The sequence below is a fragment of the Pseudomonadota bacterium genome (assembly GCA_036141575.1).
Classification (GTDB): Bacteria; Pseudomonadota; Alphaproteobacteria; order UBA2136; family JAPKEQ01; genus JAPKEQ01.
This window is the reverse complement of sequence record JAYZXF010000011.1, coordinates 173,015-275,984: the sequence shown is the minus strand read 5'-3', so window position 1 is coordinate 275,984 and position 102,970 is coordinate 173,015. Positions and strand designations below refer to the sequence as shown.

The following is a 102,970-nucleotide window of genomic DNA, read 5'->3' as shown; positions in this document are numbered from 1 at the left end:
ATGCGAATTTTGCACCATTTATTCCTCACACATTGACGTACTACATGTAGATTTTCATTGTACGCAAAAAACTACATATTGCCCATGAAAAAGAGCACCAGTTTTTGATTTTTTTTGCTAAAAAGTCAGGCAGTTCAAGGACAAGAACTACTTCAGTATGCAGTCTGCAAACTGCTCAGCACCATCCCTCTGCGCAAAAGCCTTGGCAGCCTTTTCTAAACGGCCTCGCTCACTAGAATCTTCAAGCAAGTTTTGAATGGTATTTTGTAAAAGCTCAGAACCTTCCAACTCTGCCTGCCTGAACAAAAGCCCTGCTCCCGCATCACGCACAACCTCACCATTGGCTACTTGGTGACCATCTGCCATTTCATGCGGAATATAAATTGCAGCGCGCCCAGCAAGAGACACCTCAAGAAGCGTGCTTGTGCCCGGCCTCGCCACAACCACATGAGCCTGAGAAATTTTCTCTTTCATGTTATCAAAGAAAGGCACCACCTCCGCAGAAACACCCGCCTGCTCATACGCCTTTACAACATCACTCACATCTTCAGGGCGAGCCTGATGAGAAATACGTATCTTACCGCGTAAATTTTCAGAAAGACCTGCCAAAGCCTCAGGCACAGCTACACTTAAAAAATGCGCGCCCAAACTTCCACCAGTCACAAGCATACTGAGCGATTTATCATCACGCTCCACATCACCATCAAAATAAGAAACCACATCTTTACGAAGCGGGCTTCCCGTCATCATAGTTTTACCCTTTGCTTTTGGAAGGTACCTCTCAGTACGCTCAAAAGAAATACAAACCACATCAACAAAACGGCTCAATAGCTTTGTTGCCATACCCGGCACAACATTCTGCTCATGCACAGCTGTTCGCCTAAACATCAACTTACCTGCAAGCACTGGAGCAACTGAGGCATACCCCCCTGTTCCACACACAGCAACTGGACGAACTTTCAAAATTAAAAATACAGATTTTATAACTGCAAGGCTCAAAGCAGCAAGAGCCTTCAACTTACCAAGCTTACCCTTACCATTCCAAGGAAGCGCTTTTACAATGCGAACAGAAAATCCCTCTTCAGTAATTTTCTCGGAGAACTTCTCACCACCAAGAACAAAGAGAGACTCAACACCACGCTCTCTTAAAACCTGAGCTGTTGCTAGTGCTGGAAAAATATGACCACCAGACGCCCCAACAGCAAAGATAACTGTTTTGCTCATTTAACGACGCCTCCCCCGTACCTTCATACTCTCTTTTTTAGTAATTGAAAGAACCGTCCCCACAAGAATCGCAAGCGCCAGTGTAGATGTTCCTCCATAACTCATAAACGGCAATGTCATACCCGTTGTTGGAAGGATGTGCAGAACAACACCTACATTCACCATCACCTGAAAAGCAAACAAACCAAGAAGGCTCAAACCAACCACACGTTCAAGGTCATCTGTTTTCGCAGCTACACGCGATGCAGCCCGCAACACAAAGTAACCAAAAGAAAGAAGAATAACAGTACAAAACACCAGCCCTAGCTCTTCCGCAAGCACCGTAAAAATAAAGTCGGTATGTGCATCTGGAACCGTATCCTTCACAACGCCTTCACCAATACCCTTCCCCCAAAGACCACCAGAAAGCAGCGCCTCCTCAGCTTTAGAGATCTGATACACATCACCAGATTCAGGGAAAAGAAACGTGTCAATACGGGTTTTAACATGGGACAATGTAAAGTACGCAAAACCACAAAGCGGCGGCAACAAACCTGCCACCAAAAACATGACACGATACGGAAGCCCTGAGAAATACAGCACCAATACCCATGACATAGCAACCACCAACGTCATACCAAAATCAGGCTGCAAAAATAGAAAAACAGAATGAAGCGCAAGCATCGCACCTGTTACGCAACACCCCACAACAAACGCTCTTCTTTGCTTAAAACTTGAAAGAATCATAGCAGCAACAACAGGAAAAGAGACCTTTAAGAACTCTGAAGGCTGAACAGTAAAGCCTACAACCTCAATCCAACGGCTCGCCCCTTTTACATCCTTACCAATTAACAGAACCAGCAACAAACCAACCATAGCACCAAGATAAGTGAGTACAGCAACTTTCTGCACATTACGGAAAGAAAAGAGAGACAGGCCAAGCGCTGTTACAAGACCACCAAACAGGAAGATTGCATGCTTTTTTGTAAAGTAAAACGGGCCCACGCCGTACGTATCCGCGACTGCAGGGGATGCAATTGAACTAGCAAGCATACCCACAGCAAGCCACAACAGAAAGACCCCCAACAATGCCTTATCAATACTCTTCCACCAAATAAGAAGTGGATTACGTTTACGGGCGAGTGAGAATCCTCTGTTCACGTTTTATTCCTTATCGAAGCTTCAGTGTTGCCAGACCAATCACCGCAAAGAGCAATGAAATAATCCAAAAACGCACAACAATTGTTGTTTCAGGCCAGCCAAGCTGTTCAAAATGGTGGTGAATTGGCGCACGCTTAAACACGCGTTTACCACGAAGCTTAAATGATCCCACCTGAATCATCACAGAAAGCGCCTCAATAACAAACAGGCCCGCAATAAAGGCAAATGTAATTTCATGCTTCACAGCAACAGCAATAAAACCAAGCATTCCGCCAATCACAAGGGAACCTGTATCCCCCATAAAGATACGCGCTGGCGGTGCGTTAAACCAAAGGAATCCAAGAATAGAACCAATGAGAGCCGCACAAACAACCGTCAGCTCACCCGCTCCTGCAACGTAAGGAATATGTAGATATTCAGTAAAATCAACACGACCAACTGCGTAAGCAATAAAGGCCAATGACGCTGCTGCAAATACAGCCGGAATACTCACAAGACCATCAAGACCATCCGTTAAGTTAACCGCATTCGCACAACCAATCATCACAAGCGAACCAAACAACATGTAGCCAATCAGGCCAAGATCAATTGAAAACTCTTTAAAGAATGGGAAGTACAGAGTTGTGACATCCGCATTACCTGAAACTTTTGCCCACACAAACAAAACCGTACAGCAAACAACAAACTGAATAGCAAGACGCACCTTACCCGGCACACCTTTTTTCCAAAGCCCTGTCATACCACAGTAATCATCCAGAAAACCAACAAGACCAAATGCCACAATCACAGCACTCACCAGCCACACAAGCGGCTGCGTTAAATCTGCCCAAAGCATCACATTTGCAAGAAGACCAATAATAATCATAAGACCACCCATTGTTGGCGTTCCTTGCTTTGCTTGCACACTTGCCTCAGGGTGATCGTCACGCACAGTCTTTTTAGACTGCTGAAGTCCCTTAAACTTACGAATCAAGCCTGGCCCAATAATCATCACCACAAAAAAGGCCATAAAGAGTGCCGCACCTGAGCGCACAGAAATATATTTAAGAACGTTCAGTACAGTAAACTGTTCGTAAAGAGGGTAAATAAAGTTATACAGCATGTTTTTCTTCTGTTTTATTTTGGATGGCAGCCTTTAGATTCTTCACAACATGCGTTGTATAAGTAATCACTTTCGAGCCCTTAATAACAATGATATCTCCATCATGCAAGTGCGAAGAAATTTCACCGTATGGCAAATCATCTGCCTGATCAAAGAAACCCTTTTGCACCTTCGCATCTAGCACATCATGCAAAACTTTAGCATCCTCACCAACCACATAAGCACCATCAAACTGGTTCACCGTTTCAGCAAGAGATTTATGCAATTCTTCACTCATATCCCCAAGCTCACCCATCTGACCAATAATGGCATAACATTTCCCCGCTGAATTCTTCATAGAAAGCGCGCGTTCAAGTGCAGCCTTCATAGACATAGGGTTAGCGTTATAACTATCATCAATAACAGTGACACCTTCCACCATTTCAATATTGCCGCGCCCTTCAACTGGTGCGTAATTTTCAAGCGTTGCAAGCGCCTTCTCCATTGGAGCTTCCAGATACTTTGTGCAAAGAAGTGTTAAAAGCGCATTGGTCAAAAAGGCCGGGGCGACATCCTGCACAGACAATGTAAACAGTTCGTTCATGACACTGACCGCAAGCGTATAACCGTTTCCACCTTTCTTAATAGACATCACTGATGCATCTGCATTTGCATCTTCCTTAGAAGACACAAGCAAGACTTTCACACCTTCTGGCACATAAGCTTTATAAGCTTCATAGCACTCAGATGTTGTAATGAGTACTCCACCCTGCTCAAGTCCGCGCAGAATTGAAAACTTCTCAACAGCAATATCCTCAACCGACTCAAACGCACCAATATGCGCAGGCGCTACAGCTGTAATAATGGCGACATGAGGCTTAACAAGCTCTGCAAGAGGTACAATCTCACCTGGATGGTTCATACCAATTTCAAATACACCAAAACGCTGCCCTTTAGGAATATTAGAAAGCGTTAAAGGCACACCGATATGGTTATTAAAACTTTTAATAGAAGCATACGCCCCTAAAGATTTAGAGAGCATATCTTTACAAGTTGTTTTGCCTACACTTCCAGTAATAGCAACACGCTGCAAGTATGCCCAATCACGACGGGCATCTGCAAGATCATTCAAAGCTTTTTCAGTTGAATCCACCACAAGAATTTGCGGGTCACCTTCATCTTCTTTTCGTTCAGAGATAGCGAAAGACGCACCACTATCTAGTGCATCCTCAATATAATCGTGGCCATCCTTCTCACGCTTAAGTGCAAGGTAAATATCACCATCTTCAAGGGTACGACTATCGATAGAAATACGACCCAGGTTTGCATCCTTGCCAACCGCATCAAACCCAAGGGCACGCTTAAGCTCTCTCAAAGTCCACATTATACTGCCCCTCCTAAAATGTTTGCACAAATTTCAATATCATTCATAGGCAGAACCTGATCACCAACAATCTGGCCAGTTTCATGTCCTTTACCTGCCACCAACACAATATCTCCAGCAGAGGCATTTTCAATAGCTATACAAATTGCTTTTTCACGGTCACCAATATTTTGCGCTTCAACATGATGTTTATGCACTTCAGATCGAATAAACTCAGGATCCTCATGGCGCGGATTATCATCTGTAATATAGGTCACATCAGCATATTTTTTCGCAGCAAGCGCCATGCCTTTTCGCTTAGATGTATCACGGTTACCGCCACATCCAAACACAACTGAGAGCTGACCTTTTACATGCGGCCTTAAAGCTTGAAGTGCTTTTTCTAAAGCATCCGTACTATGCGCATAATCTACAACAACTGTTGGCGCATTTTCAGCCGTAGCAGAAATCACTTGCATACGCCCCGGTACGGCCTGAATACTTGGAAGCATTTTAATAAGCTCCCTTATATCACCACCAAGTGAAATAATAATACCGAGTGCAGCCGCAATATTTTCAGCCTGGAAAGAACCAATAAGCGGAAGCTCTACTTCCTCCTGCACGTCATCATATTTAATCAACACAACCTGCCCCGCCTCAGTAAGAGACGTTTGCCTTACAACAAGCTCTGCCGAGTCTGGACCATATGTTAAAACTTTTCTGCCACCAGCTTTAAGACCTGCAAGAAGCGGTAAAACTTCCGGCTTATTCACTGGAAGAACAGCCACCCCATCTTCCGTCAGCATTTCCATAAACAGGCGAAACTTCTCAACAGCGTAACGCTCCATGTCTCCATGAAAATCTAAATGTTCTGGCGTCAAGTTTGTAAAGGCGGCTGCCTTAAACTGAACACCAGAAAGCCTTCTGAGTGCAAGCGCATGAGAGGATGCTTCCATACACACACTTGAAACATTCTCATCTTTCAAATCAGAAAGAATTTTCATCAACTGGTTTGGCATCGGGCTTGTGTAACCTGTTTCCACACCCTTTTCACCATCAACAAAAAGACCCATCGTGCCAAGGCACGCATTCTTCTCAGAGAGCACAGACATCATTTGCATTACAAACCAAGACACAGATGTTTTACCGTTTGTACCTGTCACAGCTGTAAGCTCTTCAATACGATTCGGGTATTTTTTAGCATAGAATTTCGCCATCAACTCAAGCGGAAATGGATCCTGCATATCACCCACGCCATCCACATTTGTAATGGCAAGGCCTGCGCCTTTTGCTTTTGCATCAGAGACAAACTTTTCAGCATCGCCACCAATACCTTTATCAAACACAAAAAGATCGCCAGATTTCACCTGACGAGAATCACTTACAACATCTTTAAAAGCAAGCGACGTACCGTTATAGTCCGGCAACAGCTCCTTTAGCTCGACCTGCATATTCATTCTTTCCACTTCTATCTAAAAGGTGCCACTCTTCCTGCACCGTTGGGCGCATTCCTAAAATTGGAACACTTCCTTTTACAAATTCAGCAAAAGCAGGCGCAGCAATACGCCCTCCTCCACCAATTTTCTGGCTTTCATCCACCATAATAAGCACGATAAGCTCTGGATTTTCAATAGGAATCGCACCTATATATGAAGAAACACGATGATCTTCATTATATCCACCAGCAACACTGGCTTCCGCAGTCCCTGTTTTACCACCGACATTAAAGCCACCAACCTTAGAAAGTCTTGCTGTACCCGTTACAGTGACTTCATGCAAAAGCTCACGCATTTTCTTGATTGTAGCATCAGAAACCACCTGATAAACAAGCTCATCTTCCGGCGCATCCATGTAAAACTTAGGCTGCCTTACTTCACCATCTGTCACCATAGCTGAAAAACCTGCAAGAAGCTGCAATGGGGCAATGGCAATACCATGACCAAAACTCATTGTCATTTTATGGATACGGCCCCACTTACGATTTGGATAAAGCGGTGACGCTGACATACCAAAACCATAGTCAACAGGCCCAAGGAAAGACATCCTGCCATAAAAATCTTTAAGCTGATCAACTTCAATCATATCACTAATACGAGACGCACCAATGTTTGATGAGAACTTTAAAACCTCGCCCGGCGTCATAATTTTTTCTTTAGCGTGAGAGTCTTTAATTGTGAAGCGAGAGATTTTGATTGGCTTACGTGCATCAATTTCTGTCTCATCATCAATCAAACCCAACTCATAAGCTTGCGCAAGTGTGAACACTTTAAACGTAGAACCCATCTCATATACACCCTGCGCAAAACGGTTTCTCAAAACATCTTCACTCGCATCACCAAGCGCATTCGGATCATAATCAGGCATGCTCACAGCTGCCAAAACCTCACGCGTCTTTGCATTTAGAGCAACGCCCCACACTGCAAAAGTCCCTTCTTGCTCCATAACTTTTGCAAGCGAAGAGTGCAAACGTTCCTGCAAACGAGAGTCAATTGTCAGAGTTAAATCTTCACCACCAGACAGACGTTTATTTTGGTAGTACTCCAAACCAAATGCACCTTGACCAGCATTATTCACACCACCAACCATGTGAGCATATAGGTTTTCATGTGGGTAAAAGCGCACTTTTTCCTTTTTAAAGCCAAGCCCCGGAATACCAAGACGGTAAACAGCCTTAACCTCCACTGGTGTCAGCTTGCGCTTCAGCCACACAAAGCGACGCTTTGGCGTTTTAATTCGTGCCTCAAGCTTTTCCCACTTCAAATCAGGAAAGAGTGTTTTCAAAGAAGCAATGGCTTCATCATGATCTAGCATCATTTTAGGGTCAGCATAAAGAGAATGAACATCTAAAGTCAGCGCAAGTTCAATTCCATTACGATCATAAATCGTACCACGCTCAACAAATGTATTTTGCGCGAAGTTACTTGGTGCCTTAGGCTCACGTGCACTATCTAAACCAAGCTCCAAAACTTTATAAGAAAGACCAACAAAACATAGAACAATAACGGCTTTAAAAACGAAAAACCTCACCTGAAAATCGGTGAGCTTATTCTTGTTTTTTGTGCGACGCCTTGCCATAGATTAGAAACGCTCGCCTCCATCAAAAGAGATACGTTTCACCTGATCCATATCCATTGGCACCATACCAATTTGACGTGCAACAGCTTCCAGACGTTCAGGACGAGAAACGTGGTAGTACTCTGCTTTTAGCACACGAAGTTCATCTTTAAGGGCACGCTCACTTGCAAGCAAACGCTCACGCTTATCTTTCATCACTTGCACATCAGTTTTAATATGCACCATGGCGATAAATGATAGACCAGTGAAGAGGACGATACATACATCCATCAACTTAATATTCATGCAACCCTTTCCAAAACACGCATTTGCGCACTTCTTGCCCTACGGTTATTTTTAACTTCTTCTTCTGAGACTTTGACGCTTTTGCGTGTTGGCAAAACAAAAACCTTATCCAGCAAAGAGGCTGCCGCCTCTGGCCAAACTTCAGACACCTGAGCAGGTTTTGTTTTAAAACGGTGCATAAACTGTTTCACAATACGATCTTCCAGAGAGTGAAACGTTACGATAATAAGCTTTCCATCTTCGCTTAGGCTATGCATAGCCTTTTCCAGCAAGACTTCCAGATCTTCTAATTCTTGATTTACAAACAGGCGCAATGCCATAAATGTGCGCATAGCAGGATGCTTAGATTTTTTACCCTTCGGGCGACCAACAGCAGACTCAATAACCTTTACAAGCTCTGTTGTTGTTTCAATACGAGATTCACTGCGCGCCCTTACAATGGCTTTCGCAATACGGCGAGACAAACGCTCTTCCCCGTACATGTAAATAATATTTGCGAGACGCTCCTCTTCAAAGTCAGCAACCACATCTGCAGCACTTAAACCATCAGCAGACATGCGCATATCCAAAGGCCCATCTTTCATGAAAGAAAAACCACGTTCAGCTTGATCAATTTGAAATGAAGAAATGCCAAGGTCCGCTACAATCACATCTGCAACCTCACCTGCAAGCGCATCATCCAACTCTCTAAAACTACCGTGATGAATACGGAACTTATCACCATACTCAGATACAAATTCCTTTGAACGTTCAATAGCTGAAGGGTCTTTATCAATCGCCACAACCGAAGCACCACGATCCAAAAAGACTTTCGTATAACCGCCACCACCAAAAGTGCAGTCCACAACACGTTTCCCTGAAAGCTCTCCAGCTGAATTCAACACATCAGTGAGCATTACAGGATCATGCATTAAATCGCCCACCCTTCTGATAGAGTCTCTAGATCATCATCATAATGCTCTTCGTCAGCAGTCTGACACTGTTCGTATAGCTCAGGATTCCAAAGCGTGAAGTACTCACCCTGACCTGCGAATAGAAGCTTATCCTCAACCTTAGCCACTTCCAGAAGATCAGAAGGAAGAATCATACGACCATCACCATCTAAAGTAATGTTTTTAGATGCAGCAAGAATTGTACGGCTCAAACGTTGGCGCTCTTTAGACATTGGAGGAAGACTGTTAATGCGTTTAGCAAATGCGAGAAAATCATCATACCCCCACACAAACAGGAAGCCCTCTTTGCGAGACGGAAAAATCACAACAGACTGGCGAGACTGCGCCATCATTTCGGCACGGAAAGGAGCAGGTACACTTACCCGCCCTTTCTTATCAATGTTATTGACGTATGTAGACAGAAATACCGTCACGTCTCTCCATGCCTCTCTTTTTTGCATCAAGCCCTATAAAAAATGGGCTTTTCTCTCTCGCATCCCTCACATTTGGTTCGCTCATGGTGATATTTGGGACACAATGGAATCTTATGGGATAATATGGGATAACGCAACACCAATTTGCACTTTTCTTAATATTTCTGCCGTGTCCGCCTGTGGATAACTTTGTGAATAACTGCTCAAAACCCACGAAAATCATCAAAAATCCCAGAGAATCCCATGGCACAAATTCGCTTAATCATCCGTGAAAATATTTTATAACTGAGAAGCGAAGGCGCCATGTACCAAGACGTACATAAGTCAAGCATCGGAAGACATAAAATATTTGCAGCAATGAGTAAGTAGAATTTTCTTGAGTTTTTATCAGAGTCATATACTGTCGCCCATGCCTGCCCAGGATGTTGCGACCTTAATTTTAAGAGCGAGGAAAGTCCGGGCACCGCAGAGCAGTGTGATGGATAACGTCCATCCGGTGAGAGCCGAGGGAAAGTGCAACAGAGAACAGACCGCCTTTTTAAGGTAAGGGTGAAACGGTGCGGTAAGAGCGCACCACTGGACTGGCGACAGGACAGGTATGGTAAACCCCACACGGTGCAAGCGTAAATAGGTCCCTATATACAAGTGGCTCGCTTGAAGGGACGGGTAACGTGCTATACTTTATTTGTAAAAATAGAGACAGACGAATAACATCCCTAGACAAAACCCGGCTTATCGGGCAGGCAATTTTAAAATATGAAATACATTCAAAAATTCTTTAGCATCTTTAAAGCAAAACTCAAGCAAGCGCACAGCCTGCTGCCGAAGAACAAGGTCTTGCGCATTTTTATTTATGTGATCGCCATCATATTCGTACTCGCTTTCAGCCTTTACCTATGGGCCTTTATGCTCACCAGTGCACTTGCTGTTAGCATTTGGGGATTCTTTGCTGCCATCATTACACCTATCATCACATGGCTCCTTGGCATTATGAGCGCACTGGGTATCACCAGCCTCATTACAGCTATTTATGGATTTTTTGCTGGAATTGTTATTTTCATTATTAATCTTTTTACAGCCATGCTTGCATGGCTTGGGAGCACATACCTTGGTGCCTTTTTCCTACAGATTCACGGATGGATCATGCCCCTTATTTCTAAAGTCATGCCATTTGTATCAGCTGGAAAATTTTCAAGAAAAGCGATGAAATTTATTAAGCGCGCTCACAAAACTGAGTAATTAGCCCCAGCGCAACTTTGCTGCTTTAAGGATATGAGCATCCTCGCCCACATAGCCAAACGCACGCAGGCTTTCAGGATTTGTTACATCTAAAGACTCAGGTTTATTTAAAACCAAATCCCGAGAGGCTAAGCGCCCCCAATCAAAACCACGCCCCGGATCATCTTTACGGTTCGGCGCAATATCACTATGTGCAAGTACAACATCCGTAGAGAGCGCATAACGCTCCCTCAAGTCTTTAAGGAGCCATTCAAGCGTCTCATATTGGCATTCATGGAATTTTTGATGAGGCAGAACAGACACCTCAATACCGATTGAATTTTTATTCAAGCTGACATCATCTCGCCACGCGCTCACACCTGCATGCCACGCCACTTGGGTCTCCGCCACCATTTGAATAAGCTGGCCTTGCTGATCAATATAGTAATGGCAACTCACCTTCGCCTGAGGGCATGAGAGGCGCTCAAGCGCCTCTTTATCACTTTCCATCCATGTCCCGTGTACAACAATGTACTTTATATCCTCTGTGCGAGGCTCGTGATTTGGAGATGGATAAAAAAGCTTATTCATAACTATAACCTATACACAGAAATAATTAAGGTTTAGCAGGTTTATCTTTTTGAAAAGCGTGTAGTAGTCCATCTACTTGAGCTTGAAAAAAGTAAAGCTGCTAATTGCTTAATTATTTCTGAGGCTCAACCATTGTTTCAGGACGCACAACATTGTCAAATGTCACCTCATCCACAAGCCCCATAGAGATTGCAGATTCTTTCAGAGTCGTGTTCTCAGCATGGGCCTTTTTCGCAACCTTGGCTGCGTTATCGTAACCAATCACAGGGTTCAGTGCTGTTACAAGCATGAGAGAGTTTGTCAGGTTATGGTCAATCTTCTCACGGTTTGGCTGAATACCAACCACACAGTTATCTGCAAAACTCACCATTGCATCACTCAGGATATCAACTGACTCAAGGAAGTTATGAATCATCACAGGCTTAAATGCATTTAGCTCAAAATGACCATTAGACCCTGCAACGGTAACTGCTACATGGTTCCCCATAACTTGAGCACATACCATTGTAAGAGCTTCAGACTGCGTTGGGTTTACCTTACCTGGCATAATTGAACTGCCCGGCTCGTTTGATGGAAGATTCAATTCACCAATACCGCAACGAGGGCCAGATGCAAGCAGACGAATGTCGTTCGCAACTTTCATGCATGACGTTGCAATCGTGTTTAGAACACCACTTCCGTTTACAATTGCATCATGCGTTGCAATCGCTTCAAACTTATTCATCGCCACAGTAAAATCATGCCCTGTTAGGCGAGACACTTCTTTCACCACACGCGCATCAAACTCTGGGTGCGTATTAATACCTGTCCCTACAGCTGTACCACCAACCGCAAGCTCCTTAAGCTCTGGGAGAATTGCTTCCACACGCTCAATGCCTTTTGTTAGCTGCGCTGCATAACCACTGAACTCTTGGCCAAGCGTCAAAGGTGTTGCATCTTGCAGGTGCGTACGACCAATTTTAATAATGTGGCGGAATGACTCAGACTTTTCATGCAGAGCCGTTTGTAGCTTTTTAAGGGCTGGAAGAAGCTTCTCCTCTACCGCAAGCACTGCACTAATATGCATTGCAGTTGGGAATGTATCGTTTGTTGATTGGCCCATATTCACATGATCATTCGGGTGAATTGGGTCTTTAGAACCGATCACACCTTCTTCGTTTTCAATTGCGCGGTTTGCAATCACTTCGTTGACGTTCATGTTTGTTTGCGTACCTGAACCTGTCTGCCAAACAGCAAGAGGAAACTGGTCATTAAACTTACCCTCAACAACCTCAGTCGCCGCACGACAGATCGCATCCGCCTTTTCACGCTCCAACTTACCAAGGTCAGCATTGACTGTAGCACATGCTTTTTTAAGGTATGCGTAAGCACGTACAAAATCCGGTGTAAATTTCTGCGTACCAATTTTAAAGTTATGCAATGAACGCTGGGTTTGAGCACCCCAATACGCCTCAGAAGGAACTTCTACTGTTCCCATTGTATCTTGTTCAGATCTAAACTGCTGGTTCTTATCGCTCATTACATGTACCGTTTTGTTGTTTTCTTTAAACTTGAAACACCATCATAAACCCAAACAAAAAGGCTGTCACTCATTGTAACAGCCTTTTCGCATTCATTTACAAGAGATACTTAACAACCCAGTTGCCTTGCAATCACAATCCTCTGCACTTCTGAGCTCCCCTCACCAATCTGAAGAATACGCTGGTCACGCCAAAAACGCTCAACGTCATACTCTTGCATAAGACCGTAACCACCATGCACCTGAATCGCCCAGTCCGTTACGCGGCCAGCCACTTCAGTACAGTAAAGCTTAGCAATAGAAGCCTCTTTCGTGAATGGTACACCAGCATCTTTCATGCGCGCCGCTTGATACAAGTAACTTCTTGCCACATCAATTTCCATCGCCATATCAGCAAGTTTGAAAGAAATACCTTGGAACTTAGAAATTGGCTTACCAAACTGCTTACGCTCTTTTGAGTACTCAACAGCTCTTTCAAATGCACCCTGCGCTGCGCCAAGACCCATGGCTGCAATACCAAGGCGACCAGCATCTAGAGCTGTCAGCATTTGAGAGCTCCCTTTACCAATTTCACCTACAATTGCATCGTCTTTTACACGCACATTATCCAGATAAACTTCAGCTGTATCAGAAGCACGCCACATGAGTTTACCATGCATCGTTTTCACACTCAGACCTTCAGTCTCTTTATCAATCAAGAAACACGTAAGCTCTGGCTTGCCGTCTTTTTCACCTGTTTTAGCTTGCACAGTCAAACCACCCGCAAGTGGGTTACTTACGTTTGTAATGAAGATTTTAGACCCATTAATGACCCACTCATCGCCATCTTTCTTAGCTGTGGTTTGCGTACCGCGGCTATCACTTCCCGCATTCGGCTCAGTAAGGCCAAAGCCCCAAAGCATTTCACCTGTACACATTTTAGGAAGATATTTTTGCTTCTGCGCGTCAGTACCAAAATTAAGAATAGGACCCACACCAATCGAGTTGTGCGCTGTAACTGTTGCTGCATGAGAACCATCAACACGAGACAGTTCCTCCATTGCAATCACGTAAGAAAGCATGTCCATGCCCTGACCGCCATACTCTGCTGGTACATACATGCCAAACAAGCCCATTTCACCCATTTTCTGCGTAATCTCAACTGAGAATTCCTCTTTTGCATCCAGCTCCATTGCATGCGGCGCAATTTCATCTTCTGCAAATTTACGGATCGCATCTCTTAGAATGATATGGTCTTCTGATAGTCCAAAGTTCATGCTCTCTCTTCCTATTTTATTGTGTTATTTAAGGGCTTCTTTCTTTAAGAAATTGCCACTTTAAGTTTTTGAGGCTTCGCCTCTTTTTTATCTTCTTTCGCCCCTTTAAAAGCCTTCATATCTCTTTCCAGCTTTTTCAGTGCACGCTCAACGTTACGCTCTTTAACAGGACCGTACCCTTTAATCATTTCAGGGAACTTAAGTAGATCAATCGCTACATCGTAATTTTCAGGCTTCAAGTTTGTCATCACCTCTTCACACACATCAAAGTATGTATGAATCAGCTTACGCTCTGTTTTACGCTCTAAACTATACCCAAAGATATCCCAAACGGTGCCCCTCAGGCCTTTTAGCCTTGTAAGCACCTTAAAGGCTGTAAACACCCAAGGGCCAAACTTATATTTCTTCGGTTCACCCGTTACTTTATCTTTGCGCGCGAAGAGCGGTGGAGACAGGTGGAATTTCATCTTACGCCAATCAGAGAACTCGGCTTTCAAACTTTCTAAAAACTCACCATTAGTGTAAAGGCGTGCCACTTCATATTCGTCCTTATAAGCCATAAGCTTATAGGCACTTTGAGCAGCTGCTTTTGTGAGCACTTCTTGATCATTAAATCCTTGAGACTCAATCTCACGTACATTCTCAACAAGAGACTTATACACATTTGCGTAGGCATCATTCTGGTAAGCGATTAGATCTTCTGCACGACGCGCAATCAGCGCATCCAAGCTTTCATCTAGCTTAGGCTTTTCTGATACCACAAGCTTGAGCACTTTTTCACGATCATGCGCCATCAAACGCCCCCAGTTAAGTGCGGCTAGGTTTGCCTTCACGGCAACGCCATTCAACTCAATTGCTTTCTGAATGGATTCAAACGTCAGTGGCACCCACCCTTGTTGCAGAGCATAGCCAAGCATGAACATATTTGTTGCAATTGCATCACCCATAAGCTTAGTCGCAATACGTGTTGCATCAACCACGCTTAAGCTATCCTTCTCAAAAGCATACTTCACAGCATGTAGCGTTTCTTGCTCATGGAAGCTCACTGTCGTATCCATCACAAAGCCTGCATGCGGCACAAGAGCAGTGTTCAACACACCTTTTGTACGTTCACTATCGTAAAGCTTCATCACATTTGGCGCTGCAGAAACCACAAGATCACAACCGAGCAGCAAGTCTGCTTCCGCTTCATCAATACGTACCGTATCAATCTCTTCTGGTGTTTTGGCAATTTTCAGGTGAGAGGTTACAGCACCATTTTTCTGGGCAAGACCCGTCTGATCCAGAGCAGTCGCACCTTTCCCCTCAATATGCGCCGCCATAGACATAATCGCACCAATGGTCACAACACCTGTCCCACCAATACCGGTAATAATTGTGCTATGCGCACCGTCAAACTTCGGCATCTTTGGTGCAGGTAAGTCGGCAAACATATGGCCTGAATCAGCACCTGCTTTAGATTTCTTAATACGCGCGCCGTCAACAGTTACAAAACTCGGGCAGAAGCCTTTCACACAGCTAAAGTCTTTATTACAACTGGATTGGTTAATTTGACGTTTGCGTCCGTAATCTGTTTCTTTAGGCTCCACAGCTACACAGTTAGACTTAGCTGAACAATCACCACAACCTTCACATACACGATCATTAATAAATACACGTGTATCAGGATCAGGAAATTCACCTTTCTTACGGCGACGACGCTTTTCAGCAGCACAAGTTTGGTCATAAATCGCAACCGTTGTTCCCGCCACTTCACGCAGGTCACACTGCACAGCCTCAAAGTGGTCTCTATGCTCAAATACCGTTCCCGCAGGGAACAGAGATTTTTTATAATCTGACGGCTCTTCACTCACGACAACAACCTTAGCCACATTCTCTGCAGCAACTTGGCGAGCAATCATATCGACTGTAAGTGAACCTTCAACAGGCTGACCACCCGTCATGGCAACAGCATCATTGTAAAGAATCTTATAGGTGATATTCACCCCAGCCGCCACAGCTGCACGAATGGCAAGAAGGCCTGAATGCTCGTATGTACCATCACCAAGGTTAGAGAAAATGTGGTTCTCATCTGTAAATGGCGCTTCACCAAGCCAAGTGACACCTTCACCACCCATTTGAGTAAAGCTCTTAGTTTCTCTATCCATCCATAGCACCATAAAGTGACAACCAATCCCTGCGACGGCACGGCTCCCTTCTGGCACCTTTGTTGATGTATTATGCGGGCAACCTGCACAGTAGTATGGCAAACGCGCAATTTTCGCACTGTATGTTTCATACTGTTTACGCTTAGCCTCAAGGTAACGTAGACGCTCTTTAATAGGTTTTTCACTCTTTACTTCAGGAATATGCTCAGCAATCACGCGCTCAATCTGCACAGGAGAAAGTTCTCCATGAGACTGAAGCTGCTCTTTACCTTCAGCAGTATATTTACCTGTGACTTTGCAAGTCATACCTGCATCAAACAGAATTTCCTTAAGCTGACGCTCAAGCAGAGAGCGCTTCTCTTCAACCACAAGGATTTCATCAAGACCTTTAGCAAACTCTTGAATGCTTGTTTCTTCAAGTGGAGATACAAGCCCCACTTTATGAAGGCGAATCCCAAGCTTATTACAAGCCTTTTCATCTAAACCTAGTGAGCGCAATGCATGAAGGGTATCTTGGTAAGATTTACCCGTTGTTAAGATACCAAATTTATCTTTTTTACCTTGATAAACCGTCTGGTCAAATCCATTTACACGGGCAAAAGCCTTCACAGCCTTTAACTTTTCGTATAGACGACCTTCTTGCTTTAAACGATCATCGCCTAAACGTGCATGTAAGTTTTCAGCAGGTTTAAAATCTGGCATTTCAACTTTAAAGCGGTCAGGGCGAATATCTACTGTCGCACTACTCTCTACAATTTCAGTCACACATTTAAAACCAACCCATGCACCACTAAAACGGCTCATCGCAATGGCTTTCACACCCCAGTCTAAGTATTCCTGAATACTTGCAGGGTGAAGCACTGGAATATGTGCCGCTTCCATGCTTTGCTCACTCTGGTGACCAAGTGTAGAAGATACACACCCATGGTCATCGCCCATAAGGGCAATTACACCACCTTGCGGGTCAGTCCCAGCAGCATTGGCGTGACGGAACACATCCATAGAACGGTCCACACCAGGACCTTTACCGTACCAAATACCAAACACGCCATCGTACTTATTTTTACCTTGGAATTTTGTTTGCTGAGACCCCCAAACAGCTGTTGCACCAAGATCTTCATTAATACCCGGCGTAAATGTAATATGGTGTTCTTTAAGATGCTTATTTGCTTGCCAAAGCTGTTGGTCATAGCGCGCAAGCGGGCTACCACGGTAACCAGAAATAAAACCCGCAGTATTGCGGCCTTCAGCTTTATCCCATTTACGAATTTCAAGAGGGAGACGTACAAGAGCTTGGGTACCTGTAATAAACACCTGACCGTCTTCTTGTACATATTTATCGTCAAGTGTTACATCGCTTTTCAGAGCGGTTTTTACCATACCCTATTCACCTTGGCTTTTATTTAATTAGTGGTAGGCGAAGAGGGACTTGAACCCCCGACCAAAGCATTATGAGTGCTCTGCTCTAACCAACTGAGCTATTCGCCCACTGGCTGAATTTATATCACCTCTAAACGCCCCATACAAGGTGAATTTAAGGGCTCAACTGCCAGTTAATTGGGGTTTTTCCAATAGATTCAAGGTACGCATTGGTTTTAGAAAAGTGCTTACACCCAAAGAAGCCATGCCTTGCTGAAAATGGAGACGGGTGCGGAGACTGAAGAATCAAATGCTTTGAAGCATCAATGATAGCGCCTTTCTTCTGTGCATAAGCACCCCATAAAATAAAGACAAGCCCCTCTCTTTTTTCAGATAGCTCCTGAATAATATCATCGGTAAATTCTTCCCATCCACGCTTCTGATGGCTTGCAGGTTTTGACTTTTCAACTGTAAGAACACTATTAAGAAGGAGCACTCCTTGATCTGCCCATTCCTCTAAGCAGCCATGCTCAGGCGCCTGAAACCCTACATCATCAGACAGCTCTTTATACATATTTTTAAGTGATGGCGGCGGCTTAATACCTTTTTGCACAGAAAAGCTTAAGCCGTGCGCCTGCCCTTCTCCGTGGTACGGGTCCTGCCCTAAAATCACAACCTTCACATCATCAAACTTTGTGGTATTGAGCGCATGAAACCAAAGAGAAGACGGTGGAAAAACTTGCGCCTTTTTCACCTCTTCAGATAAAAATGCACGTAAGCCTTGCATACGCTCACTTTGAAGCGACTGAGCAAGGTGTGATTTCCAACATTCTGGAAGCTTTACATGGTCAAGTGTCGAATTCTGTGTCATGGCCGCAGTATAGCGCAGAGATATAGAATAGAAAAGCAGAAGCTAACCTCTTGCAAAGAGACGCTTTTAGGTGTAATCTCGCCGTTCGTTTTATAGATAGAAGAAGGAGAAACGACACGTGGATCGTTTAGCAATAACAAACCATGGTTACGATAAGCTTATGGAAGAACTAGACAACCTGATCAAGGTTGAGCGTCCAGCTATCACAAAAGCCATTGAAGAAGCACGTGAACACGGTGACCTTTCTGAGAATGCTGAATACCAATACGCAAAAGAGAAGCAAGGCTTTATTGAAGGCCGTATTGCAGAGCTTCAAGATAAAACAGCTCGTGCTGAAGTAATTGACCCTACAAAACTTTCAGGGGAACGCGCAGTATTTGGCGCAACAGTTAAACTTATCAATGATGATACTGAAGAAGAAGTAACCTATACACTTGTTGGCCAAGATGAAGCCAACATTGATAAAGGCCTTATTTCAACAAGTTCACCTGTTGGCCGCGCCATGATCGGTAAAGAAGAAGGTGACGAAGTGGTCGTGAAAACGCCAAACGGTACACATACATACGAAGTTATTGAAGTCATGTTTGTGCCAATCAAAGATTAGTTCATTAGAATCAAAAAAGCGCCCATTGGGCGCTTTTTTATCGAATCCACACATTCTTTTCGGGGTCATAAATCTTAGATGAACCACCACGTAACGGGCGAGACATTTCAAGGGCAACTGGACCATGCGGGATGTCTTCTGCATCACGCACAGGCTCCTCACCGCTTTCGTTTAGGCTAGAAGACACAAGCCCTTTAGACCAAGCACGTAAATACTCTTTCATATAAATAGGTTCAGGCATACGTACTGCGATGGTATCTCTATTCCCTGTAATCAAATCAGGAAGCTCTGGCTTCGCAGGGAGAATCAAAGTATATGCACCTGGCCAGTACTTTTTAATCGCTTCACGGTGCGCCGCATTAAAACGGCTGCGATCTACAAATCGATCAAGCTGCTTCATACTACCAACAAGGATAATGACCCCCTTATCAACAGGGCGATTTTTAATTGCCATAAGCTTTCTAAGAGCAGCCTCATTAAATGGGTCACAACAATATCCATACACACCTTCTGCAGGCGCAACAACTACCTCACCCTTTCTCAGCTCTTGAACCCAAAAAGAAAGGCGGTCTTGACGCCAGAAACTACCGTTTCCCTCTAAAGAAGGCCTGAAGAATTTCAGCACACTCTGTTTCCATGAGCCCGCCATAGACAACAGGTTTATGATGACAGGTTTTATGGTCGTAAATACGCGCGCCATTTTGTACGCCTCCACTTTTTACATCAAAAGCTCCAAAACGAAGCTCCGCTATTCTTGCATGAGAGATGGCTTGCGCACACATTGCACAAGGCTCAAGTGTAACCGCCATCATCAACCCATCAAGCCTTGCTGATTTTAATGCCTGAGAGGCATGTCTCAGGGCCACAATTTCAGCATGTGCCGTTGGGTCATTGGAATCTATAACAAAATTACGACCTTCGCCAATAATTTCACCATCTTTAGAATAAATCACTGCGCCAACAGGTACTTCTGCAGAAGCAGATGCTTCACGCGCAAGCTCTAATGCGCGCTGCATCATATCTTCATGCACAACCGCACCCTTTACGTGCCACAGGCACTGCAGGCTTAGAAAAGAAATACATTTCTTCTTTTAGGTATGCAGGCTTTTTCACATTGGGTGCCATTAAGATATGGCCATCAAATGGCGCAATAACAGGTGCCCCATCTCCTTTAGCAAGCAGCTGGCCTTTTTTCATAGATGCGAAGTTTTTGAAAATTTCAATCTGTTCATAACTACCATCCGGGAAGAAGCAGCTTTCCGTTACATCATAAACCATCAAATCTTCTGATAAAGATGGCTTATAAACATCTTCAACAAGCCCATAAGACTGAGACAAACTTAAGAAACATTTAGCCGCACATTCAAACGCCTCTAATGCCTCGTGCTGACCACATTCAATCATGTACATATCACCTGCACCATCACCATAAAGCTGGGTTAAAAATTGGCTTTCTACTGCACAGGCCATGCCTTCGAGATAGTGTTGTATTGGCAAAGCAGAAACATTCTCAAGCGGCAATTTCTCATTCGCAATAATCATTGCAGGTGCATCCTGAGACGTCGTATGGAAATCAACACCCGTATCAAACTCTCTCCAGATAGGGCAAAGCTCCTGGGCGCGCTGAAACTCAAGCTCAGTATATTTACCATTATCAGGGTCAAATCCTTTAGGAACTCGATTCATATTGGCATCTAAAAATCGATACTTAAATTCAGCAGGGTCATTTTCTGGCTGCCAGTACTTTTCAGCCGCTTCTACATTATTCAAAGAAAAAATAATACGCCCCTTAAAAGGAGTACCGAGTTCTTGCAGCTTTTGAAACGCCCAAAGAGATGCTAAACCACATGGTTCATTACCGTGGGTATGAATTGTCACACCAAAAGTCAGGCCGCTATTTCCAGAATCAAAACAGTAAACGCCTTGCACACCATTATAAGACTGGCCCTTCAACCAGTCGAAAGTTGCTTTTAAATCACTTTTAGTTGGCGCAAAATTCACGTAAAAACCCCCAAAACCTTTTGCTTCTAGCCTTTTAATGTCAGACTTTCCTGAGACCATGTCAACCTTTGTATGCGACATTTTTTGCAAACAAACCAAAAAAGTGTAGGTAAACCCATGAATTCTAAACCAGTTATTGGCATCCCTCTTGATTTTGAGAAGAGCGGAAGTTTTTCTTCACGCCCTCACTACGCGTTAAGGACTCATTATTTTGATGCCATTAAAACATGGGGAGCTATCCCTCTTGGTCTTCCTTTAGACCTAGACAGTATTGAAGACCACCTTGCGATATGTGATGGATTTTTTCTTCCTGGAGGCACATACAAGTTTTCTGATGATTGGTACATGGATAAACCCCAAACAGAATCTAAACTTGCCCCAAACCCTCGCCGAGAGTATGACAAAACACTCACCAAAGAGCTTCATGAACGCAAAATCCCAACGCTGGGTATTTGTGCGGGCATGCAAGTTATGGCAGGCGTTTTAGGTGGAAAGTTCTATCGCGACGTGGCTAAAGAACTGCCAACAAACTTTGACCACCTCAATGCCAAGCCTGCTGAGGAAGTGGCACATAACATTGAAATTCTTGCAGACAATATGCTCTCCAATCTTATTCATGCCAATGAAATAAGTGTAAATACCGCCCATAGAGAAGCCCTTGTCGATTGCCCTTCTGGCGCCGAGCTTTGTGCCATTGCACCGGATGGTGTTATTGAAGCCATTGCATGGAAAGATCACCCTTTTGGTCTAGGTGTTCAATGGCATCCAGAGTTCTTTTTAGAGAATGAAAAGAACCCGCACATGCAAATTTTTAAAGCCTTCATTAAGGCTGTAGAGGAACATAAGCATGCTTAAAGTAACAGCTGGAGAATATAAAGGGAGACAGCTTGAAACAGCAGATGACCTTTCGGTGCGCCCAACTAAAAACCGTACACGTATGGCAATGCTCAATAGTGTAGAAAGCCGCTTACACTGGCAAAACATGAAAGTGGCAGATCTCTGCTGCGGCAGCGGGGCGCTTGGTATTGAAGCTCTTTCACGTGGTGCAGACCATTGCATGTTTGTAGACATCAATACCAAATACACACTAACGAATCTAAAGAATTTAAATGCTGAAAACAGCAGTTATACTATTCAACAACAAGATGCGGCCACATACAGCTCAGGCCCGTTTGATGTGGTTTTTGCTGACCCGCCATACGGAGAAAACTTGCTTGAAAAAATTTTAGAAAACCATAAATATCTTGGTGAAAAAGGCACCTTGTGGGCCCTTGAAGAAGCAAGTTCTCACAACCTAAACGTGCCAGAAGGATTCACCCTTCACAAATACAAAACTTTTGGTAAAAGTGCATTCTGGCTTTTAGAACAACAATAGGAAAGTACAGGGCTTATTTGGGGTAAGTTTGGGACTTAACCTTTAAAAAGACGCTCAACAAAACCTTCAAGCCATTCATGCGTACCTGGTAAATGGTCGCGAGCTTGTTTTAACATCGTTTCCCATTCTACAGCCTGCGCAGTTAACCAACGCCCTGATAGAATATCCTCTTTATACCAACGCTCAACAGAAGCTTCAATCGCTTCTGGGTGGAACTGTACACCATAAACATGATCCGCATATTTAGCAGCTTGCTCTGTATATTTTGAGCCACCCATCAAATGAAGAGCACCTTCTGGTCTTGTATAAACATCTTCATGCCAAAGCGCGACGTGCTTGCCGCAAAGCTCATCACCAAATACTTCATCATGGTGGTTCATTTTAAGCTCAGCAAAACCAGCAGAAGGATGCGATTGGCCACGTGTTACAACACCACCATGCACATGTGAAAGCATTTGTGCACCCAAGCAAATTCCAAATGTTGGCATACCTTGATCAATAGAGCGCTTAACCCACTCTGCTTCATTTTTCAGCCAGAGAATATTTTCAATATCACGAATAGAACAGGCACCACCCATAATGATCTGACCGTCATAGTGAGATGGAATTTCTGGAAGCGCATCACCGCCGCGCGTATGCACAACTGTCACGTCAAAACCGAGACGTGGCAGTAGCGTTTCAAAAATTGCGAGCCTTGGTACATCGCCATGGCAAAATACCAATATGTTTTTTCGTTTCATATAAACTTATATCCTTTAGAAGATGGAAAAGGATTCTACACAACTGACAGACTTTGCCAAGAGGAGAAATTTTAATAACCGCGTCTGCCGAATAATTTCTCAATATCTTTAAGTTGTAACTTAATGGATGTTGGCCTGCCATGGTTACATTGAGCGCTCCCTGGCGTATTTTCCATATCACGGAGTAATTGATTCATTTCGATATGAGAAAGTTTGCGTCCAGCACGGATACTCCCATGACATGCCATTGTAGAAAGAAGGTGTTCAAGATCTTCTTGAAGAACTGTTGTAGATTTCAGCTCTCGCACATCTTCAACCAAATTTTCAATCAAGTCTTTGACATTTACGCTGCCCAGCACTGCTGGTGTTGCACGTACAGAAACAGCATTCACACCAAAAGCCTCAACCTCAAGCCCAAGTTTAGCCAGTGCCTCTTCATGCTTCAGCAGAGCTTCTACATCCGCTTCACTTAGAGTCACGATATCAGGAACAAGCAAAGCCTGACGCTCCACACCCTGTTCTGCCATCTGAGTTTTAAATTTTTCATACACAAGGCGCTCATGAGCTGCATGCTGATCCACCACAACGAGCCCGTCATCAGCCTGCGCCACAATGTATGTTTTATGAACCTGTGCCACAGCTGCCCCAAGAGGAAAACTTTGGTAATCTTCCGTACTTTCCTGCTGAATATTTTCAGAGACCATCATTTGTGGCGTCGCATTCAAATCATGAATAAATGCAGACTGGCGCACAGGCGCTGACGTATGAACACGTGGTACATAAGGCACTGCTACTGGTGCTCCACCTTGCGGACGCAGCGCAGCAGGGTAATCAGAAACAGGTTGATGTGCAGGCATAGCGTTTTGGAACTTTGCAAGGGCCTCTTCAGCAGGTGTTGTACTCACCGTTGTTGTATGTGGTGCAAGCGCTCTGCGAATTGCAGTATGAACAAAACCATAAACAGAACTACTGTTGGAAAAACGAACCTCTGCCTTTGTTGGGTGTACGTTCACATCCAACTCCCCAGTAGGCACTTCTACAAATAGCAACGCCAAAGGGTGACGACCATGGTGCAGCATATCGTGATAAGCGCCTTTTAAGGCACCAACAAGCACACGGTCACTCACAGGGCGACCATTAATAAACAGGAATTGTTTACGGTTATTCCCAATATGATAAGTTGGCAAAGACACAAACCCTTTAATGCTCATGCCATCACGTTCAAAATCTACAGGCACTGTATTTTCAGAAAATTCTCGGCCAAGGAAGCCTGCCACCCGCGGCAGCATATCTTCAAGCAATGCGCCTTGTGCTTGATTGAGACGAAACGTTTCACGGCCATCTTGCAAGAAAACAAACTCGATACCTGGATGCGCAAGTGCAAGCTTGGTTACCGTCTCTTTCACAAGTTCTTTTTCAGTACGTGCTGTTTTAAGAAACTTTTTACGAGCCGGCGTATTAAAGAAGAGATTTTCAACCAGTACTGTTGTGCCCTGCTCTCTTGCTGAGGGTTCAATTTCACCAATGCCACCCCCATGACATACAACTTGCCACGCACTATCTTCATCTGGTGTGCGCGATGTAATGGTGAGTTTAGAAACCGAACCAATTGAAGGAAGAGCTTCTCCACGAAAACCAAGCGTATGAATATTAAACAGATCATCTGTGCTAGAAATTTTAGAAGTTGCATGACGGTGCAACGCAAGGGTGAGGTCTTCTTTTTCAATCCCTTTACCGTTGTCACTAATTTCAATACGTTTTGTACCGTCTTCTTCTACAGAAACTTGAATCCAGCTTGCGCCTGCATCCACAGCATTTTCAACAAGCTCTTTAACAACAGCTGCAGGGCGTTCAACCACCTCACCGGCCGCAATCCGGTTAGCGAGATCATCTGGTAAAATATGAATTTGTGACATGAGTGCCATACTATATGAGCATGCTTAAAGCGCAAGAAAATTTGTTAGTCTGGCCGAACATCTACAGAAATAGTACCCGTATAAACGCCAGGCAAAGCGGCCCCAATATACGACCTTAATATACTGGTTCTAATATCATTGGTATCCCCACCAATACTACATGTTTCATCTTCTGCCGGGTGTTCACCAACATCAAAAAACTTATTGAGATAATTTTGATCCGCACGAAGATTTTGCCATGTGGTGTTTACAGTTCCCCTAAACTCCACATCTACCTGAAGCTCGTTTCCGGCTCCGTCATCCACTGCAAAACGCTGAGTATTTGCAGTGAGAACAGTACTGCCGCCTGAATTTCTTGCACGCGCACGACCATCACCATCTGCTTGCGTATAGATACAGACACTTTGAATATCAATTTCGTCTCCAGCAAAATCATCCGTCCCAAAGTCAACATCTGCAAGACCCGTGGCCCGCGCACATTTATTCGTTGCAGGGTTGGCGCATTGCGCATAGGCAAAATTTCCACTCAAAAGCAGAACCATTACTCCTATACATAAGAATATAAACTTCACGAAATTCTATCTCGTTTTTATTAGAGATACAGTTTATCACCAACTGAAAAATTGAATAAGAACTAATTTAAAGACTCATTGAAAGATCAGTCAGGGCTCATCTGCATTTCAATAAAACCAGTGTAAACACCAGGGATAGCTGCGCCAATCCATGCCCGATTAATGCGAGTACGGAGTGTGTTCGTATCCCCACCTAAGCTGCACGTCTCATCTTCTGTTGGGTGTTCCCCCACATCACGAATTTTATTTTGATAACCAGAACTAGCAACAATATTTCTGAATGTTGTATCAACAGACCCGCTAAACTGTGCCCGTACTTGAATTTCATTTCCAAACCCATCCGTTACCGCAAAGCGGCGCGTATCTGCCGTTAACTGCGTACTGCCACCCGTATTACGAACCCGCGCACGACCATCACCATCAGCCTGAGTATAAACACAAATACTTTCATCATGAATTTCATTACCTGTAAAGTCGTCTACACCAAAATCAACGTCAACAATGCCAGTCACACGGCCACATTTATCAGACAGAGGGTCTGCACATTGCGCGTGCGCATTAGCTCCAAACATAAGAAGCATGAAAAACAATGGAATGATGTAGAGTGTTTTCATGCTTACTTATGGGAACCTATGTTAGTTTAGGACTCTTAAAACGGAAGCCATTTATCAAGAAATCTCTCGCCATACTGAGGTGTCTGGCTTTCATCCACAAGGCCGCTACCAGCATACACAATGCGTGCTTCTGCAACTTTTTCAGAGGCAATCGTGTTATCAGGGTTAATATCATCCTTACGGATCACACCACTGATACGCATTTGCTGTTTTTCATAATTCACCATAATTTCACGCGTACCTTGAATCACAAGGTAACCGTTTGGTAGAACCTGAGTCACCACCGCAGCCACTCGTGCTGTTAACGTATCTTCACGGTCTGTTGTGCCTTCACCATCAAACTGGCGGTTGGCGTTTGTATCAAGTAGTGAGCGAGCCCCTGGCGCAATACCACGGTTTGTCAAAACACCTTCTAGGTTAAGTAGATTGGTAATCCCGCTACTTTTTGCACTCAGACGGTTTGTTGTTGTTGCAGCATCAACCTCTGCCTGTGCATTTTCATTTACAATAACCGTTACAATGTCACCAATTTTACTGGCACGACTATCTTTAAAGAATTTACTGTTATTGGTTTGCCAAAGACTACCCGGTGCACGGCTATCTGGAAGTGGGGCAACACCTGAAGTTTGTACAGGCCTACTGCCCATACTTTCCTTCATACCATCCCCAACTGATGTCATTTCAGGGCGAACAGCAGGAGGTTGACACGCAGAGATCAAAGCTCCGACCATTAAGATATATGCTTTTTTCATGTCAAACTTCCCCTAGTTTACTGTCAATACGCCGCCATCAGTGATGGTTGCCATAATTGTATTATTGCTTGCGCCTGTCACTTTAATAGAATCCCCAACGTAGCCATCTTCAAGTGCTTTCGCACCAAGCTTCAACACCATAGTACCACTTTTAAAGATCACGGTCACCTGATCCCCACGATGCACCTCTGGTGGCATGCGGAGTTGGTTCCCATAGATTGGCACGTTTGGGCGCATTGGGCGCAAAGTTTCCAAACCAACAATTTCTTCAGGGTTTAGAATGACCGTACTTGCAAGGCGGCCTTTTGGCATTGGCTTTGAAGCAATCATATCTTCTGTAATAACAACACCTTTTTGAATTTTTGCGCTCAATACTGGGATATCAAGAATTGGAGAGCTATGTGCCGCTGCACTGCCGAGTAGCAAAGCTGTGATCAGTATTTTTTTCATCTGTCTTCTCCTCTTCTATCTAACTATTATCGAATCTGATTAATCGCGTTTAACATTTCATCAACCGTTGTGATGACACGTGAGTTCAACTCAAATGAACGCTGTGCTGTAATCAGGTTTGTTACTTCTTCAATAGAGTCTACGTTTGACGCTTCCACAAAGAACTGTTCAATCTGGCCTGAACCGTTTTCAGTTGGGTTGGTTGCGTTTGCTACACCAGACGCTTCTGTTTCTTTAAAGAGGTTGTCACCAATGTTACGAAGACCGGCTTCGTTTTGGAACATGGATAGTTGAATTTGGCCAAGCTCAAGAACGTCGTCTCCAACTTGCGCACTCACAATACCAGCACTTGTTACAGTTAGGTTCACAGCATCTTCAGGCACCACAATGCCGGGGTTAAGCTCAAAACCATCAATGTTTACAATTGTACCCGTGTTATCCACTTGGAAAGAACCATCACGTGTATAAGCAGCTGTACCATCCGGCAAAGTAATCTCGAAGAAACCACGTCCAGAGATCGCAAAATCTAGAGAGCTTTCAGTTCTCTGCAGAGGCCCCTGCTCATGGATATCGTATGTTGAACCAATGTTCACACCAAGACCAGTTTGTACACCGGCAGGTGAAATGTTCCCTGCTGCTGACGTTGCAGAACCTGCGACGATTTGATCTTGGTAGATCAGATCTCTAAAGGCTGCACGTTGGCGTTTGAAACCAGTTGTGTTGATGTTGGCAATGTTGTTTGAAAGCACATCAACGTTCATCTGCTGTGCAGACATACCCGTTGCTGCAATTTTCAGTGCGCGCATCATGATTTAGGTTCTCCTTATTTCAAATCTTTTTACGGTAGTCTCGCGAGTTCGCGAACCGTTCTTTGTTCTAGTTCTTCAACACCTTGTACAGTTCTCAGAGCACTTTGGTAGGCACGTGCGAGCTGAGTCATGCGAACAGTCTCTTCTACAGGGCTTACGTTACTGCTCTCTAGGAACCCTTGCAAAACTTGTGCCTCAAGTGAAACAACTGGCTCATCACCATCTTGTGTGATGTACGATCCACCAGCTCTGAGTAGGCGTTGCGGGTTATCAAACTCAAACAAACCAATGTTTGCAATCGGGCCATCATTCCCGGCGATTGTCCCGTCTGCTGTAATTTGAATCACTTCAGTTTCTGCTGGAATGTTAATCGCGCCACCGTTTAAATCAACAAGCGGGTTACCACGATCATCTGTTACGTTTCCTGCACCATCAAGCTGGAAGTGACCATTACGTGTGTACTGCACACGGCCGTTTACAAGAATACCGAAGAAGGTGTTTTCACCTTGAATGGAAAGGTCTAGCGGGTTATCCGTTTTTTCAAACGCACCGTTCATCATATCGTAGCGTGTGCCACGGTTGATGTTAAAAGATCCAACTTCCGTGTTCTTCTTAGTTGCTACAAGTTCACGGAAATCAATATCAAGCCCCTTATGACCAGGCGTCGTGAGGTTTGCAACATTATCTGCTGCAAGCGTCATCTTCTGGCGCTGACCAATCAGGTTTGATGTTAAAATATATACGGGTTTCATTGTCTTACCCTATACTTCCCATTTTCGTTTTTTCCGCATTTTCAGGGAGCTTCCCTGCGTCTGCGTATCTCTTCCCATAAACTTCGTTGCATAAGGCGTGCCAAATTTAAAAACACCCAGAGCAGACCTGTTGCTAAATTGTTCCATCACACGTGGAAGAGTCAGCATGTAAAGTGACTTTTTGTTGCGCCCCCTATATAGAAGGGTCACAATAGAAACAACCAATGCCCAAACAAAACATAAGAAGAAACAAGGGAATCTCATGAAAGACGCACCTGGCATTTTGCAGGATATTCGCACAATTCGCGACATTGAAGCCTCACTAGAAGACGCAGAAGCGTTTATCAGTCGGGTTAAATCCAACAAAGTTCGCCTAACTTTGAACGACGGTGCGATCTCTATCTCTAAGGAAGAGATGGCAAAAATTACAGACCTTGTTGTCACTCTTGAACGCAGCGGAAAAGCCCTTGAGTCTGCTGTAAAATACCTACGTGAACTAATGGCTTACGATGAGATCTCTCAAATGTTCTCTCGTCGCTACATTTTCCATTTACTCGAGAAAGAGCTTTACCGTGCAAACCGCTATGGCACACACTTTAGTGTGATTGCTCTTGAGCTTGAACCACAACTTGACGGTAAGATGACGCACATCCGCCATGAAGACAGCAACCTGATTGTTGGTGAAGCTGCTCGTGTGGTCCGTAAGTTTATCCGTGATAGTGATAGCCCAGGCCGTACAAGTGAGTACACGTTCATGATTCTTCTGCCAGAAACAGATAACGAAGGAGCTTACATCCTTGCTGAACGTATCCGCAAAGCGATTGATAAGTCTTACGATACACAATCTGGCAAACTGAAGATTACTGTGAACGGCGGTATTATCCAAAGTAGCGACCCTGCGGTAAGCGACATGGCTGGCCTGCTCTACGTAACAGACCAAAAGCTTTCTGAGGCGCGTGAAAAGGGCAATGGCTGTGTTGTCAAGTAACGCAGAACTGCTCCTTTTTGAAACTGATGACCATATAGCAAGTGAAGGGGGACACACCCTTCTCACGACTGAGTTTTGGCTATACGGTGAAAACGGTTCAGACGTTCAAAAAATTCTCAAGACTGATGATCCTGAGCTCAGTAAGGTGCCATTCCTTAAAACATTTGCACCCACTGAAAACAGCTCTTCACAGAGCACAGTGACTGTCTGGCTGATTGCTGCTGATGAACTTGATGATGTGACACTCAGCTCTATTGGTCACCAGATGTCGGCCAAGCATGGCCAAACGCTATACCCTGTTCTACTTTCAGACAAACCTGAGACTGTCCAAAAATTTAAATATGCTGGCGGTATTGTAAGTTTCCACCTGAAAGGACAGAGCGCAGATAGCATTCGCAACATCCTTGAGCTTAGCGAAGCCATGGCGCAGCAGCACCATGCTCTTAAAAAGAGTGGTACAGCACAAGCCAGTAACAAACCTTTCCAAATTGATACCCTGTATGACCTGCACCTAGAAGTGAACACTTCTGGCATGATTGAAACAGTACATGGTCGTAAAGCAGATAGCTTTAAAAACAAAGTTGGCCACAACTTCATTTCTTGCATCCCTGAAACGGAGCGCGACAACTGGAAAGAGATTTTCATGTCTGGCGTTCTTCTTCCAGAAAGCAAAACATTTGAAACAGCAGCTCTTAAAACACCCAACCGTATCAGCACGTATGAGCTCCGCCTAACGCCAATTCAAAAGCAAAGTAAGGTGCAAGGCTATTACATCCACGGGATTGATCGCTCTGAAAACGTACGCCTTAAGGACAAAGTTCAAAACCTACGTGATACGGACATGCTAACAGGCCTGCTGAACCGTGGCGCCTTCATGAAAACCCTTGAAGACCGCATGCAGGAAGAAAGCTCTGTGTGCATGGCCCTTCTTAACATTGATTGCTTCCATGTAAGCAATAGCATTCATGGCCCTGAAATGGGTGATATGATTCTTGAAAAGATGGCTGAAGGCCTTGGTATTTTCTGCCGTAAAAAAGATATTGTTGCACGCCTTGGCGGAGACACCTTTGCGATTCTCTTTGATGATAGCACTGAAGAAAGCGCATGGAAGCAAGCGGAAGAGATCCAAGAAGCATTTCTTAACATGACACGCGCATCAGACTGGCCAACAGAACCACTTACACTGTCTATTGGTATTGCGGAAAGCAAATATGCGCGCAACCATGGCGCCCTCTTCCAAAACACAATGCTTGCCCTTAATGAAGCAAAGCATCTTGGTAAAAACCGTATTTGCAGATACCACAACCTCAACCCACACAATGCTATGTTAAAAAAACGTGTGGAAATGGTCTCTGAGCTGACAACGGGCCTGCATAAGGCTGACAAAATCTTTAAACTTTACAAGCAACCAATTGAGCCACTTGGAAGCTCAAGCAAAGGTTACCATGAGATTCTACTCCGTGTTCTTAAAGATGGCACATGGCGCACAGCTGCACACCACATTGATGTAGCAAATGACCACGGCCTGAGTATTGATATTGATCTATGGGTGACTGAAAACGTTGTTAAAGAGCTTCTTAAAGAGCCTGAAACATCTGTCTTTAGCGTAAACCTCTCTCCACGCACTCTTGAAAAGAACGACGCTGTAGAGAGAATTATCGATCTTATTGAAGACGCTGGTGTTGCCCGTCAGCTCTGCATTGAGCTCACTGAAACATGCCCAATCCTCAACTTTGGTACAGTGCGCAACAACCTTCTTAAACTACAAAGCATTGGCGTTAAAATTGCCCTCGATGACTGTGGCGCAGGCCAAGCCTCTCTTCACATGATTCGCGACATGCCGCTAGATATCATTAAGATTGATGGTAAGTTCATTAAAGATCTTCACCGCGGCTCAACAGATGAAATTTTTGTACGTGCGCTACGCGATATTGCCCGTAAAATGGGGCTTACAATTGTCGCGGAAATGGTAGAGCGTGAAGATACGATGCAAAAGCTTCGTACACTCGGCATTGATTATGTACAAGGCTACGCCATAGGCCGTCCGGAACCTATTGGAAGCTAAGCTTCATGGATGCGCTGAAAACATTCTTATCTGAAACCCAAACTGGCCAGCGCCCTGCATTTTCTTCTGTATTGAATGATAAAACATGGCAAGACGCACAAAAGCATGCTGAAAAATTGCAAAGCTTTGAACATGTCCTTTGGATTGGTATGGGTGGCTCCACTCTTGGTGCGCAAGTGCTTACAAAAGTCCTCACACCTCATAATGGCCGCATCATCTATTTAGATAATAGTGACCCCATCACTGTTGAGCACACCCTTAAAACTGTCAATTTAGAGAAAACAGCTCTTGTTTGTGTCAGCAAAAGCGGTAGAACAATTGAAACATTGCTTACAGCAACCCTTATTCTGGAAGCTATGAATGCAAAAAGCATCAGCCCTCATGGTAAGTTTTTTGCCATTACAGAAGAGAAGGATAGCCCCCTTACTACCTTATGCGAAAGCGTGATGGGAGAGCGCATTGCACATGACCCAAATGTCGGTGGCCGTTTTAGTATCTTTAGCATTGTTGGGCTACTTGCACTTGCCATTCAAAATGGTAACGGAGCATCTATTATAGCGTCAGCACAAAATGAACTAGAACGCTTCATCAAAAACCCTGAGGAGCATGCAAGCTATAAAACAGCGAGAGTTCTCCATAACTCAAATCTGACCAACTATATTCTCATGCCTTACGGTGACCGCCTCAAATACATTGGGGATTGGTTTGTACAGCTTTGGGCAGAAAGCCTTGGCAAAGAGTCACAAGGGCTTTGGCCATCTGTAGCGCGCGGTGCCAGCGACCAGCACGCATGCTTACAAATGATGATGGATGGCGTAAATAACAGCTTCATCACAATTATACGAGAAGATAGCCGTAAAAGCGGCACAGCTTTAGAAAAGCCTTGGGCAGACACACTTAAGTCCCCTCTCCTAAAGAACCTTGATATGGGTGATCTGCTTTATTACCAAGCCGAAGGGACATTTGAAGCCCTACAAAATGCTGAACGTAGTGTTCGCATGCTTGAAACATCACCAGAAAAGCTTGGAGGGGCACTCATGAGTTTGATGCTTGAAACAGTTTGCATGAGCACCTTTATGAATATTAATCCATGGGATCAACCTGCCGTAGAACATGCTAAAGTTCGCACATCTCAGTATCTCAAGTAAACTCTTGACTTTACTGTATACACATCTATACTCACTCTAATTCTACTCTCTTTTCCTTTTTGGAGGTTTCAATATGAAACGTATTCTTTTGGCATTGCCTGCCGCACTTGCATTTACACTTCCTCTTCAAGCTCAAGAAAGCACACACGGCATGTTTTCTTGTCAAGATGCTTTCTATCTGATTGATCAGGTTATGCAAGAAAGCCCTGCCCCTACTAAAGCACGCGTTTTGTGTGCACTTGATGAAAATCATACAGCCACAGCAGTTGGAACGCGACAAGATAAACAAACAGAAGATGGCAAAAATTACACGATTGAATTGCACCTTCTGCAATAGAAAACGATAGCAACAAAGCCAGCTTTTAGCTGGCTTTGTTCTTTTTAAGAGAGAAGATGTACGCTACAACTTTCGCAACAGCCTCAAACAGCTCTAGTGGAATGGTCTCACCAATCTCAACATCTGCATGGAGCTGGCGCGCAAGCGGAGGGTCTTCATAAAGAGGGATATCATTTTCTTGCGCAATCTCACGGATACGAAGTGCAATAAGATCTGTACCCTTGGCAACCACACTCGGCGCAGCGTCCACCTCTTCATCGTAAGAAAGAGCCACAGCATAGTGGGTTGGGTTCGTCACTACCACGCTCGCCTTAGGCACGTCTGCCATCATACGTTGGCGGGCACGCTGTTCACGAATCTGACGCTGACGCCCTTTAACATATGGGTCACCATCTTGTTCTTTGAGTTCATCTTTAAGCTCACGACGGCTCATCTTTTGCTCTTCAAGAAATTTCATACGTTGGAACAAGAAATCAATAATGGAGAGGGCAAATGCAATGGCAACAACAGCAGCCATAATACGTAGCAAGATTTCAAGCGTTGTACTCACAGCCGCAAAGGCATTTTTATCATTCAAGAGAAGGATCTCTGGCAGGTACATAAAAATAATCAAGACAGAGATAAAGCCGATCACAAATAGCTTAATCATAGATTTCAAAAGCTCCATAAGCGAACGCGTGCTAAACATACGCTCAAAACCTTTGATAAGAGAAATTTTAGAAAGTTTAGGCACAATTGGTTTATGGCTAAAAATGGGCCCTGTTTGGATCACACCACCAAAGTAAGCAAAGGCCATAAGCACTAAAAAGGTTGGTAAAATTTTAAGAAGCTCGTTCACAAGACCTTGCTCTAAAGCAAAAGCGGCATCTAGTCCCGTGCCTGCACGTTGAGTTCCTGCTTGTGACAAGATAGAGCCTGTAAATTCAAGTAGACCATCCATAGCAAGAGGGAAAGTTAAGAACAGCACAAGAAGCATCGCGAGCATCATCGCGAAGTTATTTACCTCCCTCGACTTTGGAACCTGACCTTCGTCCTTCAACCTTTGCAGTTTTCGGGGCGAGGCCTCCTCGGTCTTGGAGCTCTTATCCTCATCATCAGCCATTTTTCAACCTTAGCACAACTTATCCTGCTCCACCTCTTGAAAAGAGAGTTTTTAACCACCATATCTTAATTATTCACCCATTCGGGAGCATGCGCTTGCGCGCCTCCCGCTCTCGTTTCTTATTCACAGCCTGCCAGTACTTGGCATAGATCTAGGAGATATCTCATGGCTGATACCCCAAACACCCCGACTGTTTCCGTCTCTGGTCGCGTCCGTCGCGCACAAAAGAAGGGCCCTGACGGAGAGTTCAAAGGCTACAAAGGCACCATTGAAGTGGCTTTGTCGCTCAAAGATCTCAACAATATTGAAGGCAAAAAACCTTTCCTGCGCCAGAAAAGCAAAGGAGGCATCTGGCGCAAGTCCAAAGGTGATCTGTTCACGGCCCAGTTCCGCATGCCCAAGGACATGCCGAACCAAGCTCTGCAGGCCCTCAACGAAGGACGCGAAGGCGCCAACGTTGGCCTCGGCTTCACCGGCAACATCCTCACAGAGATTGTCGTGTACTACAGCACAGATAGCGAAGAGTGCTGCATCATCCCATGCGGCCCGATTCCGAAAAAGAAGGAAGCCGCGAACTAAAGCGAAACTTAAGGACACCCTGCAGCAATGCAGGGTGTTCTTTGTTGCATCCTGCTTGACAAGATTTACAGAGAGGCGTCTACTACCCTTACCGAAGCAATACAAGGAATAAAAATATGAAACTCTTTTCTACAGTTCTTATGGGCGCACTTGCTGTATCAACTGCTGCTTTTGCACGCCCAGCTCCAGACTTTACACTCATGGATACAACAGGTAACCCTGTTTCACTGTCTGACTTCTCAGATAAAATTGTTGTTCTTGAATGGACAAACCGCCAGTGCCCATTCGTGCGAAAGTTTTACGATGAAGGTCATATGGTAGACATTAAAAAAGCCATTGCTGGTGATGATCTTGTCTGGCTATCTATTAACTCTAGCGCAGAAGGCAAGCAAGGCCATGTTGATATGGAAGGCGCTCTCAAGCTTTTTGAATCTGACTACAAAGGCTCAACAGCTTACCTACGAGATACTGATGGTAAAGTTGGTAAACTTTACGGCGCACAAACAACACCACATATGTTTGTTGTAAAGTCAGGTGAGATTGTTTACGAAGGCGCGATTGATAGTATCCCTTCATACCGCTCTAGCGATGTTGAAAAAGCTGAAAACTATGTTGCATCTGCTGTGAACGCACTACGCAGCGGAACTGCGATTGCAACAGCAACATCTAAGCCATACGGCTGCAGTGTAAAGTACTAACTTTACCCATGCAAAAAGGTGCCCATAAGGGCACCTTTTTTAATTTCGATTGCTTTTACATACGCGTCCACGACTCAGGCGTGACAAACGCAGTAAAGGCAGCCTCAGCCATGTCATCATGTTGGAAAACAGCGACATAAGACTTGGTCACCTGATAGGGCTGAGGCCCCATAGCAGATTCCAGCACCGCTGCAAAAGCTGCTTCGGCCTTGGCGCCTTTGTGGTCAAATTCAAAACGAACTTTCTTCACAGCTGCACCAACTTTCAGCCAATCTTTTTCCAGGCCGACAAAGTCATCCACATCCACATCTGTATCAATGGAAGATGCCGGTACCATAACGGCGCCTGCACGGTGAGGCACAGCACCTTTGGACGAGGCAACAATTTGCTGAGCAATATCAGGCAGCTCAGAGGACGCGCCGTCAAATTCAGGCATTTCCTGAATGTAGACATTCCAGCCTTCGTCCTTGGTTGCAAGTTTCAGAACCGGATACTCCTGGCCTTCCACGCTCAGAAGTTGGACATTTTCATCGTCCACATCAAATTCAGCACCCTGAAAAGTACCTTCATCCAAGAACATAAAGCTCTTCTGGCCTTGGTTTGCCCATTCTACAGCCAGCTTGAAAACAGCAGCCACACCAGGCATGTCGACTTTGATTTCCGGAAAACCCTTCTCTTCAAAGAAGGCATTGATATCTGCAGCCGCGCCAGCCATGGCCCACAGGTTGTCGCTCAACGCAGACAGATCCATATCACCAAAACGACCAAAGAACCATTCTTGGAACTCATTGGAACAGGTGACATCGCCAGTCAGCTCATTGAATGCAGCGGCAATAACAGCGGGGCAGTAAGCAGTTGATTTCTGGGTCATTAAAGAACTCCAAAGAGGGTTAAGGGAGAGATGTTGCCAAACCACGGCAACTGATTAAAACTTAACACAGATACAAAATTCACCCACCTATACTGTATACATGAAACACATGCAAGCATCTTCATGATTTTTACATAAAAAAAAGGGGCAATACTGCCCCCTTTTAAATGAAGTTAGAAAAACTTACGGACGAAGACGACCGCGCAGGATTTCGTTCACCATTTGTGGGTTTGCTTTACCTTGCGTCTCTTTCATCACCTGACCAACAAACCAGCCAAGTACACGGTCGTTACCGCTTCTAAACTGTTCGCTGTTTTCTGGGTTACCTTCAATTAGTTTATCGACTATCCTTTCAAGAAGGCTTGAATCTGTAATCTGAACAAGACCTTTCTCTTCAACAATTGTCTTCGGTGCTTTACCAGATGACCACATCTCTTCAAAGACTGTTTTGGCAATTTTACCAGAGATTGTTGCATCTTCAATAAGGTCTACAAGCTCACCAAGGTGATCTGGAGAGATTGGGCTATCGCTAATGTCTAGGCCTTCTTTGTTGAGGGCACCAAACAGCTCAACTGTCATCCAGTTTACGCACTTCTTAGCATCACGCGTGCCGGCAACAAGTGTTTCAAAGTAATGTGCACCCGCACGTGAAAGTGTAAGTACAGATGCGTCATAAGCAGAAAGCGTGTATTCCTTAATGAAACGCTCTTTCATTTCATCTGGAAGCTCAGGCATTGTAGATTTAGCCGCCTCAATACGCTCTTCTGTCAACTTAAGTGGCAGAAGGTCTGGGTCTGGGAAGTAACGGTAGTCATGCGCATCTTCTTTAGAACGCATGGCACGTGTTTCGTTCTTGTTCGCATCCCACAGGCGTGTTTGCTGTTCAATTTCACCACCATGCTCAATAATTGCAACTTGACGGTTGGCTTCAAACTCAATGGCACGCATCACGTTACGGATTGAGTTCAAGTTTTTAATTTCACAACGTGTACCAAACTCTTTCTGTCCTTTTAGACGTACAGAAACGTTGGCATCACAACGCATGCTACCCTGCTCCATGTTACCGTCACACACATCAAGGAAACGTACAATCGCACGCATCTTCTTCATGTAAGCACCCGCTTCTTCTGGTGTACGAATATCTGGCTCAGATACGATTTCTACAAGTGGAACACCTGCACGGTTAAGGTCTACGTGAGAATGTTTCTCATCACCAAAATCGTGAACAGACTTACCTGCATCTTCTTCTAGGTGAATACGCGTTACACCGATGTCCTTGCTTGAACCATCATCAAGGTCAATTGTAAGTGTACCGTGCTCTACGATTGGCAGATCAAACTGAGAGATCTGGTAGCCTTTTGGTAGATCAGGGTAAAAGTAGTTCTTACGAGAGAACACACTTGTACGATTAATACGCGCTTTAATACCAAGACCAAGCTTAATCGCTGCATCTACTGCGTCACGGTTAAGAACAGGAAGTACACCTGGCATACCCATATCAATTTCGTTTGCTTGAGCGTTAGGCTCTGCACCAAAATCAGTTGGAGATGCACTGAAAAGCTTTGATTTCACGTTCACTTGAGCGTGGACTTCAAGGCCGATTACCATTTCATAACGGGGATCCATTTATTTACCCTTTTACTTCTGTCTTAATTCTTATTTCACTTCGAGTGGTTTAAAGCCTGTCATGCGCTCATGTGCGAACGCCACTTTGAGAAGATGCTTCTCATCAAAGGCTTTACCAATAAACTGAACACCTACAGGCATACCATCAACCATGCCGCTTGGTACGCTAATACCAGGAAGGCCCGCAAGTGATGTTGCCACTGTAAAGATATCGTTCAGGTACATTTGAATTGGGTCACTCACCTTTTCACCAGTTTTAAAGGCTGGTGTTGGTGCAGTTGGCGTAAGAATTACATCAACTTTATCAAATGCGTTTTTGAAGTCTTGTGCGATCAACGCACGTACTTTTTGTGCTTTCGAGTAATACGCATCGTAGTAACCGCTAGAAAGCGTGTAGTTACCAATCATAATACGACGCTTCACTTCTTCACCAAAGCCAGCTGTACGTGTCTTCGTGTACGTATCAGATAGGTTTTCACCTTCTACACGTTGGCCGTAACGCATACCGTCGTAACGTGCTAGGTTAGAAGCCGCTTCAGCAGGTGCAACAATGTAGTAAGTCGGCACAGCGTATTTTGTGTGAGGCAGGCTGATATCAATAATCTCAGCACCTTCAGCTTTAAAGCGTGCAACAGCGTCTTCTGTCGCTTTCTTCACGCCGTCGTCCATACCGTCTACAAAGTACTCTTTTGGTAGACCAATTTTTAGACCTTTAAGGCTTAGGTTTTCTAAGTTTTCATCAAAAGATTCAATTGGCATATCCGCACTTGTTGTATCTAGTGGATCGTAACCACTCATACCACGGAACATTAGAGCCGTATCTTCAACGCTACGTGCCATTGGACCTGCTTGGTCTAGGCTTGAAGCAAACGCCACGATCCCCCAACGAGAGCAACGCCCGTATGTTGGCTTAAGACCAACAATACCGCTAAATGCTGCAGGCTGACGGATTGAACCACCCGTATCTGTACCCGTTGCACCAAAGCACATGTAATCAGCAACAGCTGCTGCACTACCACCTGATGAACCACCCGGTGTACGTGCTTCGTCCCATGGGTTTTTAACCGTACCAAAAGCAGATGTTTCGTTTGATGAGCCCATCGCAAATTGGTCTAGGTTTGTTTTACCTAACATAACTGTACCTGTGTTCCACAGGTTCTTTGTCACTGTTGATTCGTATGCAGGTGTAAAACCTTTTAGAATGTTTGAACATGCCGTTGTAGGTACGCCAGCTGTACAGAAAAGGTCTTTAATACCGAGAGGAACACCTTCCATAAGGCGGGCGTTACCATCTTTAATACGCTTATCAGAGGCTTCAGCCATCTCAAGCGCTTTTTCATGCGTCACTTCAACGTAAGCGTTAATGTTATCGTTACGCGCATCAATACGCTCAAGCAGAGCTGTTGTCAGCTCTACAGACGAGATTTCTCGGTTTTTGATTTTTTCAGAAGCTTCTTTAAGCCCCAGTTTTACAAGTTCACTCATAATTTAAGTCTCTTTACTTCACAAAATTCTTATTCAACAACACGTGGTACAACGTAGAAGCCCATCTCGCTTGCTGGTGCATTAGAAAGCAATGCTTCACGTGAGTGTTCAATCAATGTCTCGTCGTCACGCTCTGGTGTTACGTCACTTCCGACAGTACTTGTCATCGGCTCTACGCCGTCGGTATTGACTTCCTGCAACTGGGATACAAATTCTAGAATTTTCGTTAGCTCATCAGCAATTTTTTGTTTTTCAGTCTCATCAAAAGACAAACGACTCAACGTCGCAAGTTTATCCACAGTTTTTAGATCAATTGACATGCTTGTCACCTTATATTCATCTCGAGTATTTTTCGTTGCTCTTACATACAAGAACGCAGGCATTATAAACGATGCCGGAAGCGAACTAAATCGATTATTTACACAATTTATATAAAAGCTGGTATTGTCCTACCATGATTGTAAAGACTGCGCAAGAACTCCCAGCAAAAGGCCGCTTAATTGGCCTAGATTTTGGTGCAAAAACAATAGGTATTGCCATTTCAGATGGCACTCGTACCATTGCATCACCAAACAAAACGCTGCAAAGGCAAAAATGGGGCAAGGATAAGGTTCATTTTGAAGCCCTTATCAAAGAGTACAATATTGTTGGCGCAGTAGTGGGCCTGCCTCTCTCTATGGACGGCTCACATAGCCCACAAACAGATGCATGCATCGCCTTTGCCAATATGTTTGCAAGTGAGCTTAAACTCCCAACCCTACTTTGGGATGAGCGCCTGACTACAAAAAGCGCTGAAAGTGCCCTATTTGAACAGCGTACAGGCCGCCAAAAACGCGCCAGTAAAAAAGATGTGAAAGCTCAAGTAGATAGCGTTGCTGCCGCAATGATTCTACAAGGCACCCTCGACCAGCTTTCATTTAAAATGTTTTAAATATCAATTTCTTTCATAAAAACTGTATTCAATCCTTGACATTACATCTCCCTATTCCTATACATAAGTCGATCGTAAAGATCTTTCGTAACGTTCCCTAGCCCCAATTCGGGGCCAACCTTTGGAGGACAGCATGTCCAACGATACTGTGAATAACATCGCCAGCAAAGGCCGTAAATGGCTGGGTCGTGCCAGCCTTGTCTTCGGACTTTTGGCGGTTATCGCCTTTGGCCTTTGGTCAGGCTTTGCCCAACGCGCCTACTTCGGCGTGACAACCTTTGCCAGCGGCGTTCATATTGCCACTGTCACTGACACCGGCAAACTGACCGCCTATGACTTCGTGCCCTGCGTCGAAACGAACAACCACAAATGTTCGCTGACCGACCGCATCATTGGCGAGCGCAAGCTTGTCGAGCAGAAGTCGGTTTCGGTCACCTGGGCTGACGGCAACAATGAAGTGCTGTACAACACGGATTCGGTGCAGTTCTACAAGCCGGACAGCAACACCGTTGAAGGTGATGCAAACGCTCTGCAACGCCAAGGTTCGCGTGGTGAAAACGACAAAGCTGTCGTCATCAAAACTGGCCTGCGCCTGGCTGTTTTCAACCGATTCTTGGAAGGTGGCATCAACAGCAATATCATCCGTCTGCACGAATATATTGCCGACCCCGCAGTCTATGAGGCCTTGGATGATGATCGCAAAGCAAACGTCATCACTGGTGACGTCGGCTACTTCAGCTTCCCCACCCTGGTATGGAATGGCATCGGCATTGGCGTTATCTGCCTGATTCAGCTGATCTGCATGTACGTGCCGTTCGCTCAGTTCGGCCTGCGTCGCAAAGTCAACTGGAGCTGGATGCTGGGTCCTGTCGGCTGGGCCGTATATGGCGTCGGCAAATGGGGCTGGAAAAAATTCGGTTCGGGTAAAGCTTCGGCGACCTAAGACTCAAACGATAAAAGGAAAGACCGCTTTATGCGGTCTTTTCTACGTTTATAGCTTAAAGAAACTTAAGAATGCGTTTTGCGAGTTTGATATCTAACTCTGAAATTTTATGACCTGCATCATGCGTTGTAAGTTTAATGTTTACACGGTTATAAACATTATCCCACTCTGGGTGATGGTTCAGCTTTTCTGCCACAATGGCCACCTGACTCATAAAACCAAAGGCCTCTACAAAATTTTTAAACTTAAAAGCACCATAAAAGGCATCGTCGCGATACTCCCAAACTTCTTGCCCTGAAATAAACTCTTGAACTTGCTCAACTGAAAGAGGTGCTACTTTTGTCATAATTCTTTTATATCCTTGTTTTACGAATAAAAAGTATGGTAGCACAGAAGAGCAAAACCTGTTTCAAAATAAGAAGTAAGTTTGATGGAAAGTGTACTCAGCTGGTTATTATATGGATTTTTAGGCCTTGTGGCTGGTCTCCTTCCTGTTGGACTTATGGCACTCAGAACCGCTCATTTAAAAAGCCCGACAACACTTCCACTCAAACTTATGCCTCAAACACTATTGGATATTGGTGAAAAGAAAAGCGCTTACATTGTTATGGGTGCCCAGCTCTTTTACAGTCTGCTTATTTTTAACTTCCTTCCTGTTCATGCAAGCCATATTGGTTTTGTGCTGGGTTGCCAGATTCAATCTCCAAGACCATTCCAAACACAGCTTAGTCTTATCCCACTCCTTGCTTACATTGTCGGACACAGCACATCAGCGTGGATTCCCCTTCTACTCTTCATAGGTGCCTTCATTTTCAAACCTGTAAGCTTTAAAATTGCTGCGCTTGCCCTTTTTATCTTTGCGCCTATTTGGCTTACCATCACAGTTTCTACCGCAACAGGCTTGATCTCACTGGCAATCGCCCTCATGATGCTGGGCATGCATAAAAACGAACTTATTACAGCTTAATGCAGTTCACAGCCGAACAACGCGCATGCCTCCAGCTATCTCTCAGTGATGGCATTGGTCCTGTGCGCATGAATAAAGGCCTTGAAAAATACCAAACCTATGCAAGCGCCCTGAGTGCAGTCCAAGCTTCAAAACTCAAAACCATTTCTGCCGCAACTGAGCAGACCGTTGAAAAGGTGCTAGAAGACTGTGCAAAGAACAATATTGACCTTCTCTTTATAGATAGCCCTGATTACCCAGCAGCTTTAAAGAATATTCCAGATGCACCACACGTGCTTTACCTTAAAGGGAATATCAACCTTCTCCAGTCTGAGTGTATCAGCATTGTTGGTACAAGAAACGCATCTATGAATAACCTTAAGTTTACTGAAAAACTTGCACGCTACATTGGTCAAGAGGGGTACTGCACAGTCAGCGGACTTGCTCGCGGTATCGATGCTTCTGCGCATAAAGGCGCCCTCACCACACAGGGGCGTACCATTGCTGTTCTTGCTGGTGGACTTGGTAAAATTTACCCACCAGAACATACAAAACTTGCGGAAGATATTGTTACAAATGATGGACTTCTCATCAGTGAGATGCCGCCATATACAGAGCATATCGCCCCCCTCTTTCCACGTAGGAACCGTATTGTTTCAGGTCTCTCTCAAACATTGTGCGTTACAGAGTGCACCATTAAGTCAGGCTCTCTGATCACCGCTAAACTTGCTCTAGAGCAAGGTAGGGATGTCTTTGCTGTACCGGGCCATCCAACAGATCCACGTTCAGCAGGGCCTAACCATCTTCTTCAACAAGGAGCCTACTGGTTAGAAAAACCAAGTGATGCCCTTTACTTCCACAAACAAGAGCCACAAAAAACAGCTCAGGAGGAAATGAGCCTTTTTAACGAGAGAGAAGAAAACTCCACACCTCAAGCTCCACTCTCTTTAGAGGGGCAAATCTTAGAGCTTCTCACCAATACACCAACTCTGATTGGTGAGCTCTGTGAGCAAACTGGTGCAGACTTTATCAACGTAAGTACAGCCATTGCCATGCTAGAGCTGCAAGGTGAAGTGACTCGCCATGGACCAAACTCGGTAATGAAAGTCACATCTTAAAGGTGAAAAACGCGGGGGCGTGATTTTACCCATTGACACATAAGCTCAACCTCCCTAATCCTTAAAAGGGCTTATTACCTTTAGAGGGAAAAGCACATTAAATGACGAGATATGAAGAAAAATATGTACTTTTTTCTGTACATAAGCGCTGCAAAGTGATTTTTTGGCGCACGAGAAGAACGAGAGAGATTTACGGATAATTCATGAAATTACTTATTGTAGAGTCACCGGCTAAAGCAAAAACCATCAACAAATACCTTGGTAAGGACTTTAAAGTTCTCGCCTCATACGGTCACATCCGTGACCTTCCAAGTAAAGATGGTAGCGTAGACCCTGAAAAAGATTTTGAGATGAACTACAAAGTCAGCACGGGAAGCGAAAAGCATATTAAAGATATTGTGAGTGCCGCTAAAGATTCAGACACCATCTATCTCGCAACCGATATGGACCGCGAAGGAGAAGCGATCAGTTGGCACGTACTTGAAGAGCTGAAACGCCGCCGCGTAAAACTTGCCGAGAAAACAGTTCACCGCGTGACATTTAACCAGATTACAAAGACAGCCATCACAGAAGCTGTTGCTAACCCACGTGAGCTTGATATGAGCATGGTAAACTCTCAGCAGGCTCGTCGTGCACTTGACTACCTTGTAGGTTTTAACCTTTCTCCTGTTCTATGGCGCAAAGTACGCCCAGGCCTTTCTGCTGGACGTGTACAGAGTGTTGCACTTCGCCTGATTTGTGAGCGTGAAGCAGAAATTGAAGCCTTTAAAGCTGAAGAATACTGGAGCATCACTGCTGAGTTTATGACAGAGCAGCAGAAGAAGGTGTCCTCTCGCCTTGTCACTCTAAACGGTGACAAGCTTGAAAAATTCAGCATTACAAATGAAGCAGACGCAACAGCTGCCGTTAAAGCGCTAGAAGCTGGCACCTACAGCGTTACAGATATTACGAAGAAGAAAACACGTCGTAGCCCTGGCGCACCATTTATGACGTCTACACTTCAAATGGAAGCCAGCCGCAAGATGGGCTTTGGCGCACGCCGCACAATGGGCGCTGCACAAAAGCTTTATGAAGCCGGCCTTATTACTTATATGCGTACAGATAGCGTGGCCCTTGCGCCAGATGCTGTCCAAGCACTACGCGCTCAAATTGGTAAGCAGTACGGTAACGAGTACGTTCCATCTTCACCAAACATGTTTAAAACAAAGAGCCAGAATGCTCAAGAAGCCCACGAAGCTATTCGTCCAACCAACCCAGGTGTCACGCCTGCGGATCTACGCATTTCAGACGAGGATGGCAAGAAGCTCTACTCTCTGATTTGGAAGCGTACTATGGCGTCTCAAATGGAAAAGGCTATCCTTGACCAAACACGCGTACTTATTACATCTGCAGATGGCAAACATGCCTTTGCTGCTAACGGCTCTATTGTTGCCTTTGATGGTTTCATGAAAGTGTACATTGAAGGTCGTGACGACGATAAAGCAAGCGACGATGATGAGAAGCTCCTCCCATCAATGAACGATGGAGAGAAGATGACAACATCTCAGATTGAGCCGCACCAGCACTTCACAGAACCTCCACCACGCTACAGTGAAGCAACACTTGTAAAGTCTCTTGAAGAACGCAGCATTGGTCGTCCATCAACATATGCCAGCATTATTGGCGTGATTCAAGATCGTGGCTATGTGAAGCAAGAGAAGCGCCGCTTCATGCCAGAAGATGTGGGTAAGGTTGTAAATAAATTCCTCACTCAACACTTTGATACATATGTTGATTACGATTTCACAGCGAACCTTGAAAACACGCTGGATGAAATTTCACGTGGTGAGAAAGACTGGATTCCAGTGATGAAAGATTTCTGGCAGCCATTCAAAGACCGCGTGGATGACAAAATTGAATCTGTAAAGAAGAGCGACATTACCACTGAAGGCACAGGTGAGACCTGCCCTGAGTGTAAAGAAGGTGAACTTGTTTACCGTCTTGGTCGCTACGGTAAGTTCAAAGGCTGTAACCGCTACCCTGAATGTAAATACATTGAGAAGAAAGAGAGCGACGGCCCGAAAGAAGAGCCAAAAGATACAGGTATCCAATGCCCATCTTGTAAGAGTGCGAACATTATGGAGAAGAAATCTCGCAGAGGTAAAATCTTCTACGGGTGTGGCGGATGGCCGAAATGTAACTACGCCCTTTGGGATAAACCAATTGAAAAGACTTGCCCTCAGGATAACTGTAAGTGGCCAATCCTTACAGAAAAGACGCTCAAAGCGACTGGCACACATATTGTTTGCCCGAACTGTGAATGGGCAGACCCACCTCTTCCTGAGCGTGCCAAGCGCAAACCAAAGGCAGAAAAGAAAACGGCAACAGCTAAAAAAGCAGCTCCGAAAAAGAAAGCTGCAACCAAAAAGGCTGCACCAAAGAAAACAGCTGCAAAAGCTAAAAAATCAGCGTAACAACGCTGAGATAGGACAGATATGAATACGCCTGTGCAAAGAAAGCCTAAACGTCGCGTCACGAAAATCACTTCGGAAGCGGTACTCGAAGCTCTAGGGCGCGCAGGCACTGTCATCTCTAAGCGAGACCTTGCCAAAATGATTGGTATTAAAGGTGAAGCGCCACGTAGAGATCTTAAAATTCTACTCAATAACATGGCTAAAAATGGCCAGATCACAATGCCAAACCGTAATGCGATCTCCCTACCTGATTTAGAAGATAAAACGTCTACTAAAGGCAAGCCTCGTATTATTGAAGTGATTGTGGCCGGCCTCACAGATGAGGGCGAACTGTACTGCAATACAGCAAACCCTAAACTTCAGGGCCGTTACCCCCTCATCATTACAGACGACAGCACTCTAGATGTAGGTGACCGTGCACAAGTGGTTCTCACTGAAACATCTAAAGGTGAGTTTAGTGCTAAAGTTGTTCAAAAGCGTGAAAAGAGCGGTGCACATGCACTGGTTGGTATCTATGAAAAACGCGGAAAATTTGCAACGTTCAGCCCAATTAGCAAAGAGCACCAAGGCCTTATTTTCTCACTTGAAGGCGCACCAGAAGATGATCTCGAAAATGGTGCCGTGATTAAAGCAACGCCTCAGCCTCACCAAATGGGCAAGCGCCCTATTGCGGATTTTGACGAACTTCTTGGTGAGAAAAAATCTCATCTTTACAGTATGGCTGCGCTTAATAACCATGACATTCCGCATGTGTTCCCAGAAGAAGTGTTGGAATATACAGAAAGCCTGAAAGCAGGCCTTACAGAAGAAGAAGAGAAAGAGCGCGAAGACCTACGTCACATTCCAATTGTGACCATTGACGGTGCCGACGCCAAAGATTTTGACGATGCCGTATGGGCAGAGAGGCTTGATAACGGTGATTTCCATGTCATTGTTGCCATTGCCGATGTTGCTCACTACGTGGCTGAAAAAAGCCCGCTCGACATGGAAGCCATTAAACGTGGTAACTCGGTTTACTTCCCAGATATGGTTGTACCAATGCTGCCTGAGCGCTTGAGTAATGACCTTTGCTCACTTCGCCCACTTGAGGATCGTCCTGTTATGGCTTGCCATATGACAATTGGTAGTGATGGTAAACTGAAAGATTACAAATTTACACGCGCGATTATCCACTCACATGCACGCCTGATTTACGAGCAAGTGCAAAAAGCCCTCGATGGTGAGTTTGATGAAAAGACAGAGCCACTGAAAGAAGAACTTTCTAACCTTGTTGGTGTTTACCGTGCCCTGTCTGAGGCTAAGCGCAAACGTGGTGCGATTGATCTAGATGTTCCTGAACGCCAAATTGTGATGAATGAAGGCTATGTTACGGAAATTAAAAAGCGAGACAGGCTTGATAGTCACCGATTAATTGAAGAGCTTATGGTGACAGCCAATGTTGCGACAGCCATGGCGCTCAGCAAAATTGGTGCACCTTGCCTATACCGTGTTCACGATGAGCCAAGCACAGAGAAGAAAGACAATCTGCAACAAGCGCTTCATCAGTACGGCATTACATTTAAACCAAAAAGCGCTGGCGTTGTTCCGAAAGACTTTGAAAGCGTGATTCGTCAAATTAAGCAAAAAGATGAAGCCGAAATGCTGATGACTGTGGTGCTCCGCAGCCAAATGCAAGCAAGCTATGACCCGCAAAACATTGGTCACTTTGGCCTTGCGCTCAGCCATTACGCACACTTCACATCACCGATTCGTCGTTATAGTGACCTTGTGGTACACCGTAGCCTTGTGAAGCATTTAAAACTGGCAGGTAAGGGTACATACTCGCTTAAACAGTCAGAACTCAACAAAACAGCTGAACACATTAGTATTACTGAGCGCCAAGCCCAAATGGCAGAATGGGAAGTGAAAGACCGCCTAATTGCTGACTTTTATGGTGATAAAGTTGGAACTGGCTTTAAAGGGCACATTACCTCTGTTCAGAAATTTGGCTTCTTTGTGAGTATTGAAGATGGAGCTGCAGAAGGCCTTGTCCCTGCGCGTACGCTTATGGATGACTTTTATGTTTACCATGAAAAATCACTCGTACTTGCTGGTGAACGCTCTGGACGCAGCTTTAAAATTGGTGAAGAAGTCGAGCTTCAGCTCACTGAAAGTAATGTGGTAACAGGTAAACTGACCTTTGTTCTTGCAGAGTTTGCAGACCAACAAAAGCCAAGAGGCGAGCGTCCACAGTATGGCAAAGGCAAGAAAAGCTTTGGCGATAAAGCCTTTAAAAAGAAAGAAGGCTTCCGCAAGAAAGACGGCAAAAAACCATTCTCTAAAAACAGAAAAAGAGCCAAATAGGCTCTTTTTCATTTCGATTTAACGCTTGAAGTACACTTCCTGGCAGAAGGGACGAAGGAATTCTTCAATAAAGTCCTTCCACGTCGAGGTACAGATCAGCGGCAGGTAATCTTCGGAACTTGGGGTTTCATTGGTTTTTACCACAAAGCCCATATCACGAATATTGCGCTTACCACGATCAATCAAGATCACATGTGCATAATAGATCATCGTGTTGATAATCAGTGAAGTCTTCTTCTTGGCTTCACGTGTTTGATTCAGAACATCGTTCATCGTCAAATGAATACCCAAAAAGCGACCAAAAACCAGCATACAAGCAATATCACGCTGCAACAGCCTTTCACTGTAGTGCACAGGCTTATCATCCTCTTCAATTCCCTTCACGTTCAGAACGGGAATCACAGGATAGTTAGAGTTGTGCTGATGAGGCGGTTGCCGTGTTGGTGTTGCCGTAATTTTAAACGTTGATTTACGGTAGCCTGTATGCTTTTCTGCATAGTCATCCGCGTCTTTCCAAGATTTTGCCACTTCATACATAAAGCGGATACACCCTACAAGAGCACGGTATTGCTTTTGGCTTTGATTCAACTTCAGATCACCATAATCACAAGCATCTACAATTTCCAAAAACTTGCCGGCAGTTCGCTTACCAACAATAACACCCACATCAAAGCGTTCTACAGAACCCTTCTTCTTGGCCATAGTTTTTCTCCATGAAAAGTAAAAATAGATGAGTCAGATTCTCTCAACATACAGAACTTAAGGCCTGCTTGCAAAGGAAAGATTCAACCTTAAAAAACGCCGTATACTAAAGCGTGTTGTTCACGCACCACTCCCTTTATTTATGACACCCAAAATACATATTTATGTTGCACCTAAAGAGGATAGCGATAGGATATCTCCATAAAAAATAAGAATAAGAAAAGAGGTCAACTCAAAGCCATGAACGTGATTCCACAAGAGACACTCAACTTTGATGAACTTCTCGCTAGTTTTTATACGGACGAGGCCATTGCTTTCCGCCCAGTGGAAACAATGATGCAAATTCACCCCTACCCAGGGGATGGCGGTTACGCCATGATTTCTGTAAAAAATTTCAGATACTTAAGCAACAGTGTTACCACTAAACTCCAATCATACGATGTGGACATTCAAGAAGAAGATGATAACGGTGTTGTACGCCTAACAGGTAGAAAAGACCTGATTATGCGTGTTCTATTTGGTGATGACCATCGCCTACAAGCTGTACCAAAAAGTGTGTTCTATTACGTAGACCGTGCTTTTGGTGCTGACCTGCCAGTAAGCCGTGCTCTTTACTTTGATAAACGAGTGGCTTTGCAAGTGCCTGCTCTAGATGACACACTTAAAGATATTCAGATTCAGCCACAAACACTTGTTATGTACGAAGCAGGCCTTCTTCATTTCATCCACTTTGAAAGTGAATTTGTGATTAAGCGCCTGAGCGTGATGACACTTACACGTGATATGGCTCGCGCCCTCATCGGTAAAGGTGTTTCTCTGCAACAAGCGCTAAACGAGCACCCAAGTGCCATCATCGAAAAAGAAGATGTGTACGTAAGTGGCGCAATTTACAACGAAAGTATCCCTTGTGACAAAAAAGGGAAGCCGCTTATTGCTCCAGATCCATTTACACATGGCTGCCGCAGCCTAGAAAAAGTAGAGGATCTTCTGCTTTCAACTGAACGTAACATTTACAACAGTGATTCTATTAAGACTCACCTTGGTATTGTGCGCTACATGCGTGACCTGAACACGCGCAAGGAAGAAAGCCAGCTGCCATTTATGAACATGACAGCCGATAAAGTTCTTGCGAGCTAAGTTTCATTCATAAAAAAGCCCTGCGTCATGCAGGGCTTTTTTATTCGATTTACTCAGCCTCTCTGGAATAAACCTCCAGCATAAGCTTTATAAGCATTTCGGAAATCAAATAGCTTGGGCAAGATTTACCTGAACTCCAAGAATTCCATGTGCTACCACCTACACCAACTTCACCAATAACCTCAACATACGCAAAAGGAGCGCCTTTAGAGAAGTTTCTACAAAACTCAGCAAAACCAGCTTCAAAAGCCTCCGGGTCAGCAAGAATACGCTCTGCTTGATCAGAAAGGGACTGATAAGACATAAAATGACTCCATTTCAGAAAAAAGAAAAGTTACAGATAGGAAGAAGAGTCAATTATGCTTCGAAATACAGGAATGTCAATCAATACCTGAAATCCCTTGTGCCACCTCACATATGTATACAACATGAAAGGTTGCTCGTGAAAATACCAGATGAGTCTCTCTTTAGGGAGTTTAAACTCGTGCCGCAAAACACGGTACAATTCAAGATACACATGGGAAAGAAGCCCTCTAAAAAGAGAGCTTCTAAAAGTTCCTCTAAACAGAAGGAAACCGTTATTTACTTTCCTCATCCACAGGAACCACATAAACCATGTTAGTTGTACCTGTGATACCGAATGGTACACCTGCTACAAGAACAGCAAATGAACCGCGGTGCGCAAGGCCCGCTTCATGAACAGCTCTCGCAGCTGCCTTAGACATTTGCGTGTCATTCTCAGGACTTCTTGTGACCATTGTGTTCAGTCCCCAAGTTAGAGCCATACGGCGCGCCACCGTTTCATACGGTGTGAGCGCAAGAATTGGCGCTTCAGGGCGCTGACGAGACATACGTACAGATGTTGTCCCTGATTCTGTGAAAGTCACAATTGCTGCTGTATCAAGTGAGTTTGCCACTTCAAAGGCTGCATTACAGATCGCATCTTGTACAACTGGCTGAACGTTAACACCACGTGCATCAACCAGAGGGCGCCAAGCACTTGAACGCTCAACACGCTGAATAATGCTATCCATTGTTTCTACAGCTTGTACTGGGTGGTCACCAGATGCTGTTTCAGCAGAAAGCATCAGTGTATCTGCACCTTCATATGTTGCGTTAGCGACATCAGAAACTTCTGCACGTGTTGGAGAGGCATTCTTAATCATGCTCTCAAGCATCTGCGTTGCGACAACAACAGGCTTACCACGCTCACGACATTTACGGATAAGACGCTTTTGGATAGACGGCACTTCTTCCAGTGGAACTTCCACACCAAGGTCACCACGTGCCACCATAATGGCGTCACTGACCGCAATAATGTCATCGATACGGTTCACTGCGTTTGGCTTTTCAATTTTCGCCATCACACCAGCTTGACCGTCTACAATTTGTTTCACTTCAAGAACGTCTTCAGCCTTTTGAACAAAAGACACAGCAACCCAGTCCACACCAAGAGAGAGACCAAACTTAAGATCTTTACGGTCTTTTTCAGTCATTGCGCGTACTGGAAGGTCAACATCTGGAAGATTTACCCCTTTACGAGAGCTAATAACACCCGTTGTAAGAACCGTACATTTTACGCTACCGCAATCGAGCTTTTCAGTTACGCGGAGCTTTACAAGGCCATCATTAATGTAAATGTGGTGACCTTCGTTAAGAAGCTCTAGAATTTCTGGGTGCGGCAAGTGCGCGCGCTCAGCGTGACCAGCCTCTTCATTGCTATCCAGAATAAAAGTGTTACCTTGCTCAAGCGTTACAGGCTCTGCCATTTCACCAAGGCGAATTTTAGGACCTTGAAGGTCTTGCAGAATCGCAATTGAGCGACCAAGGTCATTTTCTAGGCCACGAATTGTTTGGTAAGTTTTTTTGTGAATCTTGTGATCCCCGTGACTGAAGTTAAGGCGGAAACCGTCTGCACCAGCTTCAATCAGCTTCTTTAGCATTTCCTTTGAAGAGCTTGCTGGACCGATGGTTGCAAGAATACGCGCTTGTCTTTGTCTCATGGGGTTTTCTTAATCTTTTATTGTCATATCATCTTTTTTGCTACAGGTGGACACTCAAAGATATAAGAGGTGAACTTCAAGCGTTTACCAACCTTCATGCATCAGATATAGTAGAAATTACCGAAAAGTGCAAAGAAAGAGTGAAGGAATTTTCATGATCAAGCTTTTAAAACTTCTATGCTTTTTAAGTGAAAAGAAGGCAACACTATTATGGCCAACGCTTTTTGGCGCCCTCCTCTTTGCTGCACTCACAGCATCAAAAGATGAAGTTTATACTTTCAAAACAACACTTTACCTCAACAAAGAAGCGGTAACATCGCCTGTTTTGCAAAATGCATCTGAACAGACGCACACAAAGATTTTGAATGACACACTGACAAAAGAAAGCGTGATTGAAGCTGCCCTGACAGAATCAGGCTTTTTCAGCAGCCCATCAGAACTTGAGAAAGCGCAAATGGTGAAACGCTTTACAGACAGCACTTTCCTGGAAGTGCCACATAACGCAATGGTTCAAATTTACTACGAAGGCACAAAATCTGAGGGTGTAACAGATTATCTAGAAGCCCTTTCTTACGCCTTTATTAAAGAAACCCTTTCTCCAGAAAGACTCCGCATTGAGCAAAAGCTTGCCACACTTGCTGAGCAAGTGCAGTACTACTCAAACAAAGAGCGCAATGCCCGCATTCGCCTAGAAAATGAAAAGCAAAACGGCTCTAATGACCAAAACATTATTGCTGCGCGCTTTGAGATTGAACGCGCTCTTACGCAAATGGAGCTTGCACAAGAGGATTACGACATTCTGCTTGAAGATGCGAAACCACTTATGTCGATGACAATTACAGGCGCGAATGACCTTCTCTGGCCTGTAGAAGCACCGATTATGATTGCAACACCAAGCAAAGAAGAGATGATTCTACAAAACACGCTTCTTGGCGCACTTATTGGTCTGATGATTAGCTTCGGCCTAATTACTTGGAACCAGTTTAAGCACACAACAATTACACGTGATGAAGATGTACTTGCAGGGCTTGGCGTACGCGTCCTTGGTCGCATTCCTAACCTTGGGCACATCCATGTAGATCAAGGCAAAATGTCTATTGATCTGAAACCACAAAATTCTAAAAACAGCTAAGGGCACGCGTCATGGCAACAGAGACTAAGAAACCAGCAGCTAAAAAGAAAACAACAACCAAAACAGTGGCTGCAAAGAAATCACCTGCGAAAAAGGCTCCAGCGAAAAAGCCTGCTGCAAAGAAAGTAGCAACGGCACGCAAAGCTGCCCCTAAAGCAGCTGCACCAAAAATTGAAGCAGCGATTGATAACTCAAGCCTGCGCCCAACATCCTTTACTGAAATTAGCCGTGTGCATAAATCAGCTATGACAGCAGGTCGTAGCAGCATGGTTGTCACAGCAACGCGCCACGGTGAAGGCACAACAGTTCTTGCTCACATGCTTGCACTTCGCTCAGCTGAGTCAGGCAAAAAGACCCTTCTGATTGACCTCAACATGCGTAACAGCTTCCTCACGTCCCTTATGGGTAAAACGCCAACAAACTGGGGACTTGCAGGTCGCACGCAAGACGATACGCTGGAAGACCTTGTACATGCCACAGAAGAGCACCCGAACCTACACTTTATGGGCGCTCCGTCTGATGACATGAGTGTAAAATTCCTACGTGATATTCAACGCGCACGATTCTTCTTTGACGTGCTTGAGCGTCAATTTGATCACATTGTAGTGGATACCACGCCTGTAACAGCCCTGAACCGCTTTAACGTAGATAGTGCAATGCTTGGTGGTGCTGCAACACGTACCGCACTCGTGATCCTTTCTGGCAAAACACCGCTAGATGCTATTAAGAAGAGTGTGAAGATTCTTCAAGATGCAGGCGCCAACCTAGACGGCGTAGTCATGAATGACTGGCAAAACCCATCTTGGAAAGAGCGCCTATTTAAGTTTATTCGCCCACTACAAGATAGAACACCAGGACTATACAACTGGCTACAACACAAGATTATTCATAGCAAAGAGCTTGATTATTAAGCTTTAAAGGTTGACTTTACCCCACAAGTCCCCATAACATAACTGCATACAACTTGTATGCGTAACACTGGGAGCACGGAGGTAACTATGACACCCGAAACTTATGCACAAGAATCTCTCCAAGCGTTTAAACTTGCTTACAGGGCCACATCAGAGGAACTCGTTGATGACCTTTGCCGCCCGTATCGCACAGAAGAATTTCAAGCCCGCCTAGATGCTGGCGAAACTCCACTCAAAGAAGAATACAGTACTGAAGAGCAATGTCTTCGTGATGTTTGGAGCTACCTAGAAGCTGCTCACCATGAGCAAGCACGCAAAGGCCCTATTCCGCTGGAATATTTGCCCCATATCTATATGGTTGCCAAACAGCGTCAACTGGATGGTGCTGACTTTGAAACTGTCGTCACTGCTGTCAGCCATGATGGTAAAGAAGATGGTTTCATCAGTGACACAGGCTACAAAGCTTACATTGCAGAATCCTCACAAAGCCGCCGCCAATATGAACGCGACATGCGTGAAAAAGTGCGTGCAGACATTAAAGATATGGTCTGCAGTCACGGTTTTGACGGCGAACGCGTTGTTGAAGACATGGATGGCCTCACCAACCCTGAGGAATACCCAAACGGCATGACAAAGCTAGAATGGCAGCTTGAACACTTCAAAACACTGCCAGAGCGCGTTCAGCGTACAAAGATTGCTGATAAAACAGCAAACTCTTACGACAGCGTGCACAATTCTCCACCGAGCTTTGATGCTGATAAACTGGAATCTATCATTCCAAGCAGCAGAGACATGTTAGAAGCCGCAGGTAACCCTGCTGCACAGGTTGAGCTGTACAACATCATCCAAGAAGACTTGGAACTTGTGGTCGCAGCGCGCCGCGCGGAAGAAGCACAGGCCGAGCAATCGAGATAAAAGAAAGGGCGCCAAGGCGCCCTTTTCCATTTTTAGAAGATTTTATTCGTCACCTGTTCCAGGCGCCGTGCTTAGGTGATCCTCTTTATTCTCCTTATCTGACCAGTCATCAGCATCAGGTAGAGGCTCTTTAGCTTTGGTAATGTTTGGCCAGCTCGCTGCAAATTTAGCATTCAGGTCTAGCCATTTCTCTTCCCCAGCACCAAGCTCTTCATCAGATTTAATGGCTTCAATTGGGCACTCAGGCTCACATACACCACAATCAATACACTCATCTGGGTCAATCACAAGCATGTTTTCACCCTCGTAGAAACAGTCTACAGGGCACACTTCAACACAATCTGTATATTTACATTTGATGCATTTATCAATCACAACAAACGTCATAGCACTTTAACTCCTATCCATATCTAAAAAGTACACATTCCTTATACTCCTATAAGGCGCCGATTGGCAACACCCCCTCGCAAGATAAATGCCTGTTAGGTTTTTAAGAGACGTAATTTGAACTATACTGGATAAATGTATATAAGAGAGGTATAGCCTTGACAGTAAAACAGCGACCAGTAAGAAAACTGGCACTTGGTGCCTGTTTGGTGCTGTTTGCAAGCTTTTTAACACCTCAAACCTTCTCAGCGACGCCAGATTCTCAAGGTTTTGTGATGATTGGCGCACAAAAAGTGCTCACACGTGCACAGCAAGTGGCAGAATCTGAGCGTATTGCAAAGGAAGCTCTCCCTGAAAGTTTACGTAATGATATGTTTCTGAGGTCGCTTAGAAATCGAGACAGTGTATCACCGCCAGCATCAGCGCCAACCAATGGTAAAATGGATGCTCCAATTACTGTTTATGAGTTTGCAGACTTAAGTTGCTCATTATGCGGTACAAAGATGCAAACGATTGATAGCATCCTTGCAAAAGAAGAGTTTGAAGGCAAAATTAGACGTGTCTACGTACACTCACCAGCAGATAAATTCACACCAACAAACCCAAGCGCGTTTTACAGTAAAATTGCACAAAACAGCGGTAATTTTTGGGACTTTAGAAAAGATATGGTTGCCGCGTCAGGCCGTAGCGATGCCGACATGGTGAAGTTCTTGATAGATCAAGGTGTATCAATTTCTGTGATTCGTAAAAACTTACGAGAAAACACAAGACAGTTTTACAAACAGCTCGATGAAGAGGCCTCAGCAGCAAGAACAGTTGTACGTGGCGAACTACCGTTTTATATGGTGAACGGCCTGACTGTAGGTTCAGCTCTTACTCTTGAAAACCTAGAAGATTTCATCAGATACGAAATTGAACAAGTGGAAACGAATCCGCAACCATGAGTCAATTTCAAAACCAACTCCAAACCATTCAAGACGATATTTCTGCTCTCAAGACAGAGATGGCAATTTATAATGCTCCAGAAAGTATTCAACTACCGCCATACCCTGCTTATAACATTCCAAGCCACTATCAAGACCTGAAGAAATACCTAAAAGATATTATTGCAAACGATATTACAAGGTTGAGCGAGTCCCCTCGTCCTGTAGGTGAGTATGTTCCTCAACAAGCCTTCATTAAAATGTGGTTTAAAAAATACAGTAATAATTTGAAGCCGGCTTCTTATCTTAAGGCAGAACAAGAAGAGGAAACTGCTCCAAATCCTAAAGATAAAAAACCACAAAGAGCGCAAAAAACACAAACCCCTCACGACAACCAAGAGGAAGTATTTAAAACAATTCAAGCAGAAGCTGAGTACCTCGCCAATAACGCAAAAAGACTTGGCCTTAAAACACAGTCTATTCCATTGATTACACGCGCCTTAGAAATGGCTCGAGAACTCCGCCTTGGTGAAGCTACGGCATCTATGCGTAAAGTGAGCAAAGATCAGCTTAGTAACCGTATCACATCTTTTATTGCGGCCCAATTCCATTACTGGCGTGCTATTACAGGACATACAAGCAGCCTTCCAGATGCAAGAAATGCCGCTAAACAATCTGCCATTTACAATGACAAATTTGATCATGATGTTTCTTATAAGTACCGCTACATTAACATTGTTACGGAAGCAAACTTTAGCCCTGAAAAAACGCTTGAAAACATCAGGGAATATCACATTCTTGATACAGAACCACTGCAAGGAAAAGAAGGATTTAAAGCTGATCAATCTGTCGCTCTAAAAAGCTTTATTGTCCTTTCTGAGATTCCAACTAAGTACTGGCAAACATATGAGCTGAGTAAACTTATTGAGCTTGTAAAACATGTACCATCTGGTGTGATTATTTATATACTCTTCTTTAGGGAAGCCATTCTCAAGGAACTCGAGAATAAAAACCCGACCTTTGAAATCTTCAGTGAGATTGAAAAGAGCATTGCCCGTGCTCACACAAATTACAAAAAAATAAAAGGCTACGTTGATACCTGCAAGCAATATGCTGAAAAGCCTGATGTATGGACCCTCACAAACAAATATGTGCGTGATATCTTTAAAATTGCCCCAATTCCAGATTTCTACGACATCATGCTATTCTGCAGTCTAGATGGCCGTAAATTTACACAAACGGCAAGTATTGAGGAAGTTCTCCTACAAAACAAAATGCCTAACTTTAGCTATTGGAGAAACTGGTCAAGCTGCATCTGTGCGGATGAGCGCATCTATAGAATTGATGCTTACCCATTTAGACTTGTGGCTCTCTCTCTGCCTATTTATGAAAAATTTGGTGCCCTCCTTGAGGAAGCAAAACGCGAAGAGCAACGTGCTACTCCTAAAAACATTGCTGAAATTAGAGAGTATTTAGCGCCTTTCTCTTACAACAGGCTCTTAGAGGTAACAAAAGGTAAAAATGCGAAAGCACTCTTCCCTGTAGATATTGCTGAAGCCTCCCATTATATTTCCACTGTAGGAGAACATCCTGAACCAAACATTGCACCATCGGTTTTACTTGGACAGCGCGCTCGCAAAGGTGGCTTCCATAACATTGATGAAATCTTTGCTGCATTCGTTGGACACAGTAAAGTACTGGTACATGACGAGATTGGCCTTCCCAAACGCATTGAGCTTGCTGAACGTAAACTCAAGAAGAGCAACTTCATGAAACTGAAAGATGGTGAAAAGGGCTTTTCTGGAAAAATGCAGTACCATGTACGTACACTTTGGTGGTTCTATTTTGGCCTTCTACCGCTAACTGGTATTACCTTTACTGCTGTTGCCTCAAGCAGTTCTCGCCTTGAAGCCATCCAAACATTCTTTGCCCTTCTTGGTGGATTTGTTGGTCTAATTATCATCATCAACTTCCTCTCTTCTGCAAAAAAATAGCATACAAGCCTTTTTTTACTTGCACTTATTTGCCAGATGGGCTAAATACAGGTGTTTTTAAATGTTTTTAAAGGGAGAAGACCCGTGGGTAGAAATGCAAACGCGATTTACATCAAGCTGGAATCAACGGCGATTAACCCAGCGACTGGCCGTAAAACAGGCTACTACTACGTGACAACTAAGAACCCACGTAGTCAGAACACAACTGAGAAACTTGTATTCCGCAAGTACGACCCAGTTGTGCGCAAGCACGTTGAATTCAAAGAGACTAAGCTTAAGAGCTAGTTCTTATTTCAAGCTTTAAAAAAGCAGCCTTTAGGCTGCTTTTTTGTATGTGCAGGTTTTCCCTACCCCACGTTAAGGTCCACATAGACTGGCACATGGTCAGAAGGCTTTTCTACGCCGCGCGGCCCTTTATCAACTGCCACATCTTCAGCCTTCTCCATAAGAGAACTCGTCAGGTAGATATGGTCAATACGCCACCCTTTGTTACGTGCAAAGCTGTTTTGACGATAATCCCACCAACTAAAACCAGGCTCTTCAGGGTATTTTTCACGGAAGCTATCAACCATACCCCAGTTTTTAATATCATCCAGCCAGCCATGTTCTTCAGGTGTAAACATGCAGCGCACACCTACTTTTTCTACGTCATAAACATCAATTGCTGCCGGTGCAATATTCATATCTCCACACAAAAGCACATCTTTTGAAGGGTCATATTCCCCCTTCAGCATCTCCATAATTTTGCCGTAAAATGCTTCCTTAAAAACAAACTTCTCAGAATCTACGGACTCCCCTTGAGGTACATACAGGTTAATAATCTGCACACCCTCACATTCACCACGAATCACACGCGTTTGCTCATTCAGGTCTCCATCAGGAAATCCGCACTGAATGTTTGTCATCTCTCTTTTTGTAATAAACGCAACGCCGTTATAGCTTTTTTGACCATGAATATGGCAGGTATAACCCAACTCCTCAAAGAACGCTTTTGGAAAGTCTTCATTCACAACTTTTGTCTCTTGCAAACAGATTATATCTGGGCTTTTCGCTTTAATCCAAGCTTTTGCATGCTCTAGACGTGTTCTGATTGAATTTACATTCCATGTTGCAACTCTAAGGCTCACCTAATCTCTCCTAATTTGCTTTGCGAGTAATAAGACGGGTATGTTACCATCCTATTTACGCGGAATCCCATAAATTTTAGAGAAAAACTCGCGAGTAAAAAGATGCGCCCTAAAATATTAATCATTGATGACGATACATCTCTTGCAGAAATGCTGGCTCTTCACTTTGAAGATCAAGATTATTATGCAGATGTGTGCAATACTATTGCTGCTGCAAATGAAAAGCCTTTCAATGACTATGATGCGATTTTGCTCGACCACCATCTCACCGATGGCCTTGGTCTAAACTTCCTAAAAAGACTAAAAGATGCTCAGGTAACAGCCCCTATTATCATGATGACAGGTAAGCATGATATGGACCTTGCCATTGAAGCCCTACGCCTTGGCGCACTCGACTATATCCATAAGCCACTGGATATGGAAAGCCTAGACCACCTCATTAGCAGCCATATTCAAAGCCAAAAAGCGACTGAAACTGAACATATTATAGCTATTGAAGCAGCCAATCCGAGTATACTCACCCCCAAAATTGTAGGATCACACCCTGTCATCCTTGAAACAATTAAGAAAATTGCTCTCGCTTCCAATAACACATCCTCTGTATATATTTATGGTGACCAAGGCACCGGAAAACGTCTTGCATCAAGAGTGATTCAACATTACTTCTCTGAAGAATCGCAAATGACATATATTCAATGTGCAGACGAATTTAACATCCCAAGTCACGCTCAATTTGTGGTTTTCGATCAGGTAGAAAAGCTCTCTCAGCATATGCAAGCTTACGTTCAATCTTGGATACTCTCGCAAGATGCGGCAACGCCTAAGATCATTGCGACATCAAGCTGTAGCCCGCACGAACTCAAACAAAAAATTTCAGACCCACTCTGCTCTAAGCTTATGGATATGCAAATCCATATTCCTGCCCTTAAAGAGCGTGAAAGCGATATCCCTGCCCTAGCAAGCCATATTGCCGCCCAACTGATTTACAACCTTAATAGCCCTGTCACTGGCATTCATAAAGATGTGTTTACCCAGCTTGAACAAGAAGAATGGCGCGGCAACGCAGCAGAGCTTCAATCAGTTCTTTCACATGCTTTGCAGATTACAAAAACACACATTATCGATCTAGAGAGCATTCAAACAGCTATTAAAGAGGTTAAAGCAGAGCAAACAGCCCAACAAACAAGCAGCATGACACTCAATGCCAATGCAAACCTCCAAGATATGGAAGAAACCCTAATTGTAGAAACTCTTATGCACAACAAGGGGCATAAAAGCAATACAGCTGTAGCCCTTGGCATTTCACGACCTGCCCTTGATAGAAAAATTGCAAAATACAACATCAACGTTCAGCAGATCAAACAGCAGATCTCATGAATAAACGTATTCACCTTAAATTTGAGCATCCCCTTGCAACCCCTGGTGCATCATGGGTCTCACGCATAATCCTTGCAGCAAGTCATGCATGCCTTGCTGCTCATGCCTTACAAATGTTCATGAGCAATCTTACTTATTACATTCTAATCACCCTAACTCTGTTTATTATTGAACTTATTAGAAGAAATCCTGATGCAAAACCTTATGTAAAAGAATTGTTTTTAAGAATTTGTTTACATATTTTCCTTCTAGGAACCTTTATTGGCACAACTTATGCTCTTAATTTTAAGATCGATCAAACTGTTGTGAATGCGTTTCACATGTCAATGTTTTTGCTTATGTTTTTAAATTTATACGAGGCAGTTGAAACATTCCGTGGTAGAATTTCGATCAGAGTTTTGAATAAAAATAAATAGATAAGACTTGTAAACTTAAATGAAATCTAAACTAATTCAAGTGTACCTTCCTCGCATTTTTACCGCGTTGATCTTCATGGTATTTGCAAGCTTTCTTCACTTTTCATTTAATCAAAATACACACGTCAAATGGCTTGAGCACACAGCATCTTATAGTAAAGCTGGCGAGCTTGCCTTTAACAAGTGGATTAGAGAACAAGCCAAAGAAATTGATGGCCTCGCCCAAAAGCCTGAACTTTCACAATACATGTCAGAGCCTGATAACCCAGGATCAATCAATGGGATTAAGGTTCTTCTTAAACAGTTTAGTTATATTACAGGCATCAAAAACCTCTACACATACTCTCTACTTAGCAAGAACCAACCCTTTATTCCTGTTGATTCTGCAATGCCCCTACCAGAAGAGACACAAGAAATTTTAAAGAAGATTGCAGCACAAGAAAAAGAACAGCTTTTCCTTATCACAAATATGGGTACATCGCCTTACTTTGTTATTGGACAAGTGGTTGCCACAGAACTAGGCACAGCTACAGGATATGCGTTCTTCCTTACACCTGCAGGCCTTGTTTTAGACTCTCTCAAAAAAGACGTCTTTAACCTAGCTCACAGTAAGGATATGTTCTTCCAAGTTCACCAACATCATGGTGGACAGCACCTTGCTACATTCTCATTTGAAGATGATGTGATTCATGGACATTCATTCAACTCCATTTTCAACTCACCACTCAATGAGGATTTCATTGAAAATCCAGGTACATTTGAGCTTGGAGAACATGGTACAGTCCTCCTAAAAACATCTCAGCCGAACGAATTTGACCATATCGCCTATAGTGCATTTGTTCCTGAAGAAGCTCTTGCTGGGTACAGCAAGTTTGCCAAAATTCTCACATGGAGCATTGCAACACTCCTTTCACTCCTTATCATTTTATGGCCAGGTAAAGGGCCAATTGAGGTTATTAAAGACAAGTTTCTTGAGCAAGGCATTGCAAAAACCAAGAAGCTTGGCGCAGAATCTCGTGGCTCATACACACAAACGGCAGCAGACTCTAAAAAGCCTCAAAGAGGGCCTGATAAAGCCCCTAAAGATCTTAAAGATAAAGAACATGTTATTGCCTATAGCATCCGCACCGCTATGAAAGAGCAACGTTTTGCGCTCCTATACCAGCCAATTGTGGATGTAAAGACAGGTAGCCCAATTATGTATGAAGTGTTCTCACGCATTATTGATGAGAACGGCAATGTAATGACGCCAGATATTTTTATGCCTGTTGCCCACAAAGAGAACATTGTCCACCTCATTGACCAAGGTGCCATTCACACAGTATTTGATAAACACCTCAAGCTTTCAGCTCAAGGCCTTCCTGTTCCTCTCTCAGTTAACCTTTCAGGTGATACCTTTGAGAACATTGCCTTCCTAGAAAACTTCATGAAGAAAATTACAGGTAAAAATGCGGCCCTCAGCAAAAAGATTGTCTTTGAATTGAACTCTCGCGAAATCATTGAAGATAAGAACGTTATGAAGTTTATTCGTGAGTGTCACTCTATGGGTGTACGCTTTGCCTTTGACTACTTTGGTGGTGGCGCTAACACCATTAAAGCTGCCAAAGCTCTTAAGCTAGACTTTGTCAAAGTCAACGCGTTCCACTTCCCAATCACGGACAGAGAGAAACTGAAAGAGCTCATTATCATTGCTCAAACAGCAAAAGAAGTCGGCATTCCACTTATTGCAGAGCGCGTTGAAGATCAGCAGTTTATTGCTCTATGTCAAAAAATTGGTATTGAACTGGTACAAGGGTTTGGTATCGCTAAGCCTTCTGCAAGCCCAACATATAAGCCTGCTGCTTAACCTTACTGAGAGTTTTGAACCTTACGCATAATAAACCCACCAACACGGGTCACCATATCCACGCGGTGCACAACTGAGTTCACTTCTTCGCGAATAATTTCTTTCGCAATAGACTTAGCAAACTCGCCAGTATCATCTTCAGCGTTTAGAGCCAGTTCTGCTTTTTTCTTAGCAACAAAGTCAGAAACATAGGCCTCACTAAAACCAGCTTGACGCATGGTGACTTCTAGTTCAGCAATATCACGCGCACTAAGCTGTATATCTTTAACAGAGTTAAACTTCTTCATCGCTTCACGCTGCTTTTGCATATCTTCCAGTGTATAGAGAGCACGATCCAAGCTTGTAAGCTCCTCAACAAGCACAGGGCCTTCTGCACAACATTCAACAGAGGAGACTTTAGCAACTTTGCTGGCGTATGGCGCAACAGGCTCAATCGCAATGGTCACAGCACACACACCGCCCATAAGAACCATAAAGAGTCCCCAAGAGAAAAAGCCGCTAGATTTAGCGTTATAAGCCGTTTGCGTTACGTTGCTATCAATTGTTTGGTTCATGAACTCTTCTGTCTTTCCTCTATAGTTTATTGTAGCAAAAAAACAGACACCCCTAAAAGGGGTGTCTGCAACAATCGCTTTACAGATCCATCAGTACAGCTGTGGCATCTGTTGGAAACGGGTTTGATTTGAGAAGCAGAGCTTCTTTCAAACCGTCCAAACCTTTCTGAACAACCAACTGAGCTGCCGTCATTGCTGCAAACTCAGAGCGGTCATCCAGTTTTTGGAAGCACCCATCTGTCATAGCCAGAATTTTGGCACCCGTATCCAAGTGGTAAGAGACATCCATAGTATCGGCAACAAGCACCTCATCCATAGTTGGTTCACCATTCAAAACAGCAATACCACCGTGCTGGTTGTACAGCAGGGCACGGTTATGAGCGATCATCTCATTTTCGCGCCGTAGCACTTCCTGCACAGAGTGACCTTCTTCCAAAAGTTTGGCAGCAGAAACCCAAGTTTGCTGCTTCTTTTTTGCAGGATCAATATCACTGAACTGATCACCTGCCAAAGAAATCACTTTTCCGTCTGCAAGAATGAGAAATAGAACACAGTCTGCACCTTGCACCCAAGTCAGAAGACCGTCACGCACCATCGCCACAGCAAAAGCAGAAGCAGGCGCATTCACTTTCCGGTTCAAAAGCGTATTAATGCCTTCGTTACTCAGAAGTTGTGGCCACATATCCCCATAAGCATAATTGGTTCTTTGAAGCAAAGCACCAAGCGGTGCCATAGGGTTATCAAGAAGTTGTTGAAGCAGCTCTTGCTTCAACCAGTTAGATACGAACTTATCACTCGGAAAGCCTGCAACGGTTTTTAGGTCTGCATGCGGGGAACGCGCCCCATCAAACACACCGCAAACACGGGCATCATTAAACGGGGATGCAATCCAGTCATCGCCGCTATATGTTTCGCCTTCCTTGGAAAAGTTCTCACCAATAATAAAGAGAGTTTCCATGTCTCCCATGAGAGAACCTCGTACATTTTGAGAAAAGAAAAGAAGATTAAGTTGTATTCATATTTAACAAAACAGGCTGAAAAACTCAAGATCAATTGTCGTTTCTTAGAAAGAGCGCTATACTACGCCCCATGAATTTTACAGCAGCACAAACACCGCCAACACTTGAGAACGAACGCGAAACTCTTATGAGTCGTGTAGATCTTGATGTACGCATGGTGAGTGCCATTGCTGGTGACCGTGCCATGAATGCACGTGAACAACATATCTTAGAGCGCCTTATGAATGAGCGCGGTGAAGGCATTTACTCTGACATCCTTTACGCCCTCACACACCGCTCCTTCCCTGCCCGTCAAGCCAAACATCTTTGGGATGAAATTGGCGCACACAGACAAGCGATGAAACAGACACTAGGACGTGACGTTGGCATTCCAGTAGCTACACATGATTACCTGACAAATATTGCCAACTTGATGAAGTCAGTGACAGTTATTGAAGAGAGCAAAATGGCTTCTCTGACAAATGTGGCAACACGTGATGGCCTGACCGGGCTCTTTGATCAAGCCACTTTCAAATATCGCCTAAAAGAAGAGCTCGAGCGCCAAGTTCGTTATGGTGGTGCACTGTCTCTCCTCATGTTTGATTTAGACCATTTTAAGAAATTGAATGACACTTATGGTCACGCTGAAGGCGACCGTGTCCTTAAAGGGGTTGCTGACGTGATCCGCTCACAAGTCCGCATGCTTGACGTAGCAGCGCGTTACGGTGGTGAAGAGTTTGCTGTTATTCTTCCAACTGTTGATACAGCAGGTGCCCTCCTCTTTGCGAACCGTTTGCGTGAAGCGATCTTTAAAGCCTTTGAAAGTGAAGAGTATACTGTCAGCATGAGTGGTGGAATCTGTACAAATCCTGAAACGGGCGATAAAAGCGCTGACGAACTGATTAAAGTTGCAGATAAAGGCCTTTACAAAGCGAAAGAAGCTGGCCGAAACCGCATTGAAATGGCTGAGTAGGTTTTTCTTAAAATCTACGCTCTTTATAAAGCATATAGGCAGAGGTAAATTTTTCTTTTTGCAAAGCGCAGAGTAGTACCAACTACTTCAGCTGAAGCAAAAGGGAAAAGTTATCCTGCATATAAGCTTTAGCCGATGAACTGTCCGGGACGGGCATCGTCTACATGAATCTTAATTTGCTCGCGACCTTGCCACGTATCTTTTTTAATACTTCCAAGGATTGAAACACCCATAGGCTGGCGGCTCATCAGCAGTGGGCCGAGATCACTTTCCATGGCACGGAATGCAATACCGCTAATTGTTTTCCCAGACCGATCTGAAAGCCAAACCTGTACATGCGAGCCATCTTTACCAACAGCTTTAGAGCGCACCACTTGCACACCGTTAAATACAAATTTAGGTTCAGGGTTGCCCATACCGTATGGCGCAAGCTTATCAAGTTGGCTGGTAAAATCAGATGTGAGAGATGATAGAGAGAGCACACCATCAAATTTCGTTACAGGCGTAAAGACATCTCTCCCTGCTTTTTCAGCCTGCTCACCAACCAACTGATCCAGACGTTTGCGGAATTCATGAATTTTATCTGCATCAATGGTCAGACCGGCAGCCATAGCGTGGCCCCCACCTTTTTGTAGCAGGTCTTCGCTATCACGCAGCGCTTTACCCAAGTCAATTCCTGAAATAGAACGGCCAGACCCTTTACCAACACCGTCCTCAACACTAATCACAAAGGTTGGGCGGTGTACTTTTTCTTTCAAACGTGCTGCCACAATACCAACAACACCAGGGTGCCAACCTTCCGCTTCAACCACCAAAGCATTATCACCCTCACGGAAAACTTGATCCATACGAATAATCGCATCTTCAAGAACTTCTGTTTCAACTTGTTTACGCTCTACGTTCAGCCCATCAAGCTTCACAGCAAGGGCTTGAGCTTCATTTTCATCAGTTGTAGACAGACACCTGGCACCAAGATCACAAGAATCAATACGACCACCCGCATTAATACGAGGGCCAATCAAAAACCCTGCATGGTACGTATTGGGATGTTCTGTAATGCTGCACACTTCTGCAAGAGCCTTAAGGCCTTGGTTTTTATAAGAGGCCATCATTTGGAGGCCACGCTTTGTGAGGATGCGGTTTACACCTATCAGCGGGACCATATCACATACACTTGAGACGGCCACAAGGTCTAGAAGTTCACGACTATCAGGCTCTTTAAGGTCATTCTCAGTGAAGAATTTTTGCCCGCGAAGTTCACGGTTCAGTGCAAGCACGAGATAAAACGCGACCCCTGCGCCACTAAGCATTGTGCATGGTGATGTTTCATCCACCCGATTTGGGTTAATAAAGGCAACACAAGCAGGCTTTTCAGGCTTAGTTTGGTGGTGATCTGTAATAATCACATCAAGGCCAATTTCTGCAGCACGTGCCATAGGCTCAAACGCGACACTTCCGCAGTCTACGGTAATCACAACTTCTGCACCCATTTCCTTCAGCTTATCCATCGCTTCTGGGTTTGGGCCGTAACCTTCTGTCATACGGTCAGGGATATAAAGGAGCGGTTCAGCGCCAAGAGCACGCAAGTAGCGCAAAAGAATGGCACTCGCACAACCACCATCTACATCATAGTCACCAAATACAGCAATGGTTTGCTTGTTTTTAAGCGCTATAACAAGGCGCTCAACGGCCTTATCCATATCCTTCAAATGAGACGGATCTTCTAAATCTGATAAATTGACATCTAAGAATGAAACTGCCGATTGAGGGTCAGTAATACCACGACCAACAAGAATGTGCGCCACACTCTCAGGCAGGCCTGTTTTACTTGATAGATCAAAAACGGCTTCGTCGTTATCGCTCCTGCGAGACCAACGTTTACCAGTCGCTGAGAGAGCAGTTGTTGCTTCTGCTGAAATAGGTTGTGATGTCATACCTACTTCTTACCAAAAGTTCGGTGTGGTGAAAAGGCGCTAATGTCAATTTTAGGGGCGCTGCCAGATGTTAGATCACAAAGAACATCTGCAACACCTGCTGCATATGCATAACTCTTACCGTTAAAGCCAATGGCATATGTAAGACCTTCATACTGCTCACTCTGCCCAAGGTATGGTGCATAATCAGGTGTAACAGCTGTACTCATCACATTCACTTCACGCAGTTTAGCACCTTCCATAGGCGTGAGGAGATCTGCAAAGTTACGCATTGTAAACTCAACCGCATGGTCGTCTGTTTCTGTGCGGCCTGTCGCTTGTGCAGGATCTTTAAGGGCTGTGTAAGAAATCAACATACGACCATCATCAAGGTATTTTGCGAGGATTTCACCATACTTAAGACGGTAACCAATCATTTGGTGAGGCACTTTTCCATTTGGAAACGCTTGAATGACATGACAACGCGCTGGGCGCATTGGCACTTCACCCTTAATACTTGTTAGGAAGCGGTTAGACCAAATGCCTGATGTGATAATAGTTGTGCCTGCATGGCACTCCTCCCCACTATCTGTCTTCACGCCAATAATTTTGTTTTCTCCATCAAAGATAAACTCCTCAACAGCGTCACTCCCCCAAATTTTTACACCACCTTGTGTAATATGTTTGCGAAGAGCATCTACAGCAAGGCGGCTGTTGATGGCTGCATCACGTGGGGCAATTAATGCACCTCTTACCGCATCAGACAGGCGATTTACTTGTAAATGCTCTTTAAGAGCTTCTAAATCTGATTCATAAAAACAATCAACACCGTCATCTTTAAGTTTTGTTGATTCTGCCAAAAGGCTAATGTGCTGAGACTCTGTACGAGAAAAGTAAACACTACCACGACGCTCTAAACCAAACGTCTCTTCATGTTTTTCGCCCGCCTCGCGCCATTTTTCGTAAGAATACCTCATAAAAGGCGTCACGCTTGGAACATGCCCAGCATGAAGAATATCACCGATGTTATAACGAGAAGACCCTGCGTAGAGTTTATCAATCAAGCGAACTGTTTTTCCCTCTTCGGCAAAACGGTAAGCCGCATACATTCCGATAATTCCGCCACCTACTATGCATATATCTGCTGTATCGATTGTCATATTCTCTTACAAACCTTGACAGGCAAGGCTCTTTCTCTTTTTATATTCTTCTTATATGCTTTTATTTTAACTGAACTCGGCAGGAGCACCTAGTAACAATGTACTTTTCTAAGAGACTTTTTCGTACACGTGCCCTTGCGGAGCACTACACAACCCTTGCTGAAAGCCATTGTAAAGCTTTAAAAGAAAAGGGAATTACCCCAAGCATGGCCATTATCCTTGTTGGGGAGAATCCAGCCTCTAAAATATATGTCAGACATAAGACGATTATGGCGGAAAAGCTCGGCATTGATGCGGTTGTTCACCAACTTCCAGCTGATACCACTTTTGAAAACCTAAAAGAAACGATTCAGCTGCTTGCAGCCACCGATGTATCAGGCATTCTGCTACAATTGCCTCTACCTGAGCATCTTACGCCACACAAGCAAGACCTTATTGATATGATTCCACCATCAAAGGATATTGATGGCCTTACAACGCACAATGCAGGGAACCTTGAAAATGGTGTTCTAAATGGTCTTAAACCCGCTACCCCTGTAGGTGTAATGCGCATTTTGGAAGCAACAGGGACACCCCTTAAAGGCAAAAGCGTAACAGTCATTGGCCGTTCCAATGTGGTTGGTCGCCCACTGGCAAGCCTACTCTCATATGCAGATGCAACAGTGATCACTTGCCACCAAGCGACAGACGACCTAGCTTTCTTTACACGCCTTGGAGATATTGTGATCAGCGCAGCCGGCGTTCCGAGACTGATTACAGCCAACCATATTAAGCAAGGCGCTTCTCTAATTGATGTGGGCACGACGCGCACAGATGAGGGCAAGCTTGCTGGCGACATACTGACACAAGATTGTGCAAAAAAAGCACGCTTTGTGACCCCTGTCCCAGGTGGTGTTGGCCCTATGACAATTGCCTCTCTGATGACGAATATCATTGATGCGAGCTATCTCAGCCACGGCCTAGAAGCACCAACTTGGCCAGCACCTGACCTTTCATAAAATTGGCAAAAATCACACATTTTTAAATTCTCATGCGTTTTTGGCATGCGTTTTGCTCGTACACCTTAAGGAAAAGTGCCCAAATGTAACTTAAGGAGATAAAACCAAATGCCATCACTTAGCTCAACCCTCGGATTGGCAGTACGCTCAATGCAAGTGAGCCAGACTGGTTTATCAACAATTTCCCACAACATTTCTAACGTCAATACACCAGGTTATGCACGCCAAGAAGTGATTCAAGGCGCTACTGCTGTTGCAGGCTTTGGTTCTGGTGTAGATATTTCAAGCATTCGCCGTACGGTAGACAGTGTTTTACAGAACAACCTTGTCGACCAAACGAGTGACCTTGCTTATAACAAAACACTTTATGCCGACCTAAAGAATGCTGAAGTTCTCTTTAGCCAACCTGGTAATTCAAACGGTATTGAAAGCCTGATGAACAACTTCTTTGATGAGCTTTCAAACCTTGCAAACTACCCTGATTCAAGCTCGCAGCGTATCGGTGTGGTAACAGCTGGACAGTTTATTGTGGATTCAGTGAACCAGATTCAACAAGGTCTCGAGTCTCTTCAGTTACAAATTGACCAACGCATTAAAGATGAACTCACATCAGTAAATGATGCGCTTCAAAATATTTCAGATTTGAACCAGCAAATTGTTGCGGTGAGCTCAAACACAATTAACGGTGCCAACGCCAACGATCTGATTGATGAGCGTGAACGTACAATTGAGTTTATTGCTGAGTACATTCCAATTAACGTGACATACTCTGAAGAAGGCCGCGCCCGTCTAACCGCTGAAAACGGCCGTACACTTGTTGACTACAGTGCTGCACAGCTTGAAGAAGTGCCATTTGACCCAGCACAGGCATTTTCAGACTTGGGTATCCGCCCAACACTTTCAAGTGGCATTCCAAGTAATCAAGTCTTTCCAATGGAGCTTGATACAAACCGTATTACATCAGGCCGCTTTAAAGCACTTGCAGACCTTCGTGACAGTGAGATTCCAGATTTAATGGCTGAAATGGACGAGTTCGCACGTGTTGTGATTTCTGAATTTAACGCCATTCATAGCCAAGGTACAGGTGTGCCTCCAGTAGATACATTTACAAGTGGGAACGGTGACCTCCTTTCTGGTGCAGGTGCAGACCTTGTAACAGAACTTGGACTACAAGCAGGTTCTACATTTAATGTCAGTGTTGTTGATGCTGACGGTAATATGATTAGTACAACCCTTGCAGCAGGTGGCGGTGCCGGTGGCATTAACCTTGGTGCAGGTCCAATCACTTACGCAAATATCGCTGCTGCGATTAACGGTAACGCAGACATTGGTGGTACGGTAAACGCCAGTGTAACTGTTGATGCCGATGGTAACCCACAGCTTCAAGTGCAAGAAACGTCTGGTAACTTCCTTGTTCTTGCTGATGAAACAGGAAACATGCTCAGCGCAGTTGGTATGAACAACTTCTTTACAGGACGTGACGCTTCAACAATGGCGATTCGCGCAGATATTGTTGCAACGCCTGAACTTGTTGCTTCCGCTCGCATGAGAGAAAGCGATGGTGGCCTTTCACTCTACGATAACAGAAATGCCATTGCGCTTTCTGAGCTTGCAACAACAGATGTGGCCTTTGGTGCTGCTGGTGATATTGGCGCAACAAGTACAACACTTACAGGCTACTACAACGATATTAACGGTACACTAGCTGTAGAGCTTGATAACGCTAATGACCGTCAAGAGTTTGTGCAAAAAGTTTACGATGACATTAGTGAACGTATTGCGAACACAAGTGGCGTAAACATGGATGAAGAACTTGCAAACATGATGCTCTTCCAGAATGCGTTTCAGGCGTCTGCGCGAGTGATCACAACAATTGACGAGCTATACGACACGCTCCTGCAAATTGTATAAAGGGTAAAACATATGGTTACTAGAATTTCTACATCATTTTTGAACTCAACCCTTGTAAACAGGCTGCAAACAAGCAATGTGCAAATTGCTAAAAATACATATCAGATTTCTTCTGGCCTTGAAGCGCGTCGTTACGAAGATATTTCTACGGAAACAAATGCCCTATTTGACCTAAAAGAACTGAGATCCAGCAACGAGCGCTACATTCGTAACATTGAAGATGTTACAGCCCGTCTAAGTTCATCTGAAAATGCCCTGCAAGGTCTATCAGACCTCATGGCTGATGCCTCTAACCTCTGGACACTTGGTCGTAATGAAAATAGTGCAGAATCACGCGCCGCCCTCGCCCCAAAAGCAGAAGCCCTCACGCGTACGTTTTATCAACTGTTCCAAACACAGTTTGAAGGCCGTTATATTTTCTCTGGTCAGGCAAGTGAAAACCCACCACTCAACCAGTCGCCAACGGCTAACATCTCTCCAGGTAACCCTGCGCCAACAACCTACTACACTGGTGACGTAGCACGCCCAAGTGTGATTACAGGTGAAGGCATTCAAATTCCATACGGTGTAACAGGTGATCAACAAGGTTTTGCAGATATGCTTGCCGGCCTTGAAGCCCTATGGTTTGGCCTTGAGAACAACTCAACAACTGAGATCGATAATGCGATTGAGCTCCTAAACAATGCTCAAACAGAACTAAGCGACATGCTTGGTGAAATTGGTGGACAGATTGAGTCTCTCAACCTGCTTAAAGATCGTCATGAAAGCGCAAATATTAACATTACTGAGCGCGTGGACGATATTGAAAAAGCAGATATTACAGAAGCCATTAGTAATTACAGTGCCAACCAAGCCGTACTTGAGTCATCTATGGCTATTTTAGCACGCCTGCAATCTACTTCTCTATTAGACTTCATTTAAGAGTAGGGAGAAACACTAGACAATGATGCAACAGTCAGCCACAATACACCGACAACAAATAATAATGTGGGACACACTCCTTAATGCTACTGATTACCAGACGGCAGGACGAATCGGTGATTATCAATGGCGACATCGAAGTCAAAATTGTCGACGTACGTGGCAACCGCGTGAAGCTTGGTTTCGAGTTTCCAGATGGCAGCACCGTTTACCGAAAAGAACTCTACCTCAAGATTCAAGAAGAGAACAAAGCCGCAGCCGATGTGAAGCCGGAACAAATTCTCGATGCCCTCAAATCTATTGGAAAACCCTCTAAAGGAGATAAATAGCCCTCATGAACCATACAGCAACAGTTTCAGATACAGCGAACAGCAGTAACGTTCTTACTTACAGCACGCGCTTTGGTGATGTAACCCTCCGTGAAGATCGCTTGGTCGGCTTTGACCAAGGTGTTCTTGGGTTTCCACATTGTAAAGTGTTTGGCCTCTCTCGTATGCCTGGTGGCGATGAGTCTCCTATTCTATTGATGCACTGCATCAGCGACCCTAGCGTAACATTTATGGTAGCTGACCCTGCAATTCTTGGCCTTGAGATTAAAGAAAAGGACAAGAAAGATGCTCTTGCAGCACGTAAAATGGACGCTAAGGAAACTCAATTCCTTGTGATTCTAACACTCTACGAGCAAGGTGATTCTTTCTTCCTGACAGCAAACCTGCGCGCTCCTCTCATGCTTGATAGCAAAAAACGTGAAGGTTACCAGCACATCCTAAGCAGTAACGAATACACAACTCAACATAAAATCTAAGTCTGATTTAAAAAGAAAAGAGCGCCAATGGCGCTCTTTTTTATATTGATTAAATTCGCTCAGCTGTAGCGAAAATTATTTTGTAAGAAGCGCGATGCCTGAAGTGCATAAAACATACATGAAGGCAAGCACTGGATTACAAAGTAATTTGCAGGTCAGCTGAGTAGAATTTAAATGATGTCGTTCTCACCCCAAGGGTACGGATACCCTGCCATCGTGAGTTCTTTCACATCAATTTTGCCCTGCTCAATAAAATAGCGCAGACCGCGTGCAATTGAACGTACATCATCCAAAGCATTGTGCGTGTGATGCCCTTCAGGCTTAGGAAGGCCAAGAAACTCAGCAAAGTCACCACTGCTAACCTTCATCAAGCTTTCTTCATCTACCCCTGCCTTGTAAAAAATTTTACGCACGTCACGGGCTTGCTTATGCGGGAATGCATGTTCTACACCGTGAATGTAACAGGTTTGTGCACTGCAGCTAAGATCATCTGGACCAAAGCTAAACACAAGATCATCGCCCACAAAGTCTTTCAGAATTTTCATAGCTGGCGCAAGTTCAAGACCACGATTATTGATCTCTTGGTTGCCAAAACCAAACAGCTCTTCCGCAAATTGATCAAGCTCCACCTGATTTCCTGCAAGATCACGCGGAATCACAATTTCATCCAACGCTTCAAGCTCAGGAAGCCCATCTTCAAGGCTCAGACGAATCACACCCATTTGCACAAGAAGCGGGGGAAGATCATACATGCCACGTCGCTTGCGGTCATGTGCGCCTTCAGCTGTCCAATATTCATAGTCCAAGATAATTACAGAATTTGCCATAGATACGGCCCTTTCGTTAAAAGAAACGGTTAGACTAGATTAAAGCACACACTCTATAGCACGTCCAGCCTGTCGCGTAAACATCACAGATCCCCTAGAAAATACCGAAGGGCCTTGGCTTTTCGTTACATTTTCGTCATAATAAGGGCAGAGATTGTGGGAAAATAACAATAATATGGCTGATTCCAAACCAAACGCGCTTGCTTTGGGTCTTAAGACCTTGAGACAAAGTGAAATTGCGCTCGCCCTTGGTGTGATGGGTATTTTGGTGCTGTTATTTGTCCCAATGCCATCTGTTGTGATGGACATGCTATTTACACTCAGTATTACAGCAGGTGTCATCATTCTTCTCACAGTTATGTTTGTGCAAAGGGCTATGGATTTCAGTGCATTCCCAATGCTTCTCCTGATTACAACAATGCTTCGCCTTGCGCTTAACGTTGCCTCAACCAGATTGATTTTAAGTGACGGACATACAGGCCCTGACGCAGCAGGTAAACTGATTGAAGCCTTTGGTACAGTTGTGATGGGCGGCCAATTTATTATTGGTATGATCATCTTCCTGATCCTTATTATTGTGAACTTTGTGGTGATCACCAAAGGTTCTACGCGTATTGCTGAAGTTGCTGCACGTTTCACACTTGATAGTTTACCGGGTAAACAAATGGCGATTGATGCTGACCTAAATGCAGGCCTTATCACAGAAGATGATGCACGCCTGCGCCGTAAAGAGCTTGAGAGCGAAACAGGTTTCTACGGGGCCATGGATGGTGCCTCGAAATTCGTACGTGGTGACGCGATTGCTGGCCTGATTATTACAGGTCTTAACATTGCTGTTGGTGTGGGTATTGGTGTGGTCACACATGATATGGCCTTCTCTGAGGCTGCCAACCGCTACATGCTCCTAACTGTTGGTGATGGTCTGGTGGCTCAGATCCCTGCCCTTGTTATTTCACTATCTGCAGGTCTTCTTGTTGCGAAAAGCGGTACAAGTGAAGCTGCGGGTAAAGTTGTCTTCTCACAAATTGGTAAGAACCCTGGTGCGCTTTACACAGCAGCAGGCCTACTTGTGTTACTTTCTCTTATGCCGAACATGCCACTCATGCCGTTTTGGGTGATGGCATCACTCATTGGTGGCCTTGGCTATATGCTGCAAAACCAAGAGCGGTTCTTCCCTGTTGAAGAAGACGTGATTGAAGCAGCTACTGAACTTGAAGAGGAAGATTTCAAACCTCAAGAAGAGCCAATTTCAAGCATTCTACATGTGGACACACTGCGCCTTGAGCTTGGCTATGGCTTGCTTGCACTGATTGATGAATCTAAAGGTGGCAAACTCACAGAACAAATTAAAGCGATGCGCCGCCAAATGGCAAAGGATGTTGGATTTGTTGTGCCGAGTATTCGTATCCAAGATAACATGCAACTTGGCCAAGGGGATTACCGCCTCTACATTAAAGATATTGATGCCGGTGATGGCGCCCTCCAGCCAGGTAAACTGATGGCTATGGACCCAACAGGGACTGCGCCGAGCCTAGAAGGTGAGCAAACAGTTGAACCAACATTTGGCCTACCTGCAACATGGATTCCTGAGCATAAACGTGAAGAAGCATCCTTTAACGGCTACACAGTGGTAGACCCTGCAACAGTGATCACGACGCACCTGACAGAAGTCATTAAAGACAACATGGCAGAGCTCCTCACACGTAATGAAACAGAGAAACTTCTGGATGAAATCCGTGAGAGTCATGGCAAGCTGATTGATGAACTGATCCCTGCACAAATGAGCATGGGCATCCTGCAAAAAGTACTGCAAACGCTGCTGAAAGAGCGCGTATCTATCCGCGATCTTCCAAGCATTTTAGAAGCTCTCAGCGACGCCGTAACGCAAACAAAAAGTATTACTCAACTCACAGAAATTGTACGTGCCCACCTTGCCCGTCAAATCTGTGTGAGCCTCATTAACCCTGATGGTGTAATTCCTGTAGTGTCACTCAGCGGCGGATGGGAAAAAGAATTTAGCGCAAGCATCCATACCCATGGAGAGGAGCGCCAACTCGCGATGGAACCAACAAAGGTTCAAGCCTTCATGAACACACTCAAAGACACCTTTGAGAACCACATGATGACAGGCGAACAGCCGGTGCTCTTAACCTCAGCCCGCAACCGGCCATTTGTCCGCTCTCTCCTTGAGAGAGCCCTGCCTTCTGTCCCTGTCATTTCACAGGCAGAAGTGCATCCAAAAGTTAAAATTAGAACGCTAGGAAGCCTATAAAGGGGATATGATTTATGAAAATTAAGAAGTTCCAAGCGAAGAACATGGGAGAAGCGCTCGGCATGATCCGTGACTCTCTTGGTGAAGATGCCGTTATTCTCAGCCAAGAAAAGATTACGGGCGAAACAGGCACAATGCTTGAAGTGACCGCAGCGATTGAGACGGAGAAAAAAGAAGATGCACCAGCAGCAATTCCTCTACGTCCTAAAACGCAGAGGGCAACCCATGGCCTTGAAGCGATTTTGAATCAACACGGTATTGATGAAGAGATTTCAACAAAAGTTACCCGTGCGATTTCAGCTTTAGAAGAAACAGGCTTTGATAGCACAGATACACTGGATATGGTGCTTGGGAAGATTGTTCCATTTGCAGCGCCAGCTGAAGCCTTCGATAAAAGTAAAACACATGTTTTCCTCGGTCCAAACGGCAGTGGAAAAACAACCACGCTTTGTAAAATTGCCGTACAGAAAAAGATGAACAACCAAAGCATTGGCCTCATCACGCTAGACTTCGGTAAGATTGGTGCCTTTGAGCAAATCAATATCTTTGCAAAAGCGATTGGTGAAAAAGCTTACATGGTGAGCAGTAAAGAAGACTGGGATAAAGTCCCTCAATCTGTGAAGAATGCGGATTACCTTCTCATTGATACGCCGGGCCTTAGCCCTTACAAGAAAGATCAGGTATCTTCTCTGGCAAGCACACTGCAAGAGCTTGGATTGAAAGACCTTCAGCTGCACCTTGTTGCACCAGGTTCTCTCCATGATAAAGAGCTACTGATGCTTCCAAGTGCTTATGCAGCACTCACGCCAGATACGCTTATCTTTACAAAACTGGATGAAACCATGCACTACGGCGGACTTATTAATCTTGCTGTAAGTAGCGGCCTTAAAGTCTGCTACATCACAGATGGTCCAAACATTCCAGATGACTTGGTTGAGCTGGATGCCGCCAGTCTTGCACAAAAAATTTCAACATCACCGCGCTACCCATGGGAGGACGCAGCATGAACCTAAACGAAACATCTTTGAAAATTGCAACAACACCTATCATCGCAATGGCGAGTGGTAAAGGGGGTGCAGGTAAAACAGGTATGACACTGAACCTTGCAACGCTTCTAACACAACAAGGGCTTAAGGTTCTTGTATTTGATGGTGATATGGGTCTTGGTAACGTAGATGTACAACTTGGTATGACACCAAACAAAGATCTTGGCCATGTGATTGCAGGCCAAGCAACTTTGGAAGAAGTGATCTCTAAAAGTGAGCGTGGTTTTTGGGTAATTCCAGGGCGCAGTGGCCATGAGCAACTGCCTTTCCTAACGGCTCTAGAGCAACGTGACATCCTCAAAGAGCTCCGCAACGTGGCAGGTGCTTTTGATGTGGTGCTTATTGATGTTGCCGCAGGTGTTGGTAAAGAAGTTCTGACGTTTGTAGAATACGCAGACCGTACTCTATTGGTAACAACACCAGACCCAAGTTCAATTACTGATGCTTATGCTGTCGCAAAGCTTTTAAAAGTTCGTTACAACAAGTCAACTTGTGAGATTCTTGTAAACAATGCGGGTAGTGAAGCTGAGGGCCGTATGACATACGAAAAGATCAAAACTGCGGCTGAAAAATTCCTAAAAATTGATCTGCCACTTGTTGGTATTGTTCCGCATGATCGCCAGTATGCTGCCGCTGTTAAAATGCAGAAAGTGGCGTCTCAAGCCTTTCCAAACTGCGATGCCGTACGCGCTTTGACCACAATTGCGAAGAAAATTGCTCCAAAACGCGAAAAACAAGCCGCTTAAGGCCTGTTTTTCGTAAGTTTGGCGTTATTTTTGAATGAAATAGGTCATGAACACACTTAGTACCAGTACGCAGCTTGTTATTGTCGGTCAAGCCGGCACACCGAGCCGTCGTGAGGTTTCTGTATCTTTTAACCCTCCTCTTAAAGACCCCGTTCCAAAAGGAGAGATAGAGGCACAGATTGTTCGCAGTAACAGCAAAGGTGAATCTACGGTTCGTTTAAGTGATGGACGAGAAGTACAAGCTCGCATCACGCCTCCTCTGCCAAAAGGTACAGAACTTAAGCTTCGCATCACTCATGCTGGCAAAAAAGCTCAAACGCTTCGATTTGAACTTCCACAGGCCACTGTACCAAGCAAAGGCGCAGATCAAGCAGCAAGCAGCGCAGCTTCAGCTTCTACAAACGCAACTGCCACCAAAGGGGCACAACTTCCACTCGATGGTCTAAAAGCAGTTTTAACAGGCACGCATACAGCTCAGCCAACAAGTAAAGGCGCGCCCTTAACTCTACCAAGTACACCTGTTGAGGTGCGCGTGACAGGCCATACCCCAACCTCAAGCCAAACAGGGACATCACAGCTTATACTAACAGTCCTCTCCCCGACGAATCGTGGGACCCAAGATTTTACTGTGAAACTGCCACAAAAACTGCCAGTTGGCACAACACTCAATATTAAACCATCAGGAAACCCATCCACAACGACAGGGCAGCCTGTTAAGGTCAGTATTGAATCTATCAACGTGAAGCCTGAAGCTTTGCCACAACCAAGCACGCCATCAACACAAGGGCGCACCGAAGCACTTGCGCCGCGTACCATTCCTGTCAGCCAAACTCACGTTTCAAAACCTTTAGAACAGCTCATTTTACAAAAGCTTTCAGCAGCGCCAGAAGCCGCACAAGCACAAGTTAAGCAGCCACTTTCTGAAGCTCCTCGCGTGAGACTATACCCTGTACAGAGCGCACCTGTGACAGTGTCCCTCAATGCACAAAAAACATTACAGTTTGAAACGCCTGTTTCACTCAATAGAGGTGCAGAAGCAAGCGCACTTCCAGCGAAGGATGTTCCTACACTCCGCACCCCCTCACCAATTCCGGTAGATGGGCATGCACGTATCAGCTTTAAACCAACGCCAACAGGCAGGCCATCAGGCACCATGACAGCAATCAACCAAGTTGTCTTTACCCCTGCCCCAGCAGCAGGTACGGCACAACCCGGCCAACAAGTCGCTGTCATCCAATCTCAAATGGGCGAAGGGTTTTACAGCATTAAACTGGAAGGGCGACCGCCTCTTATTATTGGGGCCCCATCAGAAACACCTCTCCCAGTAGGTACCAAGCTTGTACTCAGCAACAAACCTGACGGCACCACCATGATTAACCAAATCATTACGCCTTCCCTTACGCCGGGCGCTCAAGTGCAAGAGGCCATGGGTCAAAAATGGGACGGCTTGTTTAAAGCGCTCGAGATACTTTACCAAAAAGGCCATGATGACGCTGGTACAAAGCTTTATGATAGTTTGCCACGCCTCGGTGAAGGCTTCATGGGTCCTTTCCTCTCCTTTGCTGAAGCTGTTGCTAAAAATGACATTTCACGTTTTGTAGACCGAGATACTGTCAATATTTTACGCGCACTTGGTGTAGACCTTAGCGCTGATACATCTCAGCTTAATATGGCTGCTCGTAATGATGTTGGGGATAACAGCTGGCGTAGCCTCATTTTCCCATTCCTTGAAAATTACGGAGACACACCTGACCAAGGTCACTTTTTCTGGAAGAGAGATAAAGGCGGTGACGGCAAAGCGCCATCAAGCCAATTTGTCTTCCGTTTCGGCCTTAGCGAGCTTGGCCCCATCCACCTTGATGGCCGCGTAGATGGCATGTCTCTTGTTTTAAATATGAAGCTTGAACGCCCACTGAGCAAAGATGCTGAACAAGGCTTAAGAAAACTGGTTGAAAACGTTGGATCTGGTTACGGGTTTGACGCTAAAATTGATATTCAAGTGCTTGAAGAGCTTCCACCACCTCCAGTAACTGGAGCTGAGCTCACTGGCGACACACAATTCAATATGAATGTATAAGGATAAAAACATGGCATTCCCTGAACTGATCGATGTGAAAAGTGACTCTGCATGGCCTCTCGTGCGCCTGAGCACCAATTTAGAGGGCGGCAAACTCCATGTAAGCTACTTGTGTGATAAGCATACAGTTGATACCAGTGCGCTTGATACATGGCTATCAGATTCTAAGATTGAGAATGTTGATGATTTGCAGACTCTGAAACATAAGGTTTACCACGACCTTATGCCTAAAGCGTTGCAGATGGTGTTTGTTTCAGAGCAGAGTAGTATGTCTACAAGAGAGATTCAGCCAGGATTGAGCCTTCCCAAAAGCCTTGAAGACCTCCTGAATGACGAACTCACAAAGCGCACAATCTATTAACCCTCAACCTGATCATAACCTCTTAGAAACGAGCGAAAATTATTGATTATGAGAGCCGTAGCGCAATGTACTTATTGTACCTGAGCAACGGAAGCGAAAGAATCAATAATTTGCAGCCTTTTATAAGAGGATTAGGACTGGTTGGAGTACATCGTTGCAGCCACTTCATCTAAAGCTTCCTGCTGCTTTTTAGCGCGTGCTTTACGCTCCTCTTCAGCTTTACGCTCCATAAGAATCTCATAACGGCGCTGCTCTGCATAAAGAGCTGTTAACTCTTCACGGCGCTCTGCAAGGATGGCTTCTGCGTCCACAGCTGCTTCATTAATATCTTGAATTTCAGCATCAGCCATTTCTTTAAAAAGGCCTGCTTGGTTGAGTAGAAATGCATCCCCAGCTTGCATGGCTGATTTATGCTCACTCTCCATTTTAGAAGTCAGCTCAGCTTTACGATCTTCCATCTGTTTCATTACAGCAAGAATCTCAGAAATTTGACGCTGTTTTTCATCAGTTGCTCGTTTGGCAACTTTCTGTAAGGTACTTAATGTACTCATTGAGGAATCTCACCCTCTTGAGGATTCACCTTACGCGCTCCGTTGCCTTTAAGGGCCTCAGCAAGGCTACTAAAGCTTGCGGCTTGCTCAGTATGATCCTTTGGTGCTTGCTTTAGGAACGCCTCAAGCTTTGGCATATGGCGAATGGCTTTATCTACTGCAGGGTCACTTCCTTCTTTGTAAGCCCCGAGACGAATGAGCTCTTCCATATCATTATAAGTAGAGAGCAGGCCACGGGCTTCTGTCACTGATTTATGCTGGTCTTCGTCGTAGCACGCTGGCGCCATACGAGAAATAGACTTAAGAACCTGCACCGCAGGGAAATGCCCTTTTTCTGCAAGCTTACGCTCAAGAACAATGTGGCCATCTACAATACCACGCACCGCATCGGCCACAGGTTCTTCCATGTCCCCCCCTTCTACCAATACGGTAAATAGGGCTGTAATTGTTCCTTCATTTTCACGACCTGGACCTGCACGCTCTAAAAGGCGTGGCAACTCACTAAATACAGACGGCGGATAACCACGTGTAGTTGGAGGTTCACCAATAGACAGACCGATTTCACGCTGTGCCATAGCAAAACGCGTCACACTATCCATAAATAGCATCACGTCTTTACCTTGATTTCTAAAGTATTCTGCAACAGTAAGCGTAAGGTATGCCGCTTGACGGCGCATCATTGGCGGTTCATCACCCGTCGCAACAATCACAATAGAGCGTTTCAAACCTTCTTCACCAAGTTGCTCTTCTACAAACTCACGTACTTCTCGACCACGCTCACCAATGAGGCCAATCACGTTAATATCAGCTTCACTATATTTGGCAACCATAGACATCAGAACAGACTTACCTACACCAGAGCCTGAGAAAATTGCCATACGCTGACCTTTACAGAAGGGTAGGAATGTATTGAGAACGCGCACGCCTGTATCTAGCATACGCCCCACAGGCTTACGGTCACGTGGGTTAGGCGCCTGCGCTTTGAGAGGTAGATTTTCATGTGCTGTTGGCAGAGCACCTTTGCCATCAATTGGTTCACCAAGAGCATTAATCACACGACCGACCATACCCATGCTTACAGAGGCAATATGACCTTCACGATCTTCAATCACCTTAGCGCCAATAGAAATACCTTCCATGCTACCAAATGGCATAACGGTACACACACCTTCAGAAAGCGCAACTACATCACCAAGGATGCGCTCACCATCAACTTTTTCAACAGAAACACGCTGCCCGAGGAACGGCCTTGTGAGACCACTACATTTAAGCATGAGGCCATGAATATCCGTGACATGACCAAAGTGTCTGACAGGGCTAATTTGGTCTGACTGTTTAAAGAGCGGGTCAAAAGGGTTGTTCATGCTGTTTCGAGTGTTTCTTTTTCTGCGTTTTTATTTTATGCTTTATTGTAGCGTATCCCTTAAGAGATATGCAAAATTTGAACCAAAATAAAAAGAATAAGCTCCATGGCAGATGCTGTACAGCAAGATATAAATGCAATTGTTCAACTGGTTACCTTCTATCTTGTAGGAGAGCAGTTCGCGCTTCCAATTCATGATACACGTGAAATTACCCTTATGATGGACATTACCCCTGTCCCATCAGCGCCTGAGTTTGTTGAAGGTGTGATCAACCTTCGTGGCCAAATTTTACCTATTATCGATCTTCGTAAACGCTTTGATTTAGAGCCTAAAGAGTATGACGCAGATACACGCATTATTATCTGCCAACTTGGTGGCAACATGGTTGGTCTCATTGTAGATGCTATCCATGAAGTGATGCGCATTCCTGAAAACAGCATTACCCCTGCCCCTAAGATTGTTGCTGGCGGCGTTGGAAATGAATACATCAAAGGCATTACACACCAAGGCAAAGACGGCAAGGACATGATCATCCTGATTAATCTTGGCAAAGTGTTCTCTAAAGGTGAGCTCAACGAACTTGGCGAAATGGCTGAGTAAACAAACCGTTTAATATAAAAAAGAGGCCCGAAGGCCTCTTTTTAGATTTGTGTATGAATTACATACCAAACTTACGTTTGAAGGCATCAACACGACCTTCAGTATCAAGCATACGGCGCTGACCTGTGTAAGCTGGGTGTGATTTAGGGTCTACACCAAGTACAAGTTTGTCGCCTTCTTTGCCCCAAGTTGAGCGTGTTTCGTAAGTTGTGCCATCAGTCATTTCCACAGTAATTGTGTGGTAATCTGGGTGGATATCTTTTTTCATGTCAATTGCCTTCATTTAAATCTTGTTTTGCCCTTTAAACCCTAGGATTCGGGTCGCAAATAACCCATTAACTTCGGCAAAGTACAGCCAAACACCTATTCTGACAAGGACTTTTTTCAAGATAAGTCTGATTTTTTAATATTTTACACCTCTTTTACTTGCCCTTTAAGAGGAGGTTACCTATATATATCTTATAAATATGCCTTTTTAAGGCACTCTCTCTCTTTCCTTTTTCCACCCCCTTACAACGGAGGCTACCTCTGCATGTCTAATGTTGAGCACGTTGCAACAGAAGGTGAAGGCTATCTGCTAAATGCAGAAACCTTTCAACCCAACCTGTGCCAACACGTTCAGGATGAGTTTATTCGGCGTTGCTGCAAGAAAATTCAAGCAGCTTACGAGAACGGTCAAATTGCGGACTCCATTGCCCGCGCCACCATCAAACATGAAGCCCGCGTCCATCAAGTTGAGTTCAACTCTGGTGCACACAGCAACATGGACGACTTTAATGCAGAAATGCATTTTATTCGTAAAGTGTTGGTGAATACAGCTCGTGATATGGGCCTTGTTTACATTAGTGCTGGTGCAAGCCCAGTCACGTTTCAAGAAAGCCCAGCAATCACATCTCAAAGCCGTTACCAAGAAACCTTGAAAAAGCTTAAAGGTGGTGCTGTGTTTGAGCTCATGAAGGATTTTGATCCTTGTGCTGCTCACTTTCATGTAGAAGTCACTGACCCTGATGACCGAGTTCGTCTGATGAATGCATTTCAGGAATTCCTGTGGCTCTTCCTTGGCTTGTCGCTTTCCAGCCCCATTACAGCTGGTAACAACTCTGGCTTTCATAGCACGAGGCAACAAGCATGGTCGAATTTTCCAAACTCTGGTGTTTACACTGGTGCTGCCAAAACTTTGGCAGAATGGAATAACTACATTGAAGCGCAGAAAGTCATTGGTGAAGCTGAAGATGCCACAACTATGTGGTATTGGGTGCGGGCGTGCAAAAAGCAGCCCACTTGTGAAGTCCGTGTAGCTGATGCAATCACCTACGTGGATGACATGGCTCCCATTGCAGCTCTGACAGCCGCTCTCAAAGGCTACCTTCTGGACCACCCTGAGCGGGCACTGGAAGACCCTGGCATTGTGACGAGCAACCTAAATGCTGTGACTGAACACGGGCGTCGCGCCTATGTGAACATCCTGCAAGATGATGGCAGTTACGGCAAGCTTCGCTTCCGCCATGCTGCTGAAGCCATCCTGAAAGACTTGGAGCCTTATGCTAAGGTTGCCATGAGCGGCACTGCTTTCCCATATTTTGAAAAGCTTTACAAAATTCTGGATCGCACGGCTGTTTCTTCAACCATTCTGAAGCATTATCATGATGCGCTTGCAGAGAATGATGATGATGAAGCCCATGCTGAGGAAGCAGTTATAAAGTTCCTCGCTTGTGCAACCGCCAAGTTTAACGCTTAAACGAAACACTAAAAAGGCCGCCCATTGGGCGGCCTTTTTGCGTATATGACATACGTAAGCTTAGTGAACAAGGCCTTTAATGGCTTCGTCAGTTAGCTTACTTGCAGTCTTTTTATCAACGCTTTGCTCTACAAGCTTTTCAGTCGCTGTTACAACGATGCTTACAACATCATCATGTAGCGTCTCAAGTGCGCGAGCGCGGGCTTGCTCAATGCTTTTTGCCGCTTCTGCACTCTTACGAGAAATTTCAGTTTCGAGTTCTGTTTTTCTCGTCTGTACGATTTGCTCAGCTTCCATACGTGCGCGTGTCACGATTTCAGCAGCTTCCTCGCGAGCTTGCTTCACTTGCTTCTCGTAAGCAGCAAGCGCTTCTTGAGCTTCAGTTTTAAGAGCAGAGGCTTTATCAAGGTCATCCTTAATACGGCCAGCGCGCTCGTCCAACACATCGTTGATGGCAGGAAGAGCCCATTTCCACATAAACAGCATCAAAAGAACAAACGAAAGCGTCGTCCAGAAGAGCTGGTTATGTAGATATTCAGCATTCAACAGGTCCATAAGGTTCCCTCAGCGTTTTAAATTATACGAATAGGATAAGCATTGCGATAGCGAACGCGAATAGTGCAATCGCTTCTACAAGTGCCATACCAATAATAAGGTACTTACTTAGCGCGCCTTCCATAGATGGTTGGCGAGCAACAGCGTTAAAGAAGTTACCAAATACGATACCAAGACCGATACCAGCACCGATCATACCAAATGCAGCAAGACCTGCACCAATTACTTTCAAAGAAGCAGCTTCAGTTGCCATGTTTCTTTTTCCTTTTTTAAGTTAAAACTTATATTAATGTTGGTGTTACGACCTAGTGCAGGTGTAACGCATCATTGAGATACACACAAGCAAGAACCGTAAAGATGTATGCTTGAAGTACCGCAACAAAAATTTCAAGTAGAGTAAGAGCAGTCAGCATTGCGAATGTCACCATGCTCATTGCTCCAATTCCTAGAACTCCGAAAAGTCCCATTGTGCTGATTGCAGCCATAAACATTACGATAAACGTTGCCACAACTTTAATAAGAATGTGACCCGCCATCATGTTTGCACATAGACGAATTGTCAGTGTAGCTGGGCGTGCAATGAACGACATAATTTCTAGAAGCATAATAAATGGTGCGATGGCCAGTGGCGCACCCTTTGGCCAAAACATGCCAAAGAATTTAAGGCCGTGCAGGTAAACACCAAAGAAAACAACCATAAGGAAGACAGTCAGCGCCAGTGCACCTGTTACAAACACCTGAGATGTTGATGTAAACGAACCTGGCACCATACCAAGAAGGTTAATCATCGCGATGAAGAGGAAGAGTGTAAATACAAATGGAACAAACTTAAGACCAGCCGTCCCTGTTGTATCTTTTACCATGCCATGGATAAAGTCGTACGTCACTTCGGCAAGCATTTGCATGCGGCCTGGTACGATTTCTTTTTTACGTACAGCAAACGCGTACAAAAATGAAACTGCAATAACAGAAAGAAGCATCCAAAGTGATTGGTTTGTCATGACTACATGTTGGCCAAGCACATCAAACTCAGCAACCTTTTCAATCTTAAACTGCTTTAGTGGATCCATTCCCATGGAGGGCATACCCTTTTTCTTAAAAAATCTTTTCAGCCAAAATGTATGTGAAGATGGCGCATAAGTCAACAAAAAGACGCCCCAAAAATAGGGGCGCCTCTAATCGATTTTTTACGATGCATCAGTATCATCGCCATCAGCGTCGGTCTTGGTCGCACGGACAATATGCACAACCATCAAAATGAAGCCTGCGATAGCTCCTACTGCAGCGCCAATACCGTCACCAACAAACCATCCAACGCCAGCACCTGCCCCCAAATAACCAAGGGCAATTCCAGACAAAGCAAAACCGTTCATAAGGGTTCTCCAATAAAAAAGTGAGGAAGATAAAAACCTTCCCCACTTTACGCGTTTTCTTTTGCTTTGCAATGAAAAGCTAGGATTTCTCAGAATCTTTTTTCTGAGCTTCAGATAGCATAATCCAAATTTCACGCATACCAGCAACAAAACCAACCACAATCATAACCAGCATTAAAATTGGCTTTGTACCTAAAAGGTGATCTAAACCAAGACCAATGGCACCGCCAAGAATCACGCTCACAACAAGGTTGAGGCCAACAGTATAGCCGCTGCCCCAACGGGCTGTTTGTGAATCTTCTTCACTCTGGTTTTGCATATCTGGATTTTCAGTCATTATTTTTGTCCTGCAATAATGTCATCAATCATCTGCTCAATTGTTGTTACGCTCTGCGTATTTTTAACGCGCTGCGCATCAATAAATACAGTTGGCGTACCTTCAACCTTAAGCGCATTAATCGCTTCTTCACGGCCGTATGTAATTGTTGCTTGGATTGTTTCATCCTTTGCACATGCTTCAAACGTATCTGAATCCATACCGCCAAGACGTGCAAACTTCTTCAGCGCACTTACAGGGTCTTTAGCTTGAGACCACTGTTTTTGTGATGAGTAGAACACTTCAACAAAGCTCATTTGCTGCTCTTTAGGCGCACAACGTGCCACTTTAGAAGCAAGAAGCGCTAGGTTATCCCAAGGAAGTTCACGGTAGATAAAGAAGAGTTTACCTTCTTTAATTGGACCGTCTTTAAGAATTTTTAGCGTTTTGTTGTGAAAATCTGCACAGTGACCACATGTTTTAGATGCATATTCAATCATCTGTACTGGCGCGTTAGGGTCACCGAGAGTTATATCTGTTGCACGGTAACGCAGGCCTTCTGGAAGATCACTACGGTTATAAGCACGCGCTTGAGAGCCGTCTATTTTTTGGGGCACCTCAGATGTTTCTTCTGCACTTGGAAGAGTTTCCATCACTTTTTCAGCCTGCATGCTCAGGTCTTCTGACATCTCTTCAACCATTTTTTCAACAGTTGGTTCCGTCATATCATGCGCATCATCAATCATATCTTGTACGTTTTGCGCTGGAAGTGCAGATTCAGCATGAGCAGAATTTTTAAGCATGCCACTTTGAATAATACCGTAACCACCTGCAGCAATAAGAACTGCCGCTCCCAATAGGTAAGTTGTCTTCATGAAAGACCCTCTCTCAATTTTTATTTTTTTGTCTTATTGCTCATGATAAAGACCGCCGACAAACTTTCAAGTTTTTCCCGCATTTTTTCGTCTTCAACAGTTTTCACCATTTCACGGGCTTTGGCTTTGGCATCCTCATCAGGAATAATTTCTTTATGCACATAGGCTTCACGTGTTTCAAAATCTTTACGTACGGTTTTAATACGGCTGATCACTTGTCCACCAAGATATGTGTTCACGCGAGCAATAATGGCAACTTCTTGCATTTTAAGCCCCATAGCCGCACTATCACTATTTACAGCCAGAGTTAAAATATCACCACGCAAGTTTAATGGATAACAGTACGGCGCATAACCCGGCACAATATTTTGCCAGTGTTTAATCAATGCAAAGTTAAATAGCCCGCGTTTCGCGAAGGCCTTTTTAACCAGCTTTGGAACTTCTCCACCAACAGATTTCATTTATGTATGCTTACCCTTGTGCATTTGTAGGAGTTTAATTATTCAGAAATTTGATTTAAAGCTCTCAAAGCTGTTTTGGAGGAATTTTTTGTATTTTTACCATCTGTGGAGTAGATTATCTACTTAAGGGTGGTTATAACTATCAAAAAATGACCCAAATAAATTAATTAATGAACAATTGCACTCTATCATAAAGCCACTATGGGGACAGATAAAAACACATTTTCAAGCGCACTCTTAACATGGTACGCGGAGCATGGCCGCACATTGCCATGGCGTGAAAGCCGTGAACCTTACCGCATTTGGCTTGCTGAAATTATGCTGCAACAAACAACAGTGACAGCAGTTATCCCCTACTACGAACGCTTTTTAGCAAAATTCCCAACATTAGAAAGCTTAGCGAAGGCAGACCAGCAGGACGTATTACACCTTTGGCAAGGGCTAGGCTACTATAGTCGCGCAAGAAACCTTCATGCCTGTGCTGGGCAAATTATGAGTGAACATAACGGCAACTTTCCAAAAGATGAAAAGGCGCTACTAGAGCTTAAAGGCATTGGCCCTTACACAGCAGCAGCTATTACCACCCAGGCCTTTAACCTTCGTGCAAATGTAGTGGACGGGAATGTAGAGCGCGTCATTTCACGATATTTCCAAGTGGAAGAAAAGCTTCCTAAAGCTAAGAAGCTTTTAAAAGAACATGCTGAAACCCTTGTTCCTGAAACAGGTGACTTCCACAGCTACGCCAATGCCATCATGGAACTTGGTGCAAAAGTCTGCACCCCTAAAAACCCTGATTGTGACAACTGCCCTGTATCTAACGGCTGTAAAGCCTTAAAGCACGGCACGCCAACCGACTACCCTAAAAAAGAGCCAAAGAAGAAAAAGCCTGAAAAACATGCAACTGTCTATTTAATCAAAGATAGTAAAGGTCGCCTGTACCTTAACAAGCGCCCTGAAAATGGCCTCCTTGGTGGACTCTGGCAACCTCATCATGAAGGGTGGGAAGAGACAACCTGTGCGCCACACAGCACGGAAGACAATATACACCTCGGCTTTGTAAAGCATGTCTTTACACACTTTACACTCACACTTGATGTGAGAGAGGTCAAAATAGAGACAGAATGCCCTGATTGGTTTGAAAAAAGTAGCCTCCCGCCACTTCCTACACTCTTTACAAAAGCCTTAAACCTCTTGAACTAAAAAAGCCCCCAAAGGGGCTTTCAATTTTCGCTAAGGCCATTTTGACCAGTCCTCAAACCAATCTTCCATCCAGTCTCCCATCAGAGTCCAGAGAAGACTAAAAAGAACTGCATTAAATGCCCAGTTCCAAGTATCAAATGCAAAGCACCCCGCTGCAATAATAACAACCGTCACAAACAACGAGAACAGCATTTGCACGAGGCCGGCAAGTATTGCCAAGGGAAGTTATCCTTCTTCTATTTAAGGGTCAACGTACATCCAGCCATCGCCCTCAGTGGTAGGGTCAATCGCTTTTTGGTAAAGAATATTCAAATCAATCTCAACAGCGCCAAGAATGGCAGCACGTTCTTTTTCCTCCTCAGTTTTGGGAGTCGCACGCACAAAGAGAATGATTTGAAAGGCTTCAAGAAAAGCTGCAAAAGCTTCGGGGTTTTCATCCTTGATGGATTTATCTATCACATCGCCCCACTCCTCAATGCACTCCATATAGAAGGACATATAGCGGCGCATGGCTTTCAGCAGAAGCTCTTCACGATCCATACCCTTAAAACGCCAAGGGTCGCTCGTGTCTTCTGTATTTGCCCAGTTTTTTTCAAGCCAAACACCTGCTTTTTTCACCTCTGCAGGCAATTGGTTCAATTGAATAATGTCTTTGCTGTCTGCCATGATACCGCGCGGCCTCAAAGAGGCGTACTCAAGCGGGCTGGCCATAATCTCCTTTATCAGGTCTTTCATCAGCATAGACATATAGTAAGGAAAATCCCCCATGGGAATAAGTGTGTAATTTTGAAATGGATCCTTCAATGGTGATGGCTCCTTTTGCAGTAAACGGGAAAGAGGTCTTTGATTCCCTCAACCTAACAAAAACCGTATTTTTTGGCAAGTTATCCCTGAAGAATGGCGCGAATAGGCGCAAATGAGCGACGATGATGCGGCGTAACACCAGCTTCCTTTAAACCTTCTTGATGGGCTTTAGTACCGTAGCCTGCGTTAGAATCCCATGCAAAATGTGGAAAGATATCATGTAGCCTTGCCATCTCAGCGTCACGCAAAACCTTAGCAACAATAGAGGCACAACCAATTGTGTAAACCTTACTATCTCCCTTCACCACACACTCACTCTCACAAGGCAGGTTCTGAGGAATCGCGTTTCCATCCACCCATGCAAAGGCTGGCTTACTCCCAAGAGCCTCAACAGCACGCTCCATAGCAAGGAAAGTCGCTTGACGAATATTTACACGATCAATCTCTTCAACAGAAGCACTCCCCACACCGACATCCGCAAGGTTCATAATTTGCTCAGCAAGGAGTTCACGTTTTTTGGCGGTCAACTTTTTAGAGTCTGTCACCCCCTCAAGAAGCGGAACCCCTTCAGGCCAAATCACGGCAGCAGCCATAACAGGGCCAGCCCAAGGGCCACGACCGACTTCATCAATACCTACATGGAGGGGTTTGGGTGCAAAAATATCCATAAGTCACAACATAATAGCTAGAGCCCTAATTCGCTAGAGAATTCGTGAAAATAATTGATTTTGAGAATCGTAGCGCAGTGTACTGAATGTACATGAGCAACGAAGGCGCAAAAAGCATGTATTTGCAACATTTTCTAGTAGAATTAGAAAAGCTATTTAGCGAAAGCAAGACGCTTTGTTGGCCAGCGGTTTTTAGAAAGCTGAGCAAGCGTTGTACGCTTCACACCCATTTGCTTTTGATATACCCACAGGTTTGAAAGAACCTTCTTTACGTAGCCACGTGTTTCAGAAAATGGAATATTCTCAATAAATAGCGCTGGGTCATCATAGATATCTGAGTATCTCTCTACCCATTTTTCAACATTACCAGGGCCGCCATTGTAACCTGCAACCATTTGCATCAAGTTACCATCAAAACGCTCTGAAAGGTGCTGAAGGTAGTATTGGCCTTGATCCATGTTTGTTGCGTAGTTATTGAGGGCATACGTTGATGTACGACGCTGACCACGCATACGCTGAATGTGGCGAGATGTCGCAGGCATAATTTGCATAAGGCCACGCGCACCAACACGAGATTTAATAGAGGGTTGGAATGCACTTTCTTGGCGAATGATCGCATGAAGCAGAGCCCCGTCTACTTCTAGACCACCCTTTGGCTGCCACTTAGGCGCTACTGGGAATAGAGCCGCTGGATACACTTCGCCTTTTTGCTTGAGGTTATACGCCATTGTCATTGCAGAATTAGGCAGGTGCAACTTCACCATAAGGGAGAGTAGACTACGGTCAATCGTATCTGGAAGCGTTTTGTAAATCGCTTTAAATTCGTGCTGAGCAAGGTCGTACTCTTCAATTTGAGCCAGCGCAATCACGCGACGCAGGCCTGCATTCCCAAGAATAATTTCAGCATCTTTTGGCGCAATATCAGGAAGGCTCCAGTCACCATCTTTTGTCACACCCAGCTTTTCAGCTGCAAGCTGACCGTAGAATGTGTACGGATCTGTTGCCGCATCACGGTAGTATTTGTCTGCTTCAGCACTGCGGTTCTTCTCATCATACACACGGCCAATCCACCATGAAATTTGTGAGTAGTATTTGCTGTTTTGAGGAATTGTATCAACCACTTCTTTCCATGCAGCGATTGCGCGGCTTTTTGCGCCCATACGGTAATGGGCATAGCCATGGAACCAACCAGCCTGTGCGTCGCGAATATCTGTTCTCTTCACCACTTCGCCAGCAACTTTAGCCATATCAGAGTACTCATCGTTTACAGAAAGGTTTTTCACAACCTTCACAGCTTCACGAGACCACATTACCTCACCAAGTGTTTCAATGTTTTTCTCATCAAGAATGGTTGAAATTGCGTTTTGGTGCATATCATTTTTACGAAGATAGGCAAGACGTTTTTGAATTTTATAACGCTTACGGTTGAGAGCAATTTGAGCCTGATCAATATCAGGGTCAGAGTATCTTGCAGCTGAAGCTATACCAAATGCAGGTTTGTTATGTTTAGCACCACGCGGCTTACGCTTGTTTGCTAGCTTGTAAATTTCTTTTGCTTGGTGGTGGTCATTGTATTTGCCCATCCACTTTTGCATATCACGGTAAGGTGTTTTTGTTTTGGGGTGCAGAATGCGCTCTGCAATCAAATGCCCAAGAAGGACACGATCATCCAGCTTAGGAACAAGCTTTGCTACCTTTGGACGCTGAAGATTACGCTGGTAAGAGAACATCGCTTTGTAGTAGCGCACATCATCTTCGCTTAAAACTTTAAACTCATCTGGAATTTCAGCAATATCTGGGTTCACGTCATAAATGGTTTGACCATTTCGGTAACCGAGCTGCTCATTGGTTTGGAGAATAATGCGTTCAACGCCAGCATTTCTAGCGCTTTCAGAAATTTTTTGGGCTTTAGGAGCCGTGTGACCAGTTGGCACAAGAAGAGACAAAACAAGTCCGCAAGCAAGCGTGAGTCGCATAAATTCTACCTAATAATTTTTATTATTATTTTATATTAAGTACACGTCGCTCGCGCTACCACAAAAGCGCGGTTTTATTCTATGCTCGCGCGTGGCTGCGGCGTTTGCGTGCCTCAACATTGTTATTTGGAACAACTCCAATAACAACAATTCTATCAGGGATTTAGGCGAGAGCAGACAAAACCTCGTGCCATGCCATTTTTTTCAAATTCCCCTGTCGCAAAATTGTCCTTGGGTGGTAGAAGTACAAGCAAGTTTTACCATTTACCTGCCTTTCCTTTGCCGCCTCCCTAAGAAGAATCTCATCCCCATGCAGCGCATTCACAGCCTCTTGTCCCCAAACAAGAACATACTTAGATGCACTCTTTTCAAGAAGTGGTGCCACCTTCTCTTTTTGCAGATCATGACGACTTGTTGGTGTCACCGTAATATATCCAGGCTCCACGTCAGGCACCAAATGCTGGGCAATTTTTGTCATGATAGAAACTTCTGGTGCACTCAAAGCTGAAATCTCACCCGTCAGCATAAAGAGCACTTCTGCGCTTTCACTTTCAAGCTTAGCATCAACCTGTACAGAAGGCTGTGCAACCGGCTTTGTTGCGGTTGGTGATTCTTGCTTTTGTAAACGCGCAGCCATGTTTTCTGTAACAGCAGACTTAAGCGATGTAACCTGACCGGCAGGCTTTTGCGGCTGTGCAGCTGGTGCAGGCGCAGCTTTTGCTGGCTGCTGTGCAGGGTCTCTAAGCCACTGCGCTGGAGAGTCCCCAACCAAATCCGCCATACCAAAGCTGGCATAGTCCATCAAAAGAACGCTAAGCGCTTGCTTTTGATCTTCCGGAAGCTGGTTCATTTCTTTCCACATAAGCGGTTTATACTGTCCTTAGTGCGTTACGGTTGCCATACCATCTTGCTCAGCAAGAAGGAAACGGAGGGTTTGAATTTCTGTACGCAGCAGATCTACTGTTTGCTGAAATCTTACGCCAATTGAATCAATCTCAAGCAGGCTCTGACGTTTTTCATCTGGAAGAATCATGGCGTTGAGAAGCTTATAACTATCATGCGGCAGAACATCTTCACCCACATGCACACGTACCATATCAGGCTCAATACTCGCGAGAAGATCTTCATAAATACTTGCTAGTTCACCGGCTGTTTTCATCAGAATATCTTCTGCATCTACATCCATGTTATCCGCCAGAAAATCAACATGAGCGCAGTAGTACCCTTCAGGGTGTGTATCCAGTGCGCCTACTGAAAAACGGCGTCCACCTTCCACTGTAATTTTATGTGTGCCATCACCCATATCTTGGTGGTCGGTAATGTAAGCCTCACAGCCCACACTTTTCATTGTGCCCTGCTCATCCTTTTGGTTGCGGCAATATACAAGGCCAAAAGTTTCGTTGTTTTCAATACAGCGCTCCAGCATAGCCACGTAACGAGGTTCAAGAATTTTAAGCTGTGTAGAAGACCCCGGCAAAAGCACTGAAGTCAGTGGAAAAATTGGTAACATATTTACGTTTTATTTTTTCTGTTTATTTCAGTTATTCCATTGTACCAAAAAATCATCTTTTGCACAGAGATAACCTGTCTTTAGAATATAAAAAAACAGCCCGTGAGGGCTGTTTTTTTTCGAAACGATCCGACTTATGCGTCAGCTTTTTTCGCGTAGTCGTTTTTCTCTGCAATACGAGCAGACTTACCACGACGGCCACGAAGGTAGTAAAGCTTCGCACGACGTACATCACCACGACGTACAAGTTCAATGCGGTCAATTACTGGTGAGTAAAGTGGGAATACACGCTCAACACCTTCACCGAAAGAAAGCTTACGTACAGTGAAGTTAGAGTTAACGCTGTTGTTTTTGCGTGCAATGCAAACACCTTCAAAGGCCTGCAGACGCTCACGCGTACCCTCAGTTACTTTTACAAAAACTTTTAGTGTGTCACCTACGCTAAATGCAGGGATTTCTTTACCAAGTGTTTCAACAGTTTCTTTGTTGATTTGCTCAATAATGTTCATGGTCTCTCTCCAAAAAATAATGCCAGTTCTTCTGGCGCTTAACATCCGCATGCTTGTTCATTTCAGGTAGGCACTTTCGCCAACAGAGGCATACAACTGTGTATCCAATTCAAAAGATACAGAGGCGTTATAGGGGAGAGCGCTAAAAAATGCAATAAAAAAAGGCACATAAATGCGCCTTTCTTTCGATTTTTCGTATTTTAACTGTCCTGTTCCCATGGGAACTCGAGCAACTTGCCTCTTTCAGCTGGTTCAAAGGTTGCCTGAAACTGGCCTTCTAGCTCTTCATTCAAGATGGCTGCGTACCAGTCTGGCTGAAGCGCAGTAACGTACAAGTCCGCCTTTCGGATGGCAAACTCTTTTGGCATAGGGCCAACATCGCGCGCTGGATCCACAAGAACCGCAAGCACATCCATCATAAAGCCAACAGTACGCTCTGCTGCAATATCGTAAGTTTCTAAAGTCACAATAAGAGAATTAGAAATCGGCTCTCGACGCACCTCTACAGGATGACGCGCAAGCCACTTAGAGATATCACGGCGGATAGCAAAACAGATATCGCAAGCAAGTTGCAGAGCTGACTTGGTGTGATAAGCCTTTTCAAAGAGCGCTTTTTCAGCGTCTTCCAAGTTCACGTCAGCATCAAAGTTCAATCGAACAGTTATCTCCTGCATGAACCCTAAAGATTTCATAAGGGATCTCCTTAGAAAAAGAAAAGATAAGTCAGATGAATTTCCCCTAACCTAACAGGACAGGCTGTATACTTAAAGGCTATTTAGACGATTTATATCCAAGAAACTTTAAATGCGGTTTCATGACGCTTATATACGGTTCAAAAACATCTTTGTATGATTCCCAACGCCCTTTGGCGCGCTGGTAAATCGGTTCAACAACTTGGCTATAACTTGGGGTTTGAATTGTTTTTTCTGATGAAGAGCGTTCACGGTACTTAAGAACACCGTCTTCCCATGGCATATCAACAAACTTAAGAAGGGCTCGTGCTTGGCTCTCCATATCTTGCACAACATCTTCATAAGCAATGTAATGCACATCAAAATCAGTGGCTTTCGATGTCTCTTCCCACAGGCTTAAAATCTGGTCATACAAATGAACCGCATCTTCAACTTTAAGGAAGTTTGCCATAGCAGCATTCATCTCAAAACTTTGCATAAAGTTACTAAGCACCACATCAAACGGGTGACGCGTTGCAAAGATAAACTTCGCACTTGGGAAAATTTTTCTCAAATAAATGGCCTTGGTAATATTTAATGGATACTTATCAACAAGCATCTCCTTTGGACGCCCGCCAAGCACCTTCTCCACATTACTCCAATATAACTTTTGGAGCTCCTCAATATCCTTTTTAGAAAGGCTGTCATAGCTATCAACTACGGTACGGTCACCCTCAAGCGCATGTGAAAGCATCTCTGTCACACAATCCTGCTCTTCCATCACCTTAATGCCTGAGTGCGCATCTAAAATCTGATCAAGAAGCGTGGTGCCACTTCGAGGGAAGCCAATTAAAAACACTAAAGGAGGGTGAGATACGTCAAACTGTTTATGCTGCGTATAGCCTGAAAGAGCTTTCTGCAACCGCTCCATTTCATCTAAATAATTTTGCTTCTGCACTTCAACCTGAGGGGAAAGCTTTGCATAAAGCCCATTGGCACCAACTAAAGCTTGATAAGCCTCATCATGCCTCTCAAGGCGGTCTAACACGCGTCCTTCTTCAAACATCACCATCACTTTATGTTGAGGCGGTAGAGGCTGTGAGAGCACTTTTTTCAAAAGCGCTTCAGCCTGTTCCAAATCCCCATTACGTCGCGCAAGAAGCGCCTTAACATAAAGAAGAACTGATGCATCAGATTTAATGGCAAGCCCCTTTTGAACCGCATCAGATGCTTTACTCGTGTTATTTAACTTTTCATACACTTCAGCAAGTGCCGTGTAAGCAGTCAGCGCTACATCTTGATGGGCCGCTGCCTGTTCGAGCCATACTAAAGCCTCTTTATAATCTCTGCACCCCATCTCAATCATACCCATCTGAATCAGCAGATGTGGATGGTGAGGTTTTAAGTTCAAAGCTTGTGTCGTTGCTGTTCTCGCGCCATCAAAGTCAGACATTTTCAGAAGAATTAGGCCAAGGTTATAGTAAACATCTGCACTTTGCGGCAGCGCATTCACAGCCTTAGATGCCACAACGGATGCAGCTTCAAACTCACCATTTGCTGCAAGCATTTGGCTATGCCAAAACCAAGCTTCTTGCACTTTAGGGCAATGCTTTAAAAAGCTTTCAGAAGCGGCTTTGGCCGCCACAGTGTTGTTTTGAGATTGGTAAAAACGGACTAAATCTAAGTGATATTTCGCATCATCCACCCTATGTACTACAGCGTTTTTAAAGGCTGTTTCTGCACCGGCAACATCATGTAAAGCCAAGTGAATTCCCGCAAGGTTACTCCATGCATCAGGCATGTTGGGGCGCAATTGAACAGCCTTTTCTGCTAGAGACTTTGCGTCCAACATATAGCCTTGCTGTTTTTTAAGAGCTGAAAGAAGATGCAACGCATCGGGCTGGTTGGCTTGCTGCTTTAAAACTTGGTTGTAAAGCTCTTCAGCTTTCTTCAAGTCTCCAGACTGATGGGCCTGAAGTGCAAGTTTTAAGATGCCAAGCACGTCACCCATACCTACACCTTCACCTCAGGCTCTAAATGAGCAATTTTATCTGCCAGTACATTCAAGCTATCGCCGTATCGTTTCCATTTATCTAGAGATCCTGTGTACATAGGCTGGCGCACTTGAGAGGCACTTGCTGTCATCACATCACGATCTTGTTTATGGAAATCCCCTGCCCCTTCTGGCACATCGAGGCCGATATACTCGAAGAGTTTCTGTGTGGCTTCTTCTTGGTTTGCAACCAAGCTCTCATACTGAGATGTATAGAACCCACCCGGGAAAAGCGCCTTCCAATGCGCAATCAAGTCTTCATGCCATGTGTAATAATCCCCGAGTTCTTCAAGGTCATATGCGTAACCTTGCCCATAGGTAAAATCTTGCTTAAAGCAAGAAAGGCACGTCGCCATACCGCTGCGCGCGCAGTGAATAATTTTAGCATTTGGAAACATTAATTTAATAAAGCCAATAAAGAGTGAGTTGCTTGGCATTTTATCACTGATAAATGTGTAAGCACTTTCGCCCGCATCAGCTTTTAGCTTCTTCAAATAGTTTTCTGCCCATATCATCAAAGTTTCGGGCGTGATAGGTCTATTCCATTCATCAAGCGGTTTTGTGTTAAAACCATGACGATCTTTAATTTGTAGAACATCTTGCAAATGATCTCTTTCACCCGCAGCAAAGATATCTGGATGCGTAGATAGAATTTGCTCTGTAAGCGTTGTTCCGCTACGCGGCATACCCACAACAAACACAGGTGTTTCATCCTGAATACCTGCGCCTTTTAAACCTTCGATAAACTCAGGTGTAAACATATCCTTCATACTCTGTATAAAAGATTTCATACGTTCTGCATCGTATTCAATGTCAGCACGCTTGATGGCGTTCCCTTCAATCCAGTACGGCATGCTTTCAGGAAACTGTTTACCGTGCTCTAAACCACGCGCCAAACCAAAGCAAACACGCTTACGGTCTGCACTCTTTTTATCTGTTTGCGGGTATAGTGCTTCTAGAGACCTGAACACTTCGCTTTCAGGAGGCGTTTTATCAAGAAGTGTATAAAGAGAAAGAATACGGGAGTGATTTGGATGCTCAACATGACCGGCATGAACCATCTCTTTTGCACCATTTAAATCACCTGCAAGCATGAGAGCACGCGCATAATTCACATACAGAGGAACTGTTTTTACATCTGCCTCATAAAGCTCCTTAAAAATCTGAACCGCCTCACCCACACGCTCCATCTGCATTTTAAGAACCCCGCATGCGAGCTTAATATCTGTATCTGTGGGTGTAAGGCTTAGTGCCTTCGTTAGGTTTTTCTCTGCAGAAGAAAAGTCATGCTCATCTTTATAAAGAAGGCCTAAATGATAGTAACTCTGAGGAAGGGCGTCCTTAATCGCAATGGCCTGCACAAATGAGACTTTCGCATCAGACACATCGCCCAACATATATTGCGCAATTCCTTTACCTTGCAAACCTTCAGCATACTGGGGGTTTAAGGTCAGTGCATTTGTATAAGCATCTCTCGCTTGAATGTACTTTTTCTGCCCCAGATATGTGGCGCCCATGTTACCCCAAATGGCTGGGTTGCGCTTATCTTGTTTGAGGGCTTTTTGCATAAGCTTTTCTGCCGTAGGGAAATCTCCCGTACTCATATGAATCACCCCTTTAAGGTGAAGTGCATCTGCCTGTTTCGGGTTTTGTTTGAGTACAGCATCATATAACTTCCCCGCCTCCCCAAGGCGTCCAGATTGGTGAAGACCTACAGCCTGCTGGAGCATTTGCATCACTTGCGCGTTCACAGAACACCCTCCGAGATGAGTGTTTCCTTAAGGACTGACAGTTCAGTCTCGTATTTCTTCCAGCTCTCCAGTGAACCTTTATACATAGGCTGGCGCACTTGCGTTGCACTTGCTGTTTGTACATCACGCTCTTGCTTGTGAAAATCAAGAACAGTGTCTTCCCATGGCAGTTCACAGTATTCAAGTAAAGCTTTCACCGTGTTTTCGGTATCGTTAACAAGATCCTCATAAGACAATGTAAACATATCGAGGTTCTCGTACGACTCAAAGTATTTCATCAGCTGGCTATAAAGGCCGTAGTACTGCCCCAGTGTTTTCTGGTCATAGCACCAATGCTGCCCTTCAGCAAACAACTGCTCAAAGTTAGAAAAGCACGTTGACATTGGCGAGCGCTGAACATGAACGATCTTCGCTTTCGGGAACATGGCACGAATACCTGATACGTATAAAAAGTTACTCGGCATTTTATCTGTAAAGCGACCCTGACCACTCCAGCCTTTTTCTTGCACTTGCTCCAAGTACCAATCTGACTTTTCCGCAAAGTCTTCATCAGCAAGTTTGCCGTAATGCGCAGGCTCATACGGGCGACCACCCAGAGCTTGCGCCACATACTTCAACTCACCCATACCTTGCACAGCACTATGGGTCGACAAAATCTGCTCAGTAAGCGTTGTGCCACTACGCGGCATACCAATAATAAAGATTGGCGCATCAGAGCTGTTGCCACTCGCCATGAGGCGATCTAGGCGCTCAGGTAAAATCACATCGGCTGCCATTTTGAAGAAGGCTTTTTCAGACTTCATTTCAAATGGTGCGAGAGGCTTATAAAGCGCATTCCCTTTTAGAAGGTGATCAATAGCCTTATCTGTCGCCTTTTGTTTTTTGTAGAAACGGTACAGGGCAAAATGCATACGTGCACGGTCGTACTCTTTCAGCTCCGCACTTTCAGCAAGTTTAATTGCTTCTGCTTCATACGCCTTAAAGGCATCATCAGAAACAGCGCTTAGGTGGTAGTACGCCGAGCCATGTGTTTTATCCAGTTCAATTGCTTTTTTCAAGTAGTTCTCAGAAGCGTCCATATCACCCATAATCATGCACACTGCACCCAGGTTACCTGCACTCATGACGCTTGGCTGAATCTTGTAAGCTTTTTCATACTGCTTTTTCGCGTCGGCGTAACGCTCTTCAGATTGGTACAAACTCCCAAGCGTTGAAATCAGCATAGGATCTTCAGGTGCTGTAGCAATCGCTTCTTCCAATTTAGAAATGGCAAGAGATTCTTCACCCAGCATAATATGAGCAATCACCATCTGGCTGAGGACAACACCATGGAAAATATTCTCACCGCCTTTCGCCTTTTCAAAAAATTCTAGCGCTTCTTTGGGCTGGCGCTCTGCAATCGCACACTGCCCCAAACCAAGAATGGCCTGCATGTTTTCTGGGTTCAGCTTCAGGGCGTTTTTGTAATAATTCTTCGCTTCATCTGTGCGGCCCACTTCACGCAAAACATGAGCAAGGTTCATATGGAAGCCCGGCTGATTCTGGTCAATCTGAATCGCTTTTTGGATCGACTGAATCCCTTCCTTACTTTCACCAAGTTGGTGACGCGCAAGACCTAAAAAGTGATGCGCATCCGCATGGTTCGGGACTTGTTTAATGATTTGTTCACAGATTTTTTTTGCATCAGCAAAACGCCCACCACCTAACAGTTGGGCACTCAATTGAATGGCCTGATTAAAGTTCATAGCTTTGTTTTTATTATATATTAATATGCATATTTCCTCTCCATCATACGCGCAGAGAAGACCTGAATCCACCCCACAGGCCATACAAGGGTAGATTTTATAAAGGGGTTGAGGTATTTTGGCGACTATCTAATAAAGTGATAGGAAGCTCTTATGAGAGGTTTTTTTGGAATTGGTGTTGAGCAAATTAGTAAACCGATGAACTTAGGTGCCATTACGCGTACGGCTCATGCCTTTGGTGCAGGCTTTGTATTTACTGTTGCAGGGCACGCCAAGAAGAAAGACATTTACGGCGCAGATACTTCTCGCACATTTGAACAACTTCCATTTTATGAGTTTGAAGGTTTAGAAGACTTTACAATCCCTAAAGGTGCAAGGCTGGTTGGGATTGAACTCACAGACGATGCCATTGACCTGCCGTCATTCACACACCCGAAACAAGCTGTTTATATTCTCGGCCCTGAAGGTGGTAGTCTCTCCCCCTCTATTGTAGATCGCTGCGATTACGTCATTAAAATCCCAACAAAGTTCTGCCTCAATGTTGGCCTTGCCGCAGCACTGGTGATGTATGACCGCCAAATGACTCTCGGCAAATTCCCAGATCGCCCAACAGGCACAGGCGGCCCAAGACTCGATGACACATCTGAGTGGGTGCCAAGCAAAATTAATAAAGGGCGAGTGAAAAGCAAAACACTCAAACCTCTCGAAGAACAATAAGAAAGATAGAGATATGCCAGACGTTATTGATATTACTCCAGGTGAAGCTAAAGCATGGCTAGAGGCCGGCGACGCCATTATGGTAGATGTACGTGAACCATTTGAGTATGAAGAAGCTCACATTGGAGACACACCTCTTGTTGCTCTATCTACTTTCTCGCCTGAGCTTGTACCCTTTGAAAAAGGCAAAAAACTGATTCTGCAATGCCGTTCTGGTGGACGCTCAATGATGGCTGGAGAGCAGATGATTGCTGCTGGCTTCCCTGATGACGTGTACAACATGATGGGTGGTATCCAGAAATGGGAAGAAGAAGGCTTCCCTGTCGAAAGAGCCTAACAAATTCTCCTCACTCGCTCTCCAATAGCGAAAATATAATTTTCATGATGC

General features: G+C 44.5%; 104 protein-coding genes, 1 tRNA gene and 1 other RNA gene. 43 read left to right on the top strand and 63 right to left on the bottom strand.

Annotated elements, in window-relative coordinates:
• Window positions 1–147: 147 nt before the first annotated feature.
• Genes VX730_05785 through VX730_05745 form a run of 9 tightly spaced genes read right to left on the bottom strand, consistent with a single transcriptional unit; the run spans window position 148 to window position 9,534 of the window.
• On the bottom strand, window positions 148–1,224 hold the full coding sequence (locus tag VX730_05785) for a UDP-N-acetylglucosamine--N-acetylmuramyl-(pentapeptide) pyrophosphoryl-undecaprenol N-acetylglucosamine transferase (GenBank protein MEC9291896.1): 1,077 nt from the start codon (window positions 1,222–1,224) through the stop codon (window positions 148–150).
• Window positions 1,225–2,364 (bottom strand): FtsW/RodA/SpoVE family cell cycle protein, encoded by a 1,140-nt coding sequence (locus VX730_05780; protein MEC9291895.1) that lies wholly within the window; start codon window positions 2,362–2,364, stop codon window positions 1,225–1,227. It lies immediately after the preceding gene.
• Window positions 2,365–2,374: 10 nt separating this feature from the next.
• The gene (gene mraY, locus VX730_05775) at window positions 2,375–3,466 is read right to left on the bottom strand and encodes a phospho-N-acetylmuramoyl-pentapeptide-transferase (protein MEC9291894.1); all 1,092 of its coding nucleotides are present in this window, start codon (window positions 3,464–3,466) and stop codon (window positions 2,375–2,377) included.
• Entirely contained in the window at window positions 3,456–4,829 is a 1,374-nt protein-coding gene (gene murF / locus VX730_05770) for a UDP-N-acetylmuramoyl-tripeptide--D-alanyl-D-alanine ligase (GenBank protein ID MEC9291893.1), read from the bottom strand. The genes mraY and murF overlap by 11 nt, the downstream gene beginning before the upstream one ends.
• Complete coding sequence (locus tag VX730_05765; GenBank protein MEC9291892.1) at window positions 4,829–6,259, bottom strand: UDP-N-acetylmuramoyl-L-alanyl-D-glutamate--2,6-diaminopimelate ligase; 1,431 nt, start codon at window positions 6,257–6,259, stop codon at window positions 4,829–4,831. Before VX730_05765 ends, murF begins: the two co-directional genes overlap by 1 nt.
• The gene (locus VX730_05760; GenBank protein MEC9291891.1) at window positions 6,222–7,835 is read right to left on the bottom strand and encodes a penicillin-binding protein 2; all 1,614 of its coding nucleotides are present in this window, start codon (window positions 7,833–7,835) and stop codon (window positions 6,222–6,224) included. Before VX730_05760 ends, VX730_05765 begins: the two co-directional genes overlap by 38 nt.
• 51 nt (window positions 7,836–7,886) lie before the next feature.
• Window positions 7,887–8,168: a cell division protein FtsL gene (locus VX730_05755; protein ID MEC9291890.1), complete on the bottom strand. Its 282-nt coding sequence runs from the start codon at window positions 8,166–8,168 to the stop codon at window positions 7,887–7,889.
• Window positions 8,165–9,079, bottom strand: a complete 915-nt coding sequence (gene rsmH, locus VX730_05750) for a 16S rRNA (cytosine(1402)-N(4))-methyltransferase RsmH (GenBank protein ID MEC9291889.1) — start codon at window positions 9,077–9,079, stop codon at window positions 8,165–8,167. Before rsmH ends, VX730_05755 begins: the two co-directional genes overlap by 4 nt.
• Window positions 9,079–9,534 carry a division/cell wall cluster transcriptional repressor MraZ gene (locus tag VX730_05745; GenBank protein ID MEC9291888.1) on the bottom strand — a complete coding sequence of 152 codons (456 nt, stop codon included), beginning with the start codon at window positions 9,532–9,534 and terminating at the stop codon, window positions 9,079–9,081. The genes rsmH and VX730_05745 overlap by 1 nt, the downstream gene beginning before the upstream one ends.
• Before the next feature lie 409 nt (window positions 9,535–9,943).
• Between VX730_05745 and rnpB the strand changes: the two genes are divergently transcribed.
• Window positions 9,944–10,285: RNase P RNA component class A (gene rnpB / locus VX730_05740), an RNA gene on the top strand.
• 5 nt (window positions 10,286–10,290) lie between these two features.
• Complete coding sequence (locus VX730_05735; GenBank protein ID MEC9291887.1) at window positions 10,291–10,773, top strand: hypothetical protein; 483 nt, start codon at window positions 10,291–10,293, stop codon at window positions 10,771–10,773.
• On the opposite strand, the gene VX730_05730 is transcribed toward VX730_05735, so the two are convergent.
• From VX730_05730 to ung, 6 genes are all read right to left on the bottom strand, one after another.
• Window positions 10,774–11,343 carry an N-acetylmuramoyl-L-alanine amidase gene (locus tag VX730_05730; GenBank protein ID MEC9291886.1) on the bottom strand — a complete coding sequence of 190 codons (570 nt, stop codon included), beginning with the start codon at window positions 11,341–11,343 and terminating at the stop codon, window positions 10,774–10,776.
• Between the two features lie 112 nt (window positions 11,344–11,455).
• A complete protein-coding gene (gene fumC, locus VX730_05725; GenBank protein MEC9291885.1) occupies window positions 11,456–12,862 on the bottom strand; it encodes a class II fumarate hydratase in 1,407 nt (468 codons plus the stop codon).
• 110 nt (window positions 12,863–12,972) lie between these two features.
• Entirely contained in the window at window positions 12,973–14,118 is a 1,146-nt protein-coding gene (locus tag VX730_05720) for an acyl-CoA dehydrogenase family protein (protein MEC9291884.1), read from the bottom strand.
• 44 nt (window positions 14,119–14,162) lie between these two features.
• A complete protein-coding gene (locus VX730_05715; GenBank protein ID MEC9291883.1) occupies window positions 14,163–17,645 on the bottom strand; it encodes an indolepyruvate ferredoxin oxidoreductase family protein in 3,483 nt (1,160 codons plus the stop codon).
• 31 nt (window positions 17,646–17,676) lie between these two features.
• Window positions 17,677–17,753 (bottom strand) — tRNA-Ile (locus VX730_05710).
• Between the two features lie 46 nt (window positions 17,754–17,799).
• Complete coding sequence (gene ung / locus VX730_05705) at window positions 17,800–18,495, bottom strand: uracil-DNA glycosylase (protein ID MEC9291882.1); 696 nt, start codon at window positions 18,493–18,495, stop codon at window positions 17,800–17,802.
• Window positions 18,496–18,613: 118 nt separating this feature from the next.
• Between ung and greA the strand changes: the two genes are divergently transcribed.
• A complete protein-coding gene (greA, locus tag VX730_05700) occupies window positions 18,614–19,099 on the top strand; it encodes a transcription elongation factor GreA (protein ID MEC9291881.1) in 486 nt (161 codons plus the stop codon).
• 37 nt (window positions 19,100–19,136) lie between these two features.
• On the opposite strand, the gene VX730_05695 is transcribed toward greA, so the two are convergent.
• From VX730_05695 to VX730_05685, 3 genes are read right to left on the bottom strand one after another with little or no spacing between them, the layout of a single operon-like run.
• On the bottom strand, window positions 19,137–19,724 hold the full coding sequence (locus tag VX730_05695) for an L-threonylcarbamoyladenylate synthase (protein ID MEC9291880.1): 588 nt from the start codon (window positions 19,722–19,724) through the stop codon (window positions 19,137–19,139).
• A complete protein-coding gene (locus VX730_05690) occupies window positions 19,684–20,130 on the bottom strand; it encodes a nucleoside deaminase (protein MEC9291879.1) in 447 nt (148 codons plus the stop codon). Before VX730_05690 ends, VX730_05695 begins: the two co-directional genes overlap by 41 nt.
• Window positions 20,123–21,160, bottom strand: coding sequence for a hypothetical protein (locus VX730_05685; protein ID MEC9291878.1), 1,038 nt, complete (start codon window positions 21,158–21,160; stop codon window positions 20,123–20,125). The genes VX730_05690 and VX730_05685 overlap by 8 nt, the downstream gene beginning before the upstream one ends.
• A gap of 57 nt (window positions 21,161–21,217) precedes the next feature.
• Here VX730_05685 and VX730_05680 point away from each other — a divergent pair, with 57 nt between their 5' ends.
• The gene (locus VX730_05680; GenBank protein MEC9291877.1) at window positions 21,218–21,955 is read left to right on the top strand and encodes a gamma-glutamyl-gamma-aminobutyrate hydrolase family protein; all 738 of its coding nucleotides are present in this window, start codon (window positions 21,218–21,220) and stop codon (window positions 21,953–21,955) included.
• Window positions 21,948–22,475 (top strand): 16S rRNA (guanine(966)-N(2))-methyltransferase RsmD, encoded by a 528-nt coding sequence (gene rsmD, locus VX730_05675; protein ID MEC9291876.1) that lies wholly within the window; start codon window positions 21,948–21,950, stop codon window positions 22,473–22,475. The genes VX730_05680 and rsmD overlap by 8 nt, the downstream gene beginning before the upstream one ends.
• 35 nt (window positions 22,476–22,510) lie before the next feature.
• On the opposite strand, the gene VX730_05670 is transcribed toward rsmD, so the two are convergent.
• The 8 genes from VX730_05670 to VX730_05635 form a co-directional block, all read right to left on the bottom strand.
• Window positions 22,511–23,215, bottom strand: coding sequence for a type 1 glutamine amidotransferase (locus VX730_05670; GenBank protein MEC9291875.1), 705 nt, complete (start codon window positions 23,213–23,215; stop codon window positions 22,511–22,513).
• Window positions 23,216–23,286: 71 nt separating this feature from the next.
• Complete coding sequence (mutL, locus tag VX730_05665; protein MEC9291874.1) at window positions 23,287–25,131, bottom strand: DNA mismatch repair endonuclease MutL; 1,845 nt, start codon at window positions 25,129–25,131, stop codon at window positions 23,287–23,289.
• Between the two features lie 44 nt (window positions 25,132–25,175).
• Entirely contained in the window at window positions 25,176–25,661 is a 486-nt protein-coding gene (locus VX730_05660; protein ID MEC9291873.1) for a hypothetical protein, read from the bottom strand.
• A 128-nt stretch (window positions 25,662–25,789) separates the two neighbouring features.
• Window positions 25,790–26,317: a hypothetical protein gene (locus VX730_05655; protein MEC9291872.1), complete on the bottom strand. Its 528-nt coding sequence runs from the start codon at window positions 26,315–26,317 to the stop codon at window positions 25,790–25,792.
• A 35-nt stretch (window positions 26,318–26,352) separates the two neighbouring features.
• Window positions 26,353–27,069 carry a flagellar basal body L-ring protein FlgH gene (locus tag VX730_05650; GenBank protein MEC9291871.1) on the bottom strand — a complete coding sequence of 239 codons (717 nt, stop codon included), beginning with the start codon at window positions 27,067–27,069 and terminating at the stop codon, window positions 26,353–26,355.
• A gap of 12 nt (window positions 27,070–27,081) precedes the next feature.
• Window positions 27,082–27,519: a flagellar basal body P-ring formation chaperone FlgA gene (flgA, locus tag VX730_05645; GenBank protein MEC9291870.1), complete on the bottom strand. Its 438-nt coding sequence runs from the start codon at window positions 27,517–27,519 to the stop codon at window positions 27,082–27,084.
• A gap of 26 nt (window positions 27,520–27,545) precedes the next feature.
• A complete protein-coding gene (gene flgG, locus VX730_05640; GenBank protein ID MEC9291869.1) occupies window positions 27,546–28,328 on the bottom strand; it encodes a flagellar basal-body rod protein FlgG in 783 nt (260 codons plus the stop codon).
• 29 nt (window positions 28,329–28,357) lie between these two features.
• The gene (locus VX730_05635; GenBank protein ID MEC9291868.1) at window positions 28,358–29,080 is read right to left on the bottom strand and encodes a flagellar hook basal-body protein; all 723 of its coding nucleotides are present in this window, start codon (window positions 29,078–29,080) and stop codon (window positions 28,358–28,360) included.
• Between the two features lie 262 nt (window positions 29,081–29,342).
• Between VX730_05635 and VX730_05630 the strand changes: the two genes are divergently transcribed.
• The 4 genes from VX730_05630 to VX730_05615 all read left to right on the top strand — a co-directional run bounded on the left by VX730_05630 (window position 29,343) and on the right by VX730_05615 (window position 33,618).
• Window positions 29,343–30,068, top strand: coding sequence for a GGDEF domain-containing protein (locus VX730_05630; protein MEC9291867.1), 726 nt, complete (start codon window positions 29,343–29,345; stop codon window positions 30,066–30,068).
• Entirely contained in the window at window positions 30,049–32,133 is a 2,085-nt protein-coding gene (locus VX730_05625) for a bifunctional diguanylate cyclase/phosphodiesterase (GenBank protein ID MEC9291866.1), read from the top strand. Before VX730_05630 ends, VX730_05625 begins: the two co-directional genes overlap by 20 nt.
• Before the next feature lie 5 nt (window positions 32,134–32,138).
• Window positions 32,139–33,281: a hypothetical protein gene (locus VX730_05620; GenBank protein MEC9291865.1), complete on the top strand. Its 1,143-nt coding sequence runs from the start codon at window positions 32,139–32,141 to the stop codon at window positions 33,279–33,281.
• Window positions 33,282–33,354: 73 nt separating this feature from the next.
• On the top strand, window positions 33,355–33,618 hold the full coding sequence (locus VX730_05615) for a hypothetical protein (protein MEC9291864.1): 264 nt from the start codon (window positions 33,355–33,357) through the stop codon (window positions 33,616–33,618).
• Between the two features lie 25 nt (window positions 33,619–33,643).
• Here VX730_05615 and flhB read toward each other — a convergent pair whose 3' ends face one another.
• Window positions 33,644–34,720, bottom strand: coding sequence for a flagellar biosynthesis protein FlhB (gene flhB, locus VX730_05610; protein MEC9291863.1), 1,077 nt, complete (start codon window positions 34,718–34,720; stop codon window positions 33,644–33,646).
• Between the two features lie 165 nt (window positions 34,721–34,885).
• Here flhB and VX730_05605 point away from each other — a divergent pair, with 165 nt between their 5' ends.
• Both VX730_05605 and VX730_05600 read left to right on the top strand, forming a co-directional pair.
• A complete protein-coding gene (locus tag VX730_05605; protein MEC9291862.1) occupies window positions 34,886–35,299 on the top strand; it encodes a hypothetical protein in 414 nt (137 codons plus the stop codon).
• Between the two features lie 116 nt (window positions 35,300–35,415).
• Entirely contained in the window at window positions 35,416–35,997 is a 582-nt protein-coding gene (locus tag VX730_05600) for a redoxin domain-containing protein (protein ID MEC9291861.1), read from the top strand.
• Between the two features lie 55 nt (window positions 35,998–36,052).
• Here VX730_05600 and VX730_05595 read toward each other — a convergent pair whose 3' ends face one another.
• The 4 genes from VX730_05595 to gatC form a co-directional block, all read right to left on the bottom strand.
• Entirely contained in the window at window positions 36,053–36,868 is an 816-nt protein-coding gene (locus VX730_05595; GenBank protein MEC9291860.1) for a hypothetical protein, read from the bottom strand.
• 183 nt (window positions 36,869–37,051) lie between these two features.
• Complete coding sequence (gene gatB / locus VX730_05590; protein MEC9291859.1) at window positions 37,052–38,494, bottom strand: Asp-tRNA(Asn)/Glu-tRNA(Gln) amidotransferase subunit GatB; 1,443 nt, start codon at window positions 38,492–38,494, stop codon at window positions 37,052–37,054.
• A 30-nt stretch (window positions 38,495–38,524) separates the two neighbouring features.
• Complete coding sequence (gatA, locus tag VX730_05585; GenBank protein ID MEC9291858.1) at window positions 38,525–39,979, bottom strand: Asp-tRNA(Asn)/Glu-tRNA(Gln) amidotransferase subunit GatA; 1,455 nt, start codon at window positions 39,977–39,979, stop codon at window positions 38,525–38,527.
• Between the two features lie 29 nt (window positions 39,980–40,008).
• Window positions 40,009–40,299, bottom strand: a complete 291-nt coding sequence (gene gatC / locus VX730_05580) for an Asp-tRNA(Asn)/Glu-tRNA(Gln) amidotransferase subunit GatC (GenBank protein ID MEC9291857.1) — start codon at window positions 40,297–40,299, stop codon at window positions 40,009–40,011.
• Window positions 40,300–40,433: 134 nt separating this feature from the next.
• Here gatC and ruvX point away from each other — a divergent pair, with 134 nt between their 5' ends.
• Together ruvX and VX730_05570 are read left to right on the top strand one after the other, a co-directional pair.
• Window positions 40,434–40,910: a Holliday junction resolvase RuvX gene (ruvX, locus tag VX730_05575; GenBank protein ID MEC9291856.1), complete on the top strand. Its 477-nt coding sequence runs from the start codon at window positions 40,434–40,436 to the stop codon at window positions 40,908–40,910.
• Between the two features lie 133 nt (window positions 40,911–41,043).
• A complete protein-coding gene (locus VX730_05570; protein MEC9291855.1) occupies window positions 41,044–41,853 on the top strand; it encodes a hypothetical protein in 810 nt (269 codons plus the stop codon).
• A gap of 55 nt (window positions 41,854–41,908) precedes the next feature.
• Here the strand turns inward: VX730_05570 and VX730_05565 are convergent, their stop codons facing one another.
• A complete protein-coding gene (locus tag VX730_05565; GenBank protein ID MEC9291854.1) occupies window positions 41,909–42,199 on the bottom strand; it encodes a 4a-hydroxytetrahydrobiopterin dehydratase in 291 nt (96 codons plus the stop codon).
• An 84-nt stretch (window positions 42,200–42,283) separates the two neighbouring features.
• Between VX730_05565 and VX730_05560 the strand changes: the two genes are divergently transcribed.
• The 4 genes from VX730_05560 (at window position 42,284) to rnr (ending at window position 48,713) form a co-directional block, all read left to right on the top strand.
• Window positions 42,284–42,820 carry a hypothetical protein gene (locus VX730_05560; protein ID MEC9291853.1) on the top strand — a complete coding sequence of 179 codons (537 nt, stop codon included), beginning with the start codon at window positions 42,284–42,286 and terminating at the stop codon, window positions 42,818–42,820.
• Window positions 42,820–43,917: a DNA-processing protein DprA gene (gene dprA / locus VX730_05555; protein MEC9291852.1), complete on the top strand. Its 1,098-nt coding sequence runs from the start codon at window positions 42,820–42,822 to the stop codon at window positions 43,915–43,917. Before VX730_05560 ends, dprA begins: the two co-directional genes overlap by 1 nt.
• Window positions 43,918–44,120: 203 nt before the next feature.
• The gene (gene topA, locus VX730_05550) at window positions 44,121–46,370 is read left to right on the top strand and encodes a type I DNA topoisomerase (GenBank protein ID MEC9291851.1); all 2,250 of its coding nucleotides are present in this window, start codon (window positions 44,121–44,123) and stop codon (window positions 46,368–46,370) included.
• A gap of 21 nt (window positions 46,371–46,391) precedes the next feature.
• Complete coding sequence (gene rnr, locus VX730_05545; GenBank protein MEC9291850.1) at window positions 46,392–48,713, top strand: ribonuclease R; 2,322 nt, start codon at window positions 46,392–46,394, stop codon at window positions 48,711–48,713.
• A gap of 18 nt (window positions 48,714–48,731) precedes the next feature.
• Here the strand turns inward: rnr and VX730_05540 are convergent, their stop codons facing one another.
• Entirely contained in the window at window positions 48,732–49,415 is a 684-nt protein-coding gene (locus tag VX730_05540; protein MEC9291849.1) for a hypothetical protein, read from the bottom strand.
• A gap of 240 nt (window positions 49,416–49,655) precedes the next feature.
• On the opposite strand from VX730_05540, the gene VX730_05535 reads away from it, so the two are divergent.
• Entirely contained in the window at window positions 49,656–50,552 is an 897-nt protein-coding gene (locus VX730_05535; GenBank protein ID MEC9291848.1) for a hypothetical protein, read from the top strand.
• Between the two features lie 49 nt (window positions 50,553–50,601).
• Here VX730_05535 and VX730_05530 read toward each other — a convergent pair whose 3' ends face one another.
• A complete protein-coding gene (locus tag VX730_05530) occupies window positions 50,602–50,856 on the bottom strand; it encodes a hypothetical protein (protein MEC9291847.1) in 255 nt (84 codons plus the stop codon).
• Between the two features lie 274 nt (window positions 50,857–51,130).
• Window positions 51,131–52,555, bottom strand: a complete 1,425-nt coding sequence (gene pyk, locus VX730_05525) for a pyruvate kinase (GenBank protein ID MEC9291846.1) — start codon at window positions 52,553–52,555, stop codon at window positions 51,131–51,133.
• Between the two features lie 154 nt (window positions 52,556–52,709).
• Here pyk and VX730_05520 point away from each other — a divergent pair, with 154 nt between their 5' ends.
• The 3 genes from VX730_05520 to VX730_05510 all read left to right on the top strand — a co-directional run bounded on the left by VX730_05520 (window position 52,710) and on the right by VX730_05510 (window position 55,513).
• Window positions 52,710–53,687 carry a hypothetical protein gene (locus VX730_05520; protein ID MEC9291845.1) on the top strand — a complete coding sequence of 326 codons (978 nt, stop codon included), beginning with the start codon at window positions 52,710–52,712 and terminating at the stop codon, window positions 53,685–53,687.
• 11 nt (window positions 53,688–53,698) lie between these two features.
• The gene (locus tag VX730_05515) at window positions 53,699–54,598 is read left to right on the top strand and encodes a CpsD/CapB family tyrosine-protein kinase (GenBank protein ID MEC9291844.1); all 900 of its coding nucleotides are present in this window, start codon (window positions 53,699–53,701) and stop codon (window positions 54,596–54,598) included.
• Window positions 54,599–54,685: 87 nt separating this feature from the next.
• Window positions 54,686–55,513 (top strand): hypothetical protein, encoded by an 828-nt coding sequence (locus VX730_05510; protein MEC9291843.1) that lies wholly within the window; start codon window positions 54,686–54,688, stop codon window positions 55,511–55,513.
• Between the two features lie 42 nt (window positions 55,514–55,555).
• On the opposite strand, the gene fdxA is transcribed toward VX730_05510, so the two are convergent.
• Window positions 55,556–55,900, bottom strand: coding sequence for a ferredoxin FdxA (fdxA, locus tag VX730_05505; protein MEC9291842.1), 345 nt, complete (start codon window positions 55,898–55,900; stop codon window positions 55,556–55,558).
• Window positions 55,901–56,058: 158 nt separating this feature from the next.
• On the opposite strand from fdxA, the gene VX730_05500 reads away from it, so the two are divergent.
• The 3 genes from VX730_05500 (at window position 56,059) to rpmG (ending at window position 59,102) form a co-directional block, all read left to right on the top strand.
• Window positions 56,059–56,844 carry a thioredoxin domain-containing protein gene (locus tag VX730_05500; GenBank protein ID MEC9291841.1) on the top strand — a complete coding sequence of 262 codons (786 nt, stop codon included), beginning with the start codon at window positions 56,059–56,061 and terminating at the stop codon, window positions 56,842–56,844.
• Complete coding sequence (locus VX730_05495) at window positions 56,841–58,817, top strand: hypothetical protein (GenBank protein ID MEC9291840.1); 1,977 nt, start codon at window positions 56,841–56,843, stop codon at window positions 58,815–58,817. Before VX730_05500 ends, VX730_05495 begins: the two co-directional genes overlap by 4 nt.
• A gap of 111 nt (window positions 58,818–58,928) precedes the next feature.
• Entirely contained in the window at window positions 58,929–59,102 is a 174-nt protein-coding gene (gene rpmG / locus VX730_05490; GenBank protein MEC9291839.1) for a 50S ribosomal protein L33, read from the top strand.
• A 62-nt stretch (window positions 59,103–59,164) separates the two neighbouring features.
• On the opposite strand, the gene xth is transcribed toward rpmG, so the two are convergent.
• Complete coding sequence (xth, locus tag VX730_05485; protein MEC9291838.1) at window positions 59,165–59,944, bottom strand: exodeoxyribonuclease III; 780 nt, start codon at window positions 59,942–59,944, stop codon at window positions 59,165–59,167.
• A 102-nt stretch (window positions 59,945–60,046) separates the two neighbouring features.
• Between xth and VX730_05480 the strand changes: the two genes are divergently transcribed.
• The 3 genes from VX730_05480 to VX730_05470 are packed head-to-tail and all read left to right on the top strand — an operon-like array spanning window position 60,047 to window position 63,583.
• Entirely contained in the window at window positions 60,047–61,321 is a 1,275-nt protein-coding gene (locus VX730_05480) for a response regulator (GenBank protein ID MEC9291837.1), read from the top strand.
• The gene (locus tag VX730_05475) at window positions 61,318–61,737 is read left to right on the top strand and encodes a hypothetical protein (GenBank protein ID MEC9291836.1); all 420 of its coding nucleotides are present in this window, start codon (window positions 61,318–61,320) and stop codon (window positions 61,735–61,737) included. Before VX730_05480 ends, VX730_05475 begins: the two co-directional genes overlap by 4 nt.
• Before the next feature lie 19 nt (window positions 61,738–61,756).
• Window positions 61,757–63,583: an EAL domain-containing protein gene (locus VX730_05470; GenBank protein MEC9291835.1), complete on the top strand. Its 1,827-nt coding sequence runs from the start codon at window positions 61,757–61,759 to the stop codon at window positions 63,581–63,583.
• 2 nt (window positions 63,584–63,585) lie between these two features.
• On the opposite strand, the gene VX730_05465 is transcribed toward VX730_05470, so the two are convergent.
• Both VX730_05465 and VX730_05460 read right to left on the bottom strand, forming a co-directional pair.
• Window positions 63,586–64,137 carry a hypothetical protein gene (locus tag VX730_05465; GenBank protein ID MEC9291834.1) on the bottom strand — a complete coding sequence of 184 codons (552 nt, stop codon included), beginning with the start codon at window positions 64,135–64,137 and terminating at the stop codon, window positions 63,586–63,588.
• Between the two features lie 79 nt (window positions 64,138–64,216).
• Window positions 64,217–65,104 carry a hypothetical protein gene (locus VX730_05460; protein MEC9291833.1) on the bottom strand — a complete coding sequence of 296 codons (888 nt, stop codon included), beginning with the start codon at window positions 65,102–65,104 and terminating at the stop codon, window positions 64,217–64,219.
• A 122-nt stretch (window positions 65,105–65,226) separates the two neighbouring features.
• Between VX730_05460 and VX730_05455 the strand changes: the two genes are divergently transcribed.
• On the top strand, window positions 65,227–66,108 hold the full coding sequence (locus VX730_05455) for a GGDEF domain-containing protein (GenBank protein MEC9291832.1): 882 nt from the start codon (window positions 65,227–65,229) through the stop codon (window positions 66,106–66,108).
• Window positions 66,109–66,236: 128 nt separating this feature from the next.
• Here VX730_05455 and recJ read toward each other — a convergent pair whose 3' ends face one another.
• Both recJ and VX730_05445 read right to left on the bottom strand, forming a co-directional pair.
• Entirely contained in the window at window positions 66,237–68,042 is a 1,806-nt protein-coding gene (recJ, locus tag VX730_05450; GenBank protein MEC9291831.1) for a single-stranded-DNA-specific exonuclease RecJ, read from the bottom strand.
• Window positions 68,043–68,044: 2 nt separating this feature from the next.
• Window positions 68,045–69,181: an FAD-binding oxidoreductase gene (locus tag VX730_05445; protein MEC9291830.1), complete on the bottom strand. Its 1,137-nt coding sequence runs from the start codon at window positions 69,179–69,181 to the stop codon at window positions 68,045–68,047.
• A 98-nt stretch (window positions 69,182–69,279) separates the two neighbouring features.
• Between VX730_05445 and VX730_05440 the strand changes: the two genes are divergently transcribed.
• From VX730_05440 to fliW, 5 genes are all read left to right on the top strand, one after another.
• Window positions 69,280–70,179 (top strand): bifunctional 5,10-methylenetetrahydrofolate dehydrogenase/5,10-methenyltetrahydrofolate cyclohydrolase, encoded by a 900-nt coding sequence (locus VX730_05440; GenBank protein ID MEC9291829.1) that lies wholly within the window; start codon window positions 69,280–69,282, stop codon window positions 70,177–70,179.
• A gap of 108 nt (window positions 70,180–70,287) precedes the next feature.
• Window positions 70,288–72,090: a flagellar hook-associated protein FlgK gene (gene flgK, locus VX730_05435; GenBank protein ID MEC9291828.1), complete on the top strand. Its 1,803-nt coding sequence runs from the start codon at window positions 70,288–70,290 to the stop codon at window positions 72,088–72,090.
• Between the two features lie 12 nt (window positions 72,091–72,102).
• Window positions 72,103–73,011: a flagellin gene (locus tag VX730_05430; protein ID MEC9291827.1), complete on the top strand. Its 909-nt coding sequence runs from the start codon at window positions 72,103–72,105 to the stop codon at window positions 73,009–73,011.
• 83 nt (window positions 73,012–73,094) lie between these two features.
• Window positions 73,095–73,340, top strand: a complete 246-nt coding sequence (gene csrA, locus VX730_05425; GenBank protein ID MEC9291826.1) for a carbon storage regulator CsrA — start codon at window positions 73,095–73,097, stop codon at window positions 73,338–73,340.
• 5 nt (window positions 73,341–73,345) lie between these two features.
• On the top strand, window positions 73,346–73,816 hold the full coding sequence (fliW, locus tag VX730_05420; GenBank protein ID MEC9291825.1) for a flagellar assembly protein FliW: 471 nt from the start codon (window positions 73,346–73,348) through the stop codon (window positions 73,814–73,816).
• A gap of 170 nt (window positions 73,817–73,986) precedes the next feature.
• Here the strand turns inward: fliW and VX730_05415 are convergent, their stop codons facing one another.
• The gene (locus VX730_05415; GenBank protein ID MEC9291824.1) at window positions 73,987–74,643 is read right to left on the bottom strand and encodes a hypothetical protein; all 657 of its coding nucleotides are present in this window, start codon (window positions 74,641–74,643) and stop codon (window positions 73,987–73,989) included.
• 175 nt (window positions 74,644–74,818) lie between these two features.
• On the opposite strand from VX730_05415, the gene flhA reads away from it, so the two are divergent.
• Genes flhA through VX730_05390 form a run of 5 tightly spaced genes read left to right on the top strand, consistent with a single transcriptional unit; the run spans window position 74,819 to window position 81,145 of the window.
• The gene (gene flhA / locus VX730_05410) at window positions 74,819–76,915 is read left to right on the top strand and encodes a flagellar biosynthesis protein FlhA (GenBank protein MEC9291823.1); all 2,097 of its coding nucleotides are present in this window, start codon (window positions 74,819–74,821) and stop codon (window positions 76,913–76,915) included.
• A 14-nt stretch (window positions 76,916–76,929) separates the two neighbouring features.
• Window positions 76,930–77,922 carry a hypothetical protein gene (locus VX730_05405; GenBank protein ID MEC9291822.1) on the top strand — a complete coding sequence of 331 codons (993 nt, stop codon included), beginning with the start codon at window positions 76,930–76,932 and terminating at the stop codon, window positions 77,920–77,922.
• The gene (locus VX730_05400) at window positions 77,919–78,707 is read left to right on the top strand and encodes a MinD/ParA family protein (protein ID MEC9291821.1); all 789 of its coding nucleotides are present in this window, start codon (window positions 77,919–77,921) and stop codon (window positions 78,705–78,707) included. Before VX730_05405 ends, VX730_05400 begins: the two co-directional genes overlap by 4 nt.
• A gap of 46 nt (window positions 78,708–78,753) precedes the next feature.
• A complete protein-coding gene (locus tag VX730_05395; protein MEC9291820.1) occupies window positions 78,754–80,784 on the top strand; it encodes a hypothetical protein in 2,031 nt (676 codons plus the stop codon).
• A gap of 10 nt (window positions 80,785–80,794) precedes the next feature.
• The gene (locus VX730_05390) at window positions 80,795–81,145 is read left to right on the top strand and encodes a hypothetical protein (protein MEC9291819.1); all 351 of its coding nucleotides are present in this window, start codon (window positions 80,795–80,797) and stop codon (window positions 81,143–81,145) included.
• Window positions 81,146–81,276: 131 nt separating this feature from the next.
• Here VX730_05390 and VX730_05385 read toward each other — a convergent pair whose 3' ends face one another.
• Together VX730_05385 and fliI are read right to left on the bottom strand one after the other, a co-directional pair.
• Entirely contained in the window at window positions 81,277–81,696 is a 420-nt protein-coding gene (locus VX730_05385; GenBank protein ID MEC9291818.1) for a flagellar FliJ family protein, read from the bottom strand.
• Window positions 81,693–83,060, bottom strand: a complete 1,368-nt coding sequence (fliI, locus tag VX730_05380; GenBank protein ID MEC9291817.1) for a flagellar protein export ATPase FliI — start codon at window positions 83,058–83,060, stop codon at window positions 81,693–81,695. Before fliI ends, VX730_05385 begins: the two co-directional genes overlap by 4 nt.
• A gap of 105 nt (window positions 83,061–83,165) precedes the next feature.
• Here fliI and VX730_05375 point away from each other — a divergent pair, with 105 nt between their 5' ends.
• A complete protein-coding gene (locus tag VX730_05375) occupies window positions 83,166–83,660 on the top strand; it encodes a chemotaxis protein CheW (GenBank protein ID MEC9291816.1) in 495 nt (164 codons plus the stop codon).
• Between the two features lie 58 nt (window positions 83,661–83,718).
• Here the strand turns inward: VX730_05375 and rpmE are convergent, their stop codons facing one another.
• Window positions 83,719–83,928 carry a 50S ribosomal protein L31 gene (gene rpmE / locus VX730_05370; GenBank protein MEC9291815.1) on the bottom strand — a complete coding sequence of 70 codons (210 nt, stop codon included), beginning with the start codon at window positions 83,926–83,928 and terminating at the stop codon, window positions 83,719–83,721.
• 264 nt (window positions 83,929–84,192) lie between these two features.
• Here rpmE and VX730_05365 point away from each other — a divergent pair, with 264 nt between their 5' ends.
• Window positions 84,193–85,398: a glutamate-cysteine ligase family protein gene (locus VX730_05365; protein ID MEC9291814.1), complete on the top strand. Its 1,206-nt coding sequence runs from the start codon at window positions 84,193–84,195 to the stop codon at window positions 85,396–85,398.
• Between the two features lie 60 nt (window positions 85,399–85,458).
• Here the strand turns inward: VX730_05365 and atpF are convergent, their stop codons facing one another.
• The 7 genes from atpF to VX730_05330 all read right to left on the bottom strand — a co-directional run bounded on the left by atpF (window position 85,459) and on the right by VX730_05330 (window position 88,978).
• Entirely contained in the window at window positions 85,459–85,953 is a 495-nt protein-coding gene (atpF, locus tag VX730_05360; GenBank protein ID MEC9291813.1) for a F0F1 ATP synthase subunit B, read from the bottom strand.
• A 22-nt stretch (window positions 85,954–85,975) separates the two neighbouring features.
• Entirely contained in the window at window positions 85,976–86,206 is a 231-nt protein-coding gene (gene atpE / locus VX730_05355; GenBank protein ID MEC9291812.1) for an ATP synthase F0 subunit C, read from the bottom strand.
• Window positions 86,207–86,258: 52 nt separating this feature from the next.
• Complete coding sequence (locus VX730_05350) at window positions 86,259–87,029, bottom strand: F0F1 ATP synthase subunit A (protein ID MEC9291811.1); 771 nt, start codon at window positions 87,027–87,029, stop codon at window positions 86,259–86,261.
• Between the two features lie 111 nt (window positions 87,030–87,140).
• A complete protein-coding gene (locus tag VX730_05345; protein ID MEC9291810.1) occupies window positions 87,141–87,326 on the bottom strand; it encodes a hypothetical protein in 186 nt (61 codons plus the stop codon).
• Window positions 87,327–87,405: 79 nt separating this feature from the next.
• On the bottom strand, window positions 87,406–87,663 hold the full coding sequence (locus VX730_05340; GenBank protein MEC9291809.1) for an AtpZ/AtpI family protein: 258 nt from the start codon (window positions 87,661–87,663) through the stop codon (window positions 87,406–87,408).
• Window positions 87,663–88,517: a DsbA family protein gene (locus VX730_05335; GenBank protein MEC9291808.1), complete on the bottom strand. Its 855-nt coding sequence runs from the start codon at window positions 88,515–88,517 to the stop codon at window positions 87,663–87,665. The genes VX730_05340 and VX730_05335 overlap by 1 nt, the downstream gene beginning before the upstream one ends.
• Window positions 88,518–88,537: 20 nt before the next feature.
• Window positions 88,538–88,978, bottom strand: a complete 441-nt coding sequence (locus VX730_05330) for a DUF721 domain-containing protein (GenBank protein ID MEC9291807.1) — start codon at window positions 88,976–88,978, stop codon at window positions 88,538–88,540.
• Between the two features lie 201 nt (window positions 88,979–89,179).
• Here VX730_05330 and mutY point away from each other — a divergent pair, with 201 nt between their 5' ends.
• Entirely contained in the window at window positions 89,180–90,178 is a 999-nt protein-coding gene (mutY, locus tag VX730_05325) for an A/G-specific adenine glycosylase (GenBank protein MEC9291806.1), read from the top strand.
• 30 nt (window positions 90,179–90,208) lie between these two features.
• Here mutY and VX730_05320 read toward each other — a convergent pair whose 3' ends face one another.
• The 11 genes from VX730_05320 to VX730_05270 form a co-directional block, all read right to left on the bottom strand.
• Window positions 90,209–90,397, bottom strand: a complete 189-nt coding sequence (locus VX730_05320) for a hypothetical protein (GenBank protein MEC9291805.1) — start codon at window positions 90,395–90,397, stop codon at window positions 90,209–90,211.
• A 21-nt stretch (window positions 90,398–90,418) separates the two neighbouring features.
• Window positions 90,419–90,982, bottom strand: coding sequence for a hypothetical protein (locus VX730_05315; GenBank protein ID MEC9291804.1), 564 nt, complete (start codon window positions 90,980–90,982; stop codon window positions 90,419–90,421).
• 80 nt (window positions 90,983–91,062) lie between these two features.
• Window positions 91,063–91,650 (bottom strand): ribonuclease HII, encoded by a 588-nt coding sequence (locus VX730_05310; protein ID MEC9291803.1) that lies wholly within the window; start codon window positions 91,648–91,650, stop codon window positions 91,063–91,065.
• A 152-nt stretch (window positions 91,651–91,802) separates the two neighbouring features.
• Entirely contained in the window at window positions 91,803–93,626 is a 1,824-nt protein-coding gene (locus VX730_05305; protein ID MEC9291802.1) for a lytic transglycosylase domain-containing protein, read from the bottom strand.
• A 163-nt stretch (window positions 93,627–93,789) separates the two neighbouring features.
• Entirely contained in the window at window positions 93,790–94,488 is a 699-nt protein-coding gene (locus VX730_05300) for a hypothetical protein (protein ID MEC9291801.1), read from the bottom strand.
• 18 nt (window positions 94,489–94,506) lie between these two features.
• Window positions 94,507–95,136, bottom strand: coding sequence for an LON peptidase substrate-binding domain-containing protein (locus VX730_05295; GenBank protein MEC9291800.1), 630 nt, complete (start codon window positions 95,134–95,136; stop codon window positions 94,507–94,509).
• A 134-nt stretch (window positions 95,137–95,270) separates the two neighbouring features.
• A complete protein-coding gene (rplS, locus tag VX730_05290) occupies window positions 95,271–95,645 on the bottom strand; it encodes a 50S ribosomal protein L19 (GenBank protein ID MEC9291799.1) in 375 nt (124 codons plus the stop codon).
• Between the two features lie 200 nt (window positions 95,646–95,845).
• Complete coding sequence (locus tag VX730_05285) at window positions 95,846–96,337, bottom strand: hypothetical protein (GenBank protein ID MEC9291798.1); 492 nt, start codon at window positions 96,335–96,337, stop codon at window positions 95,846–95,848.
• 79 nt (window positions 96,338–96,416) lie between these two features.
• Entirely contained in the window at window positions 96,417–98,327 is a 1,911-nt protein-coding gene (locus VX730_05280; protein MEC9291797.1) for a sulfotransferase, read from the bottom strand.
• Between the two features lie 2 nt (window positions 98,328–98,329).
• Window positions 98,330–100,120, bottom strand: a complete 1,791-nt coding sequence (locus VX730_05275; GenBank protein MEC9291796.1) for a sulfotransferase — start codon at window positions 100,118–100,120, stop codon at window positions 98,330–98,332.
• Complete coding sequence (locus VX730_05270) at window positions 100,117–101,865, bottom strand: sulfotransferase (GenBank protein MEC9291795.1); 1,749 nt, start codon at window positions 101,863–101,865, stop codon at window positions 100,117–100,119. Before VX730_05270 ends, VX730_05275 begins: the two co-directional genes overlap by 4 nt.
• A gap of 153 nt (window positions 101,866–102,018) precedes the next feature.
• Between VX730_05270 and VX730_05265 the strand changes: the two genes are divergently transcribed.
• Both VX730_05265 and VX730_05260 read left to right on the top strand, forming a co-directional pair.
• On the top strand, window positions 102,019–102,582 hold the full coding sequence (locus VX730_05265) for an RNA methyltransferase (GenBank protein ID MEC9291794.1): 564 nt from the start codon (window positions 102,019–102,021) through the stop codon (window positions 102,580–102,582).
• A 13-nt stretch (window positions 102,583–102,595) separates the two neighbouring features.
• Window positions 102,596–102,919 carry a rhodanese-like domain-containing protein gene (locus VX730_05260; protein ID MEC9291793.1) on the top strand — a complete coding sequence of 108 codons (324 nt, stop codon included), beginning with the start codon at window positions 102,596–102,598 and terminating at the stop codon, window positions 102,917–102,919.
• The last annotated feature ends 51 nt before the right edge of the window (window positions 102,920–102,970 follow it).

What these genes read in the sequence shown, in the direction of transcription:
- fdxA (MEC9291842.1), bottom strand. Translation starts at nt 55,900, where the DNA reads ATGACGTTTGTTGTGATTGATAAATGCATCAAATGTAAATATACAGAT.
- VX730_05345 (MEC9291810.1), bottom strand. Translation starts at nt 87,326, where the DNA reads ATGAACGGTTTTGCTTTGTCTGGAATTGCCCTTGGTTATTTGGGGGCA.
- VX730_05520 (MEC9291845.1), top strand. Translation starts at nt 52,710, where the DNA reads ATGATCAAGCTTTTAAAACTTCTATGCTTTTTAAGTGAAAAGAAGGCA.
- VX730_05285 (MEC9291798.1), bottom strand. Translation starts at nt 96,337, where the DNA reads ATGAAATCTTTAGGGTTCATGCAGGAGATAACTGTTCGATTGAACTTT.
- ung (MEC9291882.1), bottom strand. Translation starts at nt 18,495, where the DNA reads ATGACACAGAATTCGACACTTGACCATGTAAAGCTTCCAGAATGTTGG.
- VX730_05295 (MEC9291800.1), bottom strand. Translation starts at nt 95,136, where the DNA reads ATGTTACCAATTTTTCCACTGACTTCAGTGCTTTTGCCGGGGTCTTCT.
- pyk (MEC9291846.1), bottom strand. Translation starts at nt 52,555, where the DNA reads ATGAGACAAAGACAAGCGCGTATTCTTGCAACCATCGGTCCAGCAAGC.
- VX730_05570 (MEC9291855.1), top strand. Translation starts at nt 41,044, where the DNA reads ATGTCCAACGATACTGTGAATAACATCGCCAGCAAAGGCCGTAAATGG.
- VX730_05685 (MEC9291878.1), bottom strand. Translation starts at nt 21,160, where the DNA reads ATGGTCTCAGGAAAGTCTGACATTAAAAGGCTAGAAGCAAAAGGTTTT.
- gatA (MEC9291858.1), bottom strand. Translation starts at nt 39,979, where the DNA reads ATGAGTGAACTTGTAAAACTGGGGCTTAAAGAAGCTTCTGAAAAAATC.
- murF (MEC9291893.1), bottom strand. Translation starts at nt 4,829, where the DNA reads ATGTGGACTTTGAGAGAGCTTAAGCGTGCCCTTGGGTTTGATGCGGTT.
- VX730_05445 (MEC9291830.1), bottom strand. Translation starts at nt 69,181, where the DNA reads ATGACAATCGATACAGCAGATATATGCATAGTAGGTGGCGGAATTATC.
- VX730_05715 (MEC9291883.1), bottom strand. Translation starts at nt 17,645, where the DNA reads ATGGTAAAAACCGCTCTGAAAAGCGATGTAACACTTGACGATAAATAT.
- atpF (MEC9291813.1), bottom strand. Translation starts at nt 85,953, where the DNA reads ATGGACCTGTTGAATGCTGAATATCTACATAACCAGCTCTTCTGGACG.
- VX730_05300 (MEC9291801.1), bottom strand. Translation starts at nt 94,488, where the DNA reads ATGTGGAAAGAAATGAACCAGCTTCCGGAAGATCAAAAGCAAGCGCTT.
- VX730_05600 (MEC9291861.1), top strand. Translation starts at nt 35,416, where the DNA reads ATGAAACTCTTTTCTACAGTTCTTATGGGCGCACTTGCTGTATCAACT.
- VX730_05680 (MEC9291877.1), top strand. Translation starts at nt 21,218, where the DNA reads ATGAATTCTAAACCAGTTATTGGCATCCCTCTTGATTTTGAGAAGAGC.
- VX730_05755 (MEC9291890.1), bottom strand. Translation starts at nt 8,168, where the DNA reads ATGAATATTAAGTTGATGGATGTATGTATCGTCCTCTTCACTGGTCTA.
- VX730_05430 (MEC9291827.1), top strand. Translation starts at nt 72,103, where the DNA reads ATGGTTACTAGAATTTCTACATCATTTTTGAACTCAACCCTTGTAAAC.
- flgG (MEC9291869.1), bottom strand. Translation starts at nt 28,328, where the DNA reads ATGATGCGCGCACTGAAAATTGCAGCAACGGGTATGTCTGCACAGCAG.
- VX730_05515 (MEC9291844.1), top strand. Translation starts at nt 53,699, where the DNA reads ATGGCAACAGAGACTAAGAAACCAGCAGCTAAAAAGAAAACAACAACC.
- VX730_05480 (MEC9291837.1), top strand. Translation starts at nt 60,047, where the DNA reads ATGCGCCCTAAAATATTAATCATTGATGACGATACATCTCTTGCAGAA.
- atpE (MEC9291812.1), bottom strand. Translation starts at nt 86,206, where the DNA reads ATGGCAACTGAAGCTGCTTCTTTGAAAGTAATTGGTGCAGGTCTTGCT.
- VX730_05460 (MEC9291833.1), bottom strand. Translation starts at nt 65,104, where the DNA reads ATGGGAGACATGGAAACTCTCTTTATTATTGGTGAGAACTTTTCCAAG.
- VX730_05720 (MEC9291884.1), bottom strand. Translation starts at nt 14,118, where the DNA reads ATGAACTTTGGACTATCAGAAGACCATATCATTCTAAGAGATGCGATC.
- ruvX (MEC9291856.1), top strand. Translation starts at nt 40,434, where the DNA reads ATGATTGTAAAGACTGCGCAAGAACTCCCAGCAAAAGGCCGCTTAATT.
- gatB (MEC9291859.1), bottom strand. Translation starts at nt 38,494, where the DNA reads ATGGATCCCCGTTATGAAATGGTAATCGGCCTTGAAGTCCACGCTCAA.
- flgA (MEC9291870.1), bottom strand. Translation starts at nt 27,519, where the DNA reads ATGAAAAAAATACTGATCACAGCTTTGCTACTCGGCAGTGCAGCGGCA.
- VX730_05565 (MEC9291854.1), bottom strand. Translation starts at nt 42,199, where the DNA reads ATGACAAAAGTAGCACCTCTTTCAGTTGAGCAAGTTCAAGAGTTTATT.
- VX730_05630 (MEC9291867.1), top strand. Translation starts at nt 29,343, where the DNA reads ATGAAAGACGCACCTGGCATTTTGCAGGATATTCGCACAATTCGCGAC.
- VX730_05395 (MEC9291820.1), top strand. Translation starts at nt 78,754, where the DNA reads ATGAACACACTTAGTACCAGTACGCAGCTTGTTATTGTCGGTCAAGCC.
- VX730_05465 (MEC9291834.1), bottom strand. Translation starts at nt 64,137, where the DNA reads ATGAACCAAACAATTGATAGCAACGTAACGCAAACGGCTTATAACGCT.
- rpmE (MEC9291815.1), bottom strand. Translation starts at nt 83,928, where the DNA reads ATGAAAAAAGATATCCACCCAGATTACCACACAATTACTGTGGAAATG.
- flgK (MEC9291828.1), top strand. Translation starts at nt 70,288, where the DNA reads ATGCCATCACTTAGCTCAACCCTCGGATTGGCAGTACGCTCAATGCAA.
- VX730_05365 (MEC9291814.1), top strand. Translation starts at nt 84,193, where the DNA reads ATGTCTAATGTTGAGCACGTTGCAACAGAAGGTGAAGGCTATCTGCTA.
- dprA (MEC9291852.1), top strand. Translation starts at nt 42,820, where the DNA reads ATGCAGTTCACAGCCGAACAACGCGCATGCCTCCAGCTATCTCTCAGT.
- VX730_05455 (MEC9291832.1), top strand. Translation starts at nt 65,227, where the DNA reads ATGAATTTTACAGCAGCACAAACACCGCCAACACTTGAGAACGAACGC.
- VX730_05730 (MEC9291886.1), bottom strand. Translation starts at nt 11,343, where the DNA reads ATGAATAAGCTTTTTTATCCATCTCCAAATCACGAGCCTCGCACAGAG.
- VX730_05350 (MEC9291811.1), bottom strand. Translation starts at nt 87,029, where the DNA reads ATGGGAATGGATCCACTAAAGCAGTTTAAGATTGAAAAGGTTGCTGAG.
- recJ (MEC9291831.1), bottom strand. Translation starts at nt 68,042, where the DNA reads ATGACATCACAACCTATTTCAGCAGAAGCAACAACTGCTCTCTCAGCG.
- VX730_05470 (MEC9291835.1), top strand. Translation starts at nt 61,757, where the DNA reads ATGAAATCTAAACTAATTCAAGTGTACCTTCCTCGCATTTTTACCGCG.
- VX730_05440 (MEC9291829.1), top strand. Translation starts at nt 69,280, where the DNA reads ATGTACTTTTCTAAGAGACTTTTTCGTACACGTGCCCTTGCGGAGCAC.
- VX730_05375 (MEC9291816.1), top strand. Translation starts at nt 83,166, where the DNA reads ATGGCAGATGCTGTACAGCAAGATATAAATGCAATTGTTCAACTGGTT.
- mraY (MEC9291894.1), bottom strand. Translation starts at nt 3,466, where the DNA reads ATGCTGTATAACTTTATTTACCCTCTTTACGAACAGTTTACTGTACTG.
- VX730_05260 (MEC9291793.1), top strand. Translation starts at nt 102,596, where the DNA reads ATGCCAGACGTTATTGATATTACTCCAGGTGAAGCTAAAGCATGGCTA.
- rsmH (MEC9291889.1), bottom strand. Translation starts at nt 9,079, where the DNA reads ATGCATGATCCTGTAATGCTCACTGATGTGTTGAATTCAGCTGGAGAG.
- VX730_05625 (MEC9291866.1), top strand. Translation starts at nt 30,049, where the DNA reads ATGGCTGTGTTGTCAAGTAACGCAGAACTGCTCCTTTTTGAAACTGAT.
- fliW (MEC9291825.1), top strand. Translation starts at nt 73,346, where the DNA reads ATGAACCATACAGCAACAGTTTCAGATACAGCGAACAGCAGTAACGTT.
- gatC (MEC9291857.1), bottom strand. Translation starts at nt 40,299, where the DNA reads ATGTCAATTGATCTAAAAACTGTGGATAAACTTGCGACGTTGAGTCGT.
- VX730_05335 (MEC9291808.1), bottom strand. Translation starts at nt 88,517, where the DNA reads ATGAAGACAACTTACCTATTGGGAGCGGCAGTTCTTATTGCTGCAGGT.
- VX730_05670 (MEC9291875.1), bottom strand. Translation starts at nt 23,215, where the DNA reads ATGAAACGAAAAAACATATTGGTATTTTGCCATGGCGATGTACCAAGG.
- VX730_05650 (MEC9291871.1), bottom strand. Translation starts at nt 27,069, where the DNA reads ATGAAAAAAGCATATATCTTAATGGTCGGAGCTTTGATCTCTGCGTGT.
- VX730_05560 (MEC9291853.1), top strand. Translation starts at nt 42,284, where the DNA reads ATGGAAAGTGTACTCAGCTGGTTATTATATGGATTTTTAGGCCTTGTG.
- VX730_05655 (MEC9291872.1), bottom strand. Translation starts at nt 26,317, where the DNA reads ATGAAAACACTCTACATCATTCCATTGTTTTTCATGCTTCTTATGTTT.
- VX730_05540 (MEC9291849.1), bottom strand. Translation starts at nt 49,415, where the DNA reads ATGGCCAAGAAGAAGGGTTCTGTAGAACGCTTTGATGTGGGTGTTATT.
- VX730_05530 (MEC9291847.1), bottom strand. Translation starts at nt 50,856, where the DNA reads ATGTCTTATCAGTCCCTTTCTGATCAAGCAGAGCGTATTCTTGCTGAC.
- VX730_05400 (MEC9291821.1), top strand. Translation starts at nt 77,919, where the DNA reads ATGAACCTAAACGAAACATCTTTGAAAATTGCAACAACACCTATCATC.
- VX730_05615 (MEC9291864.1), top strand. Translation starts at nt 33,355, where the DNA reads ATGAAACGTATTCTTTTGGCATTGCCTGCCGCACTTGCATTTACACTT.
- VX730_05390 (MEC9291819.1), top strand. Translation starts at nt 80,795, where the DNA reads ATGGCATTCCCTGAACTGATCGATGTGAAAAGTGACTCTGCATGGCCT.
- VX730_05620 (MEC9291865.1), top strand. Translation starts at nt 32,139, where the DNA reads ATGGATGCGCTGAAAACATTCTTATCTGAAACCCAAACTGGCCAGCGC.
- topA (MEC9291851.1), top strand. Translation starts at nt 44,121, where the DNA reads ATGAAATTACTTATTGTAGAGTCACCGGCTAAAGCAAAAACCATCAAC.
- VX730_05735 (MEC9291887.1), top strand. Translation starts at nt 10,291, where the DNA reads ATGAAATACATTCAAAAATTCTTTAGCATCTTTAAAGCAAAACTCAAG.
- VX730_05270 (MEC9291795.1), bottom strand. Translation starts at nt 101,865, where the DNA reads ATGAACTTTAATCAGGCCATTCAATTGAGTGCCCAACTGTTAGGTGGT.
- VX730_05495 (MEC9291840.1), top strand. Translation starts at nt 56,841, where the DNA reads ATGAGTCAATTTCAAAACCAACTCCAAACCATTCAAGACGATATTTCT.
- fumC (MEC9291885.1), bottom strand. Translation starts at nt 12,862, where the DNA reads ATGAGCGATAAGAACCAGCAGTTTAGATCTGAACAAGATACAATGGGA.
- VX730_05535 (MEC9291848.1), top strand. Translation starts at nt 49,656, where the DNA reads ATGAACGTGATTCCACAAGAGACACTCAACTTTGATGAACTTCTCGCT.
- VX730_05765 (MEC9291892.1), bottom strand. Translation starts at nt 6,259, where the DNA reads ATGCAGGTCGAGCTAAAGGAGCTGTTGCCGGACTATAACGGTACGTCG.
- VX730_05330 (MEC9291807.1), bottom strand. Translation starts at nt 88,978, where the DNA reads ATGAAATCTGTTGGTGGAGAAGTTCCAAAGCTGGTTAAAAAGGCCTTC.
- VX730_05280 (MEC9291797.1), bottom strand. Translation starts at nt 98,327, where the DNA reads ATGGGTGACGTGCTTGGCATCTTAAAACTTGCACTTCAGGCCCATCAG.
- VX730_05635 (MEC9291868.1), bottom strand. Translation starts at nt 29,080, where the DNA reads ATGAAACCCGTATATATTTTAACATCAAACCTGATTGGTCAGCGCCAG.
- VX730_05415 (MEC9291824.1), bottom strand. Translation starts at nt 74,643, where the DNA reads ATGGCAAATTCTGTAATTATCTTGGACTATGAATATTGGACAGCTGAA.
- VX730_05605 (MEC9291862.1), top strand. Translation starts at nt 34,886, where the DNA reads ATGGCTGATACCCCAAACACCCCGACTGTTTCCGTCTCTGGTCGCGTC.
- VX730_05310 (MEC9291803.1), bottom strand. Translation starts at nt 91,650, where the DNA reads ATGGATATTTTTGCACCCAAACCCCTCCATGTAGGTATTGATGAAGTC.
- VX730_05265 (MEC9291794.1), top strand. Translation starts at nt 102,019, where the DNA reads ATGAGAGGTTTTTTTGGAATTGGTGTTGAGCAAATTAGTAAACCGATG.
- csrA (MEC9291826.1), top strand. Translation starts at nt 73,095, where the DNA reads ATGCTACTGATTACCAGACGGCAGGACGAATCGGTGATTATCAATGGC.
- rnr (MEC9291850.1), top strand. Translation starts at nt 46,392, where the DNA reads ATGAATACGCCTGTGCAAAGAAAGCCTAAACGTCGCGTCACGAAAATC.
- rplS (MEC9291799.1), bottom strand. Translation starts at nt 95,645, where the DNA reads ATGAACATTATTGAGCAAATCAACAAAGAAACTGTTGAAACACTTGGT.
- VX730_05785 (MEC9291896.1), bottom strand. Translation starts at nt 1,224, where the DNA reads ATGAGCAAAACAGTTATCTTTGCTGTTGGGGCGTCTGGTGGTCATATT.
- VX730_05405 (MEC9291822.1), top strand. Translation starts at nt 76,930, where the DNA reads ATGAAAATTAAGAAGTTCCAAGCGAAGAACATGGGAGAAGCGCTCGGC.
- mutY (MEC9291806.1), top strand. Translation starts at nt 89,180, where the DNA reads ATGGGGACAGATAAAAACACATTTTCAAGCGCACTCTTAACATGGTAC.
- flhA (MEC9291823.1), top strand. Translation starts at nt 74,819, where the DNA reads ATGGCTGATTCCAAACCAAACGCGCTTGCTTTGGGTCTTAAGACCTTG.
- flhB (MEC9291863.1), bottom strand. Translation starts at nt 34,720, where the DNA reads ATGGCTGATGATGAGGATAAGAGCTCCAAGACCGAGGAGGCCTCGCCC.
- fliI (MEC9291817.1), bottom strand. Translation starts at nt 83,060, where the DNA reads ATGAACAACCCTTTTGACCCGCTCTTTAAACAGTCAGACCAAATTAGC.
- VX730_05305 (MEC9291802.1), bottom strand. Translation starts at nt 93,626, where the DNA reads ATGCGACTCACGCTTGCTTGCGGACTTGTTTTGTCTCTTCTTGTGCCA.
- VX730_05385 (MEC9291818.1), bottom strand. Translation starts at nt 81,696, where the DNA reads ATGAGTACATTAAGTACCTTACAGAAAGTTGCCAAACGAGCAACTGAT.
- VX730_05475 (MEC9291836.1), top strand. Translation starts at nt 61,318, where the DNA reads ATGAATAAACGTATTCACCTTAAATTTGAGCATCCCCTTGCAACCCCT.
- VX730_05340 (MEC9291809.1), bottom strand. Translation starts at nt 87,663, where the DNA reads ATGACTGAAAATCCAGATATGCAAAACCAGAGTGAAGAAGATTCACAA.
- VX730_05510 (MEC9291843.1), top strand. Translation starts at nt 54,686, where the DNA reads ATGACACCCGAAACTTATGCACAAGAATCTCTCCAAGCGTTTAAACTT.
- VX730_05595 (MEC9291860.1), bottom strand. Translation starts at nt 36,868, where the DNA reads ATGACCCAGAAATCAACTGCTTACTGCCCCGCTGTTATTGCCGCTGCA.
- rsmD (MEC9291876.1), top strand. Translation starts at nt 21,948, where the DNA reads ATGCTTAAAGTAACAGCTGGAGAATATAAAGGGAGACAGCTTGAAACA.
- mutL (MEC9291874.1), bottom strand. Translation starts at nt 25,131, where the DNA reads ATGTCACAAATTCATATTTTACCAGATGATCTCGCTAACCGGATTGCG.